This is a genomic window from Streptomyces flavofungini, from assembly GCF_014650815.1.
Classification (GTDB): Bacteria; Actinomycetota; Actinomycetes; order Streptomycetales; family Streptomycetaceae; genus Streptomyces; species Streptomyces flavofungini.
Window position 1 is genome coordinate 57,672 of sequence record NZ_BMVR01000015.1, and the last position, 115,343, is coordinate 173,014.

Sequence of the window (115,343 nt, forward strand, 5' to 3'; positions counted from 1 at the left end):
CGCTGGCCGGCCGTGTCATGGACGTCGTACGCCTCGAACTGCGGCCGGGGCGCACCCTCCCGCTGGGCGAGGCCGACGAGGACGCGTGGATCGTGGAGGCGGCGGCCGCGCGGACGTTCCGGGCGGCCGTGGAGTCCCTGCCGGGCGTCCGCGCGGGCAGCTGCCGCATAGAGGCCGACCCCCAGGACACCGGCCGCCCGGCCTCGGCCCCGCCCGTGGGGTGGCTGCCGCGCGGACCGGCCAGGGTCCGTATCGAAGTACAGGTCGGCCTCTCCTGGAACCTGCAGCTCGTCGCGGACGAGGTACGCGCGCGGATCGTCGCGGCCGCGGACCGCGAGCTGGGCATGCGGGTCGCGGCGGTCGACGTGGTGATCGCCGACCTGCTCGACGACGCCGGGAACGCCGGGAACGCCGGGAACGCCGAGAACGCCGAGAACGCCGAGAACGCGGACACCGAAGGGCGGCAGGGATGACGGAACAGCAAGCGCCGCGCGCACTCGCGGACGTCGTTGGCACCGCCGTCCTAGCCACCCCAGGCGTGGCCTTCCTGCGCCCCGGCCTCGCCGAGCTCCTGCGCTCCTCTGTGGGCCTGGGAGCGGGGCGCGGCACCTCTGGGGCAGCCGGGGCCTCCGGAGTGCGCGTGGAGCGCAGGAAGGGCGCCCAGGGGCTGGACATCGAGGTGTACGTGGTGCTGAGCCGAGGCCACCGCGCCCTGGACGTGACCCGCGCGGTGCGCTCGGCGGTCGTGGCGGCGCTGGAGGAGTCAACACCAGGGTCGACGCCGAGGTCGGCCTCCGCGCGGGTCAAGGTGACGGTGACCGGAGTCGTCTGACCGCCGGGACGAGCGCGCGGTCAGCGGGGCGCGTAGTTGACCTTCCCGAAGGGCCAGCGCGCGGCCAGCCACGCGTCCACGGCTGCGTACAGGGGTGCGTCGAGAGCGGCCCGGTCGGCCCGGACCCAGGACCGGACGTCGGCGACGAAACGGTCGGTGCCCTCGAAGCCGCCGGTTCCGAAATCGTCAGCCAGGGAGCTGTCGGCGTGGGAACCGTCGGCATGGGACGGATGGTCGGCACGGGACGGATAGATGTACACGCACCCGATGACCTCCCTGCTCCCCGTCTCGATCACGGAGTACGTGAACCCGCCGCGCCGCGCGAAGTCCTCCGCGTGCTCGCGCAGGTCACCGAGGTTCCCCTCCGAAGTCATCCCGTCCACCGGAGGCCAGCTCCGCCCCTGGAAGCCCGGGGTGGCACGGATGTGCTCGATGCTGCTGGTCCAGGCGGCGAGGTCCGCGGCGTTGTGCTGCGCCCCCAGTGGTTCCAGGCGGAACTCCGGGGTGACCAGCTCCAGGGGGACAACGAAATCGTCGGGGACGAAGGAAGCGCTCATGGGCCGAAGCTAGGTGGCCCGGCCCCCGGATCGCACCTGATTTGGGCGGAGGCCAAGGGGGTGAGGGTCCACTGCCGCAGCCCCCTTACCCTTGAGGGATGACCAGCAGCAGTGTCCGGACCGGAGCAGTGGACGAAGCAGTGGACGAAGCGGCCGTCGCGCGAAGCTACGAGATCCGCACCTACGGGTGCCAGATGAACGTCCATGACTCCGAACGCCTCTCCGGCCTCCTGGAGAACGCCGGTTACGTGCGCGCTCCGGAGGGCTCTGACGGCGACGCGGACGTGGTGGTCTTCAACACGTGCGCGGTGCGTGAGAACGCCGACAACCGCCTGTACGGCAACCTCGGCCGTCTCGCCCCCCGCAAGACCCAGCGTCCCGGCATGCAGATCGCCGTCGGCGGCTGTTTGGCCCAGAAGGACCGCGACACCATCGTCAAGAAGGCGCCCTGGGTGGACGTCGTCTTCGGTACGCACAACATCGGCAAGCTGCCGGTCCTCCTGGAGCGCGCCCGCGTGCAGGAAGAGGCACAGGTCGAGATCGCCGAGTCCCTGGAGGCGTTCCCGTCGACCCTGCCGACGCGGCGCGAGAGCGCGTACGCGGCGTGGGTGTCGATCTCCGTGGGGTGCAACAACACCTGCACCTTCTGCATCGTGCCCGCCCTGCGCGGCAAGGAGAAGGACCGCAGGACCGGCGACATCCTCGCCGAGATCGAGGCGCTCGTCGGCGAGGGCGTCTCGGAGATCACGCTGCTCGGGCAGAACGTGAACGCGTACGGCTCCGACATCGGCGACCGTGAGGCCTTCAGCAAGCTGCTGCGCGCCTGCGGGCGGATCGACGGCCTGGAGCGGGTCCGCTTCACTTCACCGCACCCGCGCGACTTCACGGACGACGTGATCGCCGCGATGGCCGAGACGCCGAACGTGATGCCCCAGCTGCACATGCCGCTGCAGTCCGGCTCGGACCCGGTCCTGAAGGCGATGCGCCGCTCCTACCGCCAGGACCGCTTCCTGGGGATCATCGAGAAGGTCCGCGCCGCCATGCCGGACGCGGCGATCTCCACGGACATCATCGTGGGCTTCCCCGGTGAGACCGAGGAGGACTTCGAGCAGACCATGCACGTGGTCCGTGAGGCCCGCTTCGCCAACGCCTTCACCTTCCAGTACTCCAAGCGCCCCGGGACGCCCGCCGCCGAGATGGACGACCAGATCCCCAAGGAGGTCGTACAGGCGCGTTACGAGCGTCTGGTGGCCCTCCAGGAGGAGATCTCCTGGTCCGAGAACAAGAAGCAGGTCGGCCGCACCCTGGAGCTGATGGTCGCCGAGGGCGAGGGCCGCAAGGACGGCGCGACGCACCGACTGTCCGGCCGCGCCCCCGACAACCGCCTGGTGCACTTCACCAAGCCCGACGCCGAGGTGCGCCCCGGTGACGTGGTGACGGTCGAGATCACGTACGCGGCGCCGCACCACCTGCTCGCTGAGGGCGCCGTGCTCGACATCCGGCGCACCCGTGCGGGCGACGCCTGGGAGAAGCGCAACACGGCTGACGCCCCGAAGCCCTCCGGAGTGCTGCTGGGCCTCCCCAAGGTGGGCGTCCCGGAGCCGCTCCCGGCGGCCACGAGCGGCTGCAGCATCGACTGACACAGCTTCTATCGACTGACACAGCCTCTACGGAGACCGGCGTCTTCTACGGAGACCGCCATCTACGGAGATCGGCGTCGGCAGTCACTGCGCGCTGCGTCTGCCGGCCGTGTCTGTACGCTGCGGATCATGCTTGTCGCCGCAGCCGTCTGCCCCTGTCCGCCCCTGCTCGTGCCCGAGGTCGCCGCGGGCGCGGCGCCGGAACTGGATGCCGCGCGGGCGGCCTGCACGGACGCGATCGGGGTGCTCGCCGCGTCTCGGCCCGACCGGCTCGTCGTCGTGGGCCCCGCGGAGCAGGAGGGGCGTGGACCGCACCTTCAGGGGACACGCGGTTCGTTCCGGGGCTTCGGCGTGGACCTCGACGTACGCCTCGGAGAGGTCTCCGTGGACGACGGTGACGGCACGGGCGGCATGAGCGGCATGGGCGCGGCCGCGGAGCGTCGGCTTCCGGTGTCGTTGGCCGTCGCCGGGTGGCTGCTTGGGCGTACGGAGTGGTCGGCTGCCCCGCTCGAAGGCCTCGGCGTGGGGGAACCTCTCGCGCCCGAGCGGTGTATCCAAGTGGGAGGGGAGATCGCCGCGTGCGCGGACCGGGTGGCGCTGCTGGTGATGGGCGACGCCAGCGCGTGCCGCACGCTCAAGGCGCCCGGCTACCTGGACGAGCGGGCCGCCGGGTTCGACGCGGATGTGGCGCGGGCGCTGGGCGCGGCGGACGTGGCGGCGCTCAAGGCGCTGGACGCGGAGCTGGCGCAGGAGCTGAAGGCCGCGGGCCGCGCGCCCTGGCAGGTGCTCGCGGGCGCGGCCGACGGCGCGGGCCTGAGCGGCGAGCTGCTCTTCGACGACGCGCCGTACGGGGTGGGCTACTTGGTGGCGGCCTGGTCGTAGGGCGCGACCGCCCGGTCGGCGACGCAGCCTTGGCGGCGGCCACGGCCCTGGCCGAATGCGCCCTCAGGAGCCCGCTGCCCGGTTCGAGTGCGTTCTCAGAAGCCTGCTGCCCTGGCCGAGTGCGTTCTCAGGAGCCCGCCGCCCCGGCCGACACCGCCCTCAGGGAGGCACGTCCCGGACACGCCGACGGCCGTGAAGCCAGTAGCGCTTCACGGCCGTCCGCCGGTGGTCCAGAGCCGCTCAGGAAGCCGAAGGGGGCGTCGGCGGTGACGGGGGCGGGGCGTCGTCGGGGGGAGCGGCACTGCCGCCCCCGTCCTTGCCGCCGTCCGTCCCGGCGAGGCGGTCCAGAGCGTCCTTGGCCTTGCCCGTCCCCGCCTGGATCTTGTCGCTGTACTTGCCCTTGGTCCTGCGATCGACCACGTCGGCGGCCTTGTGCAGGCCTTGGTCGATCTTGTCCCCGTGCTGCTGCGCGAGGCCCGAGACCTTGTCTTTGGCAGGAGCGAGTCTGTCCTTCAGCTGGTTCAGGAAGCCCATGGATTCGCCTTCCCTCGCGGGGGAGTCACTTGCGGGCGCTCTCACCGGCCTCGTTGTCGGCCGCCTCCTGCGCGGACTGCTGCTTGGGGATCTCCACGCCCTCCGCGGCAGCCGCCTCGGCCGATTCCTCCGCCTCGTCCTCGGCATCGGCCTTCGCCTCGGACTTGGCCTTGGCCTTGTCCTTGGCGCCTTCCTCGGCCTTGGCTTCGGTCTCGGAGGACTCCTTGGCTGATTCCTCGGCGGACTCCGGCTCGGCCGTCAAGGTGGCGGCCGACGCGTCGCTGGCCGACGCTTCGTCCGTGCCCTTGGCCTTCCGGCGAAACCGACTAAAAACGCCCATATCTACTCCATACGTTACTCGTGTGGGCGAAATCCCGCGCCACCCGGTGCGTCCGATTGCGTCGCCCGGGTCACCGATCCTCGAAACCGGCGGCCGGAACCTCGCAACAGGCAACGAACCCGGAGCCGTGGCGTCACGTAGCTCGTTCGGGCACCCGTCGAGCGATTTGCGAGACTGGGACGGTGAGAAGTGCACCTCCCGCCCCGCGGGTCATCGCCGTCGTCGGGCCCACCGCGGCCGGAAAGTCCGATCTGGGCGTCCACCTCGCCCAGCGCCTCGGCGGCGAAGTCGTCAACGCCGACTCGATGCAGCTGTATCGGGGGATGGACATCGGCACCGCCAAGCTGACGCCCGCCGAGCGCGACGGAGTGCCGCACCACCTCCTGGACGTCTGGGACGTGACGGAGGCGGCAAGCGTGGCCGAGTACCAGAAGCTCGCCCGCGCGGAGATCGACCGGCTGCTCGCCGAGGGCCGCTGGCCGATCCTGGTCGGCGGGTCCGGTCTGTACGTGCGCGGGGCGATCGACCACATGGAGTTCCCCGGCACCGACCCCGCCGTACGCGCCCGCCTGGAGGAGGAACTGGAACAGCACGGCCCCGGCGTGCTGCACGCCCGCCTCGCCGCCGCCGACCCGGACGCCGCCCGCGCGATCCTGCCCGGCAACGGGCGCCGGATCGTGCGCGCCCTGGAGGTCATCGAGATCACGGGCAAGCCCTTCACCGCCAACCTCCCCAGTCACGAGTCCGTGTACGACACCGTGCAGATCGGCGTCGACGTGGCCCGCCCCGAGCTCGACGAGCGCATCGCCACGCGTGTGGACCGCATGTGGGAGGCCGGGCTCGTCGACGAGGTGCGCACGCTGGAGGCGCAGGGGCTCCGGGAGGGGCTCACGGCGTCGCGCGCGCTCGGCTACCAACAGCTGCTCGGGGCGCTCGCCGGTGAGTGCACCGAGGACGAGGCACGCGCCGAGACCGTGCGCGCCACCAAACGCTTCGCGCGCCGCCAGGACTCCTGGTTCCGCCGTGATCCACGCGTGCACTGGCTGAGCGGCGCCGTCGCCGACCGAGGGGAACTCCCGGGGAGTGCAATGGCGTTGGTCGAACGAGCGGTCACAGCCTGATCACGTGATGGCATCGGGACGCTCCGCCGGTCATCTAGGCAGCTGACGGCGTGCCATCATCGACCATCGATCGACCAGTGGAGTCCGAAGTGGGAGGGCGCGTGGCGATGGAGGCCGGCCCTCGTGACACCGCACATGACGGCGAACAGCACACCGCGCACGACGGCGCGCGGCTCAGTCCGGACGGACCGGACAGCTCCGGGATCACCGCGGGCGGCATGACCGACGACGGCCCCACCGAGGCGGAGCTGGCGGCGGAGCCCGAGGTCGAGGTCGAGCTGCGGCCGCAGCGCAGGCTGCGCATCTGGCAGCTCGCGCCGATCGTCATCCTCGCCGCCGTCGGCTCCCTGATGTTCGCCTTCCCGCTGGCCTTCGAGTTCGGCGACGGCGGCGCCGTCGTCGCCATGCTGGGGCTGCTCATCAGCTCCTGCGCCGCGGGCTGGGGCATGATGGCCGCCCGCCGCGTGGGGCACACCTGGCCGGGGCTGCCGGAGCGTGGCTCCGGGCGGCGGCCGGACTGGCGGGTCGTGTCCGCGTACACCCTGGTCGTCGCGATCGCCGCGGTGCTCGCGGTGTGGCGGGTGGCGAGGCTCCGCTGAGGCCCGGCCCTCGGCAGCAACTCCTCAGGCCCCCGACGCGCAGGCCCGGCTCAGGACCCGCCCCCACGCGCGGGACCGCGTCAAGCCTCCGGCACCGCATCGCGCGGACGGCCCCCGACAGGCTGTCGTACCCACCCCGTACGATCGAGGGATGAGCACGCGGATCGCCTTCCTCAAGGGGCACGGGACCGAGAACGACTTCGTGATCGTCCCCGACGCCGACAACGCCATCGAGCTGCCCCCGGCCGCTGTCGCCGCCCTGTGCGACCGCCGCGCGGGCATCGGCGGCGACGGCCTGCTGCACGTCGTGCGCTCCGCCGCCCACCCGGACGCGCGGCACCTGGCCGACGAGGCCGAGTGGTTCATGGACTACCGCAACGGCGACGGCTCGGTCGCCGAGATGTGCGGCAACGGCGTGCGCGTCTTCGCCCGCTACCTGGAGCGTGCCGGGCTCGTCGGCGAGGGCGACCTGGCCGTCGCCACCCGCGGCGGTGTGAAGCGCGTGCACATCGCCAAGGCCACCGAGGGCGGCGCCGCCGACGGCGATATCACCGTCGCCATGGGCAAGGCCGTGCTCCCCGAGGGCGACGTCACGGTCTCCGTGGACGAGCACCAGTGGCCCGCGCGCAACGTGAACATGGGCAACCCGCACGCGGTCGCGTTCGTGGCCGACCTCGCGCACGCGGGCCGCCTCCTGACCCCGCCGCCGTTCAGCCCCGCCACGGCCTACCCGGACGGTGTGAACGTGGAGTTCGTGGTCGACCGCGGCCCGCGCCACGTCGCCATGCGCGTGTACGAGCGCGGCGCGGGCGAGACCCGCTCCTGCGGCACGGGCGCGTGCGCGGTGGCCGTCGCCGCGGCACGCAGGGACGGCCTGGACCCGGCCGTGACCGGCGCTCCGGTGGCGTACACCGTCGACGTGCTCGGCGGGCGTCTGGTCATCACCGAGCGGCCCGACGGCGAGATCGAGAAGACGGGCCCCGCCGTGATCGTGGCCGAGGGCGAGATCGACGCCGACTGGCTGGCGGCGGCCGTAGCGGCGGCCTGATGGCGTACCCGGCCGCACGGCGCACACGGGACGGCGGGCGCACCGCCCGGCCCCGGCCGCGCGCCCGGGTCGAAATCCCGCTCGTCCCAGTCGAAACGACACTCCACAGAACTGTCGCTCGAATGGGTGATCCGTTTCACGCTCGGCGAGAGCGGGTCAGCACCACGTGATGGGCTCGATAGCATCAAGCACCGGCCCGGACGGAGCAGGCTGCCGTCCGCTCACCGCCGGTCGGAGCTGCCGGAGGTGCCCATGAGTGCGGAGGCGACGAATCCCGCGACGCCCGGCCCGACGACGTCCTCGACCCAGCGAAGGCGCACCCGCCCCCGCCTCGACCTGCGCAGACTCGGCCGCGCCGCACTCCTCGGCCCCGCCGCGAGGGACCGCCTCCCGGACGCCATCGGCCATGTGGCCGAGGCCCACCGCGGACACCACCCGGACGCCGATCTGGAGCCGCTGCGCCGTGCCTACGTCCTCGCGGAGTCCTCGCACCGCGGCCAGATGCGCAAAAGCGGTGAGCCGTACATCACACACCCGCTCGCCGTCACGCTGATCCTGGCCCAACTCGGAGCCGAGACCACCACATTGACCGCGTCCCTGCTCCACGACACCGTCGAGGACACGGATGTGACGCTCGATCAGGTGCGCGCGGAGTTCGGCGACGACGTCTGCTACCTGGTCGACGGTGTGACCAAACTGGAAAAGGTCGACTACGGAGCCGCGGCCGAGCCGGAGACCTTCCGCAAGATGCTGGTCGCCACCGGCAACGACGTCCGCGTCATGGCGATCAAACTCGCCGACCGGCTGCACAACATGCGCACCCTCGGCGTGATGCGCCCGGAGAAACAGGCCCGCATCGCCAAGGTCACCCGCGACGTCCTCATCCCGCTCGCGGAACGTCTCGGCGTGCAGGCCCTGAAGAGCGAGTTGGAGGACCTCGTCTTCGCGATCCTCCACCCCGAGGAGTACGCCGAGGTCAAGAAGCTGATCTCGGCGAAGGCGAAGGCCGGGACCGATCCGCTGGCCGACATCTCCGAAGAGGTGCGCGGCGTCCTGCGCGAAGCCGGCATCGCCGCCGAAGTCCTCATCAGGCCACGCCACTTCGTGTCCGTGCACCGCGCGCACCGCAAGCGCGGCGAGCTGCGTCCCGCCGACTTCGGACGCCTGCTCGTCCTCGTGAACGAGGACGCCGACTGCTACGGAGTGCTCGGCGAACTGCACACCTGCTTCACGCCGGTCGTCTCGGAGTTCAAGGACTTCATCGCCGTTCCGAAGTTCAACCTGTACCAGTCGCTGCACACGGCCGTGGCCCGCGGCGACGGCGAAGTAGCCGAAGTCCTCATCCGCACCCACCAGATGCACCGGGTCGCCGAAGCGGGCGTCGTCGCCCTGCACAACCCCTACGCCGGTCCCTCCGAGGAGCAGCCGCCCGACGGCGAGCGCGCCGACCCCACCCGCCCCGGCTGGCTCTCGCGCCTCCTCGACTGGCAGCAGGCCGCACCCGACCCCGACACCTTCTGGTCGACGCTGCGCGAAGACCTCGCCCAGGACCGCGAGATCGCCGTCTACCGCACCGACGGCGGCACGCTCGGCCTGCCCGCGGGCGCGAGCTGCGTGGACGCCGCCTACGCGCAGTACGGCGAGGACGCGCACGCCTGCATCGGCGCACGCGTCAACGGCCGCCTGGCGACGCTCAGCACGGTCCTGCGCGACGGCGACACCGTGCAACTGCTCATGGGCCAGGACCTGACGTCGGGGCCCTCACGCGACTGGCTCGACCACGCCCGGACCCCCGCCGCGCGGATCGCCATCCGGCGCTGGCTCACCACCCACCCGGCGCCCGCCCACGCCCCGCCCCCCCAGGCCGACTCCCCGCCCCCGGCCGCCCTGACGGTGCCCGTCTCCACCCCGAGGCCCCAGGTCTCGTCGGCCCTGCGTCCGGCGGCGGAGAACGTGGTCGTCGACCGCGAGGGCGCCACCGTGCGGCTCGCGGGCTGTTGTACGCCGGTGCCGCCCGACGAGATCACCGGCTTCGCGGTACGCGGCGGTGTGGTCACCGTCCACCGGATCACGTGTCCGGCGGTGGCGCGCATGACGCAGGTGGGGCGCCCGGAGGTCGGCGTGCGCTGGGGGGACACCACGGAGTGCCGGGTCACCCTGGTCGCCGAGTCGTTCGGCCGGGCGCACCTCCTGGCCGACCTCACCGAAGCCATCGCCCTCGAAGGCGCCGCGATCATCTCGGCGACCGTCGAACCACCGAGCCAACAGCGCGTACGCCACACGTACACGCTCCAACTCCCCGACGCCGCACACCTCCCGGGCCTGATGCGCGCCATGCGCAATGTGCCCGGGGTGTACGACGTGACCCGCGCGCAGCACCGGGCGGCCGCGGCGCCCTGATCGTGTCCTTCGGCGCTCTCCGGGGGCCCTGACGGTGCTCTTCGGCGCGCGTGGCGGCGCGGTGCTCTTCGGTGCCCGTGGCGGCGCGCGTCGGTGAAACAGCGCCGACTCGTTCGGGTGGGCCCGTCGCGAGCCGTCCCGACGCGGAAGGCGTGCGCTGATAGCCGTAGTTCATGCCCCTCACCCCGCGCACCAAGGCGTCCCGGCCGAAGACGGTCCGCATCGCCGTCGCCGTCCTCGCCACCGCCACCTCCGCCGCCCTGCTCGCCGCGAGCGCCCCGCAGCCCGCCGCCCCGCTCGGCATCGGCGACCGGCTCTTCCCGCACCTCGGCAACCCCGGGTACGACGTGACGTCGTACGACATCGCGTTCACCTATCACGGGGACAACAGCAAGCCCCTGGACGCGCTCACGAAGATCGACGCCCAGGTGACGGCGCCGCTGGAGCGCGTCAACCTCGACTTCACCCACGGCAAGGTCCGCTCCGTCGAGGTGAACGGCGTCCCGGCCGACTTCACCACCGCCGGTGAGGACCTGGTCGTCACGCCCCACGCGCGCGTGCAGCCCGGCGAGCGCCTGCGGATCGCCGTGCGGCACACCAGCGACCCGGTGTCCGGCGAGGTCGAAGGCGGCTGGGTGCGCACCGGCGACGGGCTCGCGATGGCCAACCAGGCCGACGTGGCGCACCGCGTGTTCCCGTGCAACGACCACCCCGCCGACAAGGCGCAGTTCACCTTCCGCGTCACCGCCCCCAAGGGCCTCACCGCCGTCGCCAACGGCCTGCCGCTGGCCGAGGAGCGCCGCGCGGACACCACCACGTGGGCGTACCGCACCCGGCACCCGATGGCGACCGAGCTGGCCCAGGTGTCCATCGGCCGCTCCACCGTGCTGCACCGCACCGGCCCCTACCGCCTCCCCGTACGGGACGTCGTGCCCACGAAGAACCGCAAGGAACTGGAGCCCTGGCTGAAGAAGACCCCCGACCAGATCGCCTGGATGGAGGACAAGATCGGCCGCTATCCGTTCGAGACCTACGGAGTGCTGGTCGCCGACGCCACGACCGGTTTCGAGCTGGAGACGCAGACGCTGTCGCTCTTCGAGAAGGAACTGTTCACGCGGCCGGAGTTCCCCGAGTGGTACGTGGAATCGATCATGGTGCACGAGCTGGCGCACCAGTGGTTCGGCGACAGCGTGAGCCCCGGCACCTGGTCCGACCTGTGGCTGAACGAGGGGCACGCCAGTTGGTACGAGGCCCTGTACGCGGAGGAGAAGGCGAAGCAGCCGCTGGAGAAGCGCATGCGGTACGCCTACCGGCTCTCCGACAGCTGGCGCGCGGCGGGTGGGCCTCCGGCCGCACCCAAGGGACCCCGGCCGGGGGAGAAGATCAGCATCTTCCGGCCCGTCGTGTACGACGGCAGCGCGCTCGTGCTCTACGCCCTGCGCCAGGAGATCGGGCGGCCCGACTTCGAGGCCGTGGAGCGGGCCTGGGTGCACACCTACCGTGATGGGAACGCGACCACCGCCGACTTCGTACGGCTCGCGTCCGAGGTCTCCGGACGGGACCTCGGCGGGTTCTTCGAGGCCTGGCTGTACGGGGCGAAGACGCCGCCGATGCCGGGGCACCCCGACTGGACGTCGATGCCGCCGGAGAAGAAGACTGCGCCGGGCAAGAAGTAGACCCGGCCCTCGGGGCGGGCGGGGCCTGGGGAGCGCGTGCCACCCGGCACGAAATACTCAGGTGACGAGACGGGCCGTACCGTGCGACCATCGTCAGGTCGACGGCGCGGCCCGTCCGGGAGATCCCCTCGGGGACATCTCAGGGGCGGTCCCGGCTGGTCCGGGGAATCTCCGGCGGGCTGTGAGCGTTGTCGAACATGACGGGTGGCGCTGTGGCACGCGGTGCGAATCGTGCACACGCGGTGCGGCAGGGCGAAGGATGCCCGCAGGCGCTCTCCGTATCGGATCCCATCGACGTAAAGGACCCAATGACCTCCTCTTCTTCCCCTTCCCAGGACGCACAGAGCTTCGCGCAGAACTACCCCGAAGGTCTTCGGGCCGATGCCCTGATGGAAGAGGACGTCGCCTGGAGCCACGAGATCGACGGAGAGCGGGACGGCGAGCAGTTCGACCGCTCCGAGCGCGCGGCCCTGCGCCGCGTCGCGGGACTCTCCACCGAACTCGAGGACGTCACCGAGGTCGAGTACCGACAGCTCCGCCTGGAGCGCGTCGTCCTCGTGGGCGTCTGGACCTCCGGAACGGTTCAGGACGCGGAGAATTCCCTCGCCGAGCTGGCCGCTCTCGCGGAGACCGCGGGCGCGCTCGTGCTCGACGGCGTCATCCAGCGCCGCGACAAGCCCGATCCGGCGACGTACATCGGCTCCGGCAAGGCCCTGGAGCTGCGTGACATCGTCCTCGAGACCGGAGCGGACACCGTCGTGTGCGATGGTGAGCTCAGCCCCGGCCAGCTCATCCACCTCGAAGACGTCGTCAAGGTCAAGGTGGTCGACCGGACCGCCCTGATCCTCGACATCTTCGCCCAGCACGCCAAGTCCCGAGAGGGCAAGGCACAGGTCGCCCTCGCGCAGATGCAGTACATGCTGCCGAGGCTCCGCGGCTGGGGGCAGTCGCTCTCCCGTCAGATGGGTGGCGGCGGCGGTGGCGGCATGGCAACCCGTGGCCCCGGTGAGACCAAGATCGAGACGGACCGGCGACGGATCCGCGAGAAGATGGCGAAGATGCGCCGGGAGATCGCGGAGATGAAGACGGGCCGCGACATCAAGCGCCAGGAGCGCAAGCGCAACAAGGTGCCCTCGGTCGCCATCGCCGGGTACACGAACGCGGGCAAGTCCTCCCTGCTCAACCGCCTCACCGGCGCGGGTGTGCTGGTGGAGAACTCCCTGTTCGCCACCCTCGACCCGACGGTCCGCAGGGCGGAGACGCCCAGCGGCCGGCTGTACACGCTGGCCGACACGGTCGGCTTCGTCCGGCACCTGCCGCACCACCTCGTGGAGGCGTTCCGCTCCACGATGGAGGAGGTCGGCGAGTCCGACCTGATCCTGCACGTGGTGGACGGCTCGCACCCGGTGCCGGAGGAGCAGCTCGCCGCCGTGCGCGAGGTCATCCGGGACGTGGGCGCGACGGACGTGCCGGAGATCGTGGTGATCAACAAGGCGGACGCGGCCGACCCGCTGGTCCTCCAGCGGCTGCTGCGCACGCAGCAGCACGCGATCGCCGTGTCCGCGCGCACCGGCGCCGGCATCGAGGAGCTGCTCGCGCTCATCGACGCCGAACTGCCGCGGCCCGAGGTCGAGATCGAGGCCCTCGTGCCGTACACCCACGGCAAGCTCGTGGCGCGTGCGCACGCCGACGGCGAAGTGCTCTCCGAGGAGCACACGCCCGAGGGCACGCTGCTCAAGGCGCGGGTGCACGAGGAACTTGCGGCGGAACTCGCGCCGTACGTTCCGGCGGCACGCTGACACCGGACATGCACCGAACGGTGAAGGCCCCGCCCCCTCTCGCAGGGGGCGGGGCCTTCACCGTGAAAGCTCCAGGGTCACCGCGACCCGAACGTCTGCCGGGTCACAGCGATCCAAGCAGCGGCCGGGTCACTGAGACCCGTACTTCTCGCTCATCATGTCGAAGACCTGCTTCGCGCCGGAGCCCAGCTGCGGGCCCGCCAGCCAGGTGTTGTCGGCCGGGCCGATCGACGTGTTCGAGACGAGCTGGGACTTGTCGCCCACCACCCGGAACCAGCCACCGCCGGACGAACCGCCGGTCATGGTGCAGCCGATGCGGTACATCGTCGGCTTCGCCGGGTCCAGCGACAGACGGCCGGGCTTGTCGATGCACTTGTGCATGATCAGGCCGTTGTACGGCGGCGCGGCCGGGTAGCCCCAGGCGCCCATGGACGCCACGCTCTGCGCCGACGGCGTCGAGAAGTCGACCTCCAGCGCGTTGCCGACGGTCTCCTCGAGGGACTTGGTGCCCTCCTGCGGCTTCACATGCATCACGGCGTAGTCGTACGGAGCGCCGGCGCCACCCGAAGCGGCACCCTGGTCGATCCACTCACCGGACGTCGAGACCCAGTCCGCCCACCACTGGCCGTACGGCGCGATCTCCTGCGGCGCCGCGTTGTTCAGCGCTGCCTCGGACTTGCCCAGGTCGTTGTAGGACGGCACGAAGGTGATGTTGCGGTACCAGCCGCCCTCGGAACCGGCGTGCACACAGTGGCCCGCCGTCCACACGAGGTTGGACTTGCCCGGATTGCGCGGGTCCTTCACGACCGTGCCGGAGCAGACCATCGAGCCCTTGGGGGAGTCGAAGAAGATCTTGCCGACCGGCGCCGCGTTGTCGTGGTACGGCGTCTTCTCCGGCTTCGCCTGGACCGGCGAGGGGTCGGGATCGGTCGCGCCCTGGTCGGCGGTCGCGTCCTTCGACGCGATCGTCTTGTTCGGGTCCTTGGCCTTCTGCATCCGCTCGGGCTTCCAGAGCCCGTCGATGACCGGGTTCACGAAGTCCTTGGCCTCGCGCAGCCAGTCGTCCTTGTCCCAGTTCTTCCAGGCACCGTCCTTCCACTTGTCAGGATCGATGCCGTGCTCCTTGAGCCGGTCGGCGAGGTCGCCGGGCAGACCGGCGCCGGAGTCGGAACCCTTGTCCGCCTCCTGTGCCGCGCCACTGTCCGACTTGTCGCTCGCCTTGTCGTCGCTGGGGCCGCAGGCCGTGGCGGTGAGCGCCAGGGTCGCGGCGAGCCCGGTGACGGCGAGCGCGACGCGACGGCCGCGGCTGCGCGCGAAGGGCGCACGAATGGAACGCATGTAGCTGTAACCCCCGTAGGAACGTGTATTTGCCATGTGCGTGTCAGGCGTGGGCGTGGCGTCCGCCGCCCGGGCCGACGTGAGCTCCCACTATGCCTGTGGAATTGGGGACGAACGGCGGCGAGGTAGTGAAGGTTTCGCCGCCCTGATTCTCGTACGCGTACGGGTGCTCGCCGTGGGCGTACCAGGTGGTCGCCGTACCCGCCCAAAGCGGTCGACGTGCGGTCCGCGTACGCGGACGAAGTGGGTGGGGTCGGCCTCCGGAGGGGAGGCGGACCCGCTGGCGGTGAGTTCGCCCGACAGCGGGCGCTTGTGGGCGAACTCACCGCGCGGCGTGCCTTTCGGCCCCGCCGGTCGCGCGTTACTGACCCGCGAACTTCTTGCTGACCGCGTTGTAGATGCCCTTGGCCTCGTCACCGAGGCGCGGACCCGCGAGCCAACCGGCCGTGACCGGGCCGATCGACGTGTTGGACACCAGTGCGGGCTTGCCGTCCTGGCCCTCCGTGACCCAGCCACCACCGGACGAACCGCCGGTCATGGTGCAGCCGATCCGGTACATCGTCGGGTCGGGCTTGCTCAGGGACAGCCGACCCGGCTTGTCCGCGCACTGGAACTGCTTCTGGCCGTCGAACGGCGCCGCCGCCGGGTAGCCGGTCGCCGTCATGTCCTTGATCTTCGGCACCGCCGGAGCGTCGAAGTCCACCGCCAGCGCGGTGCCGACGGTCTCCTCCAGGGACTTGCCCTCACTGCCCTTCTCCGGCGTCACATGGATCACCGCGAAGTCGTACGGAGCGCCCTTGCCGCCCGTCGGGCCGCCCTGCTCGATCCACTGGTCGGACGTCTGCGCCCAGTCGCCCCACCAGACGCCGTACGGAGCGACCTCTTCCTTGGGCTTGCCCTGCAGCTCCGCGGTGGGCGTGCCGCTGTCGTTGTACGACGGGACGAAGGCGATGTTCCGGTACCAGCCGCCCTTGGCGCCCGCGTGCACGCAGTGACCGGCGGTCCACACCATGTTGGACTTGCCCGGGTTCTTCGGGTCCTTGACGACCGTGGCCGAGCAGACCATCGAGCCCTCGGGGCCGTCGAAGAAGAGCTTCCCGGCCGCGGGGACCTGGTCGTGGTACGGCGTCTTCACGCCCGCGGCCTGGACCGGCTTCGGCGTCGGGTCCGTCACGCCCTGGTCGCCGGAGATGTCACCTTCGTCGACGCCCCGGTCCGGGTTCTTGTCCGCGTCCCGCATGCGGTCCGGGTCCCAGAGGTCCTCGATGATCGGGTTGACGAAGTCGCCCGCCTCGCGGAGCCAGTCGTCCTTGTCCCAGTTCTTCCAGGCGCCGTCCTTCCACTTGTCCAGGTCGATGCCGTGCTCCTTGAGCCGGTCCTGGATGTCGCCGGGGAGCTGGATCTTGTCGTCGCCCTTGTCGCCGGGCTGCGAAGCGGACGAGTCGTCTGCCTTGTCGTCACTCGGGCCGCAGGCGGTCGCCGTCAAAACGAGCGCCGCGCCGAGAGCGACGGCGGCCGCCACGGGGGTCCTGCCGCGCGCGCTCCTCCCACTGCGGGAGTTGAAGAGCGGACGTATGGGTCGCATGGTGAGAATCCCCCTGGGCCTCGAAATCGTTCCAAATGCCGTACATCGTGTGCCGTACGTCATGCCGTACGGCGGCGGCCATCGCTGCGCACCCGATACGGGGCGCCCGGATGTCCGTGCGGGCGGGCGCCCGGTCGTTCGTGGTGCTGAACGTCCCGGTTTGCCCGCGGTGCGGAACACCTTGGTGCTGATGAACGGCACCCCACACTATGCCGGTGCCGTTGGGGACGGCCGACGGAACGGCAACGGTTCCGTCACGGCAAGGATCTTCCGTACACCCGTGATCCCGCGCCCGCGTCGTCGTTGGTACGTACGGGGGACACGCAGCGTGCGTTCAGCCCCCGCGCCAACTCGCTCGCGCGCCCGGCCCGCATCCGGCGGGCCCGCGCCCAGTCCCAGCGGGAGGACCAACAGCCGTGGCCGTGACCGAGCCTGCTCCCGCGGCGCTGCCCGCGGAGGGCGACATCGCGGCGGGGGCCGCGGAGCGTGAAGGTGTGACGGAGTCCGCACGGAGTGCGGCCTCGGAGGGGGCCGAGGGCTCGGGGGTATCTGTGATGTCTGGGACATCGGGGGCCCGCGGGGCGGGTGACGGTGCCGCGGGGGCGGGTGGTCCCTGTGAAGGCGGCGGCTGTGGCGACGATTCCCACGAAAGAGGTGCGCACCAGCACGAAATGGGCGTGCATCAAAGGGGTATGCGCGAGGAGGCCATGCACGAAGAGGGCATGCACGAAGGTGGCGGGCACGCAGGGGGTGCGCATCAACCCGGCGTGCGCCAAGCCGACACGCACCAACCGGGCGCGCTCGATGGCGGGACGCGCGAGAGAGGCGCACACGAAGTCAGCTCGCGCGAAGGGGGCAAGCGTGCAGGCGGCGCGCACGAAGGCATCCTGCGCCGCCAGTCCGCCCGCGAGTCCGCCGCGCGCACCTACGCGCGTGCCCTGCCGATCGTGCCCGTCCGTGCCCGCGGCATGACCATCGAGGGCGCCGACGGGCAGCGCTACCTGGACTGCCTCTCCGGCGCCGGCACCCTCGCCCTCGGCCACAACCACCCCGTCGTGCTCGAAGCCATCCGCAGCGTCCTCGACTCCGGAGCCCCACTCCACGTCCTCGACCTGGCCACCCCCGTCAAGGACGCCTTCACCACCGAACTGTTCCGCACCCTCCCGCCCGCCTTCGCCGACCGCGCCCGCATCCAGTTCTGCGGCCCCGCCGGCACCGACGCGGTGGAAGCGGCCCTCAAACTCGTCCGCACAGCCACCGGCCGCGAAGGCCTGCTCGCCTTCACCGGCGCCTACCACGGCATGACCGCAGGAGCCCTCGAAGCATCCGGCGGCGCACGTGACGTCCGCGTCACACGCCTGCCCTACCCCCAGGACTACCGCTGCCCCTTCGGCATCGGCGGCCCCGACGGAGCCGAACTCGCCGCCCGCTGGACCGAGAACCTCCTCGACGACTCCAAGTCCGGCGTCCCCGACCCCGCCGCCATGATCCTCGAACCGGTCCAGGGCGAGGGCGGCGTCCTGCCCGCCCCCGACGCCTGGCTCCGCCGGATGCGCGACATCACCGCTGCCCGCGGGATCCCCCTCATCGCCGACGAAGTACAGACCGGCGTCGGCCGGACCGGCGCCTTCTGGGCCGTCGAGCACAGCGGCATCGTCCCCGACGTCCTCGTCCTGTCCAAGGCCATCGGCGGCAGCCTGCCCCTCGCCGTCGTGGTCTACCACGACGACCTCGACGTCTGGCCCCCCGGCGCCCACGCGGGCACCTTCCGCGGCAACCAACTCGCCATGGCCGCAGGCGCCGCCACCCTCGCCTACGTACGCGAGAACCGCCTCGCCGAACGCGCCGCCACCCTCGGCGCCCGCATGCTCACAGGCCTCCGTTCCCTCGCTGTCGACCACCCCTGCGTCGGCGACGTCCGCGGCCGCGGCCTGATGCTGGGCCTCGAACTTGTGGACCTGGAGCGGGCTCAACCCGCGCCCCCCACCCGGCACTTGGACTCCTTGACACCCCCTCCCACGTACGGTCCAACGACCGACCCCGCCGGGCCTCCCAAGGCCCCCCAGTACCAACACCCCCACCCACACCGGCACAATCACCCTCAGCGCCACCAGCCGCACAGCCTTCCCGACACCCGCCCGCACCCACCGGCCCCCGAACTGGCCGCCGCCGTACAGCGCGAGTGTCTGCGCCGCGGGCTCATCGTCGAACTCGGCGGACGGCACTCCAGCGTCGTGCGTCTCCTGCCTCCCCTCACCATCACGGACGAACAGGCAACCGCGGTCCTCGACCGACTCGCCGATGCCCTCACCGCGGCGGAGCGTTCCCACCGCCGCACTACCGACGGCAGACTCGCACCGGACCATCCATGACCACAGCGACTCACGCCCCCTGACCGAGCTGGGCACGAACCGACCGACCCGATGACAGCCGCAGCCATAGCCGCACCACCACCTCCCAACCGCGGCCGTCACCGTCCCACCTCGTGCCCCCTCCGCGACCCGTCCCGCCCAACCACCGCCCGTCGCCAAACGGAGCCCGAACAACCACACAAGGAACCCTCTTGAACGCCACCCCCGCACCCGACGGCCGTCCCCAACCGCACCCACCGGGAGCCTGCGGCACACAGTCCGCGCAGTCCCCGCAGACGGCGGAGGCCGGTACGGTCCCGCGGCAGAAAGGCAGGAGCCAGGAGGCCGAGCGTCTGCGCCACGGCACCACCGACCTCCTTGACCACCCCGACCCGCACACCGCGGCCCAGGCCGCTGCCGTCGAGAACCTGCTGCGCTGCTGGGTGCGGGAGAACGACATGGCCGCACCAGGTCATGGCTCCCTGCGCATCCCCCTCGAAGCCAGCGGCACCGCCCTCCTCGTCCCCGTGGACTACTGGTCCCCGACCGGCTGGCACCGCTTCGGCCCTCCTTGCTTGGAAGACGGCCCCGCAACCGCACCCCCGGTCGACGCCGTCACCGTCGCCGCCCTCCTGAGCCGCGAAACAGCCCGCGCAGCCGAACCGGCCCACGGCCCCGCCTCGGAGCACACCGGACACCACCTCGGCGACGGGTCCAACGACCAGCCCGACGCCCGCGCAGAAGGCCGCCCCGACGGCCCCGCCGACAGCCAACTCGACGCTCAGCACGGCGACTTCACGGCCGCACCCCCCGAAGAGCAGGCCGACCCGGAGCAGCCGCAGCCGCAGCCACAGCTCGCGGGCCTGGCGGCCGGGGCGTCCCAGAAAGTCACCTCGATCCGGGAAGCTGCCGAGCCCCGGGGAGTCACCGAAACCCGGGAAGCAGCCGATGGCGCCGACCTGGTCGCCCGCGTCGCCGACTCCGTCCGCCGCACCGCCGACTTCATCGCCGACCGCAGGAGCAACCCGGGCGACATCCCCGACCTGTTCCTGGCCGCCGAACAGTCCCTGCTCCTCGGCCACCCGCTGCACCCGACCCCGAAGAGCCGCGAAGGGCTCTCCGACACCGAATCACGGCTCTACTCACCGGAGTTGCGCGGCGCCTTCCCACTCCACTGGCTCGCCGTCGACCGCTCGGTGCTCGCCATGGACTCGGCCTGGACCGAACGCGGCCGCACCGTCCCGGCCGATCAGCTCAGCGCCCGCCTCGCGGGTCCCGACCTGCCGCTGCCCGACGACCACGCCGTGCTGCCCGCGCACCCCTGGCAGATCCGCGAACTCCGCCATCGCCCCGAGACCGCCGCCCTGCTGGACGCCGGGATCCTCAAGGACCTCGGCCCGCACGGCGCACCTTGGCACCCCACCTCCTCCGTACGCACCCTCTACCGTCCCGGCGCCCCGGCCATGCTGAAGCTGTCGCTGGCCCTGCGCATCACCAACTCCCGTCGTGAGAACCTCCGCAAGGAACTTCACCGCGGCGTCGAGGTCCACCGGTTGCTGCGCAGCGGCCTCGCCGAGCAGTGGCAGGCGGTCCACCCCGGGTTCGACGTGATCCGTGACCCGGCCTGGCTCGCCATCACCGGAGCGGACGGAGAAGCCGTCCCCGGGTTCGACGTCATGATCCGGCACAACCCCTTCCGCCCCGGCGGCGACGCCACCTGCATCGCCGGACTCGTCTCACCCAGGCCGACCGCCCAGCCCACCGGCCAGGACCGGCCGCCGATGCACTCCCGGCTCGCCGCGATCATCACCCGCCTCGCCGGCCACACCGGCCGCCCGCGAGGAGCCGTCGCCACCGAGTGGTTCTTGCGCTACCTCCAGCACATCGTGCGCCCCGTGCTCTGGCTGGACAGCGAAGCAGGCGTCGCCCTGGAGGCCCACCAGCAGAACACCCTGCTGCTGCTCGACCCCGACGGCTGGCCCACCGGGGGTCGCTACCGCGACAACCAGGGCTACTACTTCCGCGAATCCCGCCGCACCGAGCTGGAGAAGCGGCTCCCCGGCATCGGACAGCACAGCGACACCTTCGTCTCCGACGAGGTCACCGACGAGCGCTTCGCCTACTACCTCGGCATCAACAACGTCCTCGGCCTCATCGGCGCCCTGGGCGCCGAACGCCTCGCCGACGAACGGCTGTTGCTCGCCGCGTTCCGCCGCTTCCTGCTCGACGCCGCCTCGGGCCCCGGCCGACTCCGCACGCCGCTTCCCGCCCGACTGCTCGACTCACCCGTGCTGCGGTGCAAGGCCAACCTCCTGACCCGCCTGTACGGACTCGACGAACTCGTCGGCCCCGTCGACACCCAATCCGTCTACGTCACCATCTCGAATCCCCTCCACACATGACCCGCTCCACCCCGAATGAGCCGCTCCACCCCGGACCCCGCCGAAATCCACGCACTCCCCACCGGCCAAGACCACTGCGTTTGCGCCACCCCAGGCCACGCCCCCTTCCCTCGCCGATGACCATGACCCCTTCCTGAGGACCAGGCACCACACCTGCCGCATCCATCCCCTCCGAGAGGAGCGACGCCGTGCCTCCCACCGACGCGAGCACCGACGCCGGAATCGAGCCCGCCACCGCGGACGCCCCGGACTGCGAAGACACCCTGGACCTGCGGCTGCCCGACGAACTCGTCGCGCTGATCGTCGACTGCGGTGGGCACACGGCGCCCCTCACCTCCGACGGCACGACGGGCTCGGACCGCTCGGCGACCACCGAGTCCGACCCGCCATGCGGAGACCTGCTCGACCACGTGGCCACCTGGAGCCCCGCCACCACCGACGCGGGCGTCTTCCAACTCGTCCCCGTACGCATCGAACGCGACCTGGCGCTGATCAGCAGGTGGATGAACGACCCCGCCGTGGCGGCCTTCTGGGAACTGGCAGGACCCGCATGCGTCACGGAGGCCCACCTGCGCCCCCAACTCGACGGCGACGGACGCAGCGTTCCCTGCCTAGGCGTCCTCGACGGCACACCGATGAGCTACTGGGAGATCTACCGCGCCGACCTCGACCCACTCGCACGCCACTACCCCGCACGTCCTCACGACACCGGAATTCACCTCCTCGTCGGTGGCGTCGCCGATCGCGGCCGCGGCCTCGGCACCACCTTGCTGCGGGCCGTCGCCGACCTCGTACTCGACCACCGCCCCTCCTGCGCACGGGTCGTAGCCGAACCAGACCTGCGCAACACCCCCTCCGTCTCCGCCTTTCTGAGCGCCGGCTTCCGCTTCGCTGCCGAGGTGGACCTCCCCGACAAACGAGCGGCGCTCATGGTCCGTGACCGGGCCCTGCGCGCCGTGCTGTGACCTGCTCGGCCCGCCCCTTTTCGATCCGCTCACTTCTGATACACCGCTCGACCCGATCCGGTTCCCTCCCCGAGGAGTCCCCGTGCCGAATCTTTCCGACCCCGCGACATCCAACGGCCCCGCTGCCCTTTACGACCCGCCCGAACTGACCGCGGAACGCTGGGAGGAGGCCGGGCGCCGGCTCCTCGCCAAGCTCGTCGGCGAGTTCGCGTACGAAGAAATCCTCCGGCCGGTCCCCGCGGGGCAGGACGTCGGCGAGGCGGGCGCAGCGAGTGCTGAAAGCACCGCCGACACGGCCTGCGTGGAGGGCAGGGAAGGCGGGGTGGGCCCAGCGGATGCGGTGAGCGTCGAGAACAGGGGAAGCGCCGCCCATGGCGGGGACAGTGCTGCGGGAAGCGCGGGAGCCGCCGCGGACGGCCAGGATGGCATCACGGACGGCGACGGGCGCACCACGCACACGTACACCCTGCTGCTCGACGAACCTGCCGCGCCTGGCGAGCCCCGTCCCAGCCTCACCTTCCGTGCCCGCCGCGGCGCCTACGGCAGCTGGCGAGTGGACCCGGCAAGCCTGACGCTCACCGACGGTACCGGCAGCGCTCGCCCCTGCACCGACCCGCTGCACTTCCTCACCATCGCCCGCCGCACCGTCGACCTCGACGGCGCCACCCTCGGCCACCTCATCCGCGAACTGACCGCGACGCTGAGCGCCGACACCCGCCTCGACCACGGAGCGCTGAGCGCCGGGCAGCTCGCCGACCTCGACTATGCGGACCTCGAAGGGCACCAGACCGGCCACCCCTGGCTCGTCCTCAACAAGGGCCGCATCGGATTCTCCGCGACGGACGCCAGCCGCTGGGCACCCGAGGCCCGCAGCAACTCGGTCATCCCGTGGATCGCCGTGCACAACAGCATCGCCACCTACCGAGGCGTGCCGGGCCTGGACACCGCGGACGATCTCTACGCGCGCGAGCTGGCCCCGGAGACACGCGAGTCCTACGCGGCCATACTCAGCGCACGCGGCCTCGACCCGCGGGAGTACCTCTATCTGCCGGTGCACCCTTGGCAGTGGGACGACGTCGTGCTGCCCCTGTTCGCCCCGTCCGTCGCCGCCGGGACCATCGTCCCGCTCCCCAGCGACGGCGATCTGCGCCTGCCCCAGCAGTCGATCCGGACATTCCTGAACACCACGCGTCCCGACCGGCACACCATCAAACTTCCGCTGTCGGTCCTCAACACCCTGGTGTGGCGCGGTCTGCCCACCGAGCGGACGGTCGCCGCCTCGGCCGTCACCTCCTGGGTGCACGCCTTGCGCGACGGCGACCCGTTTCTGCGCGACGAGTGCCGGGTGATCCTCCTAGGAGAGGTCGCCTCCGTCGCCGTGGAGCACCCTGTCTACGACTCCCTTCCGGAAGTTCCCTACCAATACAAGGAACTGTTGGGCGCCATCTGGCGCGAGCCCCTCACGCGCTACCTCGCGCCTGGGGAGCGTGCCCGCACCCTCGCCGCGCTCCTGCACACCGATCCCCAGGGCCGCGCCTTCGTCACGGAGCTTGTCGCCCGCTCCGGGCTGACACCCACGGCGTGGCTGACGCATCTGTTCGCCGCGCTGCTGCCGCCCCTGCTGCAGTTCCTCTACCGGTACGGAACGGTGTTCTCCCCCCATGGGGAGAACGCCATCGTCGTCTTCGACGACAAGGACGTACCCGTGCGCCTCGCGGTCAAGGACTTCGTGGATGACGTCAATGTCAGTGCGGAGCCCGTGCCGGAGCACGCCTCCATGCCCGACGACGTACGCGACATCCTGCTCACCGAGCCGCCGACCTTCCTGCCCCAGTTCATCCATGCCGGGCTCTTCGTAGGAGTCTTCCGCTACCTGGCGCCGCTGTGCGAGGAACAGCTGGGCGTCCCGGAGGCCGGCTTCTGGTCCCTCGTGCGGGCCGAGATCCTGCGGCACCAGGCCCGCGCCCCCGAGCTGAAAGAGCGATACGAGACATTCGACCTGCTCACACCACGTATCGAGCGCCTGTGTCTGAATCGCAACCGGCTTCACCTCGACGGCTACCGCGACCGCTCCGAGCGCCCGCACGCCGCCGTCCACGGGACCGTGGCCAACCCCCTCCATCAGCCTTGATCGCAGTGTTGTCAGTGGGGCACCGTAGGGTGGTCGAGCTATGACGAAGCCCTCCCTCCCCGAGCTCCTGCACGCCGCCGTCGCCGCCGTCGGCGGCACGGAGCGCCCCGGCCAGGTGACCATGGCCGAGACCGTCGCCGAGTCGATCGACGACGGTTCCCACCTGCTGGTCCAGGCCGGCACCGGCACCGGAAAGTCCCTCGGCTATCTGGTGCCCGCGCTGGCGCACGGGGAGCGGGTCGTCGTCGCGACGGCAACCCTGGCGCTGCAGCGCCAGCTGGTCGAGCGCGACCTGCCGCGGACGGTGGACGCCCTGCATCCGCTGCTGCGCCGCCGCCCCGACTTCGCCATGCTCAAAGGCAGGTCGAATTATCTCTGCCTGCACCGCCTGCACGAGGGCGTGCCGCAGGACGAGGAAGAGGGGCTGTTCGACCAGTTCGAGGCGGCGACGCCCACCAGCAAGCTCGGCCGGGACCTGCTGCGTATGCGGGACTGGGCGGACGAGACGGAGACCGGCGACCGCGACGACCTCACCCCGGGCGTCTCCGACCGCGCCTGGGCACAGGTCTCCGTCTCCTCCAGGGAGTGCCTGGGTGCTTCGAAGTGCGCGTACGGCCAGGAGTGCTTCGCCGAGATGGCCCGTGAGCGCGCGAAGCTCGCCGAGGTCGTGGTCACCAATCACGCGCTGCTCGCGATCGACGCCATCGAGGGTGCCCCGGTCCTGCCCCAGCACGAGGTGCTGATCGTGGACGAGGCCCATGAGCTGGTGTCCCGTGTCACCGGTGTCGCCACCGGGGAGCTCACCCCGGGACAGGTCAACCGCGCGGTGCGGCGCGCGGCGAAGCTGGTCAACGAGAAGGCGGCAGATCAGCTCCAGACGGCTGCCGAGGGCTTCGAGCGGCTCATGGAGCTGGCGCTGCCGGGGCGCCTCGAAGAGGTCCCCGAAGACCTCGGCTATGCCCTGATGGCGCTGCGCGACGCCGCCCGCACGGTCATCTCGGCACTCGGCTCCACCCGCGACAAGTCCGTCCAGGACGAGGACGTGGTCCGCAAGCAGGCCCTGGCCTCCGTAGAGACGATCCACGACGTGGCGGAGCGCATCACGAACGGCTCCGAGTACGACGTCGTCTGGTACGAACGCCACGATCGTTTCGGCGCCTCCCTGAGGGTGGCTCCCATGTCCGTCTCGGGCCTGCTCCGCGAGAAGCTGTTCACCGACCGCTCGGTGGTCCTCACGTCCGCCACGCTCAAGCTCGGCGGGGACTTCAACGGCGTCGGCGCGTCCCTTGGCCTGTCCCCCGAGGGCACCCACACCGAGGACGCGCCCGTCTGGAAGGGCGTCGACGTCGGCTCGCCCTTCGACTACCGCAAGCAGGGCATCCTGTACGTCGCGCAGCACCTGGCACGTCCGGGGCGCGAGGGCACGCGCGGCGACATGCTGGATGAGCTCACCGAGCTGATCGAGGCGGCGGGCGGGCGGACGCTCGGCCTGTTCTCCTCGATGCGGGCGGCCCAGGCGGCGGCCGAGGAGCTGCGGGGCAGGCTCGACATGCCGATCCTGCTCCAGGGCGAGGAGACGCTGGGCGAGCTGATCAAGGGGTTCGCGGGCGACGCGCGGACGTGCCTGTTCGGCACGCTCTCGCTGTGGCAGGGCGTCGACGTACCGGGTGCGAGCTGCCAGTTGGTGATCATGGACAAGATCCCGTTCCCGCGTCCCGACGACCCGCTGATGAGCGCCCGGCAGAAGGCCGTGGACGATGCGGGCGGCAACGGCTTCATGGCGGTCGCGGCGACCCATGCCGCGCTGCTGATGGCTCAGGGCGCCGGTCGCCTCGTCCGGGCGTCGGGGGACCGTGGTGTGGTGGCGATCCTGGACCCGCGCCTGGCCACCGCGCGCTACGGGAGCTACCTGCGGGCTTCGCTGCCGGAGTTCTGGTACACGACGGACCGGAACCAGGTGCGCCGCTCCCTGGCGGCGATCGACGCGACGGCGACGGCCGCGGAGGCGTCGGCAGGTGCCGGGACGTCGGAGGCGGCAGAGGTCTCAGGGGGCTAGCCCGTGCCGCCGCCTCACTGTGGTGGGGGTGGCGGGGGCACGCGGTCGGTGTGGCTGGCCGGGCTGAGACCCGGCCGGCGCAGGGCAGCACTGCAGAAGAGGGCGCAGAGCCAGGACGGCAGAACAGCAGGACGCAAGAGACGGACCCCGGAACCGGCGCAGTAGGTTCCGGGGCCCGTGTCAGGGGCGGAGGCTCACACGCGACGCAGGACCGCGACGACCTTGCCGAGGATGGTCGCCTCGTCGCCGGGGATCGGCTGGTACGCGGAGTTGTGCGGCAGGAGCCAGACGTGCCCGTCCTCGCGCTTGAAGCGCTTGACGGTCGCCTCTCCGTCGAGCATGGCGGCGACGATGTCGCCGTTCTCGGCGACGGGCTGACGGCGGACCGTGACCCAGTCCCCGTCACAGATGGCGGCCTCGATCATGGAGTCGCCGACGACCTTCAGGACGAACAGCTCACCGTCGCCGACGAGCTGGCGGGGGAGAGGGAACACATCCTCGACGGACTCCTCGGCGAGGATCGGGCCGCCCGCCGCGATGCGGCCGACCAGCGGGACGTACGAAGCGGCCGGCTTGCCCGTGGTGTCGGTGGCCTGGGTGCTGGGCTGGTCCGAACCCCGGACCTCGTACGCCCGCGGGCGATGCGGGTCACGGCGCAGGAAGCCCTTGCGCTCGAGAGCCATCAGCTGGTGGGCCACCGACGAGGTGCTGGAGAGGCCGACCGCCTGACCGATCTCCCGCATGGACGGCGGGTAACCACGCCGCTGCACCGAGTCCCTGATGACCTCGATCACCCGGCGCTGGCGATCGGTGAGCCCCGAGCTGTCGGCGCGGATTCCTGGAGGTCGGCCCGGCAGGGAGCGCGTGGGCTTGGGCCCCTCCTGGTTCGTGGTTGCGTCATTCATGGCATGCACCGGCTCGAATCGGCTCTGGGAGCGGTCCTGGGCAGTGATGGTGGCGCTGTCTGCGGTGGTGGTCACGTCGGTCGGCCCCTCTCGAGATGTTCTCCCTAGTTAGCCAACGGTAGTTGCTTTCGAAAGGTTGCGCCAAACACACGTTCGAGTGAAAAATCGTAGATTCCCTGTCCTGATCATGTGTCTGGGTGTATGGCTGACGTTCGGGCCGAAAGGAAATTCGGTTCATTACGGTACGCTTCACCGCCGGGGTCCAGGCCCTGCCGGGTGAGGCTCCCATAGTGCCATTCGGTGCTCCGTCAACTGGGCACCGGGATCTCCCGGGTTGCGTCGGCGTGGGCCACGCGCGCCCGCCCGTCCGACCGGTTCCGCGACACGCGGTGACACCGAGGATTACGGGCAAACCCCAGATGTAGTGGTTGGATTGCGACCGCAGCCTAGAAGTTGTGGTCCCCGGTCTTCCGGGGCTGTAGGCATCGCCTATGCTTGGGGCTGCTTCGAGGGCCCCAAGGGTCCTTAGAGGTCTCTGTGTCGTGCCATGAAGGAGGGTTGGGAGATCCATGCACTGCCCCTTCTGTAGGCACCCCGACAGCCGCGTAGTCGACAGCCGCACCACTGATGACGGCACGTCGATCCGCAGGCGCCGTCAGTGCCCGGACTGCTCGCGTCGTTTCACGACCGTGGAGACCTGCTCGCTGATGGTCGTCAAGCGCAGCGGCGTCACCGAGCCCTTCAGCCGCACCAAGGTCATCAACGGTGTCCGCAAGGCATGCCAGGGGCGGCCCGTGACCGAGGATGCGCTGGCCCAGCTCGGCCAGCGTGTCGAGGAAGCGGTCCGGGCCACCGGAAGTGCCGAACTGACCACCCACGACGTGGGACTGGCCATACTCGGCCCGCTGCAGGAACTCGACCTCGTCGCCTATTTGCGCTTCGCGTCCGTGTACCGGGCGTTCGACTCGCTCGAGGACTTCGAGGCCGCCGTCGAAGAGCTGAGGGAGCGGCGCGACGCCGCGCCGGACGGCTCCGGAGCGGAACGTGACGCGACCGGCCGCGGGCCCGGTGGGACTGTCGAAGTCCCGCAGCCTGCCACCGCCGGCGACTGACCTTTCACGGTCCGACGGCGAACCAGACCTGTTGCGGTCGCCCTTAGTGGTGCCCGCGACACAAGACACACACCGTGCTGCGGGAAGAACGTGGCACTTCAGGGCGTTTTAGCCTGATACAGGGAGGCGGCATGACCGAGACGACGAGCGGCCCCGCGCGAGGTTCACGCGCGAAGGGACCCAAGGGCGGCAAGGGCCTGCGCATCGAGCGCATCCACACGACCCCGGGCGTGCATCCGTACGACGAGGTGGTCTGGGAGCGCCGTGACGTCGTCATGACCAACTGGCGCGACGGTTCGGTCAACTTCGAGCAGCGTGGCGTCGAGTTCCCCGAGTTCTGGTCGGTGAACGCGGTCAACATCGTCACGAGCAAGTACTTCCGCGGCGCGGTAGGCACCCCGCAGCGCGAGGTGAGCCTGAAGCAGCTCATCGACCGCATCGTGAAGACGTACCGGAAGGCCGGCGAGGACTACAAGTACTTCTCCTCGCCCGCCGACGCCGAGATCTTCGAGCACGAGCTGGCGTACGCCCTCCTGCACCAGATCTTCAGCTTCAACAGCCCTGTGTGGTTCAACGTCGGCACGCCTCAGCCGCAGCAGGTCTCCGCCTGCTTCATCCTGTCCGTCGACGACTCCATGGAGTCGATCCTCGACTGGTACAAGGAAGAGGGCATGATCTTCAAGGGCGGCTCCGGCGCCGGCCTCAACCTCTCCCGCATCCGTTCCTCCAAGGAACTGCTGTCCTCCGGAGGCAACGCCTCGGGACCGGTCTCCTTCATGCGGGGCGCCGACGCCTCCGCGGGAACGATCAAGTCGGGCGGCGCCACCCGCCGCGCGGCCAAGATGGTCATCCTCGACGTCGACCACCCCGACATCGAGGGCTTCATCGAGACCAAGGTGAAGGAAGAGGAGAAGATCCGCGCGCTGCGTGACGCGGGCTTCGACATGGACCTGGGCGGCGACGACATCACGTCCGTCCAGTACCAGAACGCCAACAACTCGGTCCGCGTGAACGACGAGTTCATGAAGGCCGTGGAGAACGGCGACAAGTTCGGCCTGCGTGCCCGCATGACCGGCGACGTCATCGAGGAGGTCGACGCCAAGTCGCTCTTCCGCAAGATGGCCGAGGCCGCCTGGGCCTGCGCCGACCCCGGCATCCAGTACGACGACACCATCAACGCCTGGCACACCTGCCCGGAGTCCGGCCGCATCAACGGCTCGAACCCCTGCAGCGAGTACATGCACCTGGACAACACGTCCTGCAACCTCGCCTCGCTGAACCTGATGAAGTTCCTCAAGGACGACGGCAACGGCACCCAGTCGTTCGAGTCCGAGCGCTTCTCCAAGGTCGTCGAGCTGGTCATCACGGCGATGGACATCTCCATCTGCTTCGCCGACTTCCCGACCCAGAAGATCGGCGAGAACACCCGCGCCTTCCGCCAGCTCGGCATCGGCTACGCCAACCTGGGCGCCCTGCTGATGGCCACCGGCCACGCGTACGACTCCGACGGCGGCCGCGCCCTCGCCGGTGCCATCACGTCGCTGATGACCGGCACCTCGTACAAGCGCTCCGCGGAGCTCGCGGCGGTCGTCGGCGCGTACGACGGCTACGCCCGCAACGCCACCCCGCACAAGCGCGTCATGAAGCAGCACGCCGATGCCAACACCTCGGCCGTCCGCGTGGACGACCTGGACACGCCGATCTGGGCCGCCGCCACGGAGGCCTGGCAGGACGTCCTGCGCCTCGGCGAGAAGAACGGTTTCCGTAACTCGCAGGCCTCGGTCATCGCGCCGACCGGCACCATCGGTCTCGCCATGTCCTGCGACACGACCGGCCTCGAGCCCGACCTCGCCCTGGTCAAGTTCAAGAAGCTCGTCGGCGGCGGCTCGATGCAGATCGTCAACGGCACCGTGCCGCAGGCCCTGCGTCGCCTCGGCTACCAGGAGGAGCAGATCGAGGCGATCGTCGCCCACATCGCCGAGAACGGCAATGTGATCGACGCCCCGGGCCTGAAGACCAAGCACTACGAGGTCTTCGACTGCGCCATGGGCGAGCGCTCCATCTCCGCGATGGGTCACGTCCGGATGATGGCGGCCATCCAGCCGTGGATCTCCGGCGCCCTCTCCAAGACGGTCAACCTCCCGGAGACCGCGACTGTCGAGGACGTCGAGGAGGTCTACTTCGAGGCCTGGAAGCTGGGCGTCAAGGCGCTCGCGATCTACCGCGACAACTGCAAGGTCGGTCAGCCCCTCTCCGCCAAGAAGAAGGAGGAGGAGAAGACCGAGATCGCCGAGAAGGCCGAGGGCACGATCCGCAGCGCGGTCGAGAAGGTGGTCGAGTACCGCCCGGTCCGCAAGCGCCTGCCGAAGGGCCGTCCCGGCATCACCACGTCCTTCACGGTCGGTGGCGCCGAGGGCTACATGACCGCGAACTCCTACCCGGACGACGGTCTGGGCGAGGTCTTCCTGAAGATGTCCAAGCAGGGTTCGACCCTCGCGGGCATGATGGACGCCTTCTCCATCGCCGTCTCCGTCGGTCTGCAGTACGGCGTGCCCCTGGAGACGTACGTTTCCAAGTTCACGAACATGCGCTTTGAGCCGGCCGGCATGACGGACGACCCGGACGTGCGGATGGCGCAGTCGATCGTCGACTACATCTTCCGCCGCCTGGCGCTGGACTTCCTGCCCTTCGAGACCCGCTCCGCGCTCGGCATCCACTCCGCCGAGGAGCGCCAGCGGCACCTGGAGACCGGTTCGTACGAGCCGGCCGACGAGGACGTCGACGTCGAGGGCCTGGCCCAGTCCGCCCCGCGGCAGACGGAGGTCCTGAAGGCCGTCGCCACGCCGAAGCCGGAGCAGACCGAGGCTCCCGCCCCGCAGCAGGCGCACACCAGCGCCGAGCTCGTGGAGATGCAGCTGGGCATCCAGGCCGACGCGCCGCTGTGCTTCTCCTGCGGCACGAAGATGCAGCGCGCGGGCTCGTGCTACATCTGCGAGGGCTGCGGCTCCACCAGCGGCTGCAGCTGATCGCCTGACGCTGTGAGGTGAGGGGCGGCGGGGCCAGGACGGTCCCGCCGCCCCTCATTGTTTCCCGGCCTCACGTCTCCCCGGCGCTTCGGTTTCCGGCTGACTCAGTGGGTCCCGTCGGAGGGTGGGGACCCAAGGGGCGAGCGGGGATGTCAGTGCGCGCTGCCCATTTCGGCGGTGAAGGCTGTGAGGTCCGTGTCGAAGCCGCGGAGCAGCTCGCGGAACGCCCAGTGCCCGCCCGGGCCCCGGGAGAATTCACCGATCACCGCGGCCGTCGATCCGGCGACCGAGGCGAAGTCGTGCTGCGCCAGATCGGTGTGCCCCTCCCGGATCCGGACCGAGGCGTTCGCCACGTCGCCGAAGACGTGTCCCTCCGGGGGCTGCTGTATGGCCACACCGATGAGCACGCGGGTGTACCGCTCGGACAGCCGCTCCAGCTCCAGGACCATGACTTCGTCGAACCCGAATCCCTGGCCGGTCCTGCTGTCCCGGCTGAGCGTGATCGTGCCGTCGGGGGAGCGGCTGTCGAAGTGCACCAGGTAGGCCGGCCGGCCCTGGGGATCATCAGCGGTGTACGTCGCGGCCACTATGTCCAGGTCGTGGGGCGACGCCCCGGCGGGGCTCGGGTCCCACTTCAGCCCGACCTCGACCTTCTTGAGCCCCTTCCTGATGCTGCTCACGAACTCCCCCTCGTGCTTGGTGCCTTGTCAGTGCTACGAACACGCTAAAGCCTGCCACTGACATCGGTGCCACGAACTATCCGTTTGCGTATGGGGCGGAGCTGGCGATCATTGACCGCATGACTTGGAACGGGGAAGAGCTGGACGTCGAGGCCTACTTGGCCAGGATCGGGTACGAGGGCGAGGCGAAGCCGGACCTGGAGACCCTGCGTGCGCTCCATCGCGCGCATGTGGCCTCGATCCCCTTTGAGAATCTCGAGATCATGCTCGGCCGACCGGTCCCGCTGGACCTGGCGGCACTGCAGGACAAACTGGTGCGCCGTCGGCGCGGCGGCTACTGCTACGAACAGAACCTGCTGTTCGCCGCTGCCCTGGAGCGCATCGGTTTCTCGGTCACGGGGCGCGGCGCCCGGGTCAGGGCGGGAGCGTCCACCACACGCGCGGTGTCGCACATGCTCCTGAACGTCGAGGCGGACGGCGAACAGTGGCACTGCGATGTCGGGTTCGGTGCCGACGGGCTGCTCGAACCGATCCTGATGCGCGAAGGTGTCGACGTGCGACAAGGAGAGTGGCGGTTCAGCATCGCGAGCGAACCGGAGGGAGTGCGAGTACTTCGCACCGAGAACTCCAACGGCTGGTTCGACCTCTACGCGTACACGCCTGCCCAGTGCCTGCCTGTGGACTACGTAGTGATGAACCACTACACCTCAACTCACCCCAAGTCTTCCTTCATCCGGCGCCCGGTGCTGCAGCGGGCCGCCCCCGAAGTACGCCGTCGCCTGACCGGCGCGCAACTGACGCTCACGCGCCCCGACGGTTCCTCGGGCGAACGTGACGTACCTGTAAGCGAGTTGCGGGACACGATCGTGCGGGAGTTCGGCGTCGAGTTGGGGGACGACGACTTCGCCGAGCTGATCCGGGTGCACTACGCCGGAGCGTGAACCTGGCCACGCGCCGCGCCGTACGATGGCGCGGTGCTGGTCAAGTGGATTCGCTGCACCGTGGTGGACCGCCGGGGTTTCGAGCGGGCGCAGCGAAAGTGGGCGGGGCTTCTGGGGGAGCCGGGGTTCCGGGGACAGGGCGGAGGATGGAGTCGCAGTCGGTCTGACGTGGCGCACGTCTTCGCGTTCTGGGAAAGCCGTGCCTTCTACGACTCCTTCATGGCCCGTTCGCACGACCGGCTGGCATCGGCCCAGGTGGGCACGTACACGAACCTGCAGGCCAAGCTCTTCGATCACCGCTTCGACGTGAAGACGGGGTTCGAGCCGCGCTTCACGGACGCGGACGTGGTGCGGGTGGCGCACTGCCGCGTCCATGAGGCGCGGGTGGAGAACTTCGCGCTGATGCAGGAGAAGGTCTGGAACCCGGCCATGGCGGGCTCGCCCGGCATGGTGCGCGGGCTCTTCGGCGAGGCACCCGGGCATGAGTTCCTGGTCCTCTCGATGTGGCAGTCGGCCGCCGAGCACGGGAAGTACCGCGTGGAACGCGTGGAACGGCTCGCGCTGCGCGCGCAGACGGAGGCGGATGTGGCGGCGATCGACGGAGACGTCGTGCAGTTGGAACCCTCGTGGACGGTGTGAGGCGGCGGGAGCAGGAGCCCCTCGAATCAGCGGCTGCTGAACGCCCCCGCACGCGTCGCCGCCAGTACCACCGCCGCGGACTGATCGGCGAGCGCCGCGTCGATCGGTTCCCGGGTGACGAACAGGCGGAGCATCAGCGGCGCGGAGACGGCGCGTACGAGCGCGGCCGCGTCGGTGTCCCGGTCTGCCTCGCCCCGCTCCACGGCCCGTGCGATCACGGCCTCGCAGCGTGAGAACCGCTCGGAGTAGAAGGCTCGCAGAGCGTCGGCGGCGCGCTGGGACTGGAACGAGGCGGCGATGAAGGCGGTCGGCGCCGCGGCCTTCGACTCGTCGGCGAACGCGTCGACGACTTCATGCGCGAGTGCGCGCAGATCGCCTTCCAGGCTGCCCGTGTCCGGTGGCGTCCACGTGTCCTCCCCGGCGAGGTCGAGTGCGTCGGCCACCAGGCCCTCCAGGCCGCCCCAGCGCCGGTACAGCGTGGTCTTGTGCACGCCGGAGTGCTCGGCGACGTACTCGATGGTCAGGCCCGGGTAGCCGTGGTCGCTGAGTCCGCTCAGGACCGCGTCGCGGACGGCCGCACGGGTGCGGGCGGTGCGGCCGCCGGGGCGGCGGGTGCCGGGTACCGGGTGCTCGTCGGCGTGAACGCCCTCGTTCGTCATCTCGGTCCTTCGCTTCTGTCTTCACAGCTCTGTCTTGCCGGCCCTGCCGGGCACGGCCGGGACAGCCTTGCCACACTCAATTGCTACTTCTGTTGCATTAGTGAGGGCGACTGTGCCACACTCATCGTAATGCGACAAGCGTTGCGTTTGCTGGCGGTGTGTGCGGACGTGGCATGTACGGAATCGGGGGTGTGCCCATGCCTACACAAATCTCGGTACGTGGCGTGACGAAGGCCAGGGGTGAACGCCTCCTGCTCAGCGACGTCTCCTTCAGCGTCCGGCCCGGGGAGCGCATCGGGGTCGTGGGGGAGAACGGCGCGGGGAAGTCGACACTGCTGCGCCTCCTTGCCGGCTGCGATCGGCCGGACGCCGGTGATGTGGTCACTGTCGCGGAGGGCGGCGCGGGGTTCCTCGCGCAGACACCGCAGTTGCCGGCGGATCGTTGCGTGGGGGACGCGGTCGACGCTGCCCTGGCCGAACTGCGCTCGATGGAGCGGCGGTTGCGTGAGCTGGAGGAGGGCCTCGGCGTGGCATCCGAGGCTGTGCTCAGTGAATACGGAGATCTGCTCACGGCCTTTGAGGTGCGCGGTGGATACGAAGCGGACGCACGCATCGACAAAGCCATGCACGGCCTCGGACTCGCCCACATAGATCGCGGGCGCGAGCTGGGCAGCCTGTCGGGAGGCGAACAGGCCCGCCTCGGCCTGGCCTGTCTGATCGCCGCCGCCCCCGAGGTGATGTTCCTGGACGAGCCGACCAACCACCTCGACGAGAACGCCCTCGACTGGCTGGAGAACTCCCTGCTGGCGCACCACGGCACGGTGGTCGCGGTTTCTCACGACCGGACCTTCCTGGAGCGTGTGGCCACCGCGATCCTCGAAGTGGACGAGGCCCGCCGCACGGTCGTGCGGTACGGCGGCGGCTATCAGGGCCTGCTCGCCGAGCGTGCGGCATCGAGACGGCGCTGGGAGCAGGCCTACGCGGAATGGCGCGAGGAGACGCGACGCCTCGAGGAGTTCGCGGCGACCACGGCGCACGCGGTGGCGGGTGGCCGGGGCATGAAGGACAACAACAAGATGGCGTACGACCGTGCGGGAGGCCGGGTGCAGGCCTCCGTCGCCGGGCGCGTGCGCAACGCGCAGGAGAGACTGCGCCGACTGCACGACGACCCCGTGCCCAAGCCGCCCGAGCCACTGCGCTTCGCCGCGCGCCCGGAGGCAGGGGCTGTTGACGCAGACCTGGTGTCATTGCGGGACGTGCGGGTCGGGGACCGGCTGCACGTCCAGGAGCTCACGGTCACTGCGGGCGAGCGGCTCCTCATCCACGGCGGCAACGGCGCAGGCAAGTCCACTCTGCTGCGCACCATGGCGGGCGTACTCGAACCGGACGAGGGCATCGTCGTCCGCCGGGGTCGCATCGGGTACCTCGCCCAGGAGATCCCGGTACGACGCCCAGCGGAGCGCGTGCTCGACACCTTCGGGAAAGGCTTGCCGCTCACCGCCGACGAGCAGGCCGAACTGCTGCTCTCCTACGGGCTGTTCCACCCCCGCGACCTTCAGGTGTCCGTCGGCTCGCTCTCCGCCGGACAACGCCGGAGGCTCGCCCTGGCCCGCCTGCTCGCCAGACCCGCCGACCTGCTCCTGCTCGACGAGCCGGGCAACCACCTGGCGCTCGCCCTCGTCGAGGAACTGGAGGAAGCCCTTGAGCGGTGGGCAGGAGCCCTCGTGGTCGTCTCGCACGACCGGCTCCTGCGCGACCGCTTCACCGGGCGAATACGCCGGATGGAGTCCGGACGGCTACCCGCCTGACCCGCCCGGGGCGCCGCCGATCTAGGGTCGACCCATGGCACGACCGCGGCGCATCGTCCTCGTCCGGCACGGCGAGTCGGCCGGCAACGCCGACGACACTGTGTACGAACGCGAGCCCGACCATGCCCTGGCGCTGACCGAGACCGGCTGGCGCCAGGCGGAGGAGACCGGCAAGCACCTGCGGGAGCTGTTCGGCCGGGAGCGGGTCAGCGTGTACGTCTCGCCGTACCGCCGCACCCACGAGACCTTCCGGGCGCTGCGCCTCGACCCCGACCGGGTGCGGGTGCGGGAGGAGCCGCGGCTGCGGGAGCAGGACTGGGGGAACTGGCAGGACCGAGACGACGTCAAGCTCCAGAAGGCCTACCGCGACGCCTACGGCCACTTCTTCTACCGCTTCGCCCAGGGCGAGTCCGGCGCCGACGTCTATGACCGCGTCGGCTCCTTCTTGGAGAGCCTGTACCGCAGCTTCGAGGCCCCTGACCATCCGCCCAACGTCCTGCTGGTCACCCATGGGCTGACCATGCGGCTGTTCTGCATGCGCTGGTTCCACTGGTCGGTGGCCGAGTTCGAATCGCTGTCCAACCCCGGCAACGGCGAGACGCGGACGCTGCTGCTCGGTGAGGACGGCAAGTACACCCTCGACCGGCCGTTTGAGCGCTGGCGTGAGCCGGAGCCGTACGGCATCACCGGATAGAGTGACGGAGCGATGACCGCTGACCTCTCTCCAGACCAGCGCCTGCACCGCGCCCTCGCCAGCCTGCGTGGTCTTGCGGTGGGAGACGCGCTGGGCTCCCAGTTCTTCACGCCCGCGCACTACCCTCTGCTCAAGCGGCGCGAGCTGCCCGACGGCCCCTGGCCCTGGACCGACGACACCGAGATGGCCTGTTCCGTGCTGTCCGTCCTCGCCACCCACGGCAGGATCGACCAGGACGAGCTGGCCCGCTCCTTCGCCGAGCACCACCACGCCGACCGGGGCTATGGCCCTGCCGTGAACCAGCTGCTCGGCCGGATCCGCGAGGGCGGGGACTGGCGGGAGCTGGCCTCGGCCCTGTTCAAGGGGCAGGGGTCCTGGGGCAATGGTGCGTCGATGCGGATCGCTCCGCTCGGCGCCTGGTACGCCGACGACCCGGAGCAGGCGACCCACCAGGCGGAGATCTCGGCGTACCCGACACACCAGCACCGCGAGGCCGTCGTGGGAGCGATGGCTGTGGCCGCCGCGGCGGCACTGGCCGCCGACCCTGCGGGGCCCCCGGCTCCGAAGGCGCTGCTGGACGGGGTCATCGACCTCGTGCCCCGCAGCGCTGTGGGCGCCGGGCTGCGCAGGGCCCGGGACATGCTCGACTACGGCGACGCCGGGACGGTGGCCGCGGTGCTGGGGTGCGGGCGTCGTACGACGGCGCACGACACGGTGCCGTTCGCGCTGTGGTCCGCGGCGCGTGCGCTCGGCGACTACGAAGCGGGCTTCTGGGCCACCGTGCGGGTGGGCGGCGACATGGACACCACGTGCGCGATCGTGGGCGGAGTCGTCGCCGCGAGTGCCGGTGCCGGTGCCGATGCCAGTGCGGGTGGGGCGCCCCCGGCCGCATGGCTGGAGCGGACCGAGCCGCTGCCCGCGTGGGTGCCGGTGGGTCCTGCCTGAGGGCCTGCGAAGGCCAGTGATTCGTACGGTGGACGTGCCTTGATGGTCGTCCCAGGGGTGACCACGTGTGTGCCGGGCCGGTCTCGCCGTCGCGAACGGCCCGGCACACACGGCCCCCGTCAGCCCCCCGCTGGGCCTGCCGCGCTCGCCGTACCGGCGAGGGCGTCCAGGTCGCTCTTGCGTACCCGGATTACCAGAAGGGCTGTGATCAGGGCGAGTACGGCCATGCCGACGGCCGGTAGGAAGGCCGTGGAGATGCCGGTGGACAGCACCTCGTGGCCCCAGGGGGCGGGTAGCTCGCCGGATTTGGCGAACGAGGCCTTCTGCTCCGGAGTCGCCCTCGCCATGAAGTCCGGGATCTGTTCCTTGGCCTCGTCCCGGCTCGCCGTACCGAAGACGGTCGTCAGGATGGACAGACCCAGCGAACCGCCCACCTGCTGCGTCGCGTTGAGCAGTCCGGACGCGGCGCCCGCCTCGTGCACGGCGACGCCCGACACGGCGGTCAGCGTCAGCGTGACGAAGTTCAACCCCATGCCGAAGCCGAACAGGACCATCGGCCCCAGCACCCCACTGACGTACGAGCTGTCCGGAGTGATGAACGTCTGCCACCCGAGGCCGAGGGCGACGAAGGCGGAGCCGGTCACCATGAAGGGCTTGGGGCCGAGAACCGGCAGGAACCGCTGTGACAGCCCCGCACCGATCACGATCGCGACGGTCACGGGGAGGAAGGCGAGACCGGCCTCGATGGGCGTGTAGTTCAACACGTTCTGGACGAAGAGAACGATGAAGAAGAACATGCCGAACATGGCCGCGGCCAGGCTGAGCATGATCACGTACGTGCCCGACCGGTTGCGATCGGCGAACATCTTCAGTGGCGTGATCGGCTCCTTCGCCCGGCTCTCGATGAGCACGAAGGCGACGAGCAGCACGACCGCCGCGCCGAACGATCCCAGCGTGAGGCCGTCGCGCCAGCCCTCCTCGGACGCCCGGATGAAGCCGTAGACGAGCGAGGCCATACCGGCGGTCGAGGTCAGCGCGCCCACGAAGTCGAAGCGGCCGGGATGGCGCTCGGACTCACTGATGTAGAGCGGGGTGAGGAAGGCGATCAGCACGCCGATGGGGACGTTCACGAACAGCACCCAGCGCCAGTCCAGCCACTCGGTGAGCATGCCGCCCGCCAGCAGGCCGATCGCGCCGCCACCCGCGGAGACGGCCGCGAAGACGCCGAACGCGCGATTCCGTTCGGGACCCTCGGGGAACGTGGTCGTGATCAACGCGAGCGAGGTGGGCGACGCGATCGCGCCACCGACGCCCTGCAGGGCGCGCGCCGCCAGCAACTGCCAGGGCTCCTGGGCGAATCCGCCGAGCAGGGAGGCGAGTGTGAAGAGCAGGATGCCGGTCATGAAGACCCGGCGACGGCCGAGGATGTCACCGGCGCGGCCACCGAGAAGCAGCAGGCCACCGAAGGTGAGGGTGTACGCACTCACGACCCAAGTGAGGTCTGTCGTGGAGAACTTGAGCGCGTCCTGAATGTGCGGGAGCGCGATGTTCACAATCGTCGCGTCCAGGACCACCATGAGTTGACAGGCGGCGATGATGGTGAGCGCCACACCGGGGCGGCCTTCACGGCGGGCCGCACCTGGCTTCTGATCTTGACTTAACTGAGAGGTTGTCACTATGGGTCCCCCACAAGTGCGTTAGTGAACGTAGACGTTCACTGTCGCGGCCTACGGTAGTGAAACCCTGACAGTGAACGCAAGCGTTCACTGGATCTGCCTTGATTGCTCAACGGAGATGTGCAGATGGTTACTTCGCGTTGGACGGCTGCCTCCACGCAGGCGGTCTCCTCGCGCCGCCGAGGTCCCGTGCTGGAGCGCGCGATTCTTGAATCCGCGCTCGAGCAGCTCAGTACGGTCGGTTGGAGCGGGCTGACGATGGAGGGCGTGGCCGCGGGCGCTCAGACGGGCAAGGCCGCGGTGTACCGGCGCTGGCCGTCCAAAGAGGACCTCGTCGTCGACGCGCTGCAGGCCGGGCTGCCCGGTCTTGTGGGTGTTCCGGACCACGGAAGTGTCCGGGAGGACCTGCTGCAACTGTGTCGTCAGATGCGTACGGCCATGACGTCGCGCCCTGGCTATGCCCTGATGGCTGTTCTTCACGAGTGCGACACGGCAACCGCCGAGCGTTTCCACGCAGTGATCGTCGAGGGTGTCATCGAGCCGAGTGTGGAACTCATCAGACAGGTCATGCGGCGTGGAATGGAGCGCGGAGAGGTGCGTTCCGGAGCGACGGATGCGTTCGTCTGCGATGTGATTCCGGCGATGATGATGTATCGCTCCAAGGTGTGCGGGAGCGAATGGACGGATGAGGAATTCATCAGCCTCATTGACCAGGTCATGATGCCGCTGCTGCGCGTGTAGGGCGTTTGCCGCGTGTGCGGAGAGGGCGTTTGCGGCCTGTACGGGGCGTCGCGTTCGGGTGGGCCGCAAGTCGCGGAGCCGGACGTTCCGGGGGCAGGCCGCGACATGCTCGTGGGGGCGTTGGCGTGAAACCGGGCAGAGCTCGGCGAACCGGGGTGTCGCGAGTGGTCATCGGCGGCGTACGCTGTCTGGCGCCATGCCGTACGAAGCCCCCACCCACACTGTCGAGCGCTCCCTGCGCGCCACCACCGGAGCGAAGATCGTCGCCGGTGTCGACGAAGTCGGACGCGGAGCGTGGGCGGGACCGGTCACCGTCTGTGCGGCGGTGACGGGACTGCGCAAGCCGCCCGCGGGACTCACCGACTCCAAGCTGATCAGCCCGAAGCGGCGTACCGAGCTCGCCGAGGAACTCGAGGGCTGGGTCACGGCGCACGCCCTCGGTCATGCCTCGCACGAGGAGATCGACGACCTGGGCATGACGGCCGCGCTGCGGCTGGCTGCGGTCCGTGCCCTGGAGGCCCTGCCGGTCCGTCCGGAGGCGGTCATTCTCGACGGGAAGCACGACTATCTCGGGGCGCCGTGGTCGGTTCGTACGGTCATCAAGGGCGACCAGTCCTGTGTGGCCGTCGCCGCCGCGTCGGTGATCGCCAAGGTGCGGCGCGACAAAATGATGGCCGAACTGGGCATCGAACATGCAGACTTCGGTTTTGCGGCCAACGCCGGTTATCCGTCGCCGGTGCACAAGGCCGCGCTGGCGGAACGGGGGCCCACCCCCTACCACCGGCTTACGTGGGCGTATCTTGATGCGCTGCCCCAGTGGCGGCATCTCAAGAAAGCCCGCAGCTGGGCGGAGGGAAACGTTCCGGAAATCGAGGGCCAGCTCGGCTTTGACTTCTGATGTTTTCCGCAGTTCCGGTCGCACTCATGTGCCACCCGCCGACGCGTGTCGCATCGGCGTTTGATAGACAACAACGCATGCCTCTCATTCCCGAGGAGCCTCAGATTCACGAGAGTGCCCAGGGTCCCCGCGCCACACCGGCCAGCAGCCGTACCGCGCCGACCCCCCGCCCCGTACCCGGCCCGCGTCCCGCGGCGCCGCCGCGGCCCGGACGTCCGGGTCCCGCACGGCCGATGCCGCCCGCGCAGCGCGCGACGCGTGAATCGGCCGTCAAGCCCGGGCCCACCGCCCTGGCCCCCACGCCGGAGCCCCCGGCTCCGGCTACTCCCGAAACCTCCGCCGTCGACACCGCCGCGGCGCTCCCGCAGATCCAGCTCATCCCGGCCTCGGCCGAGGGTGCGCTGGACGCCGCCGAGGAAGCCGTCGACCTGCTGCTCGACTCGGGCCGCGCCCCGGGTGACGTCCTGGTGATCACCACCGGCGAACCGCACCCGTGGGCGACGCACGAGCTGTCCTTCGGCGATGGCGCCTACTGGGCCCAGCACGACGCCGGTGACGACGTCTTCTACGCCGACGCCGCTGTGCTGCCGCGTGCCACGGCTCGTCCCGTGGTCGTCGTGGCCCTGAACGGCGGCAGCGAAGAGGTCGCCGTCGCGGCCCTGCCGACGGCGCTCACCAGGGCTGGAGCCCTGCTGGTCGTCTGCGGCGACCCGCAGCGGATCAACGCGATGCTGGGTGCGGGCGTCTGACGCTCCCGCCCGGCGGGCCACGCCGCGGCCTCGTGCCGCGGCGCCACGCGCCACATCGCGCTGAGCCGCGCCCACCTGCGCGCCGCTGTGGTGCGCGTGTGTGAAGCGTGAGGCCGATGCGACGCATGTGCTGTCGTTGGTGCTTGGTGCTTGGTGCTTGGTGCTTGGTGTCGGCTGTGCGGGTCCCCTGCGTAGGCGCGAGGGTGCCGAGGTGGCGCTCGGCGCGAGGTCCGTCAGGCGGCCCCACCCGTCCCGCCCGTGGACGGTACGCATTCGGCGCACTCTTGGACGGCACGCCCCCTGAGCCGGTTCTCAGCGAGCGGAGACGCGGCGTAACAACTCCGATGCCACGCCACCCATGCGCGGCGGAGGCGTCTCGACCTCGGCCAGGTCCTCAGGGCGCGAACCGGCGCTCGGCCGACGGCCCGCGCGGCCCTCGCCGAGCACCTGCCAGCCCTCCCGGGTCAGCGTGATGTACGCCCCACAGCGCAGCCCGTGCAGCGTGCAAGCGTCCCGCAGCCCCCACATCCACGCGCCGTCCTCCTGCGTCCACAGCCCGTCCCCGTCCCGGCAGTAGAGCAACACGGCCGTACGCACCGGGGTGCGGCGGCGCAGATCGTGCGGGATGACCCGGCGCAACTGCGCGAGCAGGGCGTTGCGGAACACCCAGCCGTCGGCCACACTCGACCGTCTCGCGAACGACGCGGACGCCCTGACCCGCTCCTCCTGGTCGAGGACGGCGACGACCGCCGTGGCCGGAGTGGGCCGGTGCCGGGCGTGCAGACCGCTGACGACCTCGCGAGGGTTCCGCAGCAGCGGGATCTCGGCGGCCGACCACTCAGCCGGCTCAAGCAGGCGGGTGGGCGACTGAGCGGGATCGGGTATCGCGGCGGCGGCCGATGAATCCGACGTCGATGCCGCTGTGGACGGAGTGAATCCGAAGGTCACGATCCTCCCTTCGGCTACACGCCCCTACAGAGGGCGGCGTCGGACTGGGGTGCACCGCAGGCAGAGCCCTACCGGACCACGGGAGCCGCGCGGGAGCGGTTCCAATTCTTCCCGTCGTACTGGCTTGCGGCAACGAGCAATTGAAGCCGTCGTCCTGTATCCGGCGATACGTCTCGCATATCCCTGCCCAGAGCGCCCCTCGCCCAAGCCCCTTTCACGCCTGTACGGCCAGGACCAGCGGCAACACCCCCTCGGCTCCGGCCCGCCGCAGCATGCGCGCCCCCACCGCCAGCGTCCAGCCGGTCTCCGTCGAGTCGTCCACCAGGAGCACGGGCCCATTCGCCTCCTGGAGAGCCGAGGCCAGCGCGGGCGGCACGGTCAGCGTGCCGTCCAGGGCGCGCAGCCGCTGGGCGCTGTTGCTCCTCGGCACGTGCGCGGTCTCGGCCCCGTCGACGTACTCCAGGGAGCCGAGCAGTGGCAGGCGCCCGATCTCCGCGATCCGCGAGCCCAGGGACTGGATCAGCTGCGGCTTCGAGCGCGACGCCATGGTCACCACGCCCACTGGACGCGGCACCGCGTCGGCACTCCCCGAGGCCCAGCCGCCAGGCCCCTTCGCCCAGTCGGCCAGCACCTCCACGACGGCCTTCGCCACATCGTCCGGAATTGGCCCGTCCGGAGCCTGGGGCGCGAGCATCGGCCGCAGCCGGTTGCCCCAGCCGATGTCCGAGAGCCGTCCCAGGGCCCGTCCGGGGGCGGCCAGTTCACCGGCTGGGATACGTCCCTTCAACGTCATGCCCACGGCTGCCAAGCCGGTGGGCCACATCTTCCTGGGCTCGACCTCGACACCCGGGCGAGCGAGCTCACCGCGTGCCGTCTCCAGCGCCGCGGACGACACGCTGTCGGTGAACCGCCCGCCCGCGCAGTTGTCGCAGCGCCCGCACGGTGCGGCCTCTTCGTCGTCGAGCTGGCGCCGCAGGAACTCCATGCGGCAGCCGGTCGTCATGGCGTACTCCCGCATGGCCTGCTGCTCCGCCTGCCGCTGTTTGGCAACCCAGGCGTACCGCTCGGTGTCGTACGTCCACGGCCTGCCCGTCGAGATCCAGCCTCCCTTGACCCGCCGGACCGCACCGTCGACGTCGAGGACCTTGAGCATCGTCTCGAGGCGTGACCTGCGCAGCTCGACGAGCGGCTCAAGCGCGGGGAGCGACAGGGGGCGGTCCGCCTGCGCCAACACGTCCAGCGTGCGCCGCACCTGCTCCTCCGGCGGGAAGGCGAGCGAGGCGAAGTAGTTCCAGATCGCGGTGTCCTCCGTGCCGGGCAGCAGCAGGACCTCCGCGTGGGCGACGCCGCGACCGGCTCGGCCCACCTGCTGGTAGTAGGCGATCGGCGAGGACGGCGAACCGAGATGGACGACGAAGCCGAGGTCGGGCTTGTCGAAGCCCATTCCCAGGGCGGAGGTGGCGACGAGGGCCTTGACCCGGTTGGCGAGCAGGTCCTCCTCGGCCTGCTGCCGGTCCGCGTTCTCCGTCTTGCCGGTGTACGAGGTGACGGTGTGCCCGCGATGACGCAGGTACGCCGTTACTTCCTCGGCCGCGGCCACCGTGAGGGTATAGATGATCCCGGACCCCGGCAGCTCGTGGAGGTGGTCGGCCAGCCAGGCCAGCCGGTGCGCCGCGTTGGGCAGTTGGAGCACGGCGAGGCTCAGGCTCTCGCGGTCAAGAGCGCCGCGCAGGACGAGGGCGTCCGATCCGCCGCCGGTGCCGAGCTGGTCGGCGACGTCGGCTGTCACGCGGGCGTTGGCCGTCGCCGTCGTGGCGAGGACCGGGACACCGGGTGGAAGGTCGGCCAGCATGGTGCGCAGCCTGCGGTAGTCGGGCCGGAAGTCGTGCCCCCAGTCCGAGATGCAGTGGGCCTCGTCCACCACGAGCAGACCCGTCGCCGCGGCCAGCTTGGGCAGGACCTGGTCGCGGAAGTCCGGGTTGTTGAGCCGCTCCGGGCTCACCAGGAGCACGTCCACCTCACCCGCCGCCACCTCGGCCTGGATGGTGTCCCACTCTTCCGTGTTGGACGAGTTGATCGTGCGGGCGCGGATGCCGGCGCGCTCGGCCGACTCCACCTGATTCCGCATGAGCGCGAGCAGCGGAGAGACGATCACTGTGGGGCCGCTGCCTCGTTCCCGCAGCAGCGCCGTCGCGACGAAGTACACGGCGGACTTGCCCCAGCCCGTCCGCTGCACGACGAGCGCCCGGCGCTTCTCGGCGACCAGCGCCTCGATCGCGCGCCACTGGTCCTCGCGCAGGCGAGGGCTGTCCGGCGGCGCCTCGCCGGAATCGGGGGAGGGGCCGCCGACTAGGCGGGCGAGGATGGCGTCGGCCGCCGTGCGCAGCTCTTCGTTGCTCATGGCTCCATGCAACCTGATGGGTACGACATCCGGCGAACGGGTCCGTCAGTCTGTGGATAACTCTTGAGATGCCCCTGATCATGGTTATCCACAGGGTCAACCGGAATGACGGGATCCGGTGCAGAGTCGGCGCATGACGAATCACAGCGAATCAGCCGACCCGATCGAAGAACCCATCGAAGACTCCGGCACCGACCCCGTCGGCGAGTCCGTGGTCACCCTGCGCACCCCCGCCGAACTGGCCGACGCCTTGCCGTACTTGCTCGGCTTCAGGCCTGAGAACAGCGTCGTCCTCATCGCGCTGCACGGACGCAGTGGACGGTTCGGTGGGCGAGCGCGCCTCGGCATTCCGAGGCGCGCGGAGGACTGGCCGGCCGTCGCGGACCAACTGGCGCAGTGCCTCGTGAGCGGCTGCGAACGGCGTGAAGCCCGACCGGACGGTGTCGTCGCCTTCCTCTGCCAGGAGCCGGGAGGGTCCGCGGGGGACACCTCCGGGCACTCGGGGCGAGGGGACGAATCCGGTCGGCAGGTCGTGGAGCGCCTGCGGCCGCTGGCTCAGGCCCTGCGTACCGCCTGCGGCAGTCTCGATGTCCCGGTCCTGGAGGTCGTGTGCATCTCGGACGGGCGCTTCTGGACGTACTGCTGCCCTGACCAGGGGTGCTGTCCGGAGGAGGGTGCCCGGTTGCTTCCCGCGGGCACGTCGGTCCTCGCGGCGGCCACCGCGTACTCGGGGCGTCTGGTGGGGCTCGATCAGGGGAAGCTGCGGGCGCGGCTCACGCCGTGGCGGACCGATGCTGCGGCTGCCCAAGAGAGCGCACTGCACGCGGCGGCTGTCGCGCTCGTGCCCAGGATCCTGGACGGAGGCGGCCACGATGACGTCTCCGACGAGACCGTCGACCTCGCCCGCCGCGTGATGGCCCGCCTCTCCGAGGCGCCCCCGAAGGGCGACCCGCTGGACGCCGACCTCCAGGACGACGAGTTGCTGGCTCACGACGAGGCCGCTGCTCTGATCCTCGGCATCCAGGACCGCACGACCCGGGACCGGGCAGCGGAGTGGATGGAGGGTCCGGATGCGAAGCCCGCACTCAGGCTCTGGCGAGCGCTCGCACGCCGCTGTGTCGGCCCGTTCCATGAGCACGCGGCGGCGCCGTTGACGCTGGCCGGCTGGGTCGCCTGGTCGCTGGGCGACCTCATCGAAGGCCAGGAGGCGCTGACCATGGCGCTGAAAGCCGACCCGCACTACACGTTCGCGCTACTGCTCTACCCCGTCTGCGGCGCGGACGAGGACCCGGAACCGATTCGCCGCATCCTGCGCGGTGAGCGGGCGCAGCGTGAGCCGGACGACCCCGACATTCCGATCGGACCGGAGAGCCTCATCGACCTTGAGGTCCCGATCGACTCCGAGCCCCCGGTCCACGATCTGGCAGGCGGACAGGGTGGCGTGGCTGCGGGTGGTGCCGGCGCTCTGGACGGTGGTGACGTGTCCGACGGCGCCAAGATTCTGGACGGCGTCGACGCATACGGCCGACCCGGCGCTGACTGTGCCCCAGCTCTGGACGAGTTTCCCCAACTTTCAGGAGGCGCCGAACTTTCAGGAGCTACCGATCGCCTGAGCGCATCCGTCTCGGCCCCCGCTTCCGCCACGGGATCGGGTGCCGGTGTCGAAGTGGGCTCCGACGCCGCGGCAGCAGCCGAACCCAGGACCGACGCAGACGTCGGCTCCACGTCCCCTGCCCGCCGCTCTCCCCGCCCCACGACTCGTGGGACACGCCCGGGCGGTGGCGCGGGAACGGGACCGCGGCACCGGCGGCCCACGGTCCGGCGCGGCAGGAGGAACAGCAGGTGAACGCGGGAGACGGGCGCCATGGGCGGCGATCTGTACGGGCGCGTGCCGCGGCAATCGTCGCGGGAGTGCGCCGCCGTATGGGCGGCTTCCTGAGGTGCGTGCGTGACTTGGGGCGGCCCAGGCCCGTTCACCTGAGTGGCGGTACCCACGTCCGGGTCGCGCCGCTGCACCGCGACCGAGTCTCCGCAGCGCAGACAACGCAGAAGAGGCCGCCCCATGCACGTTCCCGCCCCGTCTCCTGCCCTCGGCCTGTCCGGTGTCTCCGGCAGGCCCAAGAGATCCGACGGCGGGCAGGACGACAGCATCCGCCTGCCCGCCCCGGCCTCCCGGCGCCCACCAGCCGGACAGGCCCCCGCGCCCGCGCCACGCCGCCCTGGTGCGCTGCCACCCGTGCACGCCTCGCTGGTCTGCGTCGCCCTGCCCGCACTGGCCGTGTCCACGGACCAAGGGCAGCTGAACGGCCGTGGGCTCGAAGGTTTCTACCGCTCGGGTCGGCGCATGCTGTCGCGCTGCCAGGTACGCGTGGCCGGACGGGAACCGGTAGCCGTGCAGGCGCGGATGCTCTCGGCCGACAGCGCCCGCTTCGTGGCCACCGTCCTGCCGTCCACCGAAGGCGGACCGGATCCGGACGTCGTCGTGGAGCGGACCCGGCATGCCGACGGCACGGAGCGGATCACGCTGCACAGCGCGGCCAGCCGCCCCCTCAGGCTGCCCGTCGAGGTGTCACTCGGTACGGACCTCGCAGAACTGGGCGCGGTCGCATCGGGCCGAGCCGGTCCGGAACTGCCGGCCAGCGTTCACGACTCCGGGATGCGCTGGTCCTCGGGGAAGGGCCACTGCGTGGTCACTGCCGTCCCAGCGCCCAAGGACGCGCTGGCCTCCGCCGGGCTGCTCCGCTGGGAGGTCCAACTGCCGCCGGGAGGAAGCCAGAGCGTGGAACTGCGTGTCCGCCCGGACGGAGCCGGGCCGGTGCGGCCGGTAGGGCACGGCGCGTCCAGCCCGCTGTCCTCGGCCCGGGCGGTCGGCGACGAGCCCGCGGTGGGGCGGCTCCTGGAGACCTCCACGGCGGATCTGCGGGCGTTGCTGCTGCGGGACCCGGCGCATCCCACCGATGTGTATGTGGCAGCCGGGGCGCCCTGGCGCTGCGGCCTCGCCCCCGCCGAGGCACTCATGGCCGCCCGGATGGCCCTGCCGCTCGGCACCAGACTCGCTGTCGGCACCCTGCGTACCCTCGCCCGCAGCCAGATCGGCACACCGGGGCCGAGGGCAGGCATGATTCCCGGGCCGATGCGCAATGCGGGCCCCCTGCTTCCTCCAGGCTGCACTGGCGTAGAAGCCACCCTCCTGTTCCCCGCGCTCCTGGCCGAGGCCTGGCGCTGGGGGACACCGGAGGCGGACGTGGAGGAGTTGTTGCCGTCAGCGGAGCGGTGCCTGCGGTGGCTTCTCGCCGCCGTCGGCGACAGAGAGTTTCTCCAGGACCCCCACCCCGGCGGTCCTGCCCGCTGCGAGACCCAGGCCCACGCCCACCGTGCGGCGCTGCTCGGGGCCGACCTGCTCGACGCCCACGGGCGTGCGGGCGGCGCCGACCTGAGGGAGTGGGCGGGGCGGCTGCGTGCCCGGTTCCGCAAGGAGTTCTGGGCGGCGGATCGGGCGGGCGGCAGGCCCGCGGCGGCACTGCTGTCGGACGGCCGACTGGTTGCGTACCTCACCGGGAGCGCGGCCCACCTCCTGGACACCGGGCTGCTCGGGTCCGGGGCACTCGCGCCCGGCCTGCTCGACAAGGTGCAGACGGAGCAGGTCGCCAGGTTGTTCGGCGGCCCGGCCATGGACTCGGGCTGGGGGCTGCGGAGCATGGGTGTCAAGGAGGCTGCGTACAACCCGTTCGGGCACCGGAGCGGGGCGGTGCGCGTGCACGAGACGGCCGTCGCGGTCGCGGGTCTGGCCGCCGCGGGCTATGAGAAGGAGGCGGGCTCGCTGCTGCGCGGAGTGCTCGCGGCGGCCGAGACCTTCGGTCACCGACTGCCCGAGATGTACGCGAGCGAACAACGCGCGGAAGGCGGTGCGCCGCTGCCGCACCCGGCGGCATGCCGCCCGGCGGCCATGACCGCGGCGGCCGGGGTGCATCTCCTGACGGTGCTCGCCGGTATCCGCCCGGACGCCCCGGCGGGCACGGTGACGCTGAACCCCGTCCGCAGCGCCCCGCTGGGCGAGCTGGGCCTGACGGCGCTGCGGGTCGCGGGGGCCCCGTTCTCGGTGCGGGTGAGCAGGCTCGGGCTCGCCATGGTCGAGGAAGCGGCCGACCGGCTGCAGTTGGGGGTGTGAGTGCGCTGGGCGGCGGCGCGGAGGGCGCGACGGGCCAACGGCGTGGATCCCGTGAATCGGGGCCGGAAGTAGATGTTGCGGGAGATGGCGTAGGAGGTGTTTATCGTCAGGAAGACGACTATGATCGCGGCATGTCGCCCTACGACCCGTCGGCCTTCCCGCCCTTTGCTGTCACCGTCGATCTGGTCGTGCTGACCGTGCGTCGCCATGCGCTGTGCGCGCTGGCCGTACGTCGCGGTGAGTCACCGTTCCAGGGGCGTTGGGCGCTGCCCGGCGGGTTCGTGCGGCCCGATGAGGACCTGTCGGCGGCAGCGGCACGGGAGCTGGTCGAGGAGACGGGGCTGTGCGCCCATGATCCGGACAGCCCGGTTCAAGCCAATGGGGCGCACTTGGAGCAGTTGGCGACCTACGGCGACCCGAAGCGCGATCCGCGGATGCGGGTGGTCAGCGTCGCCCACCTCGCGCTGGCCCCCGACCTGCCCGCGCCCAGGGCGGGCGGCGACGCGAACAGCGCGCGCTGGGCGCCGGTCGATGCCCTGCTCGCCCAGGGCGGGTACGGCCGCGAGGACGAGCAGGCGACGCCCCTCGCGTTCGACCATGCGCAGATCCTCTCCGACGGAGTGGAGCGCGCCCGTTCGAAGATCGAATACTCGTCCTTGGCCACGGCGTTCTGCCCACCCGAGTTCACGGTCGGTGAGCTGCGTCGGGTCTACGAAGCCGTGTGGGGCGTCGCGCTCGACCCGCGCAACTTCCATCGCAAGGTGACGGGCACGCCGGGTTTCCTCGTGCCCACGGGTGGCACGACGACCCGCCAGGGCGGCCGCCCGGCGCAGCTCTTCCGGGCGGGCGGCGCCACGCTCCTCAACCCGCCGATGTTGCGGCCGGACGTCTGAGGGTGAGCCTCGAGTGCGTACCGCCATCTCGCTGGGGCGCGCCTGGTCGCCTGACAGGTGGCCCGACGTGCGGCGTGGGCCGCGCCTGCGGTGCCATGTGATCTGTGCTTGCTGCTGGCCGGGCGTCGTCGGCCGCAATCGGTGCCCTCTCCTTGACGCGATTGCTGTGCGCCACTCGGCGCTGCGGGCGCCGCGGTTGACACCCGCGGGCTCACGTCCTGAGCGAAAAGCCGGAAATGTCGCGTTATCTTGCTGCGGTACCCACGGGGTTCGTCCGTCCCCGATTCGGCGGACTCGTCCCGGCCGTCGAGCGGTCGCACATCCCGCGAGAGAAGCGATGATCCAGGCCATCGGACTGACCAGCAAGAGCCGCAAGGAGCTCCCGCCCGCTGTCGACGACGTGTCCTTCGAGGCGCGTACGGGCCGTGTCACCGCGCTGCTCGGCGCTACCGACGCGGGCAAGACGACGGTGCTCAGGTTGATGCTCGAACTCCAACAGGGCCGCGGGATCACCTACTTCAGAGGTCGTCCGCTGCACCGCATCGCCCATCCCTCCAGGGAGGTGGGTGTGCTGCTCGGCGAAGTCCCCGGTCATCCGTTCCGTTCGGTGCGGGGTCATGTGCGGATGCTTTGTGCCGCAGTCGGCGTGCCCGTGCTGCGCGCTGACGACGTGCTGGAGGCCGTCGGGCTTGTCAGCCTGCGCGAGCAGCGACTCGGCACCCTCTCGCGTGGCATGGACCGCAGGCTCGCGCTGGCCTGCGCGTTGCTCGCCGACCCGCACACGCTCGTCCTGGACGGTCCCGCCGATGGGCTTTCGGCCCGGGAGAGCGGCTGGTTGCACGGCTTCCTGCGGGCGCACGCGGCCCGAGGCGGCACCGTCCTGTACTCCACCAGCGATCCCAAAGAGGCCGCGCGAACCGCCGACCGGGTCGTCACGCTCGACGCCGGGCGAATCGTCGCCGACCAGGAGGCAGGGGCGTTCGCCCGCACGCGGCTGCGCCCCCGGGTGGCCGTGCGCACGCCCCACGCTGCCCGCCTTGCTGTCCTGCTGGCCAAGGAGGCGCGCGCACGCCGCAGGTCCGTGGAGGTGGTGGAGGAGGACGGCAACAGGCTTTCGGTGTATGGCAGCACGTGTGCGGACGTGGGCGAGACGGCGTTCCGGCACGGGATCCTCGTTCATCACCTCGCGGACGAGATCGGGGACACGGGGGAGCTGACGGTTCCGGAGGAGGCCGCGCCGGAGCGCGCGCCCGGCGTACCTGGCGGGAGAGCCCCGCGCGCCTCGCGCGATGAACGTGCCGTCCCGCCGGATGTCGCCCCGTCGTCCGCGATCTCGACGGATCCAGCAGCGGACGCTCAACTCCCTTTCAGCGAACGGGAGTACGTCAGACCTGCTCAGCCGGATGCGGGGCCTGAGGATGAGCCCAAGGCGGAGCCGGGCGCAGACGTGGAGCCCACGGCGCGAGCCGAGTCGCCCGCCACCGCGCCCCGGGGCGGACTCGGCGGCGAGCCCGAACGTACCGCCGAATCCTCACTCCGGCTCATCCCTCTCCGCCCACTGGACGGAGACGAGCTGTCGCCCCCCGTAACCGCCGCCCAGCTGGCGCCCCGGAAGCCCCAGCCTGAGCCCCAAAGCCCGCACCAACCCCCGTCCAGGCCCGCACCCTCTGCATCGCCCCTGCCGCCCCCCATCGCCGTCCGCGCGGCCCGCGGCCCTCTGCGCCCCCTGCGCTATGAACTGTGCCGTGCCACCGGAATCGGCACCGGATACCTCACGCTGGCCGCAGTCCTCGCCGTATCCGCTCTGTTGTGTGTCTTCCTCGGCCGGACCGGACACACCGCGCAGCCCCGGCTGCTCGCGGCCTGGCCCACTGAACTTCCCTTGCCGCCCGCAGCCCTCGGGGCCGGGCTTCTCGGCGCGCTCGCCTTCGGTGAGGAGTTCCGCCACCCCGCTCTCGCCGCGGACCGAGGCACTGTTCCGCGCCGCCTTGGTCTCCTCGCCGCGAAACTCGTGGTCGCCGCGGCCACCGCTCTGCTGCTGGCTGCGCTCACCGTGGGCTGCGACGCCGCCGTACTCCATCTCGTATACGGATCGGAGGTCACGGAAGTACCCGCTGACTGGCTTTCCTTGAGCGCGAGTTGGCTGGCTTTCATGATCGGATGTGCCTGGGCGGGAGTTCTGGCCGCAGGCGTGTTCCGGTCCACCACCGCCGGGCTCGCCGCGGTCGTCGCCGTTCCGATTGTCGTCGTACCCCTCGTACAAAAGGCACTGGCGGGTCCGTCTGTGCGATCGGCAGTCGGTCTGCCAGGGCGATTGCGGCAGCTCACGCTCGTGGAATGGCCCTTCGGAGTCGAGCGGTATCTAGCCGGGGGATTCCGGATGATGGCTCAACCCGTCGGCGCTGCACTGGCGTTGTCGGTCACCGCTCTGCTCTGCGCTTATCTACTCACCGCGACGCGAAACAGGGCTGGCTGACCGCAATCTGCAGCCTTTCGTTCCCGCATTGCGCGCAAGTCTCCGGGAGGCAGCCACTTCTTTCCGATAACGCGTCAATTGCAGCGAGGTAAGCGATCACCCTTTCGTGTGCTTTTCACCAAAGACCTCAAGGGACTTGAGGGCCAAGCCGACAACTCATCCGTGAGTACCCTTGCGCACACCATGATGACCACCGCCCGCTCCGCAGACGCCGGCCTCGCCGGTCCGGCGGGCGAACTCGACCGCTACCCCTACGCGGAGGCTCCCGGCGCCGACCGCGTGGTCGCCCCCGTGTGGGACGGCGCGGACCAGGACCTGGGCCGCGTGGGCCGACGAACCGCGGGCAACCGCGGCCGCGGCCTGCATGGCCAACTGGTCCAGCAGCTCGGCCAGATGATCGTCTCCGGTGACCTCGGAGCCGACCGGCCGCTGGTCCCGGAGGAGATCGGCCAGCGGTTCGAGGTCTCCCGTACCGTCGTCCGCGAATCACTGCGCGTACTTGAGGCCAAAGGCCTCGTCAGCGCCCGGCCCAACGTCGGCACGCGCGTCCGCCCGGTCAGCGACTGGAACCTGCTCGACCCGGACATCATCGAATGGCGGGCGTTCGGCCCGCAACGCGACGACCAGCGGCGCGAACTCAGCGAGCTGCGCTGGACGATCGAACCCCTGGCCGCCCGTCTCGCCGCCGGGCACGGCCGCGAGGAGGTGCAGCAGCGGCTCGCCGACATGGTGGAGATCATGGGCCACGCGCTGGCTCAGGGTGACTCGATCACCTTCTCCCGCGCGGACGCCGAGTTCCACTCGCTGCTCATCCAGGTCGCGGGCAACCGCATGCTGGAGCACCTCTCCGGCATCGTCTCCGCCGCACTCCACGTCTCCGGAGGGCCCGTCACCGGCTGTGACCGCCCCACCGAGGCCTCCCTGGTGCACCACTCCCGGATCGTCGACGCCCTCGCCGCGGGTGACGGAGCCGGCGCCGAGGCCGCCATGCGGCAGCTCCTCACGGTCCACCCGGAGGTGGAGCGCGTGGTGCCCGCTCCCCGCGAGCACTGACCCCTCCCGCGTCAGTACGGCAGCCCGTGCCCACCGCGCAGCATCGTTTCGCTGCTGCTCCGACACCGCCGCCCGTGCCGCCGGACTCCCGCGCTCTGTCAGGGGCAAGGGTGGGTCCGGCGGCAGCGGCGGGGGGAATGGCGCGGGGGGATCGCGGAAAGCGGGGTAGCCGATGACTCCGTAGGCGGACGGCAGGCGCGAGCGCAGGTGTCCGGGTGGCGTCACGGTCCAGGCCGCAGGACGCTGACCTACGAAGGGCACCGACGTACACCGAAGAACGTCGACGTGCACGAAAGACGCTGACGTGCTCCCCAGGGATGCTGGCGGGCAACGAAGGATGTTGATGCATGCCAAGGAATGTTGATGCGGGCATGAGTGCGCCCAGGGAGGCGCACCCGCTGCACACCGACGTACGCATCCGACTGGATGATGGCGGAACTCTCGTCGCTTCTGACCGTATCTAGCTGCTTTTGAGTGCTTACGGGGTGTGACTCGGGCCACGTAGATTGGGCGTAACGCTCCTAGGAACAGCGCGATAACCTAAGAGGTGATAGCCGAGGAGGGAATACAGCCGTCGTTCACGGCGCTGTCCGAGCTCCACGGTCCCGCCCGCGCCGTCGGCCCAAATCCCCAGCCGTCGGTCGTCGGCTCCGGTCCACAGTGGACGGGGCCGGAAGCCGTTTTCCAACGTTCCGAGAGGTTGTTCGTGTCGGCCAGCACATCCCGTACGCTCCCGCCGGAGATCGCCGAATCCGTCTCTGTCATGGCGCTCATCGAGCGGGGAAAGGCTGATGGGCAGATCGCCGGCGACGACGTTCGTCGTGCCTTCGAAGCTGACCAGATCCCGGCCACTCAGTGGAAGAACGTTCTGCGCAGCCTCAACCAGATCCTCGAGGAAGAGGGTGTGACGCTGATGGTCAGTGCCGCGGAGCCGAAGCGCCCCCGCAAGAGCGTCGCAGCGAAGAGCCCGGCCAAGCGCACCGCGACCAAGACAGTCGCGGCCAAGACCGCCACGGCGAAGCCGGCCACCACCGCGGCCGCGCCCGAGAAGCCGGTCGCCGCCGAAGTCGGCGAGGACGGCACGGCCAAGAAGGCCGCTGCCAAGAAGACGACCGCCAAGAAGGCCGTCGCCAAGAAGACGACCGCCAAGAAGACAGCGGCCAAGAAGAGCGCCTCCAAGAAGGAAGCCGGTGAGCTCCTGGACGAGGAGGCCACCGAGGAGACGCCCGCCACCGGCAAGCCCGGCGAGGGCGAGCCCGCGGAGGAGGGCGCGCAGGGCTTCGTCCTGTCCGACGAGGACGAGGACGACGCGCCCGCGCAGCAGGTCGCCGCCGCAGGCGCCACCGCGGACCCGGTCAAGGACTACCTGAAGCAGATCGGCAAGGTCCCCCTGCTCAACGCCGAGCAGGAGGTCGAGCTCGCCAAGCGCATCGAGGCGGGCCTGTTCGCCGAGGACAAGCTGGCCAACGCGGACAAGCTCGCGCCGAAGCTCAAGCGCGAGCTGGAGATCATCGCCGAGGACGGCCGCCGCGCCAAGAACCACCTCCTGGAGGCCAACCTCCGCCTCGTGGTCTCCCTGGCCAAGCGCTACACCGGCCGCGGCATGCTCTTCCTGGACCTCATCCAGGAGGGCAACCTCGGTCTGATCCGCGCGGTCGAGAAGTTCGACTACACCAAGGGCTACAAGTTCTCCACGTACGCCACCTGGTGGATCCGGCAGGCGATCACCCGCGCCATGGCCGACCAGGCCCGCACCATCCGTATCCCGGTGCACATGGTCGAGGTCATCAACAAGCTCGCGCGCGTGCAGCGCCAGATGCTCCAGGACCTGGGCCGCGAGCCCACCCCGGAGGAGTTGGCCAAGGAACTCGACATGACCCCTGAGAAGGTCATCGAGGTCCAGAAGTACGGCCGCGAGCCCATCTCCCTGCACACGCCGCTGGGCGAGGACGGCGACAGCGAGTTCGGTGACCTCATCGAGGACTCCGAAGCCGTCGTCCCGGCCGACGCGGTCAGCTTCACGCTCCTCCAGGAGCAGCTCCACTCCGTGCTCGACACCCTGTCCGAGCGCGAGGCGGGCGTCGTCTCCATGCGATTCGGTCTCACCGACGGTCAGCCGAAGACCCTTGACGAGATCGGCAAGGTCTACGGAGTGACGCGCGAGCGCATCCGCCAGATCGAGTCGAAGACGATGTCGAAGCTGCGACACCCGTCGCGTTCGCAGGTCCTGCGCGACTACCTGGACTGAGCCGCCGCACAGTGCCCTGAAAGGGCCCGGAGTCCCGCACGGGACTCCGGGCCCTTCGCGTGCCCGCCCGTCCGCGTGGCGCACGTGCGGGGCATGGGAGGGTAGCTGACTCTGGGTGTGCGATTGCAACCCGGAGTGAGGAGATCGCATGCGTCGTCCCATCGTCCGAACGCTGGCGCCAGCGCTGGTCCTGGGGGCCTCGGCAGCCGCGCTGCCCCTGGTCTCCACGGCCCCCGCGGCGGCCGACAGCGTCATCATCGGAGGCAAGCCGGTGCGGGTGGCCGACAGCCCATGGACGGTGGCCCTCGCGAGCCGTGACCGGTTCGGGGGTACGCGGTCGGGGCAGTTCTGCGGCGGCGTCGTGATCGCCCGCACGACGGTCCTCACCGCGGCGCACTGCATGCGCGAGGAAGTCCTCGGCGTGCCCATCGGCCAGGTGCGGGATCTGAAAGTCATCGCCGGTCGCGAAGACCTGGCCACGAACGCGGGCAGCGAGATCTCCGTGAGCCGCGTGCGGGTCAACCGGGACTACGACAGCTACACCAACGCCGGTGACTTCGCGGTGCTGACCCTGTCCCAGCCGCTGCCACAGAGCTACACGATCCCCACGGCGGGCGCCGGTGACGCGGCGTACCAGCCCGGCACGAACGCCACGGTGTACGGCTGGGGTGACACCACGGGGCGGGGCGACTACGCCCGGTCGCTGCGTGCCGCCGAGGTGACCGTGCTCGCGGACACGGTGTGCGAGGAGGCGTACCCCGGCAGTGCTGACGGTACGTACAAGTCCGCATCCATGGTGTGTGCGGGTGAGCCGCAGGGCGGCCGGGACGCCTGCCAGGGCGACAGCGGCGGGCCGTTGGTCGCGCGGGGGCGGCTCATCGGGCTGGTGTCGTGGGGGGACGGCTGCGGCCGCGCGGGCAGTCCGGGGGTGTACACGCGGATCTCAGACGTCGTGCGGGGATGAACCAGGACCAGTGAGTGAACGGCCCGTGCGGGGCGCTGAGCGGGCCGCACGGGCTCTTTGGGCGCCGATGCGGCACAGGGCCCCGGGCTGCCGGGGATCGCGTGCTGTCGGGCGTCCTGAGGAACGTGAGAGGGCGGCTGCCCCTGGGGTTACAGGGGCAGCCGCCCGGTCGCCGGTCTGGTGGTCCGGCGCTCGCTCGTCGTCGTGCGAGGCTTCAGCGTTCCTCTTCGGATGAGCTGGCCGGCACGGCCGTCAGGCGCTCCGTCTCATCCTGTATCTCGGCGGCGATCTTCTTGAGTTCCGGCTCGAACTTGCGACCGTGGTGGGCGCAGAAGAGCAGTTCACCGCCGCTCAGCAGGACGACGCGCAGGTACGCCTGGGCGCCGCAGCGGTCGCAGCGGTCAGCGGCCGTCAGGGGGCTCGCGGGGGTCAGAACAGTAGTCACGTCGCCTCTTCTCTAGCTCGACGAGCTGTCGTACCAGGGTCAACATCCAACCAGGCCGAAAACGTTCCCGCTCGTGGCTTTTCCTCGAATTTTTCATTCGGGGTGGCTGTCTGCTGCCGGTTGGCGGCGAATGTGCCGTATTGCTGTCGTACGGTTTCGCGCTGTCTGTCAGGTCAGGTCCTCGCCGGCTGGCTTGCCGGTTGTTCATGAGGACGTGCCCGGAGCCTAAATGGTTCATGCCTGGAAGGGAACGTGATGTGTGCTTCACTCCATCGAGGGATCGAACACGCGTACGTTTCTGGACTAGCCTGGGCCGAGTCGAGGGTGGCGTGACAACGGCTCTACCAGGCCTCGGTACCCTCTGACGGGCAGTAGAACCCGAGCCCTTACCCCAAAGGGCCTCCCTTGAAATTCAGCGAGGAGCGAACCGCGTGACCGCCGAGACGTCCGTGCCGTCCACAGCGTTGCTGACCGGAGCAGACCGGGACGGTTCCAACTACACCGCGCGGCACCTTCTCGTCCTGGAGGGGCTCGAAGCCGTCCGCAAGCGTCCGGGCATGTACATCGGGTCGACGGACAGCCGTGGCCTGATGCACTGCCTCTGGGAGATCATCGACAACTCCGTCGACGAGGCCCTGGGCGGGTACTGCGACCACATCGAGGTCATCCTCCACGACGACGCCTCCGTAGAGGTCCGGGACAACGGCCGAGGCATCCCGGTCGACGTCGAGCCGAAGACCGGGCTCTCCGGAGTCGAGGTCGTCATGACCAAGCTGCACGCGGGCGGCAAGTTCGGTGGCGGTTCGTACGCGGCCTCCGGCGGCCTGCACGGCGTGGGCGCCTCCGTGGTGAACGCCCTGTCGGCCCGTCTCGACGTCGAGGTGGACCGCGCCGGGCACACGCACGCCATCAGCTTCCGGCGCGGTGTCCCCGGAGCGTTCGCCAAGCCCGGCGCGGAGGCGCCGTTCGACTCGGCGGCGCGGCTGAGCAAGGTCAAGAAGATCCCCAAGACCCGCACCGGCACGCGCGTGCGCTACTGGGCCGACCGCCAGATCTTCCTCAAGGACGCCAGGCTCAGCCTGGAGAACCTGCACCAGCGCGCCCGCCAGACCGCCTTCCTGGTGCCCGGACTCACCATCGTCGTGCGCGACGAGTTCGGCCTTGGTGAGGGCGGCACGAAGGGCGAGGAATCCTTCCGCTTCGACGGCGGAATCAGCGAGTTCTGTGAGTATCTGGCGCAGGACAAGGCCGTCTGCGACGTCCTCCGCTTCTCCGGCCAGGGCACCTTCAAGGAGACCGTGCCCGTCCTCGACGACCACGGCCAGATGACGCCGACCGAGGTCACGCGCGAGCTCGCCGTGGACGTCGCGCTGCGCTGGGGCACCGGGTACGACACGACGGTCAGGTCCTTCGTCAACATCATCGCCACCCCCAAGGGCGGCACGCACGTGACCGGCTTCGAGCGGTCGCTGACGAAGACGATGAACGAGGCGCTGCGCGCGCAGAAGCTGCTGCGCGTCGCCGAGGACGACATCGTCAAGGACGACGCCCTGGAGGGCCTCACCGCCGTCGTCACCGTGCGCCTCGCCGAGCCGCAGTTCGAGGGTCAGACGAAGGAAGTCCTCGGTACGTCGGCGGCCAACCGCATCGTCGCCAACGTCATCGCCAAGGAGCTCAAGGCGTTCCTGACGTCCACCAAGCGCGACGCCAAGGCGCAGGCGCGCTCGGTCATGGAGAAGGCCGTCGCCGCGGCCCGTACGCGCATCGCGGCCCGCCAGCACAAGGACGCCCAGCGCCGGAAGACCGCCCTGGAGTCCTCCTCGCTGCCCGCGAAGCTCGCCGACTGCCGCAGCGACGACGTCGACCGCAGCGAGCTGTTCATCGTCGAGGGAGACTCCGCCCTCGGCACCGCCAAGCTTGCCCGGAACTCCGAGTTCCAGGCCCTGCTGCCCATCCGCGGCAAGATCCTCAACGTCCAGAAGGCCTCGGTCTCGGACATGCTCAAGAACGCCGAGTGCGGCGCGATCATCCAGGTGATAGGAGCGGGGTCCGGCCGGACCTTCGACATCGACGCGGCGCGCTACGGCAAGATCATCCTGCTCGTCGACGCCGATGTCGACGGCGCGCACATCCGCATCCTGCTGCTGACCCTGTTCCAGCGCTACATGCGGCCCATGGTCGAGGCGGGCCGCGTGTTCGCCGCTGTGCCGCCGCTGCACCGGATCGAGCTGATCCAGCCCAAGAAGGGCCAGGACAAGTACGTCTACACGTACTCGGACCGCGAGCTGCGCGACACCCTGCTCGAGTTCGAGCGCAAGGGCGTGCGGTACAAGGACTCGATCCAGCGCTACAAGGGCCTGGGCGAGATGGACGCCGACCAGCTGGCCGAGACGACGATGGACCCGCGGTACCGGACCCTGCGCCGGATCAACATCTCCGACCTGGAGTCGGCGGAGCAGGTCTTCGACCTGCTGATGGGCAACGAGGTCGCGCCGCGCAAGGAGTTCATCACGAGCTCGGCGGCGACGCTGGACCGGTCGCGCATCGACGCGTGAGGTCCGTGCGGACGCGTGCTTGAGCGTGTGAGTGTCCTGTGCCCGCTGCGGGCGTTCTCTTGAGGGCACCTGGGGCACCTGGGGCACCTGGGGCACCTGGGGCGGCCAGGGCGCTTGGACGGTTCCGTCGAGCGTCTGGCCGCACGGAAGTGCTTCGCGGCGGGCGTCTCCACCCAAGGGTGGAGACGCCGGATCCACCCATGATCCACCCTCGCTCCGATCCTCTGACCAGGCAGATTCCGTAGCGTCGAAGGCGTACTTCCTCGTCCGTCTTCTTCGTCCGCGCATGCCATCGGAGGCCGTGATGCCCGGGTTCGCCAACTCGCTGCTGATCCTTGCCGCAGTCGTTCTCGTCGTCGTACGTCAGACGCAGCCGCAGCGCATGTCGGGCTCCAAGCGCTGGTGGCTGGTGCCCGTGGTGCTCGCCTACGTCGGCCTCAAGGACTCCGGCCTCATCGACACCCAGCACGAGGCGGCCTCCGTCGCGCTGCTCGGCGGTGAGATCCTCGTCGGGCTCCTGATGGGCGCCGCCTGGGCCTGGACCAGCCGCATCTGGACCGAGCCGGACGGGTCCGTGTGGACCCGTGGCACCAAGTCCACAGCGGTCGTCTGGCTCGTCGGCATAGCCGCCCGGCTCGGGCTCATGGGGATAGGCCTGCTCATCGGCATCCACCAGGGATCCGGCGCGCTCCTGGTCGCCCTGGCCGCGTCGCTGCTGGTGCGCGCGGGCGTTCTGGAACTGCGGGCCCAGGCCCTGCGCCCGGCGCGGGCTCTGGCCGGCGGCGTACGGTGACGAAATGTCCACACCGATGGGGACAGACCCCGACAGCCACGGGTCTGCCCGTGGGAACGGGGTGTCCGTGACGCGGGAAACCTGGACGCGCTGGCCGTCGCGAGAGGCCCTGTCAAGCGACAGGATGACGCGCCCACGGCGGCTGCTCAGCCTGCTGGTGCGGGCGGTGTTCATCGGCCTGCTGCTCTGGAGTGCCCTCTTCCGGGGCGGGGTCCCGGGTTGGGGGATCGCCCTGGGACTCGTCGCCATCGCTGTCTGCGGGGCATGCATCGCGGTGTACTTCCGGGCCACGCTGGAGCAGCGCTTGTGGCTGTCGCTGGCGTCGATGGGCCCCGTCCTGGCAGTCGGCTTCGTGGCCCACTGGACCGGCTTCGGCCTTCCGGCGGCCGTGCTGTGGTGTTCCGCCGCCATCATGTCGCTGGAGCGGCTGCCACTGGGAGCGGCCGTGCTCGTCACCGGGACGGCACTCACGGCGTTTGCCCTGGTGAACGAGGACCCCTGGCCGACGACAGCGGCCGTCACCGCGGGACTCTCTCTCGCCGGATACGTCTTGCGGCTGGACGCGGAAGCCCGGGGCAACGCGCAGCGGTTGCTCGCCCAGGAGCGTGCGGCACGGGTGGCCGAGGCGGAGTCGGCCGCGTTGGCCGAGCGGGGACGGATCGCCCGGGAGATCCACGACGTGCTGGCGCACAGCCTGTCCGCTCAGCTCGTCCACCTGGAGGCGGCCCGGTTGTTGATCGAGGGCGGGGGCGACCGGCAGCAGATCCTGGGTCGGGTGGTGGCCGCGCGGTCCATGGCTTCGGAAGGACTGGCCGAGACCCGGCAGGCCCTGTCCGCGCTGCGCGGCGAGATGACGCCGGTCGAGGACTTCCTGCGGGAACTGGTCGTGTCGGACGGGGCGTCGGTGGCGGTCGCCGGGGAGCGCCGTGCGCTGACCGCGGAGGCGTCCCAGACGGTGCGGCGAGTGGCTCAGGAGGCGTTGACGAACGTGCGCAAGCACGCGCGGGGGGCCAAGGTGACGGTCCTCCTTGAGTACGGGGAGGGGGAGGTGACGCTGGACGTGCGGGACTCGGGAGGTTCGCCGGGCGAACTCGCGGCCTCGGGAGCCGGGTACGGTCTGCTGGGCATGCGGGAGCGCGCCGAGCTGCTGGGCGGCTCACTGGAGGCAGGGCCGGAACAGGAAGGCTTCGCGGTGCGGTTGAAGGTGCCGGGATGACGATGGACGACGGGCACCACGGGGTTGGTGCTGATGGCACGGTTCCACGGGGTGCGGGCAGCGGTGGCGGTGGCAGGCCGCCCGCGAGGGTGGTCGTGGTCGACGACCAGACCGTGGTGCGTGAGGGGATCGTGATGCTGTTGGGACTGCTGCCGGGCATCGAGGTCGTCGGGGCTGGGGGCGATGGTGAGGAGGCGGTGCGGCTCGTCGCTGAGCTCTCGCCGGACGTGGTGCTGATGGACCTGCGGATGCCGCGCTGCGACGGGGCGGAGGCGACGCGGCGGATTCGGTCGCAGTATCCGGGCACGCAGGTCGTGGTGCTCACGACATACGCGGACGACGAGTCGCTGTTCCCGGCGCTCAAGGCCGGGGCGCGCGGCTATCTCACCAAGGACGCGGGTGGTGAGGAGATCGTGCGGGCCGTCGAGGACGTGCTCTCGGGGGACGCGGGGCTCTCGCCGAAGATCCAGCGGCGCCTGCTCGAGAGGCTTTCGGAGCCAGCGGAGGCCGCGCGCCCGGTGGAGCCGCCCGACGGACTGACCATGCGGGAGACGGAGGTGGTCGCTCTGATCGCGGAAGGCATGACGAACCAGGAGATCGCGCGGGCACTGCATGTCTCCACTGCCACGGTGAAGACCCACATCAACAACCTCTTCGCCAAGGCGGGCCTCAAGGACCGTGCGCAGGCGGTGCGTTACGCCTACCGGCACGGTCTGGCGCAGCCGCCGGGCAGAACACGGGGGTGAGGAGCTTCCGTCACCTGATGGGGTGAAGAGCGGGGAGAGGAGAGTCACGGATCTTCCCGATCTGTCCATCCTTGGGCACGCGGCCGGACGCAGGCCGCGGACAAGGAGAGTTCGGTGGAGAAGCACGACGGCCGCGACGCCGGGCGGGCCCGGCCCGGTGACCTGAGGGATCCGTGGTACGACGAGCTGGCCGCCGGATGGGGCGAGCTCGACGGCACCGGCACACCGACAGCCCCCGCCGTACCGGCGCCGGCCACCGCGCCGGAGCGCAGTGCCGCCGACATCTATCTGGAGGTGCAGGCGAGCGCGGCCTTCCAGGAAGTGCGCCGCCGGTATCGACGGTTCGTGATCCCCGCCGTGGCTGCCTTCTTCACCTGGTACGTGGCGTACGTCGTGACCGCGACGGCGGCGCCGGGGCTGATGGCACGCCCCGTCAGCGGTGCGGTGAACGTCGCGATGGTCGCGGGCCTCGCGCAGTTCGCCACAACGTTCCTGCTGACGTGGGCGTACTCACGGCACGCCCGATTGCGACGGGACCGTGCGGCGCTCGACCTGCGGTGGGCCGTGTTCGAGCAGAAGCGGGAACAGGAGCGGGAGCAGGAGCTGCGCCAGGGAGCCGAGCGGTGACGGGGGATCACCAGACGCTGGCGCTGGTTCTGTTCGGGGCGTTCGTGGCGGTCACGCTCGGGATCACGACGTATGTGAGCCGCAACCGGCACGGCTCGGCGGAGGAGTTCTACGCGGGCGGTCGGTTGTTCTCGCCCATGGAGAATGGTTTTGCCATCGCGGGCGACTACATGTCGGCCGCCTCGTTCCTCGGTATCTCCGGGCTGATCGCGCTCTACGGCTACGACGGGCTGCTCTACTCGGTGGGCTTCCTGGTGGCCTGGCTCGTGGTGCTGTTCCTGGTGGCCGAACTGGTGCGCAACTGCGGCCGGTTCACGCTCGCCGACGTGGTGGCGGCGCGGATGCGGGAACGTCCGGTGCGGATCGCTGCGGGAACTTCCTCGGTGACCGTGTCCGTTCTCTATCTGGTGGCGCAGATGGTGGGGGCGGGCTCACTGGTGGCGTTGCTGCTGGGCGGGACGAGCGAGGCGGCGCAGACGTGGACGGTGATCGGCGTCGGCGCGCTCATGGTCATCTACGTGTCGATGGGAGGGATGCGGGCCACCACGTGGATCCAGATCGTCAAGGCGGTCCTGCTGATGGCCGGGGCGATCGCGCTGACCGTGCTCGTGCTGATGCGGTTCCACGGCGACTTCGACCAGTTGCTGCGGACGGCCGCCGATCGCAGTGGGCACGGCGGGCAGTTCCTGACGCCCGGGCTGAAGTACGGCGGGGACTGGACCTCGCGGTTCGACTTCATCAGCCTCGGCCTCGCGCTGGTGCTCGGCACCGCCGGACTGCCGCACATCCTGTCGCGCTTCTACACCGTGCCGACCGCACGCGCTGCCCGACGCTCGGTCGTGTGGTCCATCGGCCTCATCGGCAGCTTCTACCTGATGACGATCGTGCTCGGCTTCGGCGCGGCGGCGATCGTCGGGACCGACGCGGTGCGGGGCTCGAACGCCGCGGGGAACACAGCGGTGCCCCTGCTCGCGCTCGATCTGGGCGGCGGTGCGGATTCCACAGGCGGAACGGTTCTTTTCGCGGTCGTGGCCGCCGTCGCCTTCGCCACGATCCTCGCCGTGGTCGCCGGGATCACGCTCGCGTCGTCGGCGTCCGTGGCCCACGACCTCTATGCCTCGCTGCGGCGCAAGAACGCGAAGCCGCGCAGTGAGGTGGCGGTGGCGCGGGTCGCGGCGGTGGGGATCGGCGCGGTCGCAATCGGGCTCGGCCTGGTTGCCCGCGACCTGAACGTCGCGTTCCTGGTCGGCCTGGCCTTCGCGGTCGCGGCGTCCGCGAACCTTCCGGTGCTGCTCTACTCGCTTTTCTGGCGGCAGTTCACCACACGCGGAGCCGTCTGGTCCGTCTACGGCGGGCTGCTGCCCTCGCTGGTGCTCGTGGTGTTGTCGCCCGTGGTCTCCGGCAGCCCCACCTCCCTTTTCCCCGGTGTGGACTTCCAGTACTTCCCGCTGGAGAACCCCGGCCTGGTGTCGATTCCGCTCGGCTTCCTCGCGGGATGGTTCGGCACGGTCACCTCATCGGAACCGGCGGACGAGGCAAAGCACGCGGAGACAGAAGTGCGGTCGCTGACCGGAGCGGGCGCCGTGTAGCGGGTCAGAGCGTGGACGACCACGCGTAGCGGTGTTCGGGGCGGCCCGTGTCGCCGTACTTCAGACTCAGCCGCACCCGGCCCGTGCGCTCCAGCAGCTTCAGATAGCGCTGTGCGGTCTGTCGACTCAGCCCGGTGCGGTCCGCCAACTCCTGGGCGGAGATCGGCCCCTCAGCCGCCATCAGGGCCCTGCGGACCAGCTCCGCCGTCGTGGGGGAGTGCCCCTTGGGCAGCTCCGGTGCCGGTGTGGCCGAGAGGGCGCCGAAAATCCGGTCGACCTCGGCCTGCTCCGCCTCGCCGCCACCGTCGAGGGTGCGGCGCAGCATCGCGTACGCGTCGAGCTTGGCGCGAAGTCCCGCGTACGAGAAGGGCTTGACCAGGTACTGCAGTGCGCCGTGGCGCATCGCGGCCTGCACCGTGGCGATGTCCCGGGCCGCCGTCACCATGATCACGTCGGTCTGATGGCCGCGCTCACGCAGCGAGCGGACCACGGCGAGGCCCGTCTCGTCCGGCAGATAGTGGTCGAGCAGCACGAGATCGACCGGCAACTCCTCGACGAGCCGCAGCGCCTCGGTGGCACTGTGCGCGCGCCCGGCCACCCGGAAACCGGGAACCTTCTCTACGTAGGCCGCGTTGACGTCCGCCACGCGCAGGTCGTCGTCCACGACCAGTACCTCGATCATCGTGCCTCCTCCGTGGCGACCGGCCGCAGCTCCGCGAGCCCCTCGGGCAGTACGACCGTGAACTCGGCGCCGCCATCGGGCGCCGCGCCGACCGCCACACCGCCGCCCTGCCGTTCGGCGAGCCTGCGCACCAGAGCGAGCCCGATGCCGCGCTTCCCGAGCGCAGGCGGATCCTTGGTGCTCCACCCCTCCGTGAACACCGACTCGCGCTGATCCGCCGGTACACCTGGACCCGAGTCCCGTACCCGAAGCACCACCGTGCGCCCCTCCGGTCCCTCGGTGCGCAGAGCGACCTCCACGCGTGCATGCCCGATGCCCGCAGGACCCGGCCGCAGGCCCGCCGCCGCGTCCAGTGCGTTGTCGACGAGATTGCCGACGATCGTGACGAGCCCGCCGGGGTCGACGAGCCGGTCGGGCAAGGCGGTGTCCTCCGAGACGGCCAGGGTCACGCCGCGCTCCGTGGCGACGGTCGCCTTGCCGACCAGCAGGGCCGAAAGCAGCGGATCGTGGACCTTCTCGGTGATCTGCTCGGCGGTCACCCGGTGCGCGCCCGTGACCTCGCCCACGAATTCGGCGGCCTCCTCGTACATCTCCAGTTCGAGCAGGCCGAGCAGCGTGTGCATGCGATTGGCGTGCTCGTGGTCCTGGGCGCGCAGGGCGTCGATGAGGCCGCGCGTGGAGTCGAGTTCCCGGCCGAGCTGTTCGAGTTCGGTGCGGTCGCGGAGGGTCGCGACGGCGCCGCCGTCGTCCGTGGGCATGCGGTTGGCGATCAGGACCCGCTGGCCTCGTACCGTCAGCAGATCGGTGCCGGTGACGCGGCCCGACAGGACGGCGGCGGTGCGGCCCTCGCCGAGCGCCGTCTCCAGGGACTCCCCGATCGCCTCCGTACCGAGCCCCAGGAGCCGCTGCGCCTCGTCGTTGAGCAGCCGGATCCTGCCACCGCGATCCAGGGCGACGACACCCTCACGGATGCCGTGCAGCATCGCCTCGCGCTCCGCGAGCAACGCCGAGATGTCGGAGAACGCGAGGTCACGCGTCTGACGCTGCACCCTGCGCGAGATCAGGTAGGCGGCGAGCGCACCGACGGCCAGTGCCCCGCCCGCGTACGCGAAGAGGCTCGGGATCGTATGGATCAGCCGGGCGCGCACGCTGTCGTACTCGATGCCTACGGAGACAGCGCCCACGATCGTGCCGCTCGCGTCCCGCAACGGCACCTTCCCGCGAGCGGAGCGGCCGAGCGTGCCGTTGTCGATCTCCATGACGTCGCGGCCCGCGAGCGCGTCGCTGGGGTCGGTCGAGACGACCCGGCCCACCTCGTCGCGGTCGGTGTGCGACCAGCGCACGCCTGTCTTGTTCATGATCACGACGTACTCGGCGCCGCTGGCCTTCCGGATCCGCTCCGCCGCGGCCTGCACGGGCCCGTCGGCCGCAGGGTGCGAGGAGAGCAGGTCGTCGGCTATCCGGGGCTGCGCCGCCGTCGTCTGCGCGATCGCGAGGGCCCGGCGCATCGCCTGGTCGTCCAGCTGGTCGCTGAGCGGCGCGAGGAAGAGCCCGGTGGCGAGCACGGCCACCCCGGCGGCGATCGCCAACTGCATCAGCAGCACCTGCGAGAAGACGCGCCGCGGCAGGCCGAGGCGCAGACGTCGGGCAGGGGGAGTCGGGCTCATGTGTACGAACGGTACGGCGCGGGGCGGTCCGCTCCGTAGGGAGTGTGGCGTGGATCTCCCGGGAGCGGGCTGTCCGGGCGGCCCTGCGTGATCGTTCGGGAGTCTTCTGTACGAGCGGTGGCCTGACGTGATCCCCGGGAGCTCGCCGTCCGAGCGGGCATGGGGATCTCCCGAGAGTCAGCCGTCCGAGCGGCCATCCCCGATCTCCCGGAGTCCGCCGGCGGAGCCGCCCTATGCGATCCCCCGCACCGCCGTCACATCCATCCGGGCGGGCGATCCCAGCGCCGCCCCGCAGCTCTCCGGACGGGGTGGCAGTGCGGCGCCCTGCGCGACGGTGACCCGCCAGCGGCGGCCGTCGGTGTGGGCGACCGTCACCTCCCAGCGGGGAGCGTCGCCCGTGGTGCCCACGACGCTCAGCGCTCCCAGTGCGTCCTCCCGCGCGGACGTGCGCACCGCCAGCTCGGCGGCCTGCCCGGGGCGTTCCCAGGCGGAGCTGCCCCGGCATCCTTCGGTGACGACACGGTCCTCACGTACTGCCTGCAGGATTTCCTTCACGGCGTGCGCGCCTGTGCGGCCGTACGCATAGCCGTGCGGCAGGACGAGGAGGGTGGGGGAAAAGCGATGACCACCCAGATGAGTGATCTCCCAGACGCCCTCCTCTCCGGAGGCGGCCAGTTCACCGGCGAGCGGCCTGCCGAGCAGGGCGCAGCAGCGGTCGCGCTTGCCGTTGGTGCACACGAGCGCCAGCGGCTCGCCCGTGTGCGGTGTGCCGAAGCCTCCGTGGTCACCGGCGCCGAGCGCCGCGAAGTCCAGGTCCAGCAACTGCCGTGGCTCGTCCACCGCATGCGAGCGCAGCCAGGCGTTGCCCGGGACGGTGTGGGCTACGTAGACGCGGTGCCGCGCGGGGGTGTGGCAGTCGGCGTGGCGTCCGGGACGCCGGATGAGGGCCACCCGTACGCCGGTCGACTCGGCTGCCCGCTCCAGGGCGCGGCCCACGTCCGGATCCAGGTGGCTCGATGTGAGCGCCTTGGCGCCCCAGGGGCCGGGCTGTTCCAGGAGCAGCCAGGTCCTGGCGGTGGCCGCGGTGCCCGCCAGAGGTTCGTCCAGATCCCGCGAGGCGGTCGCGCACGTACTCACGGAGGTGAGCCTAACCCGCGCCCGGACCAGCCGGTTTCACCAGCCGGGCGAGCCGGGCGTGGCGGTTCCGCCGGGTACGTCGGACGCGCCGCACAGGCCGTCCGGCTACGGCAGGGGCTGCGGCGGCCGCATTCCGACGTACTGCCCCACGGGACGCATCCGCATCGGCCGCTCCCCGTACTCCTCCAGGGCGTGCGCGATCCACCCGGCCGTGCGCGCCACGGCGAAGATGGTCTCGCCCGCCTCCGCGGCCATGCCGGACGACGCGGTGAGGACGGCGAGCGCGAGGTCGACATTGGCGTGCAGGTCGGTGTGGCGGGCCGTGGTGGCCTCCACGTCACGGGCCGCCGCCAGTGCCGGGCCGGCGTTCGGCATCGTCTCCAGGAGGCCGAACAACGCCTGCGCGCGGGGGTCCTCGCCCTGGTAGACGCGGTGGCCGAGGCCAGGGACGCGGCGGCCCGCGCGGAGCTCGTTCGCGACGACGGGCGCCGCCGTGCCTCGGTCGAGGACCTCCCGGAGCATGCGGTGGACGAGGCCGCTGGCCGCGCCGTGCAGGGGGCCCTCCATGACGCCGAGCCCCGCCGACACGGCCGCGTACGGGTGCGCGCGTGCCGATGCCGCGACGCGCACCGCCAGCGTGGACGCCGCCAGGTCGTGGTCGACGAGCAGCGCGAGCGCGGTGTCCAGGGCATGCAGAGAGGCGTCGTCGGGCTTGCGGCCGCTCAGGCGTCCCCACAGGCGTCCGGCGAGGGGGCCGCCGTCCCGGTGGGTGGGCAGGAGGGGCGGGAGAGCGGCCACGAGGGTCGGGATCAGGGTGCGGGCCGTGCCGATGACGGCTTCTTCGGAGAGGTCGAAGCGGAGCGGGTCGGCGGCTCCCGCGGCGATGGCCGCCACGCGCAGGCGGTCCGCGGGTCCGCAGTGCTCCGGGAGCGCGCGCACGGCCAGGCGTGCGGAGCCGGACGGCTCCGGGGGCGCCGTGAAGTGGATGCCTGGCCGCAGCACGCCGGTCCACAGCCACTCGGCGACCTCTTCGTAGGAGTGGCGCAGAGCCAGCGCGGCCGCGTCCACGCCGCGGAAGTAGTAGCGGTCCTTCTCGATCAGCGTGATGCGGGTGCGTACGGAGAGTTCGTTGGCACCGGCGGCCGGGGCGGGCTCGCGCCTGTTCTTGAGGGCCAGCGTCTGGACCTCGTTGGGGTCGAAGGTGCTGCCGCGCGCTCCGGGACCGCGGCGGCTGGTGAGCTGGCCTCGGCTCACGTACGCGTACACGGTCTCCGGCTTCACGCCGAGGAGTTCCGCGGCTTCCTTAGTGCTGAGGCGGCGGTCTTCGCGCGCGGATGCGCCGTGGCCCGCTTCTTGATCCGTCATGGGCGTCACCGTATCCATGTCCCGATATCTGCATCGTCATATTGATTCAATCAATATTGACAGAGTGTCAGTCAATCATGGACAGTCAAATCAAGTCCAGGGAGGAAGTCGAGGAACAACATGCCGATCAATGGCTCCGCCGCCACCCCCACCGCTCCCGTCGAGGTCCCACGCGGACTCGCGGGTGTCGTCGTCACCGAGACCCAACTCGGTGACGTCCGGGGGCGCGAGGGCTTCTACCACTATCGCCAGTACTCCGCCGTCGAGCTCGCGCAGACCCGCAGCTTCGAGGACGTCTGGTACCTGATGTTCCACGGCTCGCTGCCGGACGCCGCGCAGCGCACCGCCTTCGCCCAGCAGACTGCCGCGCTGCGCCACCTTCCCGAGGATGTGCGGGCGGCCCTGCCCGGCATCGCCCGGGCCATCGCGCTGTCGGGGCCGCTCGCCGGCCTGCGCTCGGCGCTGTCGCTCTTCGGGGCCGCCAAGGGCTTCCGGCCGGTGTACGACATCGACGGTGACCGGCGGCGCGCCGACGCGCTCGCCGCCTCCGCCGTGGTACCGACGCTGCTCACCGCGCTGTACCGGCTGGGCCAGGACCTCGACCCCGTCGAGCCGCGCGACGACCTCCCGTACGCGGCCAACTACCTCTACATGCTCACGGGTTCGCAGCCGGACGCCGACCGGGCCCGTGCCGTCGAGCAATACTTGATCTCCACCATTGACCATGGATTCAACGCATCCACGTTCACGGCCCGGGTCATCGCCTCGACCGGCGCGGACGTCGCCGCCTGTCTCGTGGGTGCTGTCGGCGCGCTGTCGGGGCCCCTGCACGGTGGCGCCCCGAGCCGGGCCCTGGACACGCTCGACGCCATCGGCACCCCCGATCGCATCGACCCCTGGATCCGTGAACGGGTCCTCGCGGGCGAGCGCATCATGGGCTTCGGGCACCCGGTGTACCGCACCGAGGACCCGCGCTCGCGCATGCTCCGCGGGATCGCGCAGGGGTTCGGCGGGGAGCTGGTCGGGTTCGCCGTCGAGGTGGAGCGGCAGGTCGAGGCGATCCTCGCGGAGCTCAAGCCGGGCCGCGAACTCCACACGAACGTGGAGTTCTACGCGGGCGTGGTCATGGAGCTGTGCGGGCTGCCGCGCGAGATGTTCACGCCGACGTTCGCGTCGGCGCGCGTGGTCGGGTGGGGCGCCAACATCCTGGAACAGGCGGAGGACTCGAAGATCATTCGGCCCGCGGCGCGGTATGTGGGGCCGGTTCCGCCGGTTCCGGTGCCTGCGTTGGCGGAGGGCGGGGCCTGAGACGACCTGAGCCTGCGGAGACCTGAGTCCTCGTAGACCTGGCTTGAGGAGACCTGGGCCTGAGGCGGCCTCAGGAGCCCGATGACAGGAGCCCGAGAACGGCCGCGAGGCCCGGTGCCGGTCTGGCGCCGGGCCTCACGGCATGCAAGGTCGGTGGTGGGGCGAGCGGAGGACTTCGTCATCCGGAGGCGGGCCTCAACGGGGTGGCCGGAGGACCTCGACGGAGAGGGCGCGGTGAGCGCCGGGCGTCACTCCGCGCCGTGGATCAGCTGTTGGGAATGTCGGCCTTCGCGCGGACGAGTGTCTCGCGGCTGACGATCACAATGCGCTCGTGAGGGGCGCGCGCGGCGTCAGCCGGAAGCTCGCCGTCGAGCGCCGCTGTCGCTTCCGTCCCGATGACGGCGAAGTCGCCGCTGCTGAGTTCGAAGATGTCGGGGCAGGTGTCGCCGGCGAGACTGCCACGTTCCCGTGGTGACGCACCGATGCGGCGCACGATCTTCAAGTGGATCCCGGTCCTTGAGGAGTGAACGGTCATGGGTAGGGGGCGGTAGTGGAGTGTCGGTTGGGGAGGGTGCTGCGGGTGAGGCGGAAGGGGAGAGGCTCGGACGCACGATGAGGTCGTCGCCTCTGGGTGTGGACATGCCGCGGCGCCCGCCATCCAGGATGCGGACGACGGGGCGGGGACAGGTTAGCCCCTCCTTATTGCGCCTTGGGCACAGGCTGCTCCAACCGGCCCTATTCAGGCGGGGGTTCACCCACCACCCAGTACTCGTCGGTGTCTGCCTCGTCCAAGTCGCGGATGAGGGTGTCCGTCATTCGGCCCACCCGGGCCTCGTCCGAGGCGTCCTGCAGGCTGGCGCGCTGATGGCGGGTGGCGTGCCAGTACTCGCGGAAGACCGAGTTGGTGCAGATCCACCGCAGGTGACCGTGGAGTTCCTCCCAGCTGACGACGCCGCTGCGATAGGCGAGCACCGCGTTCGTGTAGAGCGCGTTGGCGAAGAGGAACTGACGCCGCTGAGTGGGCGAACCGGCCTCCGCGACGCTGTAGACCGCCGCGAGATCGGGGTCCTCGATCGCCTTGCGGAGCAGATAGAGCTGGAGTTCCTGCTGCTCCGCCATCATGGCGCGCCGCCACTCGGCGCGCTCCGCCCGGTCCGCCCGTGCGCGGAGCTCGGCATATTTGCGCTGCTGAGCGGCCAGGAGTGCGAGGCACCCGGCCGCGAAGGCGAGTCCCGCTCCGGCTGCGGAGCAGAGCCCTCCTGCGCCGAATTTCTGTGTGGTCATGTCAACCCCCGAATCAGGCGACCGTCCGCCGGTCGTCGGGTGCGGGGCGACAGGGTGCGGACCGGCGAGCGATGGGCGGCGCTTGCCGTCTCCCAGGGTGCCGAGCGGCTCTGATCGGCCGGGAGGCGGAGAGGAGGCGCACGGAAGGAAAGGGTGCCCACATTTCCCTGCGCCGTGCCCAATGTGTGCCCCGCGAGCGCCGCTAACAATCGTTCACCTACCGGCGCGTCTACGCGCACATATCCTGGAGCGGTCTTCAATCGTCGTACAGCTTCGTCGCCCGCGATGTGTACGCGTCTTGAGCGACTTGATCCACCTTGATGAGAGTTGACGCGAGGGGCCGCACGTGCGTGAGCAGCAGATTCCGGTTGTCGTACTCACCGGGTTTTTGGGCTCCGGAAAGACGACACTCCTGAACCACCTGCTGCACCGCAGCGGTGGCAGTCGGATCGGCGCGATCGTCAACGATTTCGGGTCCATCGAGATCGACGCGATGGCTGTCGCCGGAGCGCTCGGCGATTCCACCGTCTCGCTCGGCAACGGATGCCTGTGCTGTGCCGTGGACGCCAGTGAACTGGACGAGTACCTGGAGCGACTGTCCGGCCCGTCCGCCCGCATCGACGTCATCGTCATCGAGGCGAGCGGGCTCGCCGAGCCGCAGGAGCTGATGCGGATGGTGCTCGCCAGCGAGAACCCGAACATCGTGTACGGCGGCCTGGTGGAGGTCGTCGACGCCGCCGAGTTCGATGCCACCAGGCAGCGGCATCCGGAGGTCGACCGGCACCTGGGCATCGCCGACCTCGTCGTCGTCAACAAGGCCGACCGGGTGAGCGCCGCCGAGCGGGAGCGCGTCCTCGCCGAGGTGCACCGCCTCACCGACCGCGCGGCCGTGGTCCCCGCCTCGTACGGACGTGTGGACGTGGCCCTCCTGCTCGACCGCAAGCCTGTGGGGGAGCGCGTCGGGCAGTTGTCCTTCGACGACCTGCACGATCACGGTGAGCAGGACGACCACGGGGAACAGGGTGACCACGGCGATCGAGCCGACACCGACGGGCACGCGTCCTGCGGCTGCGACGACCCCGGCCACCACCACTTGCACGTCGGCTACGAAAGCCTCGCCTTCACCTCCGAAGCACCTCTCAACCCGCGCCGTCTGATGACCTTCCTCGACAGCAGGCCCGAGGGGCTGTACCGCATCAAGGGGTACGTCGACTTCGGCGCCGCCGACGCCCGCAACCGGTACGCGGTGCACTCCGTGGGGCGCTTCCTGCGCTTCTACCCCGAGCCGTGGGAGCCCGGTGAGAAGCGGCTCACCCAGCTCGTCCTCATCGGCTCCGGCATAGACGTCGCGGCCCTGGACGGGGAGCTGACGCTGTGCCGGGAGAACGACGAGGACGCCCCGCACACCGATGAGTTCGGCATGTGGGGCGTCCTGCGGTACGTACAGGAGCCGGAGGAGGAGGCGGGGGAGGCGGAAGCTCCCGGTGAGCCGGGAGACCAGGCCCCCGGGTCCAGCCCGGACGCTTGACCGTGCGGCCGACCAGTAGGCGGGCCCCGGGCCCGGTCCCAACGCCTGGGCGGGTCCCCGGGCCCGGCCCGGACGCCTGACCGCGCCCCGCCGACCAGCCCCGGCTCGGCAGGTCAGCCCCGGCTCGGCTCGGCAGCTCAACCCCGGCTCGGCCGGCCACCCCCCGCCGACCTGCGGCAGGCCCCTCGGCCAGCCCCCGTCGACTATGCCGGCCCCGCCACCGCAGCCACCGGCTTCGCCAGCGACACCCCGGAGCCGTCCCGGCGCGGGTCGATCTCCGGCAGCTCCGCCGGGAGGCCGTTGCGCTGGGCCGCTCGCGGCGGCGTCGGGCCCGCCCAGGCGAAGCTCAGGCAGTCCTCGCCCTTCAGGAGCCGCTGGCAGCGCACGCCGCCCGTGGCGCGGCCCTTGCGCGGATACTGGTCGAACGGCGTGACCTTGGCCGTCGTGTGCACCGAGTCGTCGAGCGTGCCGCGGGAGCCCGCGACCGTGAACACCAAGGCGTCCGCCGCCGGGTCGACCGCCGTGAACGACAGGACCTTCGCGCCGTCGGCGAGCTTGATGCCCGCCATGCCGCCCGCCGGACGGCCCTGCGGGCGGACCTGCCCCGCCGGATAGCGCAGCAGCTGTGCGTCGTCCGTGATGAAGACCAGGTCCTCCTCGCCCGTGCGCAGCTCGACCGCGCCGACGATGCGGTCGCCGTCCTTGAGGGTGATGACTTCCAGCTCGTCCTTGTTGGCCGGATAGTCGGGCACCACGCGCTTGACGACGCCCTGCTCGGTGCCGAGCGCCAGGCCCGGTGAGGACTCGTCCAGCGTCATCAGGCAGATCAGCTTCTCGTCGCCCTCCAGGGAGAGCAGTTCCGAGACCGGTGCCCCTCCGGAGAGGTTGGGTGCCGACGCGGTGTCCGGAAGCTGCGGCAGGTCCACTACGGAGAGTCGCAGCAGCCGCCCCTCGGACGTCACCGCGCCCACCTCGCCGCGCGCCGTCGCGGGCACCGCGGAGACGATCACGTCGTGCTTGACGCGCTTGCCGTCGCTCTCCCCGAAGGGCTCGCCGTTGGCCGTCCGCGCGAGCAGCCCTGTCGACGACAGGAGCACCCGGCACGGGTCGTCCGCCACCTGCAGCGGCACCGCGGCCGCAGGCGTACCCGCCGACTCCAGGAGCACCGTGCGCCGGTCCGTGCCGAACTTCTTGGCCACCGCGGCCAGTTCGGTGGAGACCAGCTTGCGCAGCTCCGCGTCGGACTCCAGGATCGCCGTCAGCTCCTCGATCTCCGCCTTCAGCTTGTCGCGCTCAGACTCCAGCTCGATGCGGTCGAACTTGGTGAGGCGGCGCAGCGGCGTGTCCAGGATGTACTGCGTCTGGACCTCGCTCAGCGAGAAGCGCTCCATCAGGCGCTCCTTGGCCTGCGCGGAGTTCTCGCTGGAGCGGATGAGGCGGATGACCTCGTCGATGTCCAGGAGGGCGACGAGCAGGCCCTCCACCAGGTGCAGCCGGGCCTGCTTCTTGCCGCGGCGGAACTCGCTGCGGCGCCGCACCACGTTGAAGCGGTGGTCGAGATAGACCTCGAGGAGCTCCTTGAGGCCGAGCGTGAGGGGCTGGCCGTCCACCAGGGCGACGTTGTTGATGCCGAAGGACTCCTCCATCGGCGTCAGTTTGTACAACTGCTCCAGGACGGCCTCCGGGACGAAGCCGTTCTTGATCTCGATGACCAGGCGCAGGCCGTGCTGACGGTCTGTGAGGTCCTTGACGTCGGCGATGCCCTGCAGCTTCTTCGAGCCGACCAGGTCCTTGATCTTGGCGATGACCTTCTCGGGGCCCACGGAGAAGGGCAGTTCCGTGACGATCAGGCCCTTGCGGCGCGGGGTCACGGAGTCCACGGAGACCGTGGCGCGCATCTTGAAGGTGCCGCGACCCGATTCGTACGCGTCCCTGATGCCCGACAGGCCGACGACGCGGCCGCCCGTGGGCAGGTCGGGGCCCGGGATGAACCGCATCAGCGTGTCGAGGTCGGCGCCCGGGTGCTTGATCAGGTGCCGGGCGGCGGCGATGACCTCGCCCAGGTTGTGCGGCGGCATGTTCGTCGCCATGCCGACGGCGATGCCGGAGGAACCGTTCACCAGGAGGTTCGGATACGCCGCCGGGAGCGCGACCGGCTCCTGCTCCTGGCCGTCGTAGTTCGGCTCGAAGTCGACCGTGTTCTCGTCGATGGACTCCGTCATCAGGGAGGTCGCGTCGGCCATGCGGCATTCGGTGTACCGCATCGCCGCGGGCGGGTCGTCGTTGCCCAGGGAGCCGAAGTTGCCGTGGCCGTCCACCAGCGGCAGGCGCATGGAGAAGGGCTGCGCCATCCGCACCAGGGCGTCGTAGATCGACGCGTCGCCGTGGGGGTGCAGCTTGCCCATGACCTCGCCGACGACGCGGGCGCACTTCACGTAGCCGCGCTCGGGGCGCAGGCTCATCTCGTTCATCTGGTAGACGATGCGGCGGTGCACCGGCTTCAGACCGTCCCGGGCGTCGGGCAGGGCGCGGGAGTAGATGACGGAGTAGGCGTACTCGAGGAAGGAGCCCTGCATCTCGTCGACGACGTCGATGTCGAGGATCTTCTCCTCGAACGCGTCGTCGGGCGGCGGGGTCTTCGTGCTGCGGCGGGCCATCGCTGCTGCGGCTCCTTCACCAACAAGTGCGGGATCTGACGCCGACCATTGTGGACTGTCCCACTGACAACGCCGACCACGACCCGGTGGTGGGCGGGCCCCGAGCACGCGCGTCAACCGCGCGCCGCACCCGTACCGACCACATGCCGCACCCGTACCGACCACCCGCCGCGCCCGCACGGCGCGCCGGTACCGGGCGCGTGCCCCACCCGTCCCACCGCCACCACCGCTCACCCGCCCGGCCGGACGGCGCCCGCACCGCCGGTGGATCACGCCGAGGGCGAAACCCGACTACGCCGAGGGCGGAGCGGGAACTTCGCCAGGGGTCCGGAGCCTTGCTTACAGTGGCAGGACTTGGCAGCACTTATCGAGGATTTCGCGATCGAAGGGACGTACATGCCCATGGGTCACACGGCCACAGCCGAGGCCGGCTCCGGCGGCCTGACAGCGACCGAGCACCGGCTGGCCAACGGCCTGCGTGTGGTGCTCTCTGAGGACCACCTGACCCCGGTCGCCGCGGTCTGCCTCTGGTACGACGTCGGCTCCCGCCACGAGGTCAAGGGCCGTACGGGCCTGGCTCACCTCTTCGAGCACCTGATGTTCCAGGGCTCGAAGCAGGTGCACGGAAACGGCCACTTCGAGCTGGTGCAGGGCGCCGGCGGGTCGCTGAACGGCACCACCAGCTTCGAGCGCACCAACTACTTCGAGACGATGCCGACCCACCAGCTCGAGCTCGCGCTCTGGCTGGAGGCCGACCGCATGGGCTCGCTCCTGTCGGCGCTCGACGAGGAGTCGATGGAGAACCAGCGGGACGTCGTCAAGAACGAACGCCGCCAGCGCTACGACAACGTTCCGTACGGCACCGCCTTCGAGAAGCTGACCGCCCTCTCCTACCCGGAGGGCCACCCGTACCACCACACGCCGATCGGCTCCATGGCCGACCTGGACGCGGCCACCCTCGAGGACGCGCGGGAGTTCTTCCGTACGTACTACGCACCCAACAACGCGGTCCTCTCGGTCGTCGGTGACATCGACCCCGAGGAGACGCTCGCCTGGGTCGAGAAGTACTTCGGCTCCATCCCCTCGCACGACGGCAAGCAGCCGCCGCGCGACGGCTCGCTGCCCGAGCGCATCGGCAAGGAACTGCGTGAGGTCGTCGAGGAGGAGGTCCCCGCACGCGCCCTGATGGCGGCCTACCGCCTCCCGGAGGACGGCACGCGCGCGAGCGACGCGGCCGACCTGGCGCTCACGGTCCTCGGCAGCGGCGAGTCCTCGCGCCTCTACAACCGCCTCGTGCGCCGTGACCGCACCGCCGTCACCGCCGGGTTCGGCCTGTTGCGCCTCGCCGGCGCGCCCTCCCTGGGCTGGCTCGACGTGAAGACGTCCGGCGACGTGGAGGTCCCCGTCATCGAGGCCGCCGTCGACGAGGAGCTGGCCCGGTTCGCCGCGGAGGGCCCCACCCCGGAGGAGATGGAGCGCGCCCAGGCCCAGTTGGAGCGCGAGTGGCTCGACCGCCTCGGCACGGTCGCGGGCCGCGCGGACGAACTGTGCCGGTACGCCGTCCTGTTCGGCGACCCCCAGCTCGCCCTCACCGCCGTCAAGCGCGTCCTCGACATCACCGCCGACGAGGTCCAGGAGGTCGCCAAGGCCCGCCTGCGCCCCGACAACCGCGCGGTGCTCGTGTACGAACCCACTGGCCCCGTAGACGCGGAAGACGCCGCCGGCACCGACGAGGAAGACGAGGAGACGGCGAAGTGACCGAGGCCGCAACGATGCAGTTCCACCCGCAGCCCCAGGCGGGCACCGCCCGGCCCTGGGCCTTTCCGGCCCCCGAGCGCTGCGCGCTCGACAACGGCCTCACGGTGCTGCGCTGCGACCGCCCCGGCCAGCAGCTCGTCGCCGTGGAGATCCACCTCGACGCCCCCCTGGATGCCGAGCCGAAGGGCCTGGACGGCGTCGCCACCATCATGGCGAGGGCGTTCTCCGAAGGCACCGACAAGCACTCCGCGGAGGAGTTCGCCGCCGAGCTCGACCGCTGCGGCGCCACGCTCGACGCGCACGCCGACCACCCCGGCGTCCGGGTCTCCCTGGAAGTGCCCGTCTCCCGGCTGCCCAAGGCCCTCGGCCTGCTCGCGGACGCCCTGCGCGCGCCCGCGTTCGCCGACAGCGAGGTCGAGCGACTGGTCCGCAACCGCCTGGACGAGATCCCGCACGAGGCCGCCAACCCGGCGCGCCGCGCCGCCAAGGAGCTCTCCAAGGAGCTCTTCCCGGCATCCGCGCGCATGTCGCGCCCGCGCCAGGGCACGGAGGAGACGGTCTCCGCCATCGACTCGGCGGCCGTACGAGCCTTCTACGAAAGGCACGTACGCCCCGCCACGGCCACCGCCGTCGTGGTCGGCGACCTCACCGGCATCGACCTGGACGCCGTCCTCGCCGACACCCTCGGCGCCTGGACCGGCGGGGCGGCCGAGCCGCGCCCGGTGCCTCCGGTGACCGCCGACGACCGGGGCCGCGTCGTCATCGTGGACCGCCCCGGCGCCGTCCAGACGCAGCTCCTCATCGGCCGCGTCGGCCCGGACCGGCACGACCGCGTGTGGTCCGCTCAGGTCCTCGGCACGTACTGCCTGGGCGGCACCCTGACCTCGCGCCTGGACCGCGTCCTGCGCGAGGAGAAGGGCTACACCTACGGAGTGCGCGCCTTCGCCCAGGTCCTGCGCTCCGCTCCGGAGGGGACCGGCGCCGCGATGCTCGCCATCAGCGGCTCCGTGGACACTCCCAACACGGGCCCGGCCCTCGACGACCTGTGGAAGGTCCTGCGCACGCTCGCCGCGGAGGGCCTCACGGATCCCGAGCGCGACGTCGCCGTGCAGAACCTGGTGGGCGTCGCCCCGTTGAAGTACGAGACGGCGGCGGCCGTCGCCGCCACCCTCGCCGACCAGGTCGAGCAGCACCTGCCGGACGACTTCCAGGCGCACCTGTACCGCCAGTTGGCGCAGACGGGCACCGTGGAGGCCACCGCAGCCGTCGTGAGCGCCTTCCCGGACGACCGTCTGGTGACGGTCCTCGTGGGCGACGCCGCGCAGATCGAGGAGCCCGTCAAGGCGCTCGACATCGGCGAAGTGACGGTGGTCACCGGCTGATTGCCGCGCCGGACCGACGCCGGACCGGTGGTGACACCAGCCGTGCGCCGGACCGGCAGCGAGGGCCGGTGGCGTAAAGCCGGACATAGCGTCATCAACGCCTCGCGAGAACAGGGACCCCAGTGGCTCAGGAAGCTACTGGGGTCCCTGCATGCCGCCATATGTCCGAATTGACATGGAGGTTGCTCGTCTGCCCTGTGGCGTGCGCTACAAAAGGCCTGATTCGTTTGTCGATTGAAAGATGAGGCGTTTACCGTCGGTCCGGCTGTCCGTCAGGCAGTACGCCGCGTCCGCGGCACCGGACAGTCATCGCCGAGTCCCCGTACGGCGCGAGCCAGGGGAGCCGGGGACCCACACGTCCCCTGGGGTGAATCGGACCCCTTGCCGCGAGGCGAGGAGCCCGTAGGAGACCTTCCTGCTCCGAACCCGTCAGCTAACCCGGTAGGCGAGAAGGAAGGAAAGGATCAGCCGCTTCATGGCGTTCACCCGCCCGACCGGCAAGCACCGCCGTCCGAGCCGTATCTCGCGCACGACCGCCAGTGCCGCGGGCGTCGCGGCGCTCACCACCACCGGAGTCATCTCGGGCCTGGCCGCGCCGGCCCTCGCCGCCGAAGGCAGCTCCGCGGAGTACGCGCACACCGGCCTCACCCAGTCCATCTCCGTCGGTGACTCCCTGGCCGGCGAGATCGACGCCCAGGCCGCCGCCCAGAAGCACGCCGCCGCCGAGGCCGAGGCCCAGAAGAAGGCCGAAGCCGAGGCCCGCGCCCAGGCCGCGGAGGCCAAGCGCAAGGCCGCCGAGGCCAAGCGCAAGGCCGAGGCCGCCGCGAAGGTGAAGGCCCAGAAGGAGCGCGAGGCCAAGGAGCGCGCCGCCCGCGAGGCCGAGCGCAAGCGCCTGGGCTCGTACGTCTCGCCGGTCGCCGGCAGCTACGTCTCCACCGGCTACAAGACCGGCGGCGCCATGTGGTCCTCCGGCAGCCACACCGGCGTCGACTTCCACGCCGCGTCCGGCACCCAGGTCCAGGCGGTCGCCGCGGGCACCGTCGTCGAGGCCGGCTGGGGCGGTGCCTACGGCAACAACGTCGTGATCCGCCACAACGACGGCACGTACACGCAGTACGGCCACATGTCCTCCCTCAGCGTCACGGTCGGCCAGGCGGTCACCCCGGGCCAGCAGATCGGCCTCTCCGGCTCGACCGGCAACTCCAGCGGCCCGCACCTGCACTTCGAGGCCCGCACCGGCGCCGACTACGGCTCCGACATCGACCCCGTGGCGTACCTCCGCTCGCACGGCGTCAACGTCTGATACCCGACACCGGCGTTCGCACCGCGGCGCCCGTGTCCGAATCCCGACTCAACGTCTGAATCCTGACGTCGGGACCCGCCCGGACGTACGAAAGCCCCGGCTCACCCGAGCCGGGGCTTTCCGCGTATGCGTACCCTTTTGGCCAAAAGATATCCATGGATTCCGGCCGACCGTCGGAAAATCGGGCCTGCTGCAATAGAGTTCATGGCGGCAGGGTCCATGGAGTCGTTGAACGAGCGCCATTCGACGCGTCGGCCGACGCGTTTCGCGGGTATTAAAGCGGAGGTCCGTCATGCGCATTCCCGCGCACTCGGTATGCACGGCCATCCGGGACGACATCGTCTCCGGTGTCTACGAACGCGGCACGCGCCTCACCGAGGAACTGCTCGCCCGCCGCTACGGCGTCTCCCGCGTCCCCGTGCGCGAGGCCCTGCGCACGCTGGAGGCCGAGGGCTTCGTCGTCACCCGCAGGCACGCGGGCGCCTGCGTCGCCGAGCCCACCGAGCAGGACGCCGCCGACCTCCTGGAGATCCGCGCCCTCCTGGAGCCCCTGGCCGCCGCCCGTGCCGCCCAGCGGCGCACAGAGGCCCATCTGAAGGTCCTGCGCGGGCTCGTCCGGCTCGGCAAGGAGCGCTCCCGGCACGGCGGCACCGAGGACCTCCGCTCGCTCGACGGCTGGTTCCACGAGACGCTCACGCAGGCCTCCTCGAGCCCCGGCCTGATCACCCTGCTCACCCAGCTCCGCCACAAGATCGCCTGGATGTACGTCACGGAGCCCCAGGCCGCGCCCGCGCAGACCTGGTCCGAGCGCGCCGCCGTCGTCGACGCGGTGGCCCGCGGCGACGCGGAGCGGGCCCGTACGCTCACCGTGCTGCACGCCGAACGGGCCGCGGTGGCGCACCGGCCGCGGGGCGGCGTCCGCGGCGGGCGTGTGAGGGAGTCGCAACATGCCGTAAACACGGTGAGCGCCCGGAATTAACGGCGACGCCGTATACAAAGAGAGACGTGTTCCCGAGCAGCGCTTATCGCTGTCCGCAATTCGACTGCGGGTATGTGCTGGATATGCGCTCGGTATTCGCTCGATATGCGAACCGGAGCGTAATCCGGTTTGCGCGGGGTACGTAGTCAGGCATTCCCGGGCTGCGCAATCGCATAGGTGCCGGATATGCAAAAGGCCCGCCCTGTGTTTCGGGCGGGCCCTTCACATATAAGACGTATAAGTCGGATGGCGCTCTCTGTGTGCAGAGCACCGTCCCACTAGACAGTCTCGGGGAGCTCCTCAAGCCCCTCGGCGACCAGCTTCGCCAGACGGTCGAGAGCGGCGTCCGCGCCCTCGGCGTCCGAAGCGAGCACGATCTCCTCGCCGCCCTGCGCACCCAGACCGAGCACCCCGAGCATGGAGGCGGCGTTGACCGGGTTGCCGCCGGCTTTGGCGATCGTCACGGGGACGCCGGCGGCCGTGGCCGCACGGACGAAGATGGAGGCGGGCCGGGCGTGGAGGCCCTCGGCCCAGCCGACGTTGACGCGGCGCTCAGCCATGTGTTGCTGCCCTTCCAGGTGTCTCACACTTGTCTAGACCACTATCTCATGCCGACCCGAATGCTCTTGCCGGACGTCCGTCACCACCCGCCACGGACGTACGTCCCTTACCCGGTCGCCCTTCGACCACTCCTACACTGCCCCGGCCCAGGCGACCGCGCGACCCGTACCCTGGCCCCATGCAGACCCCGCCGGACCGGCACCCCTACCCCTCCCACTGGGAGGCCGACGTGGTGCTGCGGGACGGGGGCACCGCCCGGATCAGGCCCATCACCGCCGCCGACGCGGACCGCCTGGTCAGCTTCTTCGAGCAGGTCTCCGACGAGTCGAAGTACTACCGCTTCTTCGCGCCGTACCCCCGCCTGTCCGCCAAGGACGTGCACCGCTTCACCCATCACGACCAGGTGGACCGGGTGGGCCTCGCGGCCACCGTGGGCGGCGAGTTCATCGCGACCGTGCGCTTCGACCGCATCGACGCCCAGGGCCGCCCCGCCTCCGCGCCCGCCGACGAGGCCGAGGTCGCCTTCCTCGTCCAGGACGCCCACCAGGGCCGCGGCGTCGCCTCCGCGCTCCTCGAACACATCGCGGCCGTCGCCCGCGAGCGCGACATCCGCCGCTTCGCCGCCGAGGTCCTGCCCGCCAACACCAAGATGGTCAAGGTCTTCACGGACGCCGGCTATCAGCAGCAGCGCAGCTTCGAGGACGGCGTCGTACGCCTCGAACTCGACCTCGAACCCACCGACCGCTCCCTCGCCGTCCAGCGCGCCCGCGAACAGCGCGCCGAGGCCCGCTCCGTGCAGCGCCTCCTCGCGCCCGGCTCCGTCGCCGTCATCGGCGTGGGCCGCTCCCCGGACGGCGTCGGCCGCGGCATTCTGCGCAACGTCCTGGGCGCGGGTTTCACCGGCAGCCTGTACGCCGTGAACAGCGCCCTCCCCGAAGGGGACACCGAAATCGACGGTGTGCCCGCCCACCGCTCCGTGCGCGACATCGCCGACCCCGTGGACCTCGCTGTCGTCGCCGTACCGGCCGAACGCGTCCCCCAGGCCGTCGCCGACTGCGGCGAACACGGCGTCCAGGGGCTCGTCGTCATCTCCGCCGGATACGCCGAGAGCGGCCCCGAAGGACGCGAACGGCAGCGCGAACTCGTCCGCCAGGCACGGTCCTACGGGATGCGCATCATCGGACCGAACGCCTTCGGAGTCATCAACACCTCTCCGGAGACACGCCTCAACGCATCCCTGGCGCCGGACCTGCCGCCCGCCGGACGCCTCGGCCTGTTCACCCAGTCCGGCGCCATCGGCATCGCGCTCCTGTCCCGCCTGCACCGGCGCGGCTCCGGACTGTGGGGCCTGTCCACGTGCGTCAGCACCGGCAACCGCGCGGACGTCTCCGGCAACGACGTGCTCCAGTACTGGTACGACGACCCGGACACCGACGTCGCCCTGATGTACCTCGAATCCATCGGCAACCCCCGGAAGTTCACCCGCCTCGCCCGCCGCACCGCCGCCGTGAAGCCCCTCGTCGTGGTCCAGGGCGCCCGGCACAGCGGCATCGCGCCGACCGGCCACGCGGGCGCCGCCACCCGCCTCCCGCACGCCACCGTGTCGGCGCTGCTGCGGCAGGCCGGGGTGATCCGCGTGGACACGGTGACCGAACTCGTCGATGCCGGACTGCTCCTCGCCGGGCAGCCGCTGCCCGCCGGACCCCGCGTCGCCATCCTCGGCAACTCCGAGTCCCTCGGCCTGCTCACGTACGACGCCTGTGTCGCCGAAGGCCTGCGGCCGCTGCCGCCCCTCGACCTGACGACCGCCGCGTCCCCGGACGACTTCCACGCCGCGCTCACCGCCGCGCTGGCCGACGAGGGCTCCGACGCGGTCGTCGTCACCGTCATCCCGTCCCTCGGCGAGTCCACCCGCCAGGGCGAGGACAAGTCCCTGGCGGCGGCCCTCCGCTCCGCCGCCGCGAGCTGCCGCACCAAGCCCGTCACCGTCGTCCACGTGGAGCTGGGCGGCCTTGCGAAGGCCCTGTCCGCGGCCGCGAGCACGGGGCCGCGCGCCGCGGCGCTCACGGACACGAGCGGCCCGAAGGGCGCGGCCCATCCGACGGACCAGGCCCGCCCGGCGGACGTAGCGGCCCCTGTGGAACCCGCGCACCCGGCCCACCCGGCCGATCCACCGCGCCCGCAGGCCGCGACCGGGGCGCCGCCGCCCCCGGCCGACCCGCACCCCACCACCGACCCCCCACCCCACCACCGCATCCCCGCCTACCCCGCCGCAGAGCGCGCCGTCCGGGCCCTCGCCGAGGCCGTCAAGTACGCCCAGTGGCGCCGCGACATCGCCGAGCCCGGCAAGGTGCCCGAGTACGACGACATCGACGAGCAGGGGGCGGGCGAGCTCGTCGAGCGGCTCCTGGCCAAGGCCGACGACGCCCGCGGCACCACCCTCGACGCGGACGACGCCCACGACCTGCTCGGGCGGTACGGCATCCGCGTACGCCGGGCGCTGCCCGCGCCCGACGCCGACACCGCCGTCCGCGCCGCCCGCGAGGCGGGCTACCCGGTGGCCCTCAAGACCACCGCGCCCCATCTGCGCCACCGCCCCGACCTCGGCGGTGTCCGCCTCGACCTCGCCGACGAGGAGCAACTGCGGCGCGCCTACCGGGAACTGACCCACACCCTCGGCAGGCCCGCCGAGCTGCGGCCGGTCGTCCAGGCCATGGTGGCCCGCGGTGTGGACACCGTCGTCCGCGCGGGGCACGACCCCGTCGCCGGTGCCGTGCTCTCCTTCGGGCTCGCCGGGGCGGCCTCCGAGCTGCTCGGCGACACCGGCCACCGGCTGATTCCGGTCACCGACCGTGAGGCGGGCAACCTCGTCCGGTCGATCCGGACGGCCCCGCTCCTGTTCGGCTGGCGCGGCTCGGCCCCCGTGGACACCCCCGCCCTCGAAGAGCTCCTGATGCGCCTCTCCCGGCTCGTCGACGACCACCCCGAAGTGGTCACCGTCTCACTGGAGCCGGTGGTCGTCGCCCAGGAAGGACTCTCCGTGCTCAGCGCGGCCGTCCGCCTCGCCCCACCGCCCGCCCGCGACGACCTGGGGCCCCGCACCCTGCCCGCGTACTGACCGGCACTCCGCCCCCGGACCGGCCGAACGCCCCGCGCGCGTGCCCGGCGACCGCACACGGGGGGTGCCCGCGCGGCCACTGGGCACCTTGGGCCAGGCGCCGGGTCGTAGGATGGGCGGCATGGCAAAGACCGGTACGACGACCCAGGGGCTGCGCGCGGCGATCGAGCGCAGCGGCTACTACCCGGCCCTCGTGGCCGAGGCGGTGGAGGCCGCGATCGGCGGCGAGACCATCGGGTCGTACCTGGTCCACCAGGAGACCACGTTCGACGCGAACGAGGTCCGCCGCCACGTGACGGTCCTCGTCCTGACGGACACCCGCTTCATCGTCAGCCACACCGATGAGCAGGCGGCCGACTCCACGTCCCCGACGCCGTACGCCACCACCTCCACCGAGTCCGTGAAGATCGGCCGGATCTCGTCGGTGGTCGTCAGCCGCGTCGTCGCCAACCCGGAGAAGTACGTGCCGGGGTCCCTGCCCCGCGAGGTCGTCCTCACCATCGGCTGGGGCGCCGTCTCCCGCATCGACCTGGAGCCCGCCGCCTGCGGCGACCCCAACTGCGAGGCCGACCACGGCTACACGGGCAGCTCCACGGCCGACGACCTGAGCCTGCGGGTCAGCGAGGCCGGCGACGGCCCCGACACCGTCCGCCAGACCCTCGCCTTCGCCCAGGCCCTCTCCGAGGCCACCGCGGCCGGCACGGACAACAGCCGCTGATGGCGCACCCAGCCTGGGACGACATCCAGCCGCTCGCCCTCGACTCCGCGCCCCTGCCCGCGTACGGCACCGGATCGCTCGCCGACCTGCTGCCCACCCTGGTCGCCCACCAGGAGGTGGACGGCTTCGCACCGGCCATCCCCGAGCTGGCCCCCGCCGACCGCAACTGCGTCTTCCTGATCGACGGCCTCGGCTGGGAGCAACTGCGGGCCCACCCCGCCGAAGCGCCCTTCCTGACCTCGCTGCTCGGCTCCTCGCGCGGCGGCACCGGCCGCCCCATCACGGCGGGCTTCCCGGCCACCACGGCGACCTCCCTGGCCTCCGTGGGCACCGGCCTGCCGCCCGGCGCCCACGGCCTGCCCGGCTACACGGTCCGCAACCCCGACAGCGGCGAGCTGATGAACCAGCTCCGCTGGAAGCCCTGGACCGACCCGCACGCCTGGCAGCCGTACCCGACGATCTTCCAGCGCGCCCACGAAGCGGGCATCCACACCGCGCAGGTGTCCTCGCCGACCTTCGAGCACACCCCGCTCACCAAGATCGCCCTCAGCGGCGGCACCTTCCGCGGCCGTCTCTCCGGAGAGGACCGCATGGACCTCGCCGCCGAGCAACTCGCCGCCGCCGACCGGTCGCTGGTCTACACGTACTACGCCGAGGTCGACGGCAAGGGGCACCGCTTCGGTGTCGACTCCGATGCCTGGCGCGGCCAGCTCATGTACGTCGACCGGCTCGTCCAGCGCCTCGCCGAGCAGCTGCCGCCGCGCAGCGCCCTGTACGTCACCGCCGACCACGGCATGCTCGACATCCCCTTCGACGAGGCCTCCCGCATCGACTTCGACGAGGACTGGGAGCTGCGCGCCGGCGTCGCCCTGCTCGGCGGCGAGGGCCGCGCCCGTCACGTCTACGCCGTGCCCGGCGCCGAGGCCGACGTCCTCACCGTCTGGCGCGAAGTGCTGGGCGAGCAGTTCTGGGTGGCGGGCCGGGACGAGGCGATCGCGGCCGGGTGGTTCGGCCCGCGCGTCGACGAACGCGTCCACGGACGCATCGGGGACGTCGTCGCCGCCGCCCACGCCGACGTGCTCATCACCGCCTCCCAGAGGGAGCCCAGGGAGTCCGCGATGGTCGGCAACCACGGCTCGATGACCCCCGCCGAACAACTCGTACCGCTCCTGGAAGTACGCTCCTAGCTACTTCTTGACGTGTACGTCACCGACGGCACCCCCACCTCGTACGCCCCCGCGCACCCCTTCGCGCATCACTGAAAGGCGCTCAACCCCCCATGCCTGAGCTGGTGTTCTTCTCCGGAACGATGGACTGCGGGAAGAGCACCCTCGCGCTGCAGATCGAGCACAACCGCTCGGCACGCGGACTGCAGGGCATGATCTTCGCGCGCAACGACCGCGCGGGGGCGGGCAAGCTCTCCTCGCGGCTCGGCCTGGTCACGGAGGCCATCGAGGTGGCCGACGACCTCGACGTGTACGCCTATCTCGTCGACCACCTCTCCCGCGGCGCCCGCGCCGACTACGTCATCGCCGACGAGGCGCAGTTCCTCGCGCCCGAGCAGATCGACCAGCTCGCGCGCGTGGTCGACGACCTGGGTGTGGACGTCTTCGCGTTCGGCATCACCACCGACTTCCGCTCCAAGCTGTTCCCCGGCTCCCAGCGCCTGGTCGAACTCGCCGACCGCGTCGAGGTCCTCCAGGTCGAGGCCCTGTGCTGGTGCGGCGCCCGCGCCACCCACAACGCCCGCACCAGCGGCGGCCAGATGGTCGTCGAGGGTGCCCAGATCGTCGTCGGCGACGTCAACCAGGCGGCCGACGAAGTCGGGTACGAGGTGCTGTGCCGCCGTCACTACCGGCGCCGCATGACGGCGGCCTCCGCGCGCGCGGGCGCGCTGTCTCCCGACGTGCTGCCGGTCGACACCCCCCTGGAGCGGTCCTAGCCACCAGGACGGCACCCTGGCGGGGGCGGCCTGGCCCCACCCGGACGCGCGCTCACTTCGTGCCGGGGCGCTCCGAGCGGATGAGCGTGAAGACCGCGCCCTCGGGGTCGGCGACCGTCGCGATCCGCCCGTACCGGTCGGCCCGGGCAGGGGCGATCACATGGCCGCCGAGCTCGACCACCCGCGCCGCCGAGGCATCCACGTCCGCGGCCTCGAAGTACGTCATCCAGTGCGCGCCCCGGTCGCCCGGCAGCTCCTGCCCGACACCGCGCACCGACGCCACCGGGACGCCGTCCAGGCGCAGGGTGAGGTAGTCCAAGCCGGCGCTGGTGGCGGCCTCTTCGGCGTAGCCGAACAGGGTTTGGTAGAACTTCGCGACCTCCTCCGTCTCCCGGGTCAGGAGCTCGTTCCAGGTCGGCGTGCCCGGCACGCCCGCGGCCGCCGTGCCCAGGTGCTCCGCGGCCTGCCAGATGCCGAACACCGCACCCGCCGGGTCCGACGCGATCACCATGCGCCCGGCCTCGCCCGCGTCCAGCGGCCCCACGCCGACCGTGCCGCCGCAGTGCCGCACCATCTCGGCCGCCTCGCCCGCGTCGTCGGACGCCAGGTACGGGGTCCACGCGATGGGCAGATGGCGGTCGGCCGGCAGTTGTCCGATTCCCGCCACCTCGCAGCCGTCGAGCATCGCCCGCACGTAGGGGCCGAGCTGCTGCGGCCCGGGCTCATAGGTCCAGCCGAAAAGCGCCGCGTAGAACTCCTGGGTCGCAGCCAGGTCGTGCGCCATCAGGCTCACCCAGCAGGGCGTGCCGGGTGTGCGCCGCGCGCCCTCGGCGCGCCCGTCGTCCGGCCACCGTGCCTCGGTCATCGTCACTCTCTCCTCGGGCCCTCGTGACTTCGACAGCCCGGCGACGACGAACCACGACTAACAGAGTTCGAGTTTTGGCATCTGTTGTCTGTTAGCTGTCATCCGTCGTAGCCCAGCCGCTGCCACTCCGCTTCGATTCCGCTTCGATTCGCTGTCCGAACGCGCGTGCTTTCGCCGCGCGTATGCCCGTCCGTGCAGATGCTCGCATCACCTGTCGCCCGGCGCGCCCCGGCCGCGCCGCGCTCGCGGGCTCCCTCGCGGAGGATGCCCGATTTGCCATTTCTCATCCGTTAACGCGCGATTGCAGGGTTGTGTCCATCTGCGGTACGCGGCGTGCTCGTCTCCGTACGCCGCGTGTCCGGGCGTGGTCCGGCCGAGCAGGGTATCCGGAGCTGAGCGCGGCGGCCACCCCGTGCGCAAGGATGGGGCCCATGAATGCCATCATCTCCGCATCCGAACTCGCGAGCGACCTGGCGGGCGAGAATCCGCCAGTGCTGCTCGACATCCGTTGGCAACTGAGCATGGCGAAGGCAGCCGGGGAGCCGCCCTTCGACGGGCGGGCCGAGTACGCGGCCGGACATGTGCCGGGAGCCGTCTTCGTCGACCTCGACGCGGACCTCGCGGGCCCGGCGGGCGCCGGGGGCAGGCACCCGCTTCCGGATGTCGAGCACTTCGGCGCGGTCATGCGGGCGGCCGGGGTCTCGGCGGACCGGCCGGTCGTCGTGTACGACGGCGGGCAGGGCTGGGCCGCGGCGCGCGCCTGGTGGCTGCTGCGCTGGACGGGTCACCCGGCGGTGCGGGTCCTGGACGGCGGGCTCGCCGCCTGGACCGGCGAGCTGGAGTCCGGCGAGGTGACCGCTCCGGTCGCGGGCACGTTCACGCCGGTCCCGGAGTCCGTGGGCCGCGTGGACGCGGACGGTGCGGCGGCCCTGGCCCGCTCCGGCCTGCTCCTGGACGCCCGCGCCGCCGAGCGCTACCGCGGCGACGTGGAGCCCATCGACCGGGTCGGCGGCCACATCCCCGGCGCGGTCTCGGCACCCACCACGGAGAACGTCGCGGCGGACGGCCGCTTCCACCCCGCCGACGAGCTGGCGGCCCGCTTCAAGTCCCTGGGAGCGTCCGACACTTCAGAGGTCGGCGTCTACTGCGGCTCCGGCGTCTCCGGCGCCCACGAGGTCCTCGCCCTCGCGGTGGCGGGCATCCCGGCGACGCTGTACGTCGGCTCGTGGTCGGAGTGGTCGTCGGATCCGGGGCGGCCGGTGGCTACGGGGGCGGAGCCGCAGTAGTCCGGTGGGCGTGGCCGGGGGCGGGAACGGGGGCTCACGGTCCGTCGGTCGAGCGGCTGCCCGCCCTCGCCGCACCGCCCTGGTGGGCGTGACGCTTTGTCGACACGGCCCGGCGGCGCCATTGGCCACTCGGGTTGTGGTTGACGAGTGAAGGGCCTGTGCGCATCTCGCGTACAGACCCTTCACTGTGGTCCCGGCCGTTCGGACCGGCGTGCGGCGGCTGCTTTCGCGGACTTTCCGCGCCGACCGTCGCTACCGTGCGCCCGCTTACTCCTGCTTCTTGCGCCGGGTGCCGAAGACGATCTCGTCCCAGCTCGGGACGGCGGCGCGGCGGCCGGGGCGGACGCCGTCCGCCTCGGCCTGGCGGTCCGTGGAGCCGACGAGGCGGTCCCTGTGGCTGGCCACGGCACGCGGCATCAGGACGTCCGCGTACGCGGAACCTGCGGACGCGGCGGTCGCGGGCGGCTCCTCGGCTTCCGGCTCCTGCTCGGGCTCCTCCTGTGCGGACGGCAGTTCGGCGGGTGCCGCGGCGGGACGCTCGGGGACGACCATGTCGCCACGGAAGCTCGGCACGGCCTCCAGGAGGCTGGTGAGCGAGTCGCGTTCCTGCTCGGCGACGGCGGCGGGTGCGGCGGGCTCCTGCTCGGAGTCGGGCACGGGCGCGCCGGGGCGCTCCAGGGCGCGGTCGAGCGGCCGGTCCCGGGGGAGCCGGGCGATGCGCGGCACGAACGGGAAGCTGGGCTCGGGCGCCGCGATGTCGTCGGTCTCGCCGATCAGCGCGCGGGCCTCGTCGTCGACGGCCTGGACGAGCCGCCGCGGTGGGTCGTACGTCCAGCTCGCGGAGTGCGGCTCGGTCGCGACGCGGTAGACGAGCAGGACCTCCCAGGTGCCGTCGTCGCGGCGCCAGGAGTCCCACTGCACGGTCTCCTTGTCGGCGCCGCGCAGCAGCAGCCGCTCCTGGACGGCCTCGCCGAGCTGGGGTCCGGTGTTCTCGCCGGGACGGCGCACGGGGGTCTTCCGGGCCCGCTCGGCCATGAAGGCGCGCTCGGCGAGCACGGGGCCCTCGAAGCGGCGGACGCGGTCGACAGGGATGCCGGCGAGCGAGGCGACCTCTTCCGCGCTGGCACCGGCACGTATCCGGGCCTGGATGTCGCGGGGGCGGAGGTGGCTCTCCACCTCGATCTCGATCTGTCCGAGCCGCGGCCGGTCGCCACGCACGGCGGCGCGCAGCCGCTCGTCGATCGGAAGCGTGTACTCCGTGCTGTCCGCAGCTTTCAGCACCAGTCGTGTGCCGTCGTTGCTGACGGCCACGACACGCAGTTCGGGCATGGGGACCTCCCGGGTGGTGCCTGCCGACGTCACGTGCGTCGCTGCTTCCGCTAGTCGAGTGTGGCCTGCCCGGGTGCAGCCTGCCACAACCTTGCCGAGTTGCCCGGCGTGTCGGGCATGGGCCCTGGATCGCCGTTATGGCACGGTTACCGATTCGCGACGCTAAGTGACCAACTCGATCACCCTGTGCAGCGATCCCCCTCCCGGCGGTCCTGGCTGGCCCCGGGCACCCTGGCTGGAGACCGGACCCAGGGCTCGCAACACTACTCCATTCGGGCCACCCGGGTGGCCCGGCACGCCGCCGAACTTCTCACGCGGGAAGGGAGTTGGCGTCAGCCGATGCGATGAGTCCCCCGCGCGCGCGTGGCGCTCTTCACGAAAAAGCCAAAAACGGAACTATCTGCTTCGGGTGTACGTCCCTTTCTCATGTACCTCGCGTAGCTCATACGTGAATGCGTAAATCGTGCGTGAAGTCGAGAAGGGCAGGCAAGGTCCGCAGATGCGTGAAAAGCCGGAAACCGGCGGGGAGTCGACGGATACGACGGAGGGTGAGCCGGAGAAGAAGCGGTTCGAGCTGAGTGTGCCGCAGGTGGCGGGGAGTGCCGTGGCGGCCGTCGTGGCCGCCAAGCTCGCCTCCTCCTTCGGCGTCTACGGAACGATCCTCGGCGCCGGTGTGGTGAGCGGCATCGCCACCTGCGGCGGCACGGTCTTCCAGCACTTCTTCTCGCGTACGGGCGAGCAGATACGCGACGTGGCGGTGCAGGCGAAGCCGAAGGCCCAGCAGGTCCCGGTGACGCAGGCCGCGCCGGTGCCGGAGACGTTCCAGGCGCGGGCCCACGCGGGCGGCGGCCCGGTCACCACGACGTGGGGGAGGGCGACACCGGACGCCGACCCGACCGCGGCGCTCCCGGCGGTCCACCCGGCCGACCCCACCACGGCGCTCCCGGCGGTCCACCCGGCCGACCCCACCACGGCGCTCCCGGCGGTCCACCCGGCCGACCCCACCACGGCGCTCCCGGCCGTCGATCCCGCCGACCCCACGCCCGCGCTCCCCGTGGCCGGAACCGACCCCGAGCGCACCCAACTGCTCGGCTCCGTGGACGCCACCCAGTTCCTGCCGCAGGACCAGCAGACCCGCGTCCTGCGCCAAGCCGGACCCGCGGCCACCGCCGGACCCCACGGCCCCGTACCCCCCGGCGGTCCGGCCCCCGCCGACCCCCCGTACCCCTCGGACGAGTTCTCCGAAGGCACCACTCACCGCACGCGTGTGCGGAGCTGGAAGCGGCCGTTGGTCGCCGCGGCCCTGGTCTTCGGCGTCTCGCTGGCCGGGATCACCACGTACGAGCTGGTGAGCGGCAAGAGCTTCAGCGGCGACGACAAGAGCACCACGATCCGGGACGCCTTCTCCAGCACCGGCTCCTCGTCGAAGAAGAACGACCCGCCGTCCACCGACGACCCCGAGCAGCCGTCGGACGGCGGAACGTCCGGCTCGGACGACGGATCGAAGCAGGACGACGACACGTCCAAGGACCCGTCGGGCAAGCCCTCGCCCGGAGACGACACCGGGTCGGGCACCGGGAACGGCTCCGGCACGGACAAGGACAACGACACCGGCAACGGCTCGGACCAGGGTGACGGCTCCGGAGACGACGGCTCGAAGCCCGACCCGAAGCCCACCCCCACGCCGACCCCGACGCCCACGCCGACCCCGTCGAACGGCGGCGGCACGGGCAACGGGAGCGGCAGCGGCAACGTCCAGGAGCAGCAGACGCCGGAGCAGTGACGCGCGGGGCGAGCCGCGTCAGTCGCCGAGGACCCGCCGCAGATAGGGGTTGGCGAACAGGCGGTCCGGGTCGAGGCGGTCCCGCAGGGCGGTGAACTCGCCGAAGCGCGGATAGGCCTCGGCCAGGTACGCGGCGTCGCGGGTGTGGAGCTTGCCCCAGTGGGGCCGTCCTTCGTGGGCGGTGAAGATCTCCTCCGCGGCGCTGAAGTACCGGCGCATCGGCGTGCCCCTGTAGAGGTGGACGGCGATGTACGCGCTCTCCCGGCCCGAGGCCGTGGAGAGCGCGATGTCGTCGGCGGGGGCCGTGCGGACCTCGACGGGGAAGCTGACGCGCAGCGGTGACCGCTCGATCATCGACTTCAGCTCGCGCAGGGTCTCGACCAGAGCCTCGCGCGGGACGGCGTACTCCATCTCGACGAAGCGCACCCGGCGCGGGCTGGTGAAGACCTTGTACGGGATGTCGGTGTAGGTGCGGGCCGACAGGGCCTTGCTGGAGAGCTTCGCGATGGTGGGGATGGTGGCGGGCAGTGCCCTGCCGAGCGAATTGGCCACCTGGAAGAGGCCGTTGGAGAGGAGTTCGTCCTCCACGAAGGCGCTGATCGCGTTCGGGGGAGCGGCCGGGCCGACGCTGCGGTTGTTGCGCTTGGTGTTGCAGTTGCCCGTGTGGGGGAACCAGTAGAACTCGAAGTGCTCGTTCTCGGTGACCAGTTGGTCGAACTCGGCGGTGACCTGGTCGAAGGCCATCGGTTCCTCGCGGGCCTGGAGGAAGAAGAGGGGCTCTACGGAGAGCGTGATCGCGCTGATGACGCCGAGCGCGCCGAGCCCGACGCGGGCGGCGGCGAAGACGTCCGGGTGCTCGTCCTTGGAGCAGGTCAGGACCCGGCCGTCGGCGGTGACCAGCTCAAGTGCGGTGATCTGGGCGGCGATCGAGGCCGAGTCGCGGCCCGTGCCGTGCGTCCCGGTGCTGACGGCGCCGGACACCGTCTGCTCCATGATGTCGCCCATGTTCGTCAGTGACAGGCCCTCGCGGGCGAGTGCGGCGTTCAGGCGCTTGAGGGGCGTGCCCGCCTCCACGGTGACGGTGCCGGCGGCACGGTCGATGTTCCGGATGCCGGTGAGGAGGTCGGGCCGCACCAGGAGGCCGTCGGTCGCCGCCACGGCCGTGAAGGAGTGACCGGTGCCTACGGGCTTGACCTTCAGGCCGTCCTCCCGGGCCCCACGGATCGCGGCGACGAGCTCGTCCACCGAGGCGGGCGTCGCCTCGCGCGCGGGCCGCGCGGCCACCGTGCCCGCCCAGTTACGCCACGTCGTCGGCCTTTTCGAGCCGATCGCTGCCGCTCCCGTGCCCCTGCCCGTTCCCGTGCTCATGGGTCCCTCCCCGTCGCGGAACCGGCCGTTGCAGCCGGCGATACCCCAGCAATCCCACCACCACCGCGACCGCCCCGGACACCCCCGGGACCGCGTAGCCCGCGCGCGAGCCCGCGGCGTCGATCACCCAGCCGGCCATGGCGGAGCCGAGCGCCACCCCGATGGCGAGTCCGGTGCTGACCCAGGTCATGCCCTCGGTCAGCTTCGCGCGTGGTACGTGCTGTTCGACGAGGGCCATTGTCGTGATCATCGTCGGCGCGATGGACAGACCCGCGACGAAGAGCGCCGCGGCCAGAAACGGAAGATTCCCGACCAGTTGAAGCGGGATCATACTCACGGCCATCGCGCAGACGCCCAGCAGCCAGCGGCGCTCGGGAGCCCCCTTGAAGTGCAGCAGCCCGAAGCCGACCCCCGCCAGGCAGGAGCCGAGCGCGTAGACGGCGAGCACCAGGCTCGCGGCGCCCTTGTGGCCCTCGTCCTCGGCGAACGCCACCGTGACCACGTCGACCGCGCCGAAGATCGCGCCGGTCGCGACGAACGTGGCAACCAGGACCTGCAGGCCCCCGGAGTGCAACGCCGAGCCCCCGGTGTGGTGTTCGCGCGGATGCGGCACCGGCTCGGTCGCGCGCTGCGCCGTGAGCCAGAAGACGCCGACGGCGAGGAAGCCGCCCGCGAGCAGTGGACCGGCCTCGGGGAACCAGGCCGTGGACAGGCCGATCGAGATGATCGGCCCGAAGATGAAGCAGATCTCGTCCACGACGGACTCGAAGGAGTACGCCGTGTGCAGCTGTGGGGTGTCGCGGTACAGGGCCGCCCAGCGGGAGCGGACCATCGATCCCACGCTCGGTACGCAGCCGACGAACGCGGCGCAGAGGAACAGCGTCCAGTCCGGCGCCTCGAACTTCGCCGCGAGCAGCAGCCCCGACACCGCGACCAGCGACATCAGGGTCGCGGGTCGGAGCACCCGTCGCTGGCCGTGGCGGTCCACGAGCCGGGAGATCTGCGGGCCGATCGCCGCGGCGGACAGCGCGACGGTGGCCGACAGCGCGCCCGCGAGGCCGTACCGCCCGGTGAGCTGGGAGATCATCGTCACGATGCCGATGCCCATCATCGACAGCGGCATCCGCCCGAGGAAGCCCGCGACGGAGAACCCCTTGGAGCCGGGGGCGGCGAATATGGCGCGGTAGGGGCTCGGCACGTGGCACTCCGCGGGGGCGGCGGAGCGCTCGGACAGCGGGCTCCGGTAAGGCGTGAAGATGGCCGATACAGCTTACGTCTGCCGGGGCGGGAGCGCACCGCGTTTTTCACGCGGCCGGGTGGCGGTTTCACCGCTGTCAGTGGCGAGTGGCAGGATCAAATACATGTCCGAAGCGCTGGATCCCACTCCCTACGACGCCTTGCTGCTGCTCTCGTTCGGCGGCCCCGAGGGGCCGGACGACGTCGTCCCGTTCCTGGAGAACGTGACGCGTGGCCGCGGCATCCCCAAGGAGCGCCTGAAGGAGGTGGGGCAGCACTACTTCCTGTTCGGCGGCGTGAGCCCCATCAACGATCAGAACCGCACCCTCCTGGACGCCCTGCGCAAGGACTTCGCGGTGCACGGCCTCGACCTGCCGGTGTACTGGGGCAACCGCAACTGGGCGCCGTACCTCACGGACACCCTGCGCGAATTGGTCCGGGACGGCCGCCGCCGCGTCCTGGTCCTGGCCACCAGCGCGTACGCGTCGTACTCGGGCTGCAGGCAGTACCGCGAGGACCTCGCGGCGGCCCTCGCCACCCTCCGGGACGAGGGCCTCGACGTGCCCCGCGTGGACAAGCTGCGGCACTACTTCAACCACCCCGGCTTCGTGCGCCCCATGATCGACGGTGTCCTGAAGTCCCTGGCCGACCTCCCCGAGGACGTGCGCGACGGCGCCCACCTGGCCTTCACGACGCACTCCATCCCCACCTCGGCGGCCGACACCTCCGGCCCCGTCGAGGCCCACGGCGACGGCGGGGCGTACGTGCGCCAGCACCTGGACGTGGCGCGCCTGGTCGCCGCCGCGGTCCGCGAGGAGACCGGCGTCGACCGCCCCTGGCAGCTCGTCTACCAGTCGCGCAGCGGCGCCCCGCACATCCCCTGGCTCGAGCCCGACATCTGCGACCACCTGGAGGAGCGGCACGCGGCCGGTGCCCCGGCCGTGGTCATGGTCCCGATCGGCTTCGTGTCGGACCACATGGAGGTCCTGTACGACCTCGACACCGAGGCCACGGCGAAGGCCGCGGAGCTGGGCCTGCCGGTGCGCCGCTCGGCCACCGTCGGCGCCGACCCGCGCTTCACCGCCACGGTCCGCGAGCTGGTCCTGGAGCGCGCCGCCACCGAGAGCGGGCGCGCCCTGACGCCCTGCGCCCTGGGCGCCCTCGGCCCGAGCCACGACCTGTGCCCCGTGGGCTGCTGCCCCGCCCGCACCCCCAAGCCCGCGGCCGCGGGCGCCGACAGCCCGTACGCCTAGGAGCACCGTGACCGACCCCGCCCCGCAGGACGAGCTCAAGGCCGAGCTTCTCGCGGTCGCCCTGGAGGCCGCGAGCCGCGCCGGTGGGCTGCTGCGCGACGGCCGCCCGGCCGACCTGGGCGTCGCCGCGACCAAGAGCAGCGCCGTCGACGTCGTCACCGAGATGGACATCGCCTCCGAGAAGCTGATCACCGACTTCTTCGCCGACCGCAGGCCCGGCGACGGCGTGCTCGGCGAGGAGGGCGCAAGCTCCGCGGGCACCAGCGGCGTCCAGTGGGTCATCGACCCCATCGACGGCACCGTGAACTACCTGTACGGCCGCCCGGACTGGGCGGTGTCGATCGCCGCCCGCAAGGACGGCGAGACCCTGGTCGGCGTCGTCCACGCGCCCGTTCGCGGCGAGACGTTCCGCGCGGTGCTCGGACAGGGCGCGTACGTCGACGACCGGCCCGCCCGGGTCCGCCCCGCGCCCCCGTTCGAGCAGGCGCTCATCGGCACGGGCTTCGGGTACGTCGCCGAGCGGCGCGCCCGGCAGGCCGAGGTCGCCCGGCACCTGCTGCCGCGCGTGCGGGACATCCGGCGGTGCGGCTCCGCTGCCATCGACCTGTGCGACGTGGCGGCCGGGCGCCTGGACGCGTACTACGAACGGGGCCTGAATCCCTGGGACTTCGCGGCCGGGGATCTCATCGCCCGGGAGGCGGGCGCCCGCACCGGTGGGCGGCCCGGAGAGCCCCTGTCGGGCGAACTGGCGGTGGCGGGCCCGCCCGGCCTCTTCGAGCCCCTCCAGGCCCTCCTCGACGACCTCGGCGCCTGGCACGACTGACCGGCCCCCGACGGGCCGCCGACCGGCCCCGCACCGGGATCAGTGCCCCGCACCCGGACCGGTGCCCCGCACCGGGATCGGAACAGCGCCCGCCGACCGCACCCGCACGCGACAGGGCCCCGACACCTCTCACGAGGCGTCGGGGCCCTGTCGCGTGCAGAACCGGACCGGACGCTGGAGACGTCGCGGTCAGTGGGTCGGGGCGGCGACCTCCACGCCGTGCTCGGCTGCCAGGCGGTGCAGATCCTCCAGCTCGGCCAGTTCCACCTCGGCCAGGAAGTCGTCGCCTGTCTCGCGGGCCCGCGTGAGGTCGGACTCCGTGGTCTTTATGCGCTGCAGGAGACCTGCGGTGAATGCGTCCATGGTTGCGCCCCCTCGGCTGGGTCGTGGGTCGGTGGCACGGGGGTGTGCCGTGGAGAAGGGGCGATCACGTCCGGCGCCCGCTGCGTGCAGCAGGTCGTGGCGTGCCACATACGAAGCGTGATCGCGGGTGTAAGGCCGTCCTCCCCCTGCCCTCTTCGACGGAAACCTCAACCGGAGCAGAAAATCCCGTATTCCCGGGGCCCGAGGCCGCCTTACAGCCGGTTTATGGCCGAAAGGGGCAGGATGGAGGTCTCACTCCACGTACAGGCCTGCTCTGGCGCGTCCGCGCGCCGGGCACAGAGGAAGGACAAGCGACGTGCGCGTACTCGTCGTCGAGGACGAGCAGCTGCTCGCCGATGCGGTGGCCACCGGACTGCGCCGGGAGGCCATGGCAGTCGACGTCGTGTACGACGGCGCGGCCGCCCTGGAACGCATCGGCGTGAACGATTACGACGTGGTCGTCCTGGACCGGGACCTGCCCGTCGTCCACGGCGACGACGTCTGCCGCAGGATCGTCGAGCTCGGCATGCCGACGCGCGTCCTGATGCTCACGGCCTCCGGCGACGTCAGCGACCGCGTCGAGGGCCTGGAGATCGGCGCGGACGACTACCTCCCCAAGCCCTTCGCCTTCAGCGAGCTGACCGCCCGCGTGCGCGCCCTCGGGCGGCGCACCAGTGTGCCGCTGCCGCCCGTCCTGGAGCGCGCCGGCATCAAGCTCGACCCGAACCGCCGCGAGGTGTTCCGCGACGGCAAGGAGATCCAGCTCGCGCCCAAGGAGTTCGCGGTCCTGGAGGTGCTGCTGCGCAGCGAGGGCGCGGTGGTCTCCGCCGAGCAGCTCCTGGAGAAGGCCTGGGACGAGAACACGGACCCGTTCACGAACGTAGTCCGCGTCACCGTCATGACCCTGCGCCGCAAGCTCGGCGAGCCCGCCGTCATCGTGACGGTGCCGGGCTCCGGCTACCGGATCTGAGCCCGGTGGCCGCGACCCCCGCGCCCCCCGGGGCGCCCCCGAAGCCCACCTGGGACCCGAGGAAGGTCGAAGCGCCCTTCCCGTGGCTGCGCCCCACCATCCGCATACGGCTCACGCTGCTGTACGGCGGCATGTTCCTGATCGCCGGCATCCTGCTGCTCTCGATCATCTACCTGCTCGCCGCGCAGGCCCTGAACACGGGCAATGAACCCCTGTTCAAGATCGTGGGCGGCCGGGAGATCCGGGTGACCAGCGACAACTGTCCGCAGGCCGCCTCGGGCAACCTGCTGATCGCCGAGTTCAACTCCGCGATCAGCGCCTGCACCGACCACCAGCGCCAGGTCGCCCTGGACAACCTGCTCAGCCGCTCGCTGCTCGCCCTGCTCGGCCTCGCGGTCATCGCCTTCGCCTTCGGGTACGCGATGGCGGGCCGCGTCCTGTCCCCGCTGGGCCGGATCACCCGCACCGCGCGCGCGGTGGCGGGCTCGGACCTGTCCCGGCGGATCGAGCTGGACGGCCCGGACGACGAGCTGAAGGAGCTGTCGGACACCTTCGACGAGATGCTGGAGCGACTGCAGCGGGCCTTCACGGCCCAGCAGCGCTTCGTCGGCAACGCCTCGCACGAACTGCGCACACCTCTGGCGATCAACCGCACGCTCCTCGAAGTGCACCTGTCCGATCCCGGCGCACCCGTGGAGCTGCAACAGCTCGGCAAGACGCTGCTCGCCACCAACGAGCGCAGCGAGCAGCTCGTGGAGGGCCTGCTGCTGCTCGCCCGCAGCGACAACCAGATCGTGGAGCGCAAGCCCGTGGACCTCGCGGAGGTCGCCGACCGCGCCGTCGACCAGGCGCTGTCAGAGGCCGACGCCAAGGGCGTGCAGATTCGCGGCGAGCGGGGCCCCGCCGTCGTGCAGGGCAACGGCGTGCTCCTGGAACGCATCGCGCTGAACCTGGTGCAGAACGCGGTGCGCTACAACGTGAAGGAGGACGGGTGGGTCGAGGTCACTACGGAGACCCAGCACGGCCAAGCCGTCCTCGTGGTGACCAACACCGGGCCCGTGGTGCCCGCGTACGAGATCGACAGCCTCTTCGAGCCCTTCCGGCGCCTGCGCACCGAGCGCACGGGCAGCGACAAGGGGGTCGGTCTCGGCCTGTCCATCGCCCGGTCGGTGGCGCGGGCCCACGGGGGCCGTATCATCGCGGAGCCGCGCGAGGGGGGTGGGCTCGTGATGCGAGTCACCCTGCCGATCTGAGATGCTGCCGCGAAGCGCCAGGATGTTCGCTTTACGCGGAATTTTCGGGACCTGATCTCCGAGGATTCCTGTGTGATCGATCACAGGAGCGATTTTTCGGCCATCTACTCTCCGTGACTGTTGAAGTCGCCGGAAAGCCGGGAAAATCCGGGTTTTCGGGGGTCTTGATCACGGGAAGTACTCGGGGTGGCGCCCGTGAAGTGCGACATTCGGACCGTGTACGGTCCCGATCGCCATCCAAACCGATCACCTCTTCAGGGGTGCGGTTGGGTGTCGATTGAGTAACAGACCTTGATGTGAGGCAAAATCTCCGCCTCAGGTCGGGCACAAGTCCGGCCTCTCACGCGTTACGTGCGCTGAGACACCGCAGACACCCAGAGGGGGAGAGCGACATGGCAACGGACTACGACACCCCACGCAAGACCGACGATGACGTCAACGAGGACAGCATCGAGGAGCTGAAGGCCAGGCGGAACGACAAGTCGACGTCGTCGGTAGACGTCGACGAGTTCGAGGCTGCCGAGGGCCTGGAGCTGCCCGGCGCGGACCTGTCCAACGAGGAGCTCGCCGTGCGCGTGCTCCCCAAGCAGCAGGACGAGTTCACGTGCATGAGCTGCTTCCTGGTGCACCACCGCAGCCAGCTGGCCCGGGAGAAGAACGGCCAGCCGATCTGCCGCGACTGCGACTGAGGCGGGGTCGGCCGTGACAGGCTCGACCCCGTCCAGGAAGCACCGCTTCCAGGACCAGGGAGCGGACGCGGACGTGCCCGAGGGTGCGTCGGAGGCCGAGCGGGGCCCTGGGGCCTCGCTCGACCCTGCCGGTACCTCGCCGCGCGGCGAGGGCGCCACAGGGGCACACAGCGCCGCTGAGGCGGCGTACGAGGCGGTTCCCGTGCTGGTGCGCGGTTCCGCCCTGGAAGTGCTGGAGACGGCCGCCCTCGAGGCGGCGGACAGGGAGTACGGGGACGGCACGGAGGCGGACGAGCAGGGGGCCCGAGGCAAGGGCCGCCGCCTCACCGCAGTCACGAACGGACTGAAGAACGGCGTGCGCCGCAGTGGGCGCAGCGCCAAGGCCGGCATCGGCTATCTCGCCGACCGGATCATCGAGAACGCCCCGCGGGTCCCGGTCCGCGACCTGGCGACGCTCCGCAAGCAGTTCCCGGGCCTCGGCCCCGAGCAGCTCGCGGACAAGCTCATCGCCGGGGCGGCGAACGCGACCTCCACGGTGGGTGCCGGAGTCGGCGCGGCGGCGATGCTGCCCGTGCCGCCCGCGATGCCCGCCGAGCTGGCCGCCGAGATCACCGGCGTCGCCGCCATAGAGCTGAAGCTCATCGCGGAGCTGCACGAGGTCTACGGCCGCCGGCCCGAGGGCAACCTCAAGGAGCGCAGCGCCGCGTATCTGCGTGCCTGGACCGAGGAGCGCGGCATCGACGTGGTCAAGCCCACGTCGATCAACGCGGCGCTCGGCAGCCAGATGAAGCGGGAACTGCGCCAGCAGATCATGAAGCGGATGGTGCGCAACCTGCCGAACCTGCTGCCGTTCATGGTGGGCGCGGCGGTCGGCGCCGTGATGAACCGCAGGGACACCAAGAAGCTCGCCGAGCGCGTCCGGGGCGACCTGCGTCGCAGTCAGGTGCCGTGGGACGCCCTCGAGGGCCTGCCGCCGCTGGAGGCGCCCGCGGATCCGCTGCGCCTGGGGAAGAAGCCCAAGGAGCTCGGGGGCTGAACCTCTCGCCCGCGCCGCCCCGGGCTCCGGGTGCCGCGCCGGGCTGTGACTCCTCCGCCGCGCTCGGGGCTCCGTGACGGGCTGTGACCCCTACGCCGCGTACGGCGCCCGCGGCGCTACGCCGCGCGTACCGCCTTCAAAGCAGCCGCCAGCCCTTCGGGGTTCCGCGTCGACAGGTACACGTACGGAGTGGGGTCCGCGGGGTCCGTGACCTCTACCCGCAGCGCCGTAGGGATGTAACTGCGCAGCACCATGAAGGCGCGCGGGTCCGCCTTGTAGGTCCGCCAGGCGCGCGCCTCCTCCTCGTCCAGGGCCTCGGCCGCCCCCAGCGCCGTCACCGGGATCTTCGCGTCACCGGCGACCAGGGAGCCCGCCACGACCCGGATCCGCACCGCGCCGTAGGTGCTGGTGAGGACCGCCGCCAGGGCCGTCCCGCCGACCAGGCCGCCCAGCAGGGGCAGCGTGCCGAGCGGGAGCATCGTCAGGCCCGCCGCGACACCGACCAGGACCGAGACGAGCCACCACGAACGGGGCGCGGTCAGGCGTTCTTCGTAAGGCTGCATGAAGCCAAGCTTGGCACGGTGCGCGACGGCCGCTGACGCGGAGGTAAGGTCTGCGCCTGTGAGTGGTACATCAGCAGGTCTGACACCCCCGGCGGACGCCATACGTCCAGCCCGCCACCCGGACGCGCCCGCGCCCGGCGAGCTCATCGGCGCGCACTACGCGCACTGTTTCGGCTGCGGGGGAGGGCAGGCCCACGGGCTGCACCTGGAGGCACGGGCCGGTGAAGGCGTCGCCATCACCGCCGAGTTCACGGTGCGCGAGGCGCACCAGGGGGCTCCCGGCCTCGCACACGGTGGCGTGCTCGCCACCGCGCTCGACGAGACGCTCGGCTCCCTGAACTGGCTGCTGCGGGTGATCGCGGTGACCGGACGCCTGGAGACGGACTTCCGGCGGCCCGTTCCGGTCGGCACCGTGCTGTTCCTGGAGGCGGAGGTGACCGCCGTCGCCGGGCGCAAGATCTACTCCACCGCCACCGGCCGGATCGGCGGGCCCGAAGGTCCCGTCGCCGTCCGTGCCGACGCCCTCTTCATCGAGGTGAAGGTGGACCACTTCATCGACAACGGCCGCCCGGAGGAGATCCGCGCGGCCATGAACGACCCGGACCAGATCCGGCGCGCCCGCGCCTTCGAGGTGAACCCGTGACCCACCCTGCTCCTTTGGACGTGCTGATCAGGCGCGTCGACCCCGACGTACCGCTGCCGGCGTACGCGCAGCCCGGCGATGCCGGTGCCGATGTGCGCACGACCGAGAGCTGCGAACTGGCCCCCGGTGAACGGGCGGTGCTGCCGACCGGGGTTTCCATCGCGCTGCCCGAGGGGTACGCGGCCTTCGTGCACCCCCGGTCGGGCCTCGCCGCACGCTGCGGTGTCGCCATGGTGAATGCCCCGGGGACGATTGATGCCGGGTACCGTGGGGAGATCAAGGTGATCGTGGTGAATCTCGACCCGCGCGAGAGCGTGCGGTTCGAGCGCTTCGACCGGATTGCCCAACTGGTCGTCCAGCAGGTCGAGAAGGTGCGCTTCCAGGAGGTGGCGGAGCTTCCCGGCTCGGTGCGGGCCGAGGGGGGATTCGGGTCCACCGGAGGCCATGCCGCCGTGGGCGTCAGCGCGGATGAACAAACGGGTGGGAATCGATACGCGTCGGTCGTATCCGACCGGGAAGGACAGTGACGTGTTCGGACGTCGCAAGAAGAGCGGTGCCGCCGAGGACGCGGCGAGCGAGGCCGAGCAGGTCGTCGACGGCATCGACAACGAAGGTGCCGAGGACGCTGAGGGCGCTGAGCCGCAGCGTGTGAGGCTGGAGCCGGAGCCGCGCCCCGACGGTCCCTGGGACGCCTCCGAGGTCCGCGAGCCCGGCGAGGGCCGGGTCGACCTGGGCGGGCTTTTCGTGCCGGGGGTCGAGGGCATGGAGCTGCGCGTGGAGGTCGCCGGTGACGCGATCGTCGCGGCCACCGTCGTGCTCCAGGACAGCGCCGTGCAGCTGCAGGGCTTCGCCGCCCCCAAGCGCGAGGGCATCTGGGGCGAGGTCCGCGAGGAGATCGCTTCGGGCATCACGCAGCAGGGCGGTGTCATCGACGAGGTCGAAGGTCCGCTCGGCTGGGAGCTGCGCGCGCAGGTGCCGGTGCAGCTGCCGGACGGCACGGGCGGCTTCCAGGTGGTCAGGTTCGTCGGGGTGGACGGCCCGCGCTGGTTCCTGCGGGGCGTGATCTCCGGGCAGGGGGCCGTGCAGCCGCAGGCCGCCGGTCTGCTGGAGCAGATCTTCCGGGACACCGTCGTGGTCCGAGGCGAGGGCCCGATGGCCCCGCGCGACCCGATCGTCCTCAAGCTGCCGGACGACGCGCAGATGGTGCCCGAGGGCGTCCAGCAGGAGGACCAGGAGACCTCACGGTTCTCCGGCGGCATGGGCCAGCTCGCGCGCGGGCCGGAAATCACCGAAGTACGCTGACGAACCGGCCACCGACGCGTCCGCACGGTTGACCGGGCGGCGCCGGGGCAGCGGGCCGGGTTGATCGGAAAAGTTGCGAGCCGATGGGCCGCACTCCCTTATGGGGGTGCGGCCCATCGGTGTTTTCCCAGGTGGAAACGGAACGCGTAAGAGAGTCGTCAATGCGGCACCCATGCCCGTATGGGAGGTGTCAACGGCGATCAAAACCTGCCAGCGAGGCGGTTTCCTCAACAGGTCAGCAATTCCGAATCTCATCTAGGAGCACACGATGGCCGACGTGGCCTTCGTCGTCACCACGATCGCGGTCTTTGCGCTGGTGGCACTCGTTGCCAAGGGGGTGGCGAAGCTGTGACCGCCGAAAACATCGTCGGCCTCGTGGTGGCTGTCGCCCTGCTGGGCTATCTCGTCCTCGCCCTTGTGTTCCCGGAGAGGTTCTGAGTCAAGTAATGAGCCCCGTCCTCGCTGGTGTGCTCCAGCTGCTCGCGCTCGTCGCCGCACTGGCCCTCGCATACCGTCCTCTCGGCGACTACATGGCCGGCGTCTACTCCTCCGACAAGCATCTGCGCGTCGAGAAGTGGATCTACAAGGGAATCGGTGCCAATCCGAACACGGAAATGCGCTGGCCCGCTTATCTGCGCGGTGTTCTCGCCTTCTCCGCGATGAGTGTGCTGTTCCTCTATCTGCTGCAGCGGCTCCAGGGATCGCTGCCGGGCTCGCTCGGCTTCAAGGCCATCGACCCGGACCAGGCGTTCAACACGGCGACCTCGTTCGTGGCGAACACCAACTGGCAGTCGTACTCCGGCGAACAGGCCATGGGCCACGTCGTGCAGACCGGCGGCCTCGCGGTGCAGAACTTCGTCTCGGCCGCCGTCGGCATCGCCGTCGCCGTGGCCCTGGTGCGCGGCTTCGCGCGCTCGCGCACCGGCGAACTCGGCAACTTCTGGTCCGACCTGGTCCGCGGTGTCGTCCGCATCCTCATCCCGATCTCCGTCATCGGCGCGATCGTCCTGGTCGCCTGCGGCGCGATCCAGAACTTCTCCGGGATCCACGGCGTCGGCCAGTTCATGGGCGGCAGCCAGGAGTGGAACGGCGGCGCGGTCGCCTCGCAGGAGGCCATCAAGGAGCTGGGCACCAACGGCGGCGGCTACTTCAACGCCAACTCCGCCCACCCCTTCGAGAACCCGAACCCGATCTCGAACCTCTTCGAGATCTTCCTCATCCTGGTGATCCCGTTCGCCCTGACCCGGACCTTCGGCAAGATGGTCGGCTCGGTCAAGCAGGGCTACGCGATCCTCGCCACGATGGCGACGATCTGGATCGGCTTCACGGCGCTGATGATGTGGACCGAGTTCCACCACGGCGGCCCGGCGTTCGACCTCGCGGGCGGCGCGATGGAGGGCAAGGAGACCCGCTTCGGCATCGGCGGCTCGTCGCTCTTCGCGACCAGCACCACGCTCACCTCCACCGGTGCCGTGAACTCCTTCCACTCCTCCTACACCGGCTTCGGCGGCGGGATCACGATGCTGGGCATGCAGCTCGGCGAGATCGCGCCCGGCGGTACCGGGTCGGGTCTCTACGGCATGCTCATCATGGCGATCATCGCGGTCTTCATCGCGGGTCTCATGGTCGGACGTACGCCGGAGTACCTGGGCAAGAAGATCGGCACCCGGGAGATCAAGCTCGCGGCCTGCTACATCCTCGTCACGCCCGCGCTCGTGCTCGGCTTCACCGGTGCCTCCATGGCCCTGTCGACGCCGAAGGACTCGATGCTCAACAGCGGCGCGCACGGATTCTCCGAGATCCTGTACGCCTTCACCTCCGGCGCCAACAACAACGGTTCGGCGTTCGCCGGTCTGACCGCGGACACGCAGTGGTTCAACACCACGATCGGTCTCGCGATGCTGCTCGGCCGGTTCCTGCCGATGGTGTTCGTCCTCGCGCTCGCCGGGTCGCTGGCCGAGCAGAAGCCGATCCCGGCCACGGCGGGCACGCTCCGTACCGAGAAGCCCCTGTTCACGGGCCTGTTGGTCGGCACCATCATGATCATCACTGGTCTGACGTACTTCCCGGCGCTCGCGCTCGGGCCCCTCGCAGAGGGTCTCGCGTCATGACAACCGACACCAGGAAGCAAGAGGAGCCCGGCTCCATGACTCCCACGTCCACCGCGACTCCCACGCGTGCGCCGCACCAGGATCTGCCCACCGGGCACAAGCCGGACGACGGCAAGGTCGGCGGCGGCCTGTTCGACCCCAAGCAACTCCTGAAGTCGTTCCCGGACGCCGTCAGGAAGCTCGACCCGCGGGTGATGGTCAAGTCCCCCGTGATGTTCGTGGTCCTGATCGGCTCGGTGCTCACCACCGTGCTCGCCGTCAAGGACCCGGGCGACTGGTTCGGCTGGGCGATCGCGGCGTGGCTGTGGCTGACCACGATCTTCGCCAACCTGGCGGAGGCCGTGGCCGAGGGCCGCGGCAAGGCCCAGGCCGACACGCTGCGCAAGGCCAAGACCGACACCGTCGCGCGCCGCCTTTCCGCCGATGGCAGGACCGAGGAGCAGGTGCCCGGCACCGGGCTCAAGATCGGTGATCTGGTCGTCTGCGAGGCGGGCGACGTGATCCCCGGCGACGGTGACGTCGTCGAGGGCGTGGCGAGCGTCGACGAGTCGGCGATCACCGGTGAGTCCGCTCCGGTCATCCGTGAGTCCGGCGGCGACCGCTCGGCCGTCACCGGCGGCACGAAGGTCCTCTCCGACCGCATCGTCATCAAGATCACGACGAAGCCCGGTGAGACCTTCATCGACCGGATGATCAACCTGGTCGAGGGCGCCGCCCGGCAGAAGACGCCCAACGAGATCGCGCTGAACATCCTGCTCGCCTCGCTGACCATCGTCTTCCTGCTCGCGGTCGTCACGCTGCAGCCGTTCGCGGTGTACGCGGGTGCCGAGCAGTCCATGATCGTCCTTGCCGCGCTGCTTGTCTGCCTGATCCCGACGACGATCGGCGCGCTGCTCTCCGCGATCGGCATCGCGGGCATGGACCGCCTGGTCCAGCGCAACGTCCTCGCGATGTCGGGCCGTGCGGTGGAAGCCGCCGGTGACGTCTCCACGCTGCTGCTCGACAAGACCGGCACCATCACCCTCGGCAACCGTCAGGCCGCCGAGTTCGTGCCGGTACGCGGGACGACCGACGCCGAGGTGGCCGACGCCGCCCAGCTCTCCTCGCTGGCCGACGAGACGCCCGAGGGCCGCTCCATCGTCGTGCTCGCCAAGGAGAAGTACGGTCTGCGCGAGCGTCACCAGGGCGAACTGGTGGACGCCGAGTGGATCGCCTTCACCGCCCAGACCCGGATGTCGGGTGTGGACGTGGACGGGCGCAAGGTCCGCAAGGGCGCGACCGGTTCGGTCGCCGCCTGGGTCGTGGAGCGCGGTGGCACGGTCACCGACGAGGCCCAGGAGCTCACCGACAAGATCTCGCAGGCGGGCGGCACGCCGCTGCTCGTCGCCCTGGAGGACGCCAAGGGCGCCCGCGTCCTGGGTGTCATCCACCTCAAGGACGTCGTCAAGGAGGGCATGCGGGAGCGGTTCGACGAGCTGCGCCGCATGGGCATCAAGACCGTCATGATCACGGGTGACAACCCGCTGACGGCCAAGGCGATCGCCGACGAGGCGGGCGTGGACGACTTCCTCGCGGAGGCCACGCCCGAGGACAAGATGGCGCTCATCAAGCGCGAGCAGGCCGGTGGCAAGCTCGTCGCGATGACGGGTGACGGCACGAACGACGCTCCGGCGCTCGCGCAGGCCGACGTCGGCGTGGCCATGAACACCGGCACCTCGGCCGCCAAGGAGGCCGGGAACATGGTGGACCTGGACTCCAACCCGACCAAGCTCATCGAGATCGTGGAGATCGGCAAGCAGTTGCTGATCACCCGTGGCGCGCTGACCACCTTCTCGATCGCCAACGACGTCGCGAAGTACTTCGCGATCATCCCGGCGATGTTCGCGGTGGTCTACCCGGGCCTGGACAAGCTCAACGTGATGGACCTGTCCAGCCCCAAGTCCGCGATCCTGTCGGCCGTCATCTTCAACGCGCTGATCATCATCGCCCTCGTGCCGCTGGCCCTGAAGGGCGTGCAGTACCGGCCGATGAGCGCGGACAAGATGCTGCGGCGCAACCTGGGGATCTACGGCCTCGGCGGGCTCGTCGCCCCGTTCATCGGCATCAAGATCATCGACCTGCTCATCTCCCTCATCCCGGGCATTGGGTGACCTGAAATGAACAACTCCGTAGGAAACACCGCCCGGTTGCTGGGCGCCGGACTGCGCGCCCTGCTCGTCCTGACCGTCATCTGCGGCGTGCTCTACCCGCTCGCCGTGACCGGCGTGGCCCAGGCCCTGTTCAACAACAAGGCCAACGGCTCCGAGATCAAGGACGGCGGCAAGGTCGTCGGCTCCGAGCTGATCGGACAGCGCTACGACCTGCCGCTGAAGAAGGGCCAGGAGACCCCGGAGCCGGACCTGAAGTGGTTCCAGCCCCGGCCGTCCAACGGGCTCGGTACGAACAGCGTGAACACCCAGTACAAGCTGCTCCTGTCCGGCGCCACCAACCTCGCGGGCGACTCCGGGTCCCTGCAGAAGGACGGCAAGGAGGTCTGCGACCCCAAGGCCGAGGAGGGGCTGTGCGCCCAGGTCCGCGCCGCCCGGGACGCCGTCATCAAGGACAACCGGACGGCCGACTACAAGGTCAGGCCCTCGGACATCCCGGCGGAGGCCGTGACGTCCTCGGGCTCGGGCCTGGACCCGCACATCTCCCCGGAGTACGCCGACCTCCAGGCGCACCGCGTCGCGGACCGGAACGGCCTGGACTTCGAGCAGGTGGAGAAGCTGGTCGACGACCACACCGACGGGCGGATCCTCGGCTTCATGGGTGAGCCGCGCGTCAACGTCCTCAAGCTCAACATCGCGTTGAAGCACCTGGTGGCGGAGAAGGGCTGACCTTCCCCCTGCGCCGCAAGGCCCCTCGCGGTCCGGTTCGCCGGACCGCGAGGGGCTTTTTCCGTGCCTTCTTCAAGCCTTGACGGAAGTCAGGTCCGTACCTATGGTCACCGTTCAACACGCGTGTTCAGACAGGCACTTGAAGTTCACATACACGAACGGATGGCCTCTTCATGGCGCCCACCCCCACACCCGTACGCCACCGCCGCAGACCACGCCCGGCCCTCCTCGCGACCGCCGCCACCGCCGTGGCCGCCCTCGCCGCCACCCTGCTCGCCTGGCCCGGCACCGACCGCGCCGACGCCGCCCCCGCCGCCTTCGCGCACCCCGGAGTGACCGTCTCCAAGGGCCAGTTGGACTTCACCCGCGAGAAGGTGAACACGGGCGCCCAGCCCTGGAAGGGCGCCTTCGACCAGATGATGGGGAGCAAGTACGCCTCCCTCTCGCGCGCCCCCAAGCCCCGCGCGATCGTCGAGTGCGGCTCGTACTCCAACCCCAACTACGGCTGCACCGACGAGCGCGAGGACGCGATAGCCGCGTACACCACCGCGCTGGCCTGGTACATCACCCGCGACGAGAAGTACGCGAAGAAGTCGATCGAGCTGATGGACGCCTGGTCCGGCACCATCAAGGACCACACCAACAGCAACGCCCCGCTCCAGACCGGCTGGGCGGGATCCTCCTGGCCCAAGGCCGCGGAGATCATCAAACACACCTACACGGGCACCTGGGCGAACTCCGGGCGCTTCTCGACGATGCTGCGCAACGTCTACCTCCCGAAGATCATCAACGGCTCCAACTCCAACGGCAACTGGGAGCTGTCGATGATGGAGGCCGCCGTCGGCATCTCCGTGTTCCTGGAGGACAAGGCGTCGTACGACAAGGCCATGGCGAAGTTCCGCACACGCACCGCCGCGTACGTCTATCTGCCCGCCGACGGCGCGCTGCCCAAGACCGTGCCGAGCCAGAACCTCGACACCCGCGAGAAAATCGTCAAGTACTGGCAGGGGCAGGGCACCTTCGTCGCCGGGCTCACCCAGGAGACCTGCCGCGACTTCACGCACACCGGCTACGGCATCTCCGCCATCGCCCACGTCGCCGAGACCAGCCGCATCCAGGGCCAGGACCTGTACGGCACGGACGTCGGCGAGCGCCTGCAGCACGCACTCGGCTTCCAGGCGAAGTACGAGCTGGGGGAGGCGCCGCCGAGCTGGCTCTGCAAGGGCTCCGTGCACCGCGGCCTCGGACCGATCACGGAGGTCGGCTACAACGCCCTGCACAACCGCCTCGGGGTGCCCATGGCCAACACCGAGCGGCTCACCGGGCAGAACCGTCCCGCCGGGTCGAACAACCTCTTCGTGGCCTGGGAGACGCTGACGCACGGGGACAATCCGCGCTGATCCGGCTCATCTGCGGGTTCCGGTCCGCAGGCGCTGACCTGTAGGTACCGGGCCGTACGGACCGCACTGGTCCGGATCGGGGCCGCTCCGCATGCCGGGGCGGCCCCTGTGTGCTGTCCGGCCCGTCCCGACGGCCGAAAATGGCGTCTTTCGCCCCACTCCGGACGTGCTGGAGGGCATCAGGGTTGTGTCAAGGAGCCTCAGGGAGGTCGGCCTCATCCGATTTGCCGTGATTATTGGCCGTAAGGTCGACGCTGCGTACACAGCAGTTTCAGGAAGACAATGAGGCCATGGCACGCGGCAAGCTACGGATATACCTCGGTGCGGCACCGGGCGTCGGCAAGACGTACGCCATGCTCGCCGAGGCGCACCGTCGTATCGAGCGCGGCACCGACTGTGTCGTGGCCTTCGTGGAGCACCACCACCGCCCGCGCACGGAAGTGATGCTGCACGGCCTGGAGCAGGTGGCCCGCAAGGAGCTGGAGTACCGGGGCTCGCGGTTCAGCGAGATGGACGTGGACGCCGTGCTGCGGCGCGCGCCCGCCGTCGCGCTCGTCGACGAGCTTCCGCACACCAACGTGCCCGGCTCGCGCAACGCCAAGCGCTGGCAGGACGTCGAGGAGCTGCTCGAAGCGGGCGTGGACGTCATATCCACCGTCAACATCCAGCACCTGGAGTCGCTCGGCGACGTGGTCGAGTCGATCACCGGCGTCCGGCAGCGCGAGACGGTGCCGGACGAGGTGGTGCGCCGCGCCGACCAGATCGAGCTGGTCGACATGTCGCCGCAGGCGCTGCGCCGCCGGATGGCGCACGGCAACATCTACAAGGCCGACAAGGTCGACGCGGCCCTGTCCAACTACTTCCGCCCCGGCAACCTCACGGCCCTGCGCGAGCTGGCGCTGCTGTGGGTGGCCGACCGGGTCGACGAATACCTCCAGCAGTACCGGGGCGAGCACAACATCCGCTCCACCTGGCAGGCCCGCGAACGCATCGTCGTCGGCCTCACCGGCGGACCCGAGGGCCGCACCCTCATCCGCCGCGCCGCCCGCGTGGCCGCCAAGGGCTCGGGCAGCGAGATCCTCGCCGTCTACATCGCCCGCAGCGACGGCCTCACCGCGGCCTCGCCCAAGGAGCTGGCCGTCCAGCGGACCCTCGTAGAGGATCTTGGCGGAACCTTCCACCACGTCATCGGCGACGACATCCCGGCCGCACTCCTGGAGTTCGCCCGCGGCGTCAACGCCACCCAGATCGTCCTCGGCTCCTCGCGCCGCAAGTCCTGGCAGTACATCTTCGGTCCGGGCGTCGGCGCCACCGTCGCCCGCGAGTCCGGGCCCGACCTGGACGTCCACATCGTCACGCACGGCGAGGTGGCCAAGGGGCGCGGGCTGCCCGTGGCGCGCGGCGCCCGGCTCGGCCGCTCCCGGATCATCTGGGGCTGGCTCGTCGGCATCGTCGGCCCTGTGCTCCTGACGCTGCTGCTCACCCACGTCGACGCGGACCTCGGTCTCGCCAACGACATGCTGCTGTTCCTGACGCTCACGGTGGCGGCGGCCCTGCTCGGCGGCATGCTCCCGGCGCTCGCGTCCGCGGCGGTCGGATCGCTGCTGCTCAACTACTACTTCACACCGCCGCTGCACCTGTGGACGATCTCCGACAACAAGAACATCGTGGCGATCGCGGTCTTCGTGGCCGTCGCGATCTCCGTGGCCTCCGTCGTGGACCTCGCCGCGCGCCGCACCCATCAGGCGGCCCGGCTGCGCGCCGAGTCGGAGATCCTCTCCCACCTCGCGGGCAGCGTCCTGCGCGGTGAGAACAGCCTGGACTCCCTCCTGGAGACCGTCCGCGAGACCTTCGCCATGGAGTCCGTGGCCCTCCTGGAGCGCGAGAGCGACGTGACGCCGTGGACCTGCGCGGGCAGCGTCGGCGCCCGCGCCCACGTCGGCCGCCCCGAGGACGCCGACGTGGACGTGCCCGTCGGCGACCACCTGGCCCTCGCCCTGACCGGCCGCGTGCTGCCCGCCGAGGACCGCCGCGTCCTCGCCGCGTTCGCCGCCCAGGCCGCCGTCGTCCTGGACCGCCAGCGCCTGCAGACCGAGGCCGACCAGGCCCGCACCCTCGCCGAGGGCAACCGCATCCGCACCGCCCTGCTCGCCGCCGTCAGCCATGACCTGCGCACCCCGCTCGCCGGCATCAAGGCCGCCGTGTCCTCGCTGCGCTCGGAGGACGTGGAGTGGTCCGAGGAGGACCAGGCCGAGCTCCTCGCGGGCATCGAGGCGGGCGCCGACCGCCTCGACCACCTGGTGGGCAACCTTCTGGACATGTCACGGCTGCAGACCGGCACGGTCGCTCCGCTGATCCGCGAGATCGACCTCGACGAGGTGGTCCCGATGGCCCTCGGCGGCGTCCCCGACGGCAGCGTCCTCCTGGACATTCCCGAGGACCTGCCGATGGTCGCCGTCGACAAGGGCCTCCTGGAGCGCGCGGTCGCCAACATCGTGGAGAACGCCGTCAAGTACGCGCCCGAGGAGGCACCCGTGTTCGTCTCGGCCAGCGCGCTCGGCGACCGGGTGGAGCTGCGGGTCGTCGACCGGGGACCCGGGGTCCCCGATGATGCCAAGGACCGCATCTTCGAGCCGTTCCAACGCTACGGTGACGCTCCACGCGGAAGCGGCGTCGGCCTCGGCCTCGCGGTCGCCCGTGGCTTCGTGGAATCGATGGGGGGAACCCTCGACGCGGAGGACACTCCTGGTGGCGGCCTCACGATGGTGCTCACCCTGAAGGCGGCGGCCGGACGACCGCCCGTCGTGCCCGACCTCTCCGCCCAGATGACCTCGTGACCGCCACGGAACGTCCCGTACGTGGCACCGAAAGCCGCGGCAGCGGCGCTGACAAGCCCGAAAGGCAGGTAGGAATGACCCGGGTGCTCGTGGTCGACGACGAGCCGCAGATCGTACGCGCCCTCGTGATCAATCTGAAGGCACGCAAGTACGAGGTGGACGCGGCACCGGACGGCGCCACCGCCCTCCAGCTCGCCGCCGCCCGCCACCCCGACGTGATCGTGCTCGACCTCGGTCTGCCCGACATGGACGGCGTGGAGGTGATCAAGGGGCTGCGCGGCTGGACGCGCGTGCCCATCCTGGTCCTCTCGGCCCGGCACAGCTCGGACGAGAAGGTCGAGGCCCTGGACGTCGGCGCCGACGACTACGTGACCAAGCCCTTCGGCATGGACGAACTCCTCGCCCGGCTGCGCGCCGCCGTCCGCCGCGCGGAGCCCACCGGGGCCGGTGAGGACGACGTGATGGTGGACACCGAGGACTTCACCGTCGACCTGGCCGCTAAGAAGGTCAACCGCAACGGCCGGGACGTACGCCTGACCCCCACGGAGTGGCACCTCCTGGAGGTCCTGGTGCGCAACGCGGGCCGTCTCGTCAGCCAGAAGCAGCTCCTTCAGGAGGTGTGGGGTCCCTCGTACGGCACGGAGACGAACTACCTGCGCGTCTACATGGCCCAGCTGCGCCGCAAGCTGGAGGCGGACCCGGCGCACCCCCGGCACTTCATCACGGAGCCCGGGATGGGATACCGGTTCGAGCGGTAGCTCGATGGCGGAGCAGGCGGGGGGAGCGGTGGCGGGGCCACGCCGACCGAGGCTTGAGGTCCGCTCCGAGCGGGCATCAGCACAGGTGAGCGCACCCATTGCGGGGGCGCGGGTGACCACCGGTACGCTTCGGGTATGAGTGCTGTTCCTGGTTCTGCCCCTGGATCCGGCAAGCCGGCAGGCCGCTTCCGGCGCATGCTCGACCGGCTGTCGTCCTCCCAGGAGGACCTGGAGTCGCAGGAGCTGCGCGAGGACGCCGAGACGGCCGGTTGTACCCGCATCGGTGACTGCCACGACCGCCAGATAGTCACCGTTACTGGTACGTTGCGCACGGTCACCCTGCGGCCCCGCGCCGGTGT

General features: G+C 70.9%; 93 protein-coding genes and 1 riboswitch (2 of these 94 cut by a window edge). Of the genes, 67 read left to right on the forward strand and 26 right to left on the reverse strand.

Annotated elements, in window-relative coordinates; translation table 11 throughout:
* Nucleotides 1–473, forward strand: partial view of a hypothetical protein gene (locus IE274_RS31590; RefSeq protein ID WP_190119363.1) — the 3' portion only. 244 nt of this gene lie to the left of the window's left edge; 473 of the gene's 717 nt are visible here — the last part of the coding sequence; its start codon lies off the left edge, out of view; its stop codon occupies nucleotides 471–473.
* On the forward strand, nucleotides 470–832 hold the full coding sequence (locus IE274_RS31595; RefSeq protein ID WP_190119364.1) for an Asp23/Gls24 family envelope stress response protein: 363 nt from the start codon (nucleotides 470–472) through the stop codon (nucleotides 830–832). Before IE274_RS31590 ends, IE274_RS31595 begins: the two co-directional genes overlap by 4 nt.
* Before the next feature lie 20 nt (nucleotides 833–852).
* Here the strand turns inward: IE274_RS31595 and IE274_RS31600 are convergent, their stop codons facing one another.
* Nucleotides 853–1,389 carry a GNAT family N-acetyltransferase gene (locus tag IE274_RS31600; protein ID WP_190119365.1) on the reverse strand — a complete coding sequence of 179 codons (537 nt, stop codon included), beginning with the start codon at nucleotides 1,387–1,389 and terminating at the stop codon, nucleotides 853–855.
* 98 nt (nucleotides 1,390–1,487) lie between these two features.
* On the opposite strand from IE274_RS31600, the gene miaB reads away from it, so the two are divergent.
* Together miaB and IE274_RS31610 are read left to right on the forward strand one after the other, a co-directional pair.
* On the forward strand, nucleotides 1,488–3,029 hold the full coding sequence (gene miaB / locus IE274_RS31605; RefSeq protein WP_372447167.1) for a tRNA (N6-isopentenyl adenosine(37)-C2)-methylthiotransferase MiaB: 1,542 nt from the start codon (nucleotides 1,488–1,490) through the stop codon (nucleotides 3,027–3,029).
* 129 nt (nucleotides 3,030–3,158) lie between these two features.
* Nucleotides 3,159–3,911, forward strand: a complete 753-nt coding sequence (locus IE274_RS31610) for a class III extradiol dioxygenase subunit B-like domain-containing protein (protein ID WP_190119366.1) — start codon at nucleotides 3,159–3,161, stop codon at nucleotides 3,909–3,911.
* Between the two features lie 240 nt (nucleotides 3,912–4,151).
* Here IE274_RS31610 and IE274_RS31615 read toward each other — a convergent pair whose 3' ends face one another.
* A complete protein-coding gene (locus IE274_RS31615; protein WP_190119367.1) occupies nucleotides 4,152–4,445 on the reverse strand; it encodes an antitoxin in 294 nt (97 codons plus the stop codon).
* A 25-nt stretch (nucleotides 4,446–4,470) separates the two neighbouring features.
* On the reverse strand, nucleotides 4,471–4,785 hold the full coding sequence (locus tag IE274_RS31620) for a hypothetical protein (RefSeq protein ID WP_190119368.1): 315 nt from the start codon (nucleotides 4,783–4,785) through the stop codon (nucleotides 4,471–4,473).
* A gap of 182 nt (nucleotides 4,786–4,967) precedes the next feature.
* On the opposite strand from IE274_RS31620, the gene miaA reads away from it, so the two are divergent.
* The 6 genes from miaA to hflX all read left to right on the forward strand — a co-directional run bounded on the left by miaA (nucleotide 4,968) and on the right by hflX (nucleotide 13,428).
* Entirely contained in the window at nucleotides 4,968–5,906 is a 939-nt protein-coding gene (gene miaA, locus IE274_RS31625) for a tRNA (adenosine(37)-N6)-dimethylallyltransferase MiaA (protein WP_190119369.1), read from the forward strand.
* A 107-nt stretch (nucleotides 5,907–6,013) separates the two neighbouring features.
* Entirely contained in the window at nucleotides 6,014–6,505 is a 492-nt protein-coding gene (locus IE274_RS31630) for a hypothetical protein (protein ID WP_190119474.1), read from the forward strand.
* 151 nt (nucleotides 6,506–6,656) lie between these two features.
* Nucleotides 6,657–7,553 (forward strand): diaminopimelate epimerase, encoded by an 897-nt coding sequence (dapF, locus tag IE274_RS31635; protein WP_190119370.1) that lies wholly within the window; start codon nucleotides 6,657–6,659, stop codon nucleotides 7,551–7,553.
* 252 nt (nucleotides 7,554–7,805) lie between these two features.
* A complete protein-coding gene (locus IE274_RS31640; protein ID WP_190119371.1) occupies nucleotides 7,806–9,953 on the forward strand; it encodes a RelA/SpoT family protein in 2,148 nt (715 codons plus the stop codon).
* Between the two features lie 173 nt (nucleotides 9,954–10,126).
* On the forward strand, nucleotides 10,127–11,629 hold the full coding sequence (locus tag IE274_RS31645; RefSeq protein WP_190119372.1) for a M1 family metallopeptidase: 1,503 nt from the start codon (nucleotides 10,127–10,129) through the stop codon (nucleotides 11,627–11,629).
* A 308-nt stretch (nucleotides 11,630–11,937) separates the two neighbouring features.
* Complete coding sequence (gene hflX, locus IE274_RS31650) at nucleotides 11,938–13,428, forward strand: GTPase HflX (RefSeq protein ID WP_190119373.1); 1,491 nt, start codon at nucleotides 11,938–11,940, stop codon at nucleotides 13,426–13,428.
* 129 nt (nucleotides 13,429–13,557) lie between these two features.
* On the opposite strand, the gene IE274_RS31655 is transcribed toward hflX, so the two are convergent.
* Entirely contained in the window at nucleotides 13,558–14,766 is a 1,209-nt protein-coding gene (locus tag IE274_RS31655) for a trypsin-like serine peptidase (RefSeq protein WP_190119374.1), read from the reverse strand.
* A 361-nt stretch (nucleotides 14,767–15,127) separates the two neighbouring features.
* Complete coding sequence (locus tag IE274_RS31660) at nucleotides 15,128–16,351, reverse strand: trypsin-like serine peptidase (RefSeq protein WP_190119375.1); 1,224 nt, start codon at nucleotides 16,349–16,351, stop codon at nucleotides 15,128–15,130.
* A 767-nt stretch (nucleotides 16,352–17,118) separates the two neighbouring features.
* On the opposite strand from IE274_RS31660, the gene IE274_RS31665 reads away from it, so the two are divergent.
* The 5 genes from IE274_RS31665 to IE274_RS31685 all read left to right on the forward strand — a co-directional run bounded on the left by IE274_RS31665 (nucleotide 17,119) and on the right by IE274_RS31685 (nucleotide 26,256).
* Nucleotides 17,119–18,723 (forward strand): diaminobutyrate--2-oxoglutarate transaminase family protein, encoded by a 1,605-nt coding sequence (locus IE274_RS31665; protein ID WP_372447169.1) that lies wholly within the window; start codon nucleotides 17,119–17,121, stop codon nucleotides 18,721–18,723.
* Between the two features lie 191 nt (nucleotides 18,724–18,914).
* Entirely contained in the window at nucleotides 18,915–21,104 is a 2,190-nt protein-coding gene (locus IE274_RS31670) for an IucA/IucC family protein (RefSeq protein WP_190119376.1), read from the forward strand.
* A 188-nt stretch (nucleotides 21,105–21,292) separates the two neighbouring features.
* Complete coding sequence (locus tag IE274_RS31675) at nucleotides 21,293–22,069, forward strand: GNAT family N-acetyltransferase (RefSeq protein WP_190119377.1); 777 nt, start codon at nucleotides 21,293–21,295, stop codon at nucleotides 22,067–22,069.
* A gap of 82 nt (nucleotides 22,070–22,151) precedes the next feature.
* Nucleotides 22,152–24,200, forward strand: coding sequence for an IucA/IucC family protein (locus tag IE274_RS31680; RefSeq protein ID WP_190119378.1), 2,049 nt, complete (start codon nucleotides 22,152–22,154; stop codon nucleotides 24,198–24,200).
* Nucleotides 24,201–24,240: 40 nt separating this feature from the next.
* Nucleotides 24,241–26,256 (forward strand): ATP-dependent DNA helicase, encoded by a 2,016-nt coding sequence (locus IE274_RS31685; protein WP_190119379.1) that lies wholly within the window; start codon nucleotides 24,241–24,243, stop codon nucleotides 26,254–26,256.
* 194 nt (nucleotides 26,257–26,450) lie between these two features.
* Here the strand turns inward: IE274_RS31685 and lexA are convergent, their stop codons facing one another.
* Nucleotides 26,451–27,236: a transcriptional repressor LexA gene (gene lexA, locus IE274_RS31690; protein ID WP_190119380.1), complete on the reverse strand. Its 786-nt coding sequence runs from the start codon at nucleotides 27,234–27,236 to the stop codon at nucleotides 26,451–26,453.
* Between the two features lie 494 nt (nucleotides 27,237–27,730).
* Here lexA and nrdR point away from each other — a divergent pair, with 494 nt between their 5' ends.
* Together nrdR and IE274_RS31700 are read left to right on the forward strand one after the other, a co-directional pair.
* Nucleotides 27,731–28,273, forward strand: a complete 543-nt coding sequence (gene nrdR, locus IE274_RS31695; RefSeq protein ID WP_190119381.1) for a transcriptional regulator NrdR — start codon at nucleotides 27,731–27,733, stop codon at nucleotides 28,271–28,273.
* 131 nt (nucleotides 28,274–28,404) lie between these two features.
* On the forward strand, nucleotides 28,405–31,299 hold the full coding sequence (locus IE274_RS31700) for a vitamin B12-dependent ribonucleotide reductase (protein ID WP_190119382.1): 2,895 nt from the start codon (nucleotides 28,405–28,407) through the stop codon (nucleotides 31,297–31,299).
* Between the two features lie 152 nt (nucleotides 31,300–31,451).
* Here IE274_RS31700 and IE274_RS31705 read toward each other — a convergent pair whose 3' ends face one another.
* Nucleotides 31,452–31,979, reverse strand: coding sequence for a TerD family protein (locus tag IE274_RS31705; RefSeq protein ID WP_190119383.1), 528 nt, complete (start codon nucleotides 31,977–31,979; stop codon nucleotides 31,452–31,454).
* Between the two features lie 119 nt (nucleotides 31,980–32,098).
* On the opposite strand from IE274_RS31705, the gene IE274_RS31710 reads away from it, so the two are divergent.
* Together IE274_RS31710 and IE274_RS31715 are read left to right on the forward strand one after the other, a co-directional pair.
* Nucleotides 32,099–32,920 (forward strand): arylamine N-acetyltransferase family protein, encoded by an 822-nt coding sequence (locus IE274_RS31710; RefSeq protein ID WP_190119384.1) that lies wholly within the window; start codon nucleotides 32,099–32,101, stop codon nucleotides 32,918–32,920.
* 33 nt (nucleotides 32,921–32,953) lie between these two features.
* The gene (locus IE274_RS31715; protein WP_190119385.1) at nucleotides 32,954–33,559 is read left to right on the forward strand and encodes a YdbC family protein; all 606 of its coding nucleotides are present in this window, start codon (nucleotides 32,954–32,956) and stop codon (nucleotides 33,557–33,559) included.
* A gap of 26 nt (nucleotides 33,560–33,585) precedes the next feature.
* On the opposite strand, the gene IE274_RS31720 is transcribed toward IE274_RS31715, so the two are convergent.
* The gene (locus tag IE274_RS31720; RefSeq protein WP_190119386.1) at nucleotides 33,586–34,218 is read right to left on the reverse strand and encodes a TetR/AcrR family transcriptional regulator; all 633 of its coding nucleotides are present in this window, start codon (nucleotides 34,216–34,218) and stop codon (nucleotides 33,586–33,588) included.
* Nucleotides 34,219–34,415: 197 nt separating this feature from the next.
* Here IE274_RS31720 and abc-f point away from each other — a divergent pair, with 197 nt between their 5' ends.
* Genes abc-f through IE274_RS31735 form a run of 3 tightly spaced genes read left to right on the forward strand, consistent with a single transcriptional unit; the run spans nucleotide 34,416 to nucleotide 37,665 of the window.
* Nucleotides 34,416–36,026: a ribosomal protection-like ABC-F family protein gene (gene abc-f / locus IE274_RS31725; RefSeq protein ID WP_190119387.1), complete on the forward strand. Its 1,611-nt coding sequence runs from the start codon at nucleotides 34,416–34,418 to the stop codon at nucleotides 36,024–36,026.
* 34 nt (nucleotides 36,027–36,060) lie between these two features.
* Nucleotides 36,061–36,720 carry a histidine phosphatase family protein gene (locus tag IE274_RS31730; RefSeq protein WP_190119388.1) on the forward strand — a complete coding sequence of 220 codons (660 nt, stop codon included), beginning with the start codon at nucleotides 36,061–36,063 and terminating at the stop codon, nucleotides 36,718–36,720.
* Nucleotides 36,721–36,732: 12 nt separating this feature from the next.
* Nucleotides 36,733–37,665: an ADP-ribosylglycohydrolase family protein gene (locus IE274_RS31735; RefSeq protein ID WP_190119389.1), complete on the forward strand. Its 933-nt coding sequence runs from the start codon at nucleotides 36,733–36,735 to the stop codon at nucleotides 37,663–37,665.
* Nucleotides 37,666–37,784: 119 nt separating this feature from the next.
* Here IE274_RS31735 and IE274_RS31740 read toward each other — a convergent pair whose 3' ends face one another.
* Nucleotides 37,785–39,341 carry an MFS transporter gene (locus tag IE274_RS31740; RefSeq protein ID WP_190119390.1) on the reverse strand — a complete coding sequence of 519 codons (1,557 nt, stop codon included), beginning with the start codon at nucleotides 39,339–39,341 and terminating at the stop codon, nucleotides 37,785–37,787.
* A 126-nt stretch (nucleotides 39,342–39,467) separates the two neighbouring features.
* Here IE274_RS31740 and IE274_RS31745 point away from each other — a divergent pair, with 126 nt between their 5' ends.
* The 3 genes from IE274_RS31745 (at nucleotide 39,468) to IE274_RS31755 (ending at nucleotide 41,729) form a co-directional block, all read left to right on the forward strand.
* Entirely contained in the window at nucleotides 39,468–40,082 is a 615-nt protein-coding gene (locus IE274_RS31745) for a TetR/AcrR family transcriptional regulator (protein ID WP_190119391.1), read from the forward strand.
* 196 nt (nucleotides 40,083–40,278) lie between these two features.
* Nucleotides 40,279–40,980 carry a ribonuclease HII gene (rnhB, locus tag IE274_RS31750; protein ID WP_190119392.1) on the forward strand — a complete coding sequence of 234 codons (702 nt, stop codon included), beginning with the start codon at nucleotides 40,279–40,281 and terminating at the stop codon, nucleotides 40,978–40,980.
* A 77-nt stretch (nucleotides 40,981–41,057) separates the two neighbouring features.
* Entirely contained in the window at nucleotides 41,058–41,729 is a 672-nt protein-coding gene (locus IE274_RS31755; protein ID WP_190119393.1) for a hypothetical protein, read from the forward strand.
* A gap of 312 nt (nucleotides 41,730–42,041) precedes the next feature.
* Here the strand turns inward: IE274_RS31755 and IE274_RS31760 are convergent, their stop codons facing one another.
* Nucleotides 42,042–42,677 carry a hypothetical protein gene (locus IE274_RS31760; protein ID WP_190119394.1) on the reverse strand — a complete coding sequence of 212 codons (636 nt, stop codon included), beginning with the start codon at nucleotides 42,675–42,677 and terminating at the stop codon, nucleotides 42,042–42,044.
* A gap of 214 nt (nucleotides 42,678–42,891) precedes the next feature.
* Nucleotides 42,892–45,078, reverse strand: a complete 2,187-nt coding sequence (locus IE274_RS31765) for a RecQ family ATP-dependent DNA helicase (RefSeq protein WP_190119395.1) — start codon at nucleotides 45,076–45,078, stop codon at nucleotides 42,892–42,894.
* Nucleotides 45,079–45,211: 133 nt separating this feature from the next.
* On the opposite strand from IE274_RS31765, the gene IE274_RS31770 reads away from it, so the two are divergent.
* From IE274_RS31770 to IE274_RS31805, 7 genes are all read left to right on the forward strand, one after another.
* The gene (locus IE274_RS31770; RefSeq protein WP_229909945.1) at nucleotides 45,212–46,924 is read left to right on the forward strand and encodes a DUF4192 domain-containing protein; all 1,713 of its coding nucleotides are present in this window, start codon (nucleotides 45,212–45,214) and stop codon (nucleotides 46,922–46,924) included.
* 216 nt (nucleotides 46,925–47,140) lie between these two features.
* Nucleotides 47,141–49,246 (forward strand): glycogen debranching N-terminal domain-containing protein, encoded by a 2,106-nt coding sequence (locus tag IE274_RS31775; protein WP_190119396.1) that lies wholly within the window; start codon nucleotides 47,141–47,143, stop codon nucleotides 49,244–49,246.
* 131 nt (nucleotides 49,247–49,377) lie between these two features.
* Nucleotides 49,378–50,139 (forward strand): NUDIX hydrolase, encoded by a 762-nt coding sequence (locus IE274_RS31780; RefSeq protein ID WP_190119397.1) that lies wholly within the window; start codon nucleotides 49,378–49,380, stop codon nucleotides 50,137–50,139.
* A gap of 337 nt (nucleotides 50,140–50,476) precedes the next feature.
* Nucleotides 50,477–52,615, forward strand: coding sequence for an ATP-binding cassette domain-containing protein (locus IE274_RS31785; protein ID WP_190119398.1), 2,139 nt, complete (start codon nucleotides 50,477–50,479; stop codon nucleotides 52,613–52,615).
* A 162-nt stretch (nucleotides 52,616–52,777) separates the two neighbouring features.
* The gene (locus tag IE274_RS31790; protein WP_190119399.1) at nucleotides 52,778–53,668 is read left to right on the forward strand and encodes a FadR/GntR family transcriptional regulator; all 891 of its coding nucleotides are present in this window, start codon (nucleotides 52,778–52,780) and stop codon (nucleotides 53,666–53,668) included.
* Nucleotides 53,669–54,368: 700 nt separating this feature from the next.
* Complete coding sequence (locus IE274_RS31800) at nucleotides 54,369–55,916, forward strand: RNA polymerase sigma factor (RefSeq protein ID WP_229909946.1); 1,548 nt, start codon at nucleotides 54,369–54,371, stop codon at nucleotides 55,914–55,916.
* A 148-nt stretch (nucleotides 55,917–56,064) separates the two neighbouring features.
* The gene (locus IE274_RS31805; protein WP_190119400.1) at nucleotides 56,065–56,880 is read left to right on the forward strand and encodes a S1 family peptidase; all 816 of its coding nucleotides are present in this window, start codon (nucleotides 56,065–56,067) and stop codon (nucleotides 56,878–56,880) included.
* A 214-nt stretch (nucleotides 56,881–57,094) separates the two neighbouring features.
* On the opposite strand, the gene IE274_RS31810 is transcribed toward IE274_RS31805, so the two are convergent.
* A complete protein-coding gene (locus IE274_RS31810) occupies nucleotides 57,095–57,325 on the reverse strand; it encodes a DUF7455 domain-containing protein (protein ID WP_030357361.1) in 231 nt (76 codons plus the stop codon).
* 431 nt (nucleotides 57,326–57,756) lie between these two features.
* Here IE274_RS31810 and IE274_RS31815 point away from each other — a divergent pair, with 431 nt between their 5' ends.
* The 6 genes from IE274_RS31815 (at nucleotide 57,757) to IE274_RS31840 (ending at nucleotide 64,851) form a co-directional block, all read left to right on the forward strand.
* A complete protein-coding gene (locus IE274_RS31815) occupies nucleotides 57,757–59,880 on the forward strand; it encodes a DNA gyrase/topoisomerase IV subunit B (RefSeq protein WP_190119401.1) in 2,124 nt (707 codons plus the stop codon).
* Nucleotides 59,881–60,166: 286 nt separating this feature from the next.
* Entirely contained in the window at nucleotides 60,167–60,673 is a 507-nt protein-coding gene (locus tag IE274_RS31820) for a DUF1453 domain-containing protein (protein ID WP_229909947.1), read from the forward strand.
* A gap of 67 nt (nucleotides 60,674–60,740) precedes the next feature.
* Nucleotides 60,741–61,889: a sensor histidine kinase gene (locus tag IE274_RS31825; protein ID WP_190119402.1), complete on the forward strand. Its 1,149-nt coding sequence runs from the start codon at nucleotides 60,741–60,743 to the stop codon at nucleotides 61,887–61,889.
* Nucleotides 61,886–62,635 carry a response regulator gene (locus IE274_RS31830; protein WP_229909948.1) on the forward strand — a complete coding sequence of 250 codons (750 nt, stop codon included), beginning with the start codon at nucleotides 61,886–61,888 and terminating at the stop codon, nucleotides 62,633–62,635. Before IE274_RS31825 ends, IE274_RS31830 begins: the two co-directional genes overlap by 4 nt.
* Nucleotides 62,636–62,749: 114 nt before the next feature.
* On the forward strand, nucleotides 62,750–63,262 hold the full coding sequence (locus IE274_RS31835; RefSeq protein WP_190119403.1) for a DUF485 domain-containing protein: 513 nt from the start codon (nucleotides 62,750–62,752) through the stop codon (nucleotides 63,260–63,262).
* Complete coding sequence (locus IE274_RS31840; RefSeq protein ID WP_190119404.1) at nucleotides 63,259–64,851, forward strand: monocarboxylic acid transporter; 1,593 nt, start codon at nucleotides 63,259–63,261, stop codon at nucleotides 64,849–64,851. The genes IE274_RS31835 and IE274_RS31840 overlap by 4 nt, the downstream gene beginning before the upstream one ends.
* A 4-nt stretch (nucleotides 64,852–64,855) precedes the next feature.
* On the opposite strand, the gene IE274_RS31845 is transcribed toward IE274_RS31840, so the two are convergent.
* The 4 genes from IE274_RS31845 to IE274_RS31860 form a co-directional block, all read right to left on the reverse strand.
* Complete coding sequence (locus IE274_RS31845) at nucleotides 64,856–65,533, reverse strand: response regulator (protein ID WP_190119405.1); 678 nt, start codon at nucleotides 65,531–65,533, stop codon at nucleotides 64,856–64,858.
* Nucleotides 65,530–67,200, reverse strand: coding sequence for a sensor histidine kinase (locus IE274_RS31850; RefSeq protein WP_190119406.1), 1,671 nt, complete (start codon nucleotides 67,198–67,200; stop codon nucleotides 65,530–65,532). The genes IE274_RS31845 and IE274_RS31850 overlap by 4 nt, the downstream gene beginning before the upstream one ends.
* 231 nt (nucleotides 67,201–67,431) lie before the next feature.
* Nucleotides 67,432–68,337, reverse strand: a complete 906-nt coding sequence (locus tag IE274_RS31855; RefSeq protein ID WP_190119407.1) for a ferredoxin family protein — start codon at nucleotides 68,335–68,337, stop codon at nucleotides 67,432–67,434.
* Nucleotides 68,338–68,442: 105 nt separating this feature from the next.
* Nucleotides 68,443–69,702, reverse strand: a complete 1,260-nt coding sequence (locus IE274_RS31860) for a citrate synthase (protein WP_190119408.1) — start codon at nucleotides 69,700–69,702, stop codon at nucleotides 68,443–68,445.
* Between the two features lie 120 nt (nucleotides 69,703–69,822).
* On the opposite strand from IE274_RS31860, the gene IE274_RS31865 reads away from it, so the two are divergent.
* Entirely contained in the window at nucleotides 69,823–71,010 is a 1,188-nt protein-coding gene (locus IE274_RS31865; RefSeq protein WP_190119409.1) for a citrate synthase/methylcitrate synthase, read from the forward strand.
* A gap of 265 nt (nucleotides 71,011–71,275) precedes the next feature.
* On the opposite strand, the gene IE274_RS31870 is transcribed toward IE274_RS31865, so the two are convergent.
* Together IE274_RS31870 and IE274_RS31875 are read right to left on the reverse strand one after the other, a co-directional pair.
* On the reverse strand, nucleotides 71,276–71,512 hold the full coding sequence (locus IE274_RS31870) for a hypothetical protein (protein WP_190119410.1): 237 nt from the start codon (nucleotides 71,510–71,512) through the stop codon (nucleotides 71,276–71,278).
* Nucleotides 71,513–71,745: 233 nt separating this feature from the next.
* On the reverse strand, nucleotides 71,746–72,294 hold the full coding sequence (locus IE274_RS31875) for a DUF6082 family protein (RefSeq protein WP_190119411.1): 549 nt from the start codon (nucleotides 72,292–72,294) through the stop codon (nucleotides 71,746–71,748).
* A gap of 346 nt (nucleotides 72,295–72,640) precedes the next feature.
* Between IE274_RS31875 and IE274_RS31880 the strand changes: the two genes are divergently transcribed.
* Entirely contained in the window at nucleotides 72,641–73,822 is a 1,182-nt protein-coding gene (locus IE274_RS31880) for a CobW family GTP-binding protein (RefSeq protein ID WP_190119412.1), read from the forward strand.
* A 203-nt stretch (nucleotides 73,823–74,025) separates the two neighbouring features.
* Here the strand turns inward: IE274_RS31880 and IE274_RS31885 are convergent, their stop codons facing one another.
* On the reverse strand, nucleotides 74,026–76,479 hold the full coding sequence (locus IE274_RS31885) for a DNA gyrase/topoisomerase IV subunit A (RefSeq protein ID WP_190119413.1): 2,454 nt from the start codon (nucleotides 76,477–76,479) through the stop codon (nucleotides 74,026–74,028).
* Between the two features lie 396 nt (nucleotides 76,480–76,875).
* On the opposite strand from IE274_RS31885, the gene IE274_RS31890 reads away from it, so the two are divergent.
* The 4 genes from IE274_RS31890 (at nucleotide 76,876) to IE274_RS31905 (ending at nucleotide 81,901) form a co-directional block, all read left to right on the forward strand.
* Nucleotides 76,876–78,237: a M16 family metallopeptidase gene (locus tag IE274_RS31890; RefSeq protein WP_190119478.1), complete on the forward strand. Its 1,362-nt coding sequence runs from the start codon at nucleotides 76,876–76,878 to the stop codon at nucleotides 78,235–78,237.
* Nucleotides 78,234–79,619, forward strand: a complete 1,386-nt coding sequence (locus tag IE274_RS31895) for a M16 family metallopeptidase (protein ID WP_190119414.1) — start codon at nucleotides 78,234–78,236, stop codon at nucleotides 79,617–79,619. Before IE274_RS31890 ends, IE274_RS31895 begins: the two co-directional genes overlap by 4 nt.
* A 300-nt stretch (nucleotides 79,620–79,919) precedes the next feature.
* Nucleotides 79,920–80,081, forward strand: a riboswitch (cyclic di-AMP (ydaO/yuaA leader).
* A 13-nt stretch (nucleotides 80,082–80,094) separates the two neighbouring features.
* Nucleotides 80,095–80,922 carry a M23 family metallopeptidase gene (locus IE274_RS31900; RefSeq protein WP_190119415.1) on the forward strand — a complete coding sequence of 276 codons (828 nt, stop codon included), beginning with the start codon at nucleotides 80,095–80,097 and terminating at the stop codon, nucleotides 80,920–80,922.
* Nucleotides 80,923–81,214: 292 nt separating this feature from the next.
* On the forward strand, nucleotides 81,215–81,901 hold the full coding sequence (locus tag IE274_RS31905; RefSeq protein ID WP_190119416.1) for a GntR family transcriptional regulator: 687 nt from the start codon (nucleotides 81,215–81,217) through the stop codon (nucleotides 81,899–81,901).
* A 278-nt stretch (nucleotides 81,902–82,179) separates the two neighbouring features.
* Here the strand turns inward: IE274_RS31905 and IE274_RS31910 are convergent, their stop codons facing one another.
* Nucleotides 82,180–82,461 (reverse strand): HPr family phosphocarrier protein, encoded by a 282-nt coding sequence (locus tag IE274_RS31910; protein ID WP_030357341.1) that lies wholly within the window; start codon nucleotides 82,459–82,461, stop codon nucleotides 82,180–82,182.
* A gap of 179 nt (nucleotides 82,462–82,640) precedes the next feature.
* Between IE274_RS31910 and IE274_RS31915 the strand changes: the two genes are divergently transcribed.
* The 4 genes from IE274_RS31915 (at nucleotide 82,641) to IE274_RS31930 (ending at nucleotide 88,240) form a co-directional block, all read left to right on the forward strand.
* Nucleotides 82,641–85,580 (forward strand): bifunctional acetate--CoA ligase family protein/GNAT family N-acetyltransferase, encoded by a 2,940-nt coding sequence (locus IE274_RS31915; RefSeq protein ID WP_190119417.1) that lies wholly within the window; start codon nucleotides 82,641–82,643, stop codon nucleotides 85,578–85,580.
* A gap of 121 nt (nucleotides 85,581–85,701) precedes the next feature.
* Nucleotides 85,702–86,298, forward strand: a complete 597-nt coding sequence (locus tag IE274_RS31920) for a DUF5998 family protein (protein WP_190119418.1) — start codon at nucleotides 85,702–85,704, stop codon at nucleotides 86,296–86,298.
* Nucleotides 86,298–87,485: an alkaline phosphatase family protein gene (locus IE274_RS31925; RefSeq protein ID WP_190119419.1), complete on the forward strand. Its 1,188-nt coding sequence runs from the start codon at nucleotides 86,298–86,300 to the stop codon at nucleotides 87,483–87,485. The genes IE274_RS31920 and IE274_RS31925 overlap by 1 nt, the downstream gene beginning before the upstream one ends.
* A 92-nt stretch (nucleotides 87,486–87,577) precedes the next feature.
* Complete coding sequence (locus tag IE274_RS31930) at nucleotides 87,578–88,240, forward strand: thymidine kinase (RefSeq protein WP_190119420.1); 663 nt, start codon at nucleotides 87,578–87,580, stop codon at nucleotides 88,238–88,240.
* Between the two features lie 52 nt (nucleotides 88,241–88,292).
* On the opposite strand, the gene IE274_RS31935 is transcribed toward IE274_RS31930, so the two are convergent.
* Nucleotides 88,293–89,105: a VOC family protein gene (locus IE274_RS31935; protein WP_190119421.1), complete on the reverse strand. Its 813-nt coding sequence runs from the start codon at nucleotides 89,103–89,105 to the stop codon at nucleotides 88,293–88,295.
* 431 nt (nucleotides 89,106–89,536) lie between these two features.
* Between IE274_RS31935 and IE274_RS31940 the strand changes: the two genes are divergently transcribed.
* Complete coding sequence (locus IE274_RS31940; protein ID WP_190119422.1) at nucleotides 89,537–90,391, forward strand: sulfurtransferase; 855 nt, start codon at nucleotides 89,537–89,539, stop codon at nucleotides 90,389–90,391.
* Between the two features lie 267 nt (nucleotides 90,392–90,658).
* On the opposite strand, the gene sepH is transcribed toward IE274_RS31940, so the two are convergent.
* A complete protein-coding gene (gene sepH / locus IE274_RS31945) occupies nucleotides 90,659–91,720 on the reverse strand; it encodes a septation protein SepH (protein WP_190119423.1) in 1,062 nt (353 codons plus the stop codon).
* A 499-nt stretch (nucleotides 91,721–92,219) separates the two neighbouring features.
* Between sepH and IE274_RS31950 the strand changes: the two genes are divergently transcribed.
* A complete protein-coding gene (locus IE274_RS31950; protein WP_190119424.1) occupies nucleotides 92,220–93,503 on the forward strand; it encodes a hypothetical protein in 1,284 nt (427 codons plus the stop codon).
* Nucleotides 93,504–93,521: 18 nt separating this feature from the next.
* On the opposite strand, the gene IE274_RS31955 is transcribed toward IE274_RS31950, so the two are convergent.
* On the reverse strand, nucleotides 93,522–94,871 hold the full coding sequence (locus IE274_RS31955; RefSeq protein ID WP_190119425.1) for a D-arabinono-1,4-lactone oxidase: 1,350 nt from the start codon (nucleotides 94,869–94,871) through the stop codon (nucleotides 93,522–93,524).
* The gene (locus IE274_RS31960; protein ID WP_190119426.1) at nucleotides 94,801–96,069 is read right to left on the reverse strand and encodes an MFS transporter; all 1,269 of its coding nucleotides are present in this window, start codon (nucleotides 96,067–96,069) and stop codon (nucleotides 94,801–94,803) included. The genes IE274_RS31955 and IE274_RS31960 overlap by 71 nt, the downstream gene beginning before the upstream one ends.
* 163 nt (nucleotides 96,070–96,232) lie before the next feature.
* Between IE274_RS31960 and IE274_RS31965 the strand changes: the two genes are divergently transcribed.
* Nucleotides 96,233–97,360 (forward strand): ferrochelatase, encoded by a 1,128-nt coding sequence (locus IE274_RS31965; protein ID WP_190119427.1) that lies wholly within the window; start codon nucleotides 96,233–96,235, stop codon nucleotides 97,358–97,360.
* Between the two features lie 7 nt (nucleotides 97,361–97,367).
* Nucleotides 97,368–98,183, forward strand: coding sequence for an inositol monophosphatase family protein (locus IE274_RS31970; RefSeq protein ID WP_190119428.1), 816 nt, complete (start codon nucleotides 97,368–97,370; stop codon nucleotides 98,181–98,183).
* A gap of 189 nt (nucleotides 98,184–98,372) precedes the next feature.
* Here the strand turns inward: IE274_RS31970 and IE274_RS31975 are convergent, their stop codons facing one another.
* Nucleotides 98,373–98,546: a hypothetical protein gene (locus IE274_RS31975; protein WP_169786659.1), complete on the reverse strand. Its 174-nt coding sequence runs from the start codon at nucleotides 98,544–98,546 to the stop codon at nucleotides 98,373–98,375.
* Between the two features lie 316 nt (nucleotides 98,547–98,862).
* On the opposite strand from IE274_RS31975, the gene IE274_RS31980 reads away from it, so the two are divergent.
* From IE274_RS31980 to IE274_RS31995, 4 genes are all read left to right on the forward strand, one after another.
* Nucleotides 98,863–99,516 carry a response regulator transcription factor gene (locus tag IE274_RS31980; RefSeq protein ID WP_190119429.1) on the forward strand — a complete coding sequence of 218 codons (654 nt, stop codon included), beginning with the start codon at nucleotides 98,863–98,865 and terminating at the stop codon, nucleotides 99,514–99,516.
* 5 nt (nucleotides 99,517–99,521) lie between these two features.
* The gene (locus IE274_RS31985) at nucleotides 99,522–100,769 is read left to right on the forward strand and encodes a sensor histidine kinase (RefSeq protein WP_190119430.1); all 1,248 of its coding nucleotides are present in this window, start codon (nucleotides 99,522–99,524) and stop codon (nucleotides 100,767–100,769) included.
* 392 nt (nucleotides 100,770–101,161) lie between these two features.
* Complete coding sequence (locus IE274_RS31990; protein ID WP_030357326.1) at nucleotides 101,162–101,458, forward strand: DUF4193 domain-containing protein; 297 nt, start codon at nucleotides 101,162–101,164, stop codon at nucleotides 101,456–101,458.
* 13 nt (nucleotides 101,459–101,471) lie between these two features.
* Nucleotides 101,472–102,494: a hypothetical protein gene (locus tag IE274_RS31995; RefSeq protein WP_190119431.1), complete on the forward strand. Its 1,023-nt coding sequence runs from the start codon at nucleotides 101,472–101,474 to the stop codon at nucleotides 102,492–102,494.
* Nucleotides 102,495–102,610: 116 nt separating this feature from the next.
* Here the strand turns inward: IE274_RS31995 and IE274_RS32000 are convergent, their stop codons facing one another.
* Nucleotides 102,611–103,057 carry a DUF3093 domain-containing protein gene (locus tag IE274_RS32000; RefSeq protein WP_190119432.1) on the reverse strand — a complete coding sequence of 149 codons (447 nt, stop codon included), beginning with the start codon at nucleotides 103,055–103,057 and terminating at the stop codon, nucleotides 102,611–102,613.
* 58 nt (nucleotides 103,058–103,115) lie between these two features.
* On the opposite strand from IE274_RS32000, the gene IE274_RS32005 reads away from it, so the two are divergent.
* The 11 genes from IE274_RS32005 to IE274_RS32055 all read left to right on the forward strand — a co-directional run.
* On the forward strand, nucleotides 103,116–103,700 hold the full coding sequence (locus IE274_RS32005) for a PaaI family thioesterase (RefSeq protein WP_190119433.1): 585 nt from the start codon (nucleotides 103,116–103,118) through the stop codon (nucleotides 103,698–103,700).
* Between the two features lie 20 nt (nucleotides 103,701–103,720).
* On the forward strand, nucleotides 103,721–104,227 hold the full coding sequence (gene dut / locus IE274_RS32010; RefSeq protein ID WP_190119479.1) for a dUTP diphosphatase: 507 nt from the start codon (nucleotides 103,721–103,723) through the stop codon (nucleotides 104,225–104,227).
* A 1-nt stretch (nucleotide 104,228) separates the two neighbouring features.
* Complete coding sequence (locus IE274_RS32015) at nucleotides 104,229–105,002, forward strand: DUF3710 domain-containing protein (protein WP_190119434.1); 774 nt, start codon at nucleotides 104,229–104,231, stop codon at nucleotides 105,000–105,002.
* A 348-nt stretch (nucleotides 105,003–105,350) separates the two neighbouring features.
* The gene (gene kdpF, locus IE274_RS32020; protein WP_033264828.1) at nucleotides 105,351–105,440 is read left to right on the forward strand and encodes a K(+)-transporting ATPase subunit F; all 90 of its coding nucleotides are present in this window, start codon (nucleotides 105,351–105,353) and stop codon (nucleotides 105,438–105,440) included.
* Nucleotides 105,441–105,448: 8 nt separating this feature from the next.
* Nucleotides 105,449–107,113 carry a potassium-transporting ATPase subunit KdpA gene (gene kdpA, locus IE274_RS32025; protein ID WP_190119435.1) on the forward strand — a complete coding sequence of 555 codons (1,665 nt, stop codon included), beginning with the start codon at nucleotides 105,449–105,451 and terminating at the stop codon, nucleotides 107,111–107,113.
* Nucleotides 107,110–109,263: a potassium-transporting ATPase subunit KdpB gene (gene kdpB / locus IE274_RS32030; RefSeq protein ID WP_190119436.1), complete on the forward strand. Its 2,154-nt coding sequence runs from the start codon at nucleotides 107,110–107,112 to the stop codon at nucleotides 109,261–109,263. The genes kdpA and kdpB overlap by 4 nt, the downstream gene beginning before the upstream one ends.
* A 6-nt stretch (nucleotides 109,264–109,269) precedes the next feature.
* Nucleotides 109,270–109,989 (forward strand): potassium-transporting ATPase subunit C, encoded by a 720-nt coding sequence (locus IE274_RS32035; RefSeq protein ID WP_190119437.1) that lies wholly within the window; start codon nucleotides 109,270–109,272, stop codon nucleotides 109,987–109,989.
* Nucleotides 109,990–110,162: 173 nt separating this feature from the next.
* Nucleotides 110,163–111,389 carry an alginate lyase family protein gene (locus IE274_RS32040; RefSeq protein WP_190119438.1) on the forward strand — a complete coding sequence of 409 codons (1,227 nt, stop codon included), beginning with the start codon at nucleotides 110,163–110,165 and terminating at the stop codon, nucleotides 111,387–111,389.
* 290 nt (nucleotides 111,390–111,679) lie between these two features.
* Nucleotides 111,680–114,226, forward strand: a complete 2,547-nt coding sequence (locus tag IE274_RS32045) for an ATP-binding protein (RefSeq protein ID WP_190119439.1) — start codon at nucleotides 111,680–111,682, stop codon at nucleotides 114,224–114,226.
* Between the two features lie 74 nt (nucleotides 114,227–114,300).
* A complete protein-coding gene (locus tag IE274_RS32050) occupies nucleotides 114,301–114,984 on the forward strand; it encodes a response regulator (protein WP_190119440.1) in 684 nt (227 codons plus the stop codon).
* 135 nt (nucleotides 114,985–115,119) lie between these two features.
* Nucleotides 115,120–115,343, forward strand: the 5' portion of a protein-coding gene (locus tag IE274_RS32055; RefSeq protein ID WP_190119441.1) for an OB-fold nucleic acid binding domain-containing protein. 187 nt of this gene lie beyond the right edge of the window; the window shows 224 of its 411 coding nt (coding positions 1–224); it begins with the start codon at nucleotides 115,120–115,122; its stop codon lies beyond the right edge, outside the window.

Coding starts and splice junctions, on each gene's coding strand:
- IE274_RS31595 (WP_190119364.1), top strand. CDS start 470: ATGACGGAACAGCAAGCGCCGCGCGCACTCGCGGACGTCGTTGGCACC.
- IE274_RS31600 (WP_190119365.1), bottom strand. CDS start 1,389: ATGAGCGCTTCCTTCGTCCCCGACGATTTCGTTGTCCCCCTGGAGCTG.
- miaB (WP_372447167.1), top strand. CDS start 1,488: ATGACCAGCAGCAGTGTCCGGACCGGAGCAGTGGACGAAGCAGTGGAC.
- IE274_RS31610 (WP_190119366.1), top strand. CDS start 3,159: ATGCTTGTCGCCGCAGCCGTCTGCCCCTGTCCGCCCCTGCTCGTGCCC.
- IE274_RS31615 (WP_190119367.1), bottom strand. CDS start 4,445: ATGGGCTTCCTGAACCAGCTGAAGGACAGACTCGCTCCTGCCAAAGAC.
- IE274_RS31620 (WP_190119368.1), bottom strand. CDS start 4,785: ATGGGCGTTTTTAGTCGGTTTCGCCGGAAGGCCAAGGGCACGGACGAA.
- IE274_RS31630 (WP_190119474.1), top strand. CDS start 6,014: ATGGAGGCCGGCCCTCGTGACACCGCACATGACGGCGAACAGCACACC.
- dapF (WP_190119370.1), top strand. CDS start 6,657: ATGAGCACGCGGATCGCCTTCCTCAAGGGGCACGGGACCGAGAACGAC.
- IE274_RS31640 (WP_190119371.1), top strand. CDS start 7,806: ATGAGTGCGGAGGCGACGAATCCCGCGACGCCCGGCCCGACGACGTCC.
- IE274_RS31645 (WP_190119372.1), top strand. CDS start 10,127: ATGCCCCTCACCCCGCGCACCAAGGCGTCCCGGCCGAAGACGGTCCGC.
- hflX (WP_190119373.1), top strand. CDS start 11,938: ATGACCTCCTCTTCTTCCCCTTCCCAGGACGCACAGAGCTTCGCGCAG.
- IE274_RS31655 (WP_190119374.1), bottom strand. CDS start 14,766: ATGCGTTCCATTCGTGCGCCCTTCGCGCGCAGCCGCGGCCGTCGCGTC.
- IE274_RS31660 (WP_190119375.1), bottom strand. CDS start 16,351: ATGCGACCCATACGTCCGCTCTTCAACTCCCGCAGTGGGAGGAGCGCG.
- IE274_RS31685 (WP_190119379.1), top strand. CDS start 24,241: ATGACGAAGCCCTCCCTCCCCGAGCTCCTGCACGCCGCCGTCGCCGCC.
- nrdR (WP_190119381.1), top strand. CDS start 27,731: ATGCACTGCCCCTTCTGTAGGCACCCCGACAGCCGCGTAGTCGACAGC.
- IE274_RS31700 (WP_190119382.1), top strand. CDS start 28,405: ATGACCGAGACGACGAGCGGCCCCGCGCGAGGTTCACGCGCGAAGGGA.
- IE274_RS31710 (WP_190119384.1), top strand. CDS start 32,099: ATGACTTGGAACGGGGAAGAGCTGGACGTCGAGGCCTACTTGGCCAGG.
- IE274_RS31720 (WP_190119386.1), bottom strand. CDS start 34,218: ATGACGAACGAGGGCGTTCACGCCGACGAGCACCCGGTACCCGGCACC.
- abc-f (WP_190119387.1), top strand. CDS start 34,416: ATGCCTACACAAATCTCGGTACGTGGCGTGACGAAGGCCAGGGGTGAA.
- IE274_RS31730 (WP_190119388.1), top strand. CDS start 36,061: ATGGCACGACCGCGGCGCATCGTCCTCGTCCGGCACGGCGAGTCGGCC.
- IE274_RS31735 (WP_190119389.1), top strand. CDS start 36,733: ATGACCGCTGACCTCTCTCCAGACCAGCGCCTGCACCGCGCCCTCGCC.
- IE274_RS31745 (WP_190119391.1), top strand. CDS start 39,468: ATGGTTACTTCGCGTTGGACGGCTGCCTCCACGCAGGCGGTCTCCTCG.
- rnhB (WP_190119392.1), top strand. CDS start 40,279: ATGCCGTACGAAGCCCCCACCCACACTGTCGAGCGCTCCCTGCGCGCC.
- IE274_RS31755 (WP_190119393.1), top strand. CDS start 41,058: ATGCCTCTCATTCCCGAGGAGCCTCAGATTCACGAGAGTGCCCAGGGT.
- IE274_RS31765 (WP_190119395.1), bottom strand. CDS start 45,078: ATGAGCAACGAAGAGCTGCGCACGGCGGCCGACGCCATCCTCGCCCGC.
- IE274_RS31770 (WP_229909945.1), top strand. CDS start 45,212: ATGACGAATCACAGCGAATCAGCCGACCCGATCGAAGAACCCATCGAA.
- IE274_RS31775 (WP_190119396.1), top strand. CDS start 47,141: ATGCACGTTCCCGCCCCGTCTCCTGCCCTCGGCCTGTCCGGTGTCTCC.
- IE274_RS31780 (WP_190119397.1), top strand. CDS start 49,378: ATGTCGCCCTACGACCCGTCGGCCTTCCCGCCCTTTGCTGTCACCGTC.
- IE274_RS31785 (WP_190119398.1), top strand. CDS start 50,477: ATGATCCAGGCCATCGGACTGACCAGCAAGAGCCGCAAGGAGCTCCCG.
- IE274_RS31805 (WP_190119400.1), top strand. CDS start 56,065: ATGCGTCGTCCCATCGTCCGAACGCTGGCGCCAGCGCTGGTCCTGGGG.
- IE274_RS31820 (WP_229909947.1), top strand. CDS start 60,167: ATGCCATCGGAGGCCGTGATGCCCGGGTTCGCCAACTCGCTGCTGATC.
- IE274_RS31830 (WP_229909948.1), top strand. CDS start 61,886: ATGACGATGGACGACGGGCACCACGGGGTTGGTGCTGATGGCACGGTT.
- IE274_RS31845 (WP_190119405.1), bottom strand. CDS start 65,533: ATGATCGAGGTACTGGTCGTGGACGACGACCTGCGCGTGGCGGACGTC.
- IE274_RS31850 (WP_190119406.1), bottom strand. CDS start 67,200: ATGAGCCCGACTCCCCCTGCCCGACGTCTGCGCCTCGGCCTGCCGCGG.
- IE274_RS31860 (WP_190119408.1), bottom strand. CDS start 69,702: ATGACGGATCAAGAAGCGGGCCACGGCGCATCCGCGCGCGAAGACCGC.
- IE274_RS31865 (WP_190119409.1), top strand. CDS start 69,823: ATGCCGATCAATGGCTCCGCCGCCACCCCCACCGCTCCCGTCGAGGTC.
- IE274_RS31875 (WP_190119411.1), bottom strand. CDS start 72,294: ATGACCACACAGAAATTCGGCGCAGGAGGGCTCTGCTCCGCAGCCGGA.
- IE274_RS31885 (WP_190119413.1), bottom strand. CDS start 76,479: ATGGCCCGCCGCAGCACGAAGACCCCGCCGCCCGACGACGCGTTCGAG.
- IE274_RS31890 (WP_190119478.1), top strand. CDS start 76,876: ATGCCCATGGGTCACACGGCCACAGCCGAGGCCGGCTCCGGCGGCCTG.
- IE274_RS31900 (WP_190119415.1), top strand. CDS start 80,095: ATGGCGTTCACCCGCCCGACCGGCAAGCACCGCCGTCCGAGCCGTATC.
- IE274_RS31905 (WP_190119416.1), top strand. CDS start 81,215: ATGCGCATTCCCGCGCACTCGGTATGCACGGCCATCCGGGACGACATC.
- IE274_RS31910 (WP_030357341.1), bottom strand. CDS start 82,461: ATGGCTGAGCGCCGCGTCAACGTCGGCTGGGCCGAGGGCCTCCACGCC.
- IE274_RS31915 (WP_190119417.1), top strand. CDS start 82,641: ATGCAGACCCCGCCGGACCGGCACCCCTACCCCTCCCACTGGGAGGCC.
- IE274_RS31920 (WP_190119418.1), top strand. CDS start 85,702: ATGGCAAAGACCGGTACGACGACCCAGGGGCTGCGCGCGGCGATCGAG.
- IE274_RS31925 (WP_190119419.1), top strand. CDS start 86,298: ATGGCGCACCCAGCCTGGGACGACATCCAGCCGCTCGCCCTCGACTCC.
- IE274_RS31930 (WP_190119420.1), top strand. CDS start 87,578: ATGCCTGAGCTGGTGTTCTTCTCCGGAACGATGGACTGCGGGAAGAGC.
- IE274_RS31935 (WP_190119421.1), bottom strand. CDS start 89,105: ATGACCGAGGCACGGTGGCCGGACGACGGGCGCGCCGAGGGCGCGCGG.
- IE274_RS31940 (WP_190119422.1), top strand. CDS start 89,537: ATGAATGCCATCATCTCCGCATCCGAACTCGCGAGCGACCTGGCGGGC.
- sepH (WP_190119423.1), bottom strand. CDS start 91,720: ATGCCCGAACTGCGTGTCGTGGCCGTCAGCAACGACGGCACACGACTG.
- IE274_RS31950 (WP_190119424.1), top strand. CDS start 92,220: ATGCGTGAAAAGCCGGAAACCGGCGGGGAGTCGACGGATACGACGGAG.
- IE274_RS31955 (WP_190119425.1), bottom strand. CDS start 94,871: ATGAGCACGGGAACGGGCAGGGGCACGGGAGCGGCAGCGATCGGCTCG.
- IE274_RS31965 (WP_190119427.1), top strand. CDS start 96,233: ATGTCCGAAGCGCTGGATCCCACTCCCTACGACGCCTTGCTGCTGCTC.
- IE274_RS31975 (WP_169786659.1), bottom strand. CDS start 98,546: ATGGACGCATTCACCGCAGGTCTCCTGCAGCGCATAAAGACCACGGAG.
- IE274_RS31990 (WP_030357326.1), top strand. CDS start 101,162: ATGGCAACGGACTACGACACCCCACGCAAGACCGACGATGACGTCAAC.
- IE274_RS32000 (WP_190119432.1), bottom strand. CDS start 103,057: ATGCAGCCTTACGAAGAACGCCTGACCGCGCCCCGTTCGTGGTGGCTC.
- kdpA (WP_190119435.1), top strand. CDS start 105,449: ATGAGCCCCGTCCTCGCTGGTGTGCTCCAGCTGCTCGCGCTCGTCGCC.
- kdpB (WP_190119436.1), top strand. CDS start 107,110: ATGACAACCGACACCAGGAAGCAAGAGGAGCCCGGCTCCATGACTCCC.
- IE274_RS32035 (WP_190119437.1), top strand. CDS start 109,270: ATGAACAACTCCGTAGGAAACACCGCCCGGTTGCTGGGCGCCGGACTG.
- IE274_RS32040 (WP_190119438.1), top strand. CDS start 110,163: ATGGCGCCCACCCCCACACCCGTACGCCACCGCCGCAGACCACGCCCG.
- IE274_RS32045 (WP_190119439.1), top strand. CDS start 111,680: ATGGCACGCGGCAAGCTACGGATATACCTCGGTGCGGCACCGGGCGTC.
- IE274_RS32050 (WP_190119440.1), top strand. CDS start 114,301: ATGACCCGGGTGCTCGTGGTCGACGACGAGCCGCAGATCGTACGCGCC.